At 62.8% G+C, this 111,935-nt stretch carries 108 protein-coding genes and 2 pseudogenes (1 of these 110 running past the window's edge); 55 read left to right on the top strand and 55 right to left on the bottom strand.

Annotated features, from left to right (window positions below; translation table 11 throughout):
• Positions 1-709 (top strand): annotated as a pseudogene (locus tag EOB36_RS00005) (monooxygenase); the annotation flags it as partial.
• A 314-nt stretch (positions 710-1,023) separates the two neighbouring features.
• Here the strand turns inward: EOB36_RS00005 and EOB36_RS00010 are convergent.
• A complete protein-coding gene (locus EOB36_RS00010; RefSeq protein ID WP_095489169.1) occupies positions 1,024-1,287 on the bottom strand; it encodes a hypothetical protein in 264 nt (87 codons plus the stop codon).
• Between the two features lie 281 nt (positions 1,288-1,568).
• Here EOB36_RS00010 and EOB36_RS00015 point away from each other — a divergent pair, with 281 nt between their 5' ends.
• Positions 1,569-1,892 (top strand): hypothetical protein, encoded by a 324-nt coding sequence (locus tag EOB36_RS00015; RefSeq protein WP_126105556.1) that lies wholly within the window; start codon positions 1,569-1,571, stop codon positions 1,890-1,892.
• Positions 1,893-2,290: 398 nt separating this feature from the next.
• Entirely contained in the window at positions 2,291-3,730 is a 1,440-nt protein-coding gene (locus EOB36_RS00020; RefSeq protein WP_128283986.1) for an FAD-binding oxidoreductase, read from the top strand.
• 148 nt (positions 3,731-3,878) lie between these two features.
• Here EOB36_RS00020 and EOB36_RS00025 read toward each other — a convergent pair whose 3' ends face one another.
• On the bottom strand, positions 3,879-4,304 hold the full coding sequence (locus EOB36_RS00025) for a hypothetical protein (protein ID WP_095489267.1): 426 nt from the start codon (positions 4,302-4,304) through the stop codon (positions 3,879-3,881).
• 500 nt (positions 4,305-4,804) lie between these two features.
• On the opposite strand from EOB36_RS00025, the gene EOB36_RS00030 reads away from it, so the two are divergent.
• The 4 genes from EOB36_RS00030 (at position 4,805) to EOB36_RS00045 (ending at position 8,877) form a co-directional block, all read left to right on the top strand.
• On the top strand, positions 4,805-6,298 hold the full coding sequence (locus tag EOB36_RS00030; RefSeq protein WP_128283987.1) for a DUF2778 domain-containing protein: 1,494 nt from the start codon (positions 4,805-4,807) through the stop codon (positions 6,296-6,298).
• Positions 6,299-6,529: 231 nt separating this feature from the next.
• Positions 6,530-7,315 carry a ThuA domain-containing protein gene (locus tag EOB36_RS00035; RefSeq protein WP_128283988.1) on the top strand — a complete coding sequence of 262 codons (786 nt, stop codon included), beginning with the start codon at positions 6,530-6,532 and terminating at the stop codon, positions 7,313-7,315.
• A 76-nt stretch (positions 7,316-7,391) separates the two neighbouring features.
• The gene (locus EOB36_RS00040) at positions 7,392-8,450 is read left to right on the top strand and encodes a Gfo/Idh/MocA family oxidoreductase (protein ID WP_128283989.1); all 1,059 of its coding nucleotides are present in this window, start codon (positions 7,392-7,394) and stop codon (positions 8,448-8,450) included.
• A 25-nt stretch (positions 8,451-8,475) separates the two neighbouring features.
• Positions 8,476-8,877, top strand: a complete 402-nt coding sequence (locus EOB36_RS00045; protein ID WP_128283990.1) for a GFA family protein — start codon at positions 8,476-8,478, stop codon at positions 8,875-8,877.
• A gap of 197 nt (positions 8,878-9,074) precedes the next feature.
• On the opposite strand, the gene EOB36_RS00050 is transcribed toward EOB36_RS00045, so the two are convergent.
• On the bottom strand, positions 9,075-9,941 hold the full coding sequence (locus EOB36_RS00050; protein ID WP_095489175.1) for an alpha/beta hydrolase: 867 nt from the start codon (positions 9,939-9,941) through the stop codon (positions 9,075-9,077).
• A complete protein-coding gene (locus EOB36_RS00055) occupies positions 9,938-10,540 on the bottom strand; it encodes a TetR/AcrR family transcriptional regulator (protein WP_128283991.1) in 603 nt (200 codons plus the stop codon). The genes EOB36_RS00050 and EOB36_RS00055 overlap by 4 nt, the downstream gene beginning before the upstream one ends.
• Positions 10,541-10,648: 108 nt before the next feature.
• Between EOB36_RS00055 and EOB36_RS00060 the strand changes: the two genes are divergently transcribed.
• The gene (locus EOB36_RS00060) at positions 10,649-11,650 is read left to right on the top strand and encodes an NADP-dependent oxidoreductase (RefSeq protein WP_128283992.1); all 1,002 of its coding nucleotides are present in this window, start codon (positions 10,649-10,651) and stop codon (positions 11,648-11,650) included.
• 42 nt (positions 11,651-11,692) lie between these two features.
• On the opposite strand, the gene EOB36_RS00065 is transcribed toward EOB36_RS00060, so the two are convergent.
• From EOB36_RS00065 to EOB36_RS00090, 6 genes are all read right to left on the bottom strand, one after another.
• Positions 11,693-12,421, bottom strand: a complete 729-nt coding sequence (locus EOB36_RS00065) for an amino acid ABC transporter ATP-binding protein (RefSeq protein ID WP_127293006.1) — start codon at positions 12,419-12,421, stop codon at positions 11,693-11,695.
• Positions 12,422-12,450: 29 nt separating this feature from the next.
• Complete coding sequence (locus EOB36_RS00070) at positions 12,451-13,125, bottom strand: amino acid ABC transporter permease (protein ID WP_095489178.1); 675 nt, start codon at positions 13,123-13,125, stop codon at positions 12,451-12,453.
• A complete protein-coding gene (locus tag EOB36_RS00075; RefSeq protein WP_126105565.1) occupies positions 13,122-13,793 on the bottom strand; it encodes an amino acid ABC transporter permease in 672 nt (223 codons plus the stop codon). Before EOB36_RS00075 ends, EOB36_RS00070 begins: the two co-directional genes overlap by 4 nt.
• 85 nt (positions 13,794-13,878) lie before the next feature.
• Positions 13,879-14,676, bottom strand: a complete 798-nt coding sequence (locus tag EOB36_RS00080) for an ABC transporter substrate-binding protein (RefSeq protein ID WP_128283993.1) — start codon at positions 14,674-14,676, stop codon at positions 13,879-13,881.
• Between the two features lie 110 nt (positions 14,677-14,786).
• Positions 14,787-15,950, bottom strand: coding sequence for a saccharopine dehydrogenase C-terminal domain-containing protein (locus EOB36_RS00085; protein ID WP_127293000.1), 1,164 nt, complete (start codon positions 15,948-15,950; stop codon positions 14,787-14,789).
• The gene (locus tag EOB36_RS00090; protein ID WP_127292998.1) at positions 15,947-16,483 is read right to left on the bottom strand and encodes an Lrp/AsnC family transcriptional regulator; all 537 of its coding nucleotides are present in this window, start codon (positions 16,481-16,483) and stop codon (positions 15,947-15,949) included. The genes EOB36_RS00085 and EOB36_RS00090 overlap by 4 nt, the downstream gene beginning before the upstream one ends.
• A gap of 253 nt (positions 16,484-16,736) precedes the next feature.
• Here EOB36_RS00090 and EOB36_RS00095 point away from each other — a divergent pair, with 253 nt between their 5' ends.
• Positions 16,737-17,465, top strand: a complete 729-nt coding sequence (locus EOB36_RS00095) for a class I SAM-dependent methyltransferase (protein WP_128283994.1) — start codon at positions 16,737-16,739, stop codon at positions 17,463-17,465.
• An 81-nt stretch (positions 17,466-17,546) separates the two neighbouring features.
• Here the strand turns inward: EOB36_RS00095 and EOB36_RS00100 are convergent, their stop codons facing one another.
• Positions 17,547-18,470: a LysR family transcriptional regulator gene (locus EOB36_RS00100; RefSeq protein WP_128283995.1), complete on the bottom strand. Its 924-nt coding sequence runs from the start codon at positions 18,468-18,470 to the stop codon at positions 17,547-17,549.
• A gap of 93 nt (positions 18,471-18,563) precedes the next feature.
• On the opposite strand from EOB36_RS00100, the gene EOB36_RS00105 reads away from it, so the two are divergent.
• A complete protein-coding gene (locus tag EOB36_RS00105) occupies positions 18,564-19,400 on the top strand; it encodes an NAD(P)H-dependent oxidoreductase (protein ID WP_128283996.1) in 837 nt (278 codons plus the stop codon).
• A gap of 50 nt (positions 19,401-19,450) precedes the next feature.
• Here EOB36_RS00105 and EOB36_RS00110 read toward each other — a convergent pair whose 3' ends face one another.
• Complete coding sequence (locus EOB36_RS00110) at positions 19,451-20,176, bottom strand: 3-keto-5-aminohexanoate cleavage protein (RefSeq protein WP_128283997.1); 726 nt, start codon at positions 20,174-20,176, stop codon at positions 19,451-19,453.
• Positions 20,177-20,485: 309 nt separating this feature from the next.
• On the opposite strand from EOB36_RS00110, the gene EOB36_RS00115 reads away from it, so the two are divergent.
• On the top strand, positions 20,486-20,911 hold the full coding sequence (locus EOB36_RS00115) for an OsmC family protein (RefSeq protein ID WP_128242204.1): 426 nt from the start codon (positions 20,486-20,488) through the stop codon (positions 20,909-20,911).
• 44 nt (positions 20,912-20,955) lie between these two features.
• Positions 20,956-21,483: a hypothetical protein gene (locus EOB36_RS00120; RefSeq protein ID WP_128283998.1), complete on the top strand. Its 528-nt coding sequence runs from the start codon at positions 20,956-20,958 to the stop codon at positions 21,481-21,483.
• Positions 21,484-21,513: 30 nt separating this feature from the next.
• On the opposite strand, the gene EOB36_RS00125 is transcribed toward EOB36_RS00120, so the two are convergent.
• Positions 21,514-22,869 carry a sigma-54 dependent transcriptional regulator gene (locus EOB36_RS00125; protein ID WP_095489188.1) on the bottom strand — a complete coding sequence of 452 codons (1,356 nt, stop codon included), beginning with the start codon at positions 22,867-22,869 and terminating at the stop codon, positions 21,514-21,516.
• Entirely contained in the window at positions 22,869-24,728 is a 1,860-nt protein-coding gene (locus tag EOB36_RS00130) for an ATP-binding protein (RefSeq protein WP_206637129.1), read from the bottom strand. The genes EOB36_RS00125 and EOB36_RS00130 overlap by 1 nt, the downstream gene beginning before the upstream one ends.
• Before the next feature lie 229 nt (positions 24,729-24,957).
• Here EOB36_RS00130 and EOB36_RS00135 point away from each other — a divergent pair, with 229 nt between their 5' ends.
• Both EOB36_RS00135 and EOB36_RS00145 read left to right on the top strand, forming a co-directional pair.
• Positions 24,958-26,301 (top strand): dicarboxylate/amino acid:cation symporter, encoded by a 1,344-nt coding sequence (locus EOB36_RS00135; RefSeq protein WP_095489190.1) that lies wholly within the window; start codon positions 24,958-24,960, stop codon positions 26,299-26,301.
• 487 nt (positions 26,302-26,788) lie between these two features.
• Positions 26,789-27,853 carry a glycosyltransferase family 2 protein gene (locus tag EOB36_RS00145; protein ID WP_128284000.1) on the top strand — a complete coding sequence of 355 codons (1,065 nt, stop codon included), beginning with the start codon at positions 26,789-26,791 and terminating at the stop codon, positions 27,851-27,853.
• A 47-nt stretch (positions 27,854-27,900) separates the two neighbouring features.
• Here EOB36_RS00145 and EOB36_RS00150 read toward each other — a convergent pair whose 3' ends face one another.
• Positions 27,901-28,146, bottom strand: a complete 246-nt coding sequence (locus tag EOB36_RS00150) for a DUF982 domain-containing protein (protein ID WP_128284064.1) — start codon at positions 28,144-28,146, stop codon at positions 27,901-27,903.
• Between the two features lie 317 nt (positions 28,147-28,463).
• Here EOB36_RS00150 and EOB36_RS00155 point away from each other — a divergent pair, with 317 nt between their 5' ends.
• A complete protein-coding gene (locus tag EOB36_RS00155; protein ID WP_127203953.1) occupies positions 28,464-29,252 on the top strand; it encodes a fumarylacetoacetate hydrolase family protein in 789 nt (262 codons plus the stop codon).
• Here EOB36_RS00155 and EOB36_RS00160 read toward each other — a convergent pair.
• From EOB36_RS00160 to EOB36_RS00180, 5 genes are all read right to left on the bottom strand, one after another.
• On the bottom strand, positions 29,249-30,055 hold the full coding sequence (locus EOB36_RS00160; RefSeq protein WP_128284001.1) for an ABC transporter permease: 807 nt from the start codon (positions 30,053-30,055) through the stop codon (positions 29,249-29,251). The two genes, EOB36_RS00155 and EOB36_RS00160, sit on opposite strands and share 4 nt — an antisense overlap.
• On the bottom strand, positions 30,055-30,888 hold the full coding sequence (locus EOB36_RS00165) for an ABC transporter permease (RefSeq protein ID WP_127292976.1): 834 nt from the start codon (positions 30,886-30,888) through the stop codon (positions 30,055-30,057). The genes EOB36_RS00160 and EOB36_RS00165 overlap by 1 nt, the downstream gene beginning before the upstream one ends.
• A 24-nt stretch (positions 30,889-30,912) precedes the next feature.
• Positions 30,913-32,028, bottom strand: a complete 1,116-nt coding sequence (locus EOB36_RS00170; protein ID WP_127292974.1) for an ABC transporter substrate-binding protein — start codon at positions 32,026-32,028, stop codon at positions 30,913-30,915.
• A gap of 75 nt (positions 32,029-32,103) precedes the next feature.
• Positions 32,104-33,198, bottom strand: coding sequence for an ABC transporter ATP-binding protein (locus EOB36_RS00175; RefSeq protein ID WP_126105583.1), 1,095 nt, complete (start codon positions 33,196-33,198; stop codon positions 32,104-32,106).
• Positions 33,199-33,462: 264 nt separating this feature from the next.
• Positions 33,463-34,350 carry a LysR substrate-binding domain-containing protein gene (locus EOB36_RS00180; protein WP_128284002.1) on the bottom strand — a complete coding sequence of 296 codons (888 nt, stop codon included), beginning with the start codon at positions 34,348-34,350 and terminating at the stop codon, positions 33,463-33,465.
• Between the two features lie 75 nt (positions 34,351-34,425).
• Here EOB36_RS00180 and EOB36_RS00185 point away from each other — a divergent pair, with 75 nt between their 5' ends.
• A complete protein-coding gene (locus EOB36_RS00185) occupies positions 34,426-36,021 on the top strand; it encodes an amidohydrolase (protein ID WP_164897414.1) in 1,596 nt (531 codons plus the stop codon).
• A 22-nt stretch (positions 36,022-36,043) separates the two neighbouring features.
• The gene (locus EOB36_RS00190; RefSeq protein WP_128242212.1) at positions 36,044-36,976 is read left to right on the top strand and encodes a dimethylarginine dimethylaminohydrolase family protein; all 933 of its coding nucleotides are present in this window, start codon (positions 36,044-36,046) and stop codon (positions 36,974-36,976) included.
• Positions 36,977-37,022: 46 nt separating this feature from the next.
• On the opposite strand, the gene EOB36_RS00195 is transcribed toward EOB36_RS00190, so the two are convergent.
• Positions 37,023-38,030, bottom strand: a complete 1,008-nt coding sequence (locus EOB36_RS00195) for an ornithine cyclodeaminase family protein (RefSeq protein WP_128284004.1) — start codon at positions 38,028-38,030, stop codon at positions 37,023-37,025.
• A 158-nt stretch (positions 38,031-38,188) separates the two neighbouring features.
• Between EOB36_RS00195 and EOB36_RS00200 the strand changes: the two genes are divergently transcribed.
• Positions 38,189-38,650: an Lrp/AsnC ligand binding domain-containing protein gene (locus EOB36_RS00200; RefSeq protein ID WP_095489198.1), complete on the top strand. Its 462-nt coding sequence runs from the start codon at positions 38,189-38,191 to the stop codon at positions 38,648-38,650.
• Positions 38,651-38,755: 105 nt separating this feature from the next.
• Here the strand turns inward: EOB36_RS00200 and EOB36_RS00205 are convergent, their stop codons facing one another.
• Together EOB36_RS00205 and EOB36_RS00210 are read right to left on the bottom strand one after the other, a co-directional pair.
• On the bottom strand, positions 38,756-39,139 hold the full coding sequence (locus EOB36_RS00205) for an SgcJ/EcaC family oxidoreductase (RefSeq protein WP_128284005.1): 384 nt from the start codon (positions 39,137-39,139) through the stop codon (positions 38,756-38,758).
• A gap of 142 nt (positions 39,140-39,281) precedes the next feature.
• Positions 39,282-40,031: a glucose 1-dehydrogenase gene (locus EOB36_RS00210; RefSeq protein WP_128284006.1), complete on the bottom strand. Its 750-nt coding sequence runs from the start codon at positions 40,029-40,031 to the stop codon at positions 39,282-39,284.
• A gap of 97 nt (positions 40,032-40,128) precedes the next feature.
• Here EOB36_RS00210 and EOB36_RS00215 point away from each other — a divergent pair, with 97 nt between their 5' ends.
• Positions 40,129-41,022: a LysR family transcriptional regulator gene (locus tag EOB36_RS00215; RefSeq protein WP_128284007.1), complete on the top strand. Its 894-nt coding sequence runs from the start codon at positions 40,129-40,131 to the stop codon at positions 41,020-41,022.
• A gap of 131 nt (positions 41,023-41,153) precedes the next feature.
• Here EOB36_RS00215 and EOB36_RS00220 read toward each other — a convergent pair whose 3' ends face one another.
• On the bottom strand, positions 41,154-41,576 hold the full coding sequence (locus EOB36_RS00220; RefSeq protein ID WP_128284008.1) for a VOC family protein: 423 nt from the start codon (positions 41,574-41,576) through the stop codon (positions 41,154-41,156).
• 212 nt (positions 41,577-41,788) lie between these two features.
• Between EOB36_RS00220 and EOB36_RS00225 the strand changes: the two genes are divergently transcribed.
• From EOB36_RS00225 to EOB36_RS00245, 5 genes are all read left to right on the top strand, one after another.
• Complete coding sequence (locus EOB36_RS00225; protein ID WP_128284009.1) at positions 41,789-42,991, top strand: MFS transporter; 1,203 nt, start codon at positions 41,789-41,791, stop codon at positions 42,989-42,991.
• Positions 42,992-43,617: 626 nt separating this feature from the next.
• Complete coding sequence (locus tag EOB36_RS00230) at positions 43,618-44,814, top strand: acyltransferase (RefSeq protein WP_128284010.1); 1,197 nt, start codon at positions 43,618-43,620, stop codon at positions 44,812-44,814.
• Between the two features lie 2 nt (positions 44,815-44,816).
• Complete coding sequence (locus EOB36_RS00235; protein ID WP_128284011.1) at positions 44,817-45,920, top strand: glycosyltransferase; 1,104 nt, start codon at positions 44,817-44,819, stop codon at positions 45,918-45,920.
• Positions 45,921-45,966: 46 nt separating this feature from the next.
• Positions 45,967-46,977, top strand: a complete 1,011-nt coding sequence (locus EOB36_RS00240; protein WP_245467537.1) for a glycosyltransferase — start codon at positions 45,967-45,969, stop codon at positions 46,975-46,977.
• The gene (locus EOB36_RS00245) at positions 46,974-48,761 is read left to right on the top strand and encodes an ABC transporter ATP-binding protein (RefSeq protein WP_164897415.1); all 1,788 of its coding nucleotides are present in this window, start codon (positions 46,974-46,976) and stop codon (positions 48,759-48,761) included. Before EOB36_RS00240 ends, EOB36_RS00245 begins: the two co-directional genes overlap by 4 nt.
• A gap of 84 nt (positions 48,762-48,845) precedes the next feature.
• On the opposite strand, the gene EOB36_RS00250 is transcribed toward EOB36_RS00245, so the two are convergent.
• The 3 genes from EOB36_RS00250 to EOB36_RS00260 form a co-directional block, all read right to left on the bottom strand.
• Positions 48,846-49,499 carry a hypothetical protein gene (locus EOB36_RS00250; RefSeq protein WP_095489208.1) on the bottom strand — a complete coding sequence of 218 codons (654 nt, stop codon included), beginning with the start codon at positions 49,497-49,499 and terminating at the stop codon, positions 48,846-48,848.
• 206 nt (positions 49,500-49,705) lie between these two features.
• Positions 49,706-50,119: a GFA family protein gene (locus EOB36_RS00255; protein ID WP_128284014.1), complete on the bottom strand. Its 414-nt coding sequence runs from the start codon at positions 50,117-50,119 to the stop codon at positions 49,706-49,708.
• On the bottom strand, positions 50,112-51,077 hold the full coding sequence (locus tag EOB36_RS00260) for an NAD(P)-dependent oxidoreductase (protein ID WP_281035464.1): 966 nt from the start codon (positions 51,075-51,077) through the stop codon (positions 50,112-50,114). The genes EOB36_RS00255 and EOB36_RS00260 overlap by 8 nt, the downstream gene beginning before the upstream one ends.
• Before the next feature lie 94 nt (positions 51,078-51,171).
• On the opposite strand from EOB36_RS00260, the gene EOB36_RS00265 reads away from it, so the two are divergent.
• On the top strand, positions 51,172-51,510 hold the full coding sequence (locus tag EOB36_RS00265) for a helix-turn-helix domain-containing protein (RefSeq protein WP_065008584.1): 339 nt from the start codon (positions 51,172-51,174) through the stop codon (positions 51,508-51,510).
• A gap of 58 nt (positions 51,511-51,568) precedes the next feature.
• Here the strand turns inward: EOB36_RS00265 and EOB36_RS00270 are convergent, their stop codons facing one another.
• From EOB36_RS00270 to EOB36_RS00290, 5 genes are all read right to left on the bottom strand, one after another.
• Positions 51,569-52,462 carry a LysR family transcriptional regulator gene (locus EOB36_RS00270; RefSeq protein WP_127203966.1) on the bottom strand — a complete coding sequence of 298 codons (894 nt, stop codon included), beginning with the start codon at positions 52,460-52,462 and terminating at the stop codon, positions 51,569-51,571.
• A 112-nt stretch (positions 52,463-52,574) separates the two neighbouring features.
• Entirely contained in the window at positions 52,575-53,924 is a 1,350-nt protein-coding gene (locus EOB36_RS00275) for an HlyD family type I secretion periplasmic adaptor subunit (RefSeq protein ID WP_128284016.1), read from the bottom strand.
• A complete protein-coding gene (locus EOB36_RS00280) occupies positions 53,921-55,702 on the bottom strand; it encodes a type I secretion system permease/ATPase (protein WP_128284065.1) in 1,782 nt (593 codons plus the stop codon). The genes EOB36_RS00275 and EOB36_RS00280 overlap by 4 nt, the downstream gene beginning before the upstream one ends.
• 78 nt (positions 55,703-55,780) lie before the next feature.
• A complete protein-coding gene (locus EOB36_RS00285; RefSeq protein ID WP_128284017.1) occupies positions 55,781-58,894 on the bottom strand; it encodes a DUF5801 repeats-in-toxin domain-containing protein in 3,114 nt (1,037 codons plus the stop codon).
• Positions 58,895-59,229: 335 nt separating this feature from the next.
• Positions 59,230-59,877 (bottom strand): response regulator transcription factor, encoded by a 648-nt coding sequence (locus tag EOB36_RS00290; protein WP_128284018.1) that lies wholly within the window; start codon positions 59,875-59,877, stop codon positions 59,230-59,232.
• 567 nt (positions 59,878-60,444) lie between these two features.
• Between EOB36_RS00290 and EOB36_RS00295 the strand changes: the two genes are divergently transcribed.
• The 3 genes from EOB36_RS00295 to EOB36_RS00305 all read left to right on the top strand — a co-directional run bounded on the left by EOB36_RS00295 (position 60,445) and on the right by EOB36_RS00305 (position 62,105).
• Entirely contained in the window at positions 60,445-60,633 is a 189-nt protein-coding gene (locus EOB36_RS00295) for a hypothetical protein (protein WP_127293151.1), read from the top strand.
• Between the two features lie 214 nt (positions 60,634-60,847).
• Complete coding sequence (locus tag EOB36_RS00300; protein WP_128284019.1) at positions 60,848-61,654, top strand: class I SAM-dependent methyltransferase; 807 nt, start codon at positions 60,848-60,850, stop codon at positions 61,652-61,654.
• Between the two features lie 145 nt (positions 61,655-61,799).
• Entirely contained in the window at positions 61,800-62,105 is a 306-nt protein-coding gene (locus EOB36_RS00305) for a hypothetical protein (RefSeq protein ID WP_023799134.1), read from the top strand.
• A 131-nt stretch (positions 62,106-62,236) separates the two neighbouring features.
• Here the strand turns inward: EOB36_RS00305 and EOB36_RS00310 are convergent, their stop codons facing one another.
• Positions 62,237-62,512 (bottom strand): hypothetical protein, encoded by a 276-nt coding sequence (locus EOB36_RS00310; RefSeq protein WP_128284020.1) that lies wholly within the window; start codon positions 62,510-62,512, stop codon positions 62,237-62,239.
• 175 nt (positions 62,513-62,687) lie between these two features.
• Here EOB36_RS00310 and EOB36_RS00315 point away from each other — a divergent pair, with 175 nt between their 5' ends.
• Positions 62,688-64,835 carry an alpha/beta fold hydrolase gene (locus EOB36_RS00315; RefSeq protein ID WP_128284021.1) on the top strand — a complete coding sequence of 716 codons (2,148 nt, stop codon included), beginning with the start codon at positions 62,688-62,690 and terminating at the stop codon, positions 64,833-64,835.
• Between the two features lie 116 nt (positions 64,836-64,951).
• Here EOB36_RS00315 and EOB36_RS00320 read toward each other — a convergent pair whose 3' ends face one another.
• The 4 genes from EOB36_RS00320 to EOB36_RS00335 form a co-directional block, all read right to left on the bottom strand.
• Positions 64,952-65,806 (bottom strand): aldo/keto reductase, encoded by an 855-nt coding sequence (locus EOB36_RS00320; protein ID WP_128284022.1) that lies wholly within the window; start codon positions 65,804-65,806, stop codon positions 64,952-64,954.
• 160 nt (positions 65,807-65,966) lie between these two features.
• Positions 65,967-66,977: a DUF4105 domain-containing protein gene (locus EOB36_RS00325; protein WP_128284023.1), complete on the bottom strand. Its 1,011-nt coding sequence runs from the start codon at positions 66,975-66,977 to the stop codon at positions 65,967-65,969.
• Positions 66,978-67,212: 235 nt separating this feature from the next.
• Positions 67,213-67,605 carry a VOC family protein gene (locus EOB36_RS00330; protein ID WP_128284024.1) on the bottom strand — a complete coding sequence of 131 codons (393 nt, stop codon included), beginning with the start codon at positions 67,603-67,605 and terminating at the stop codon, positions 67,213-67,215.
• Positions 67,606-67,692: 87 nt separating this feature from the next.
• A complete protein-coding gene (locus EOB36_RS00335) occupies positions 67,693-68,262 on the bottom strand; it encodes a histidine phosphatase family protein (RefSeq protein ID WP_128284025.1) in 570 nt (189 codons plus the stop codon).
• A gap of 128 nt (positions 68,263-68,390) precedes the next feature.
• Between EOB36_RS00335 and EOB36_RS00340 the strand changes: the two genes are divergently transcribed.
• The 5 genes from EOB36_RS00340 to EOB36_RS00360 all read left to right on the top strand — a co-directional run bounded on the left by EOB36_RS00340 (position 68,391) and on the right by EOB36_RS00360 (position 72,594).
• Complete coding sequence (locus EOB36_RS00340; protein ID WP_128284026.1) at positions 68,391-69,026, top strand: ankyrin repeat domain-containing protein; 636 nt, start codon at positions 68,391-68,393, stop codon at positions 69,024-69,026.
• Between the two features lie 150 nt (positions 69,027-69,176).
• Positions 69,177-69,566: a metalloregulator ArsR/SmtB family transcription factor gene (locus tag EOB36_RS00345; protein WP_128284027.1), complete on the top strand. Its 390-nt coding sequence runs from the start codon at positions 69,177-69,179 to the stop codon at positions 69,564-69,566.
• 5 nt (positions 69,567-69,571) lie between these two features.
• Entirely contained in the window at positions 69,572-70,096 is a 525-nt protein-coding gene (locus EOB36_RS00350) for an SRPBCC family protein (protein WP_128284066.1), read from the top strand.
• Between the two features lie 127 nt (positions 70,097-70,223).
• Positions 70,224-70,799 (top strand): dihydrofolate reductase family protein, encoded by a 576-nt coding sequence (locus EOB36_RS00355; protein ID WP_126105606.1) that lies wholly within the window; start codon positions 70,224-70,226, stop codon positions 70,797-70,799.
• 238 nt (positions 70,800-71,037) lie between these two features.
• Positions 71,038-72,594, top strand: coding sequence for a serine hydrolase (locus EOB36_RS00360; RefSeq protein WP_128284028.1), 1,557 nt, complete (start codon positions 71,038-71,040; stop codon positions 72,592-72,594).
• 202 nt (positions 72,595-72,796) lie between these two features.
• Here EOB36_RS00360 and EOB36_RS00365 read toward each other — a convergent pair whose 3' ends face one another.
• The 4 genes from EOB36_RS00365 to EOB36_RS34815 form a co-directional block, all read right to left on the bottom strand.
• Positions 72,797-73,294, bottom strand: coding sequence for a DinB family protein (locus tag EOB36_RS00365; RefSeq protein WP_128284029.1), 498 nt, complete (start codon positions 73,292-73,294; stop codon positions 72,797-72,799).
• Between the two features lie 89 nt (positions 73,295-73,383).
• The gene (locus EOB36_RS00370; protein ID WP_128284030.1) at positions 73,384-74,319 is read right to left on the bottom strand and encodes a hypothetical protein; all 936 of its coding nucleotides are present in this window, start codon (positions 74,317-74,319) and stop codon (positions 73,384-73,386) included.
• A gap of 234 nt (positions 74,320-74,553) precedes the next feature.
• Complete coding sequence (locus EOB36_RS00375; RefSeq protein ID WP_127292923.1) at positions 74,554-75,336, bottom strand: SDR family oxidoreductase; 783 nt, start codon at positions 75,334-75,336, stop codon at positions 74,554-74,556.
• A 475-nt stretch (positions 75,337-75,811) separates the two neighbouring features.
• Positions 75,812-76,111, bottom strand: coding sequence for a hypothetical protein (locus EOB36_RS34815; protein ID WP_095489341.1), 300 nt, complete (start codon positions 76,109-76,111; stop codon positions 75,812-75,814).
• Positions 76,112-76,648: 537 nt separating this feature from the next.
• On the opposite strand from EOB36_RS34815, the gene EOB36_RS00385 reads away from it, so the two are divergent.
• Positions 76,649-77,554, top strand: coding sequence for an alpha/beta hydrolase (locus EOB36_RS00385; RefSeq protein ID WP_128284032.1), 906 nt, complete (start codon positions 76,649-76,651; stop codon positions 77,552-77,554).
• Positions 77,555-77,637: 83 nt separating this feature from the next.
• On the opposite strand, the gene EOB36_RS00390 is transcribed toward EOB36_RS00385, so the two are convergent.
• Positions 77,638-78,270 carry a TetR/AcrR family transcriptional regulator gene (locus EOB36_RS00390; protein ID WP_128284033.1) on the bottom strand — a complete coding sequence of 211 codons (633 nt, stop codon included), beginning with the start codon at positions 78,268-78,270 and terminating at the stop codon, positions 77,638-77,640.
• 452 nt (positions 78,271-78,722) lie between these two features.
• Between EOB36_RS00390 and EOB36_RS00395 the strand changes: the two genes are divergently transcribed.
• From EOB36_RS00395 to EOB36_RS00405, 3 genes are read left to right on the top strand one after another with little or no spacing between them, the layout of a single operon-like run.
• Positions 78,723-79,226, top strand: a complete 504-nt coding sequence (locus EOB36_RS00395) for a (2Fe-2S)-binding protein (protein WP_128284034.1) — start codon at positions 78,723-78,725, stop codon at positions 79,224-79,226.
• The gene (locus tag EOB36_RS00400; protein WP_128284035.1) at positions 79,223-80,206 is read left to right on the top strand and encodes a xanthine dehydrogenase family protein subunit M; all 984 of its coding nucleotides are present in this window, start codon (positions 79,223-79,225) and stop codon (positions 80,204-80,206) included. Before EOB36_RS00395 ends, EOB36_RS00400 begins: the two co-directional genes overlap by 4 nt.
• Complete coding sequence (locus EOB36_RS00405; protein ID WP_128284036.1) at positions 80,203-82,524, top strand: xanthine dehydrogenase family protein molybdopterin-binding subunit; 2,322 nt, start codon at positions 80,203-80,205, stop codon at positions 82,522-82,524. The genes EOB36_RS00400 and EOB36_RS00405 overlap by 4 nt, the downstream gene beginning before the upstream one ends.
• 73 nt (positions 82,525-82,597) lie before the next feature.
• Here the strand turns inward: EOB36_RS00405 and EOB36_RS00410 are convergent, their stop codons facing one another.
• The gene (locus tag EOB36_RS00410) at positions 82,598-83,608 is read right to left on the bottom strand and encodes an NAD(P)-dependent alcohol dehydrogenase (RefSeq protein WP_128284037.1); all 1,011 of its coding nucleotides are present in this window, start codon (positions 83,606-83,608) and stop codon (positions 82,598-82,600) included.
• A 103-nt stretch (positions 83,609-83,711) separates the two neighbouring features.
• Between EOB36_RS00410 and EOB36_RS00415 the strand changes: the two genes are divergently transcribed.
• A complete protein-coding gene (locus EOB36_RS00415; RefSeq protein ID WP_128284067.1) occupies positions 83,712-84,647 on the top strand; it encodes a LysR family transcriptional regulator in 936 nt (311 codons plus the stop codon).
• A 165-nt stretch (positions 84,648-84,812) separates the two neighbouring features.
• Here the strand turns inward: EOB36_RS00415 and EOB36_RS00420 are convergent, their stop codons facing one another.
• Positions 84,813-85,583, bottom strand: a complete 771-nt coding sequence (locus EOB36_RS00420) for a slipin family protein (RefSeq protein WP_126105619.1) — start codon at positions 85,581-85,583, stop codon at positions 84,813-84,815.
• A complete protein-coding gene (locus EOB36_RS00425) occupies positions 85,580-86,977 on the bottom strand; it encodes a nodulation protein NfeD (RefSeq protein ID WP_126105620.1) in 1,398 nt (465 codons plus the stop codon). The genes EOB36_RS00420 and EOB36_RS00425 overlap by 4 nt, the downstream gene beginning before the upstream one ends.
• A gap of 220 nt (positions 86,978-87,197) precedes the next feature.
• Here EOB36_RS00425 and EOB36_RS00430 point away from each other — a divergent pair, with 220 nt between their 5' ends.
• The 3 genes from EOB36_RS00430 to EOB36_RS00440 all read left to right on the top strand — a co-directional run bounded on the left by EOB36_RS00430 (position 87,198) and on the right by EOB36_RS00440 (position 91,282).
• Positions 87,198-87,941, top strand: a complete 744-nt coding sequence (locus EOB36_RS00430) for a 2OG-Fe(II) oxygenase (RefSeq protein WP_128284038.1) — start codon at positions 87,198-87,200, stop codon at positions 87,939-87,941.
• Between the two features lie 431 nt (positions 87,942-88,372).
• Positions 88,373-89,467 (top strand): phosphate ABC transporter substrate-binding protein PstS, encoded by a 1,095-nt coding sequence (gene pstS / locus EOB36_RS00435; protein WP_245465603.1) that lies wholly within the window; start codon positions 88,373-88,375, stop codon positions 89,465-89,467.
• Between the two features lie 84 nt (positions 89,468-89,551).
• On the top strand, positions 89,552-91,282 hold the full coding sequence (locus EOB36_RS00440; protein WP_127292894.1) for a Na/Pi symporter: 1,731 nt from the start codon (positions 89,552-89,554) through the stop codon (positions 91,280-91,282).
• Between the two features lie 201 nt (positions 91,283-91,483).
• Here EOB36_RS00440 and EOB36_RS00445 read toward each other — a convergent pair whose 3' ends face one another.
• Positions 91,484-92,263, bottom strand: a complete 780-nt coding sequence (locus EOB36_RS00445) for a pseudouridine synthase (protein ID WP_127293752.1) — start codon at positions 92,261-92,263, stop codon at positions 91,484-91,486.
• A 27-nt stretch (positions 92,264-92,290) separates the two neighbouring features.
• Positions 92,291-92,941, bottom strand: a complete 651-nt coding sequence (locus EOB36_RS00450) for a GntR family transcriptional regulator (protein ID WP_127293770.1) — start codon at positions 92,939-92,941, stop codon at positions 92,291-92,293.
• Positions 92,942-93,076: 135 nt separating this feature from the next.
• Here EOB36_RS00450 and EOB36_RS00455 point away from each other — a divergent pair, with 135 nt between their 5' ends.
• Positions 93,077-94,321 (top strand): FAD-dependent oxidoreductase, encoded by a 1,245-nt coding sequence (locus EOB36_RS00455; protein ID WP_128284039.1) that lies wholly within the window; start codon positions 93,077-93,079, stop codon positions 94,319-94,321.
• A 201-nt stretch (positions 94,322-94,522) separates the two neighbouring features.
• Here the strand turns inward: EOB36_RS00455 and EOB36_RS00460 are convergent, their stop codons facing one another.
• Positions 94,523-94,744: a hypothetical protein gene (locus EOB36_RS00460; RefSeq protein ID WP_095482866.1), complete on the bottom strand. Its 222-nt coding sequence runs from the start codon at positions 94,742-94,744 to the stop codon at positions 94,523-94,525.
• Positions 94,745-95,031: 287 nt separating this feature from the next.
• Between EOB36_RS00460 and EOB36_RS00465 the strand changes: the two genes are divergently transcribed.
• The 3 genes and pseudogenes from EOB36_RS00465 (at position 95,032) to EOB36_RS00475 (ending at position 97,094) form a co-directional block, all read left to right on the top strand.
• Entirely contained in the window at positions 95,032-95,310 is a 279-nt protein-coding gene (locus EOB36_RS00465; protein ID WP_095482843.1) for a metal-sensing transcriptional repressor, read from the top strand.
• A gap of 35 nt (positions 95,311-95,345) precedes the next feature.
• Positions 95,346-96,284: pseudogene (locus tag EOB36_RS00470) on the top strand (cation diffusion facilitator family transporter); the annotation flags it as partial.
• Positions 96,285-96,383: 99 nt separating this feature from the next.
• Entirely contained in the window at positions 96,384-97,094 is a 711-nt protein-coding gene (locus EOB36_RS00475; protein ID WP_095482841.1) for a sulfite exporter TauE/SafE family protein, read from the top strand.
• Between the two features lie 222 nt (positions 97,095-97,316).
• Here EOB36_RS00475 and EOB36_RS00480 read toward each other — a convergent pair whose 3' ends face one another.
• Positions 97,317-98,222: a LysR substrate-binding domain-containing protein gene (locus EOB36_RS00480; protein ID WP_128284040.1), complete on the bottom strand. Its 906-nt coding sequence runs from the start codon at positions 98,220-98,222 to the stop codon at positions 97,317-97,319.
• 128 nt (positions 98,223-98,350) lie between these two features.
• On the opposite strand from EOB36_RS00480, the gene EOB36_RS00485 reads away from it, so the two are divergent.
• Positions 98,351-99,055 (top strand): SDR family oxidoreductase, encoded by a 705-nt coding sequence (locus EOB36_RS00485; RefSeq protein WP_095482839.1) that lies wholly within the window; start codon positions 98,351-98,353, stop codon positions 99,053-99,055.
• 104 nt (positions 99,056-99,159) lie between these two features.
• Here EOB36_RS00485 and EOB36_RS00490 read toward each other — a convergent pair whose 3' ends face one another.
• Positions 99,160-99,585: a helix-turn-helix domain-containing protein gene (locus EOB36_RS00490; protein ID WP_095482838.1), complete on the bottom strand. Its 426-nt coding sequence runs from the start codon at positions 99,583-99,585 to the stop codon at positions 99,160-99,162.
• Between the two features lie 65 nt (positions 99,586-99,650).
• On the opposite strand from EOB36_RS00490, the gene EOB36_RS00495 reads away from it, so the two are divergent.
• Positions 99,651-100,388 carry a cation transporter gene (locus tag EOB36_RS00495; protein ID WP_128284041.1) on the top strand — a complete coding sequence of 246 codons (738 nt, stop codon included), beginning with the start codon at positions 99,651-99,653 and terminating at the stop codon, positions 100,386-100,388.
• Between the two features lie 82 nt (positions 100,389-100,470).
• On the opposite strand, the gene EOB36_RS00500 is transcribed toward EOB36_RS00495, so the two are convergent.
• A complete protein-coding gene (locus tag EOB36_RS00500) occupies positions 100,471-100,836 on the bottom strand; it encodes a VOC family protein (protein WP_127293740.1) in 366 nt (121 codons plus the stop codon).
• Positions 100,837-100,984: 148 nt separating this feature from the next.
• Between EOB36_RS00500 and EOB36_RS00505 the strand changes: the two genes are divergently transcribed.
• From EOB36_RS00505 to EOB36_RS00520, 4 genes are all read left to right on the top strand, one after another.
• Positions 100,985-101,296: a hypothetical protein gene (locus EOB36_RS00505; protein WP_245329733.1), complete on the top strand. Its 312-nt coding sequence runs from the start codon at positions 100,985-100,987 to the stop codon at positions 101,294-101,296.
• 1 nt (position 101,297) lies between these two features.
• Entirely contained in the window at positions 101,298-102,197 is a 900-nt protein-coding gene (locus EOB36_RS00510) for a sigma-70 family RNA polymerase sigma factor (RefSeq protein ID WP_095482836.1), read from the top strand.
• A 235-nt stretch (positions 102,198-102,432) separates the two neighbouring features.
• Positions 102,433-103,023 carry an ankyrin repeat domain-containing protein gene (locus EOB36_RS00515; protein ID WP_095482864.1) on the top strand — a complete coding sequence of 197 codons (591 nt, stop codon included), beginning with the start codon at positions 102,433-102,435 and terminating at the stop codon, positions 103,021-103,023.
• A 13-nt stretch (positions 103,024-103,036) separates the two neighbouring features.
• Entirely contained in the window at positions 103,037-103,555 is a 519-nt protein-coding gene (locus EOB36_RS00520) for a YHS domain-containing (seleno)protein (protein ID WP_127204159.1), read from the top strand.
• Between the two features lie 11 nt (positions 103,556-103,566).
• Here the strand turns inward: EOB36_RS00520 and EOB36_RS00525 are convergent, their stop codons facing one another.
• The 4 genes from EOB36_RS00525 to EOB36_RS00540 form a co-directional block, all read right to left on the bottom strand.
• Positions 103,567-105,762, bottom strand: a complete 2,196-nt coding sequence (locus tag EOB36_RS00525) for a tetratricopeptide repeat protein (protein ID WP_128284068.1) — start codon at positions 105,760-105,762, stop codon at positions 103,567-103,569.
• A 722-nt stretch (positions 105,763-106,484) separates the two neighbouring features.
• On the bottom strand, positions 106,485-107,642 hold the full coding sequence (locus EOB36_RS00530) for a mandelate racemase/muconate lactonizing enzyme family protein (protein WP_095482833.1): 1,158 nt from the start codon (positions 107,640-107,642) through the stop codon (positions 106,485-106,487).
• A 129-nt stretch (positions 107,643-107,771) separates the two neighbouring features.
• A complete protein-coding gene (locus EOB36_RS00535) occupies positions 107,772-108,707 on the bottom strand; it encodes a LysR family transcriptional regulator (RefSeq protein WP_095482832.1) in 936 nt (311 codons plus the stop codon).
• A 69-nt stretch (positions 108,708-108,776) separates the two neighbouring features.
• Positions 108,777-109,670 (bottom strand): LysR family transcriptional regulator, encoded by an 894-nt coding sequence (locus EOB36_RS00540; RefSeq protein ID WP_095482831.1) that lies wholly within the window; start codon positions 109,668-109,670, stop codon positions 108,777-108,779.
• A 91-nt stretch (positions 109,671-109,761) separates the two neighbouring features.
• On the opposite strand from EOB36_RS00540, the gene EOB36_RS00545 reads away from it, so the two are divergent.
• The 3 genes in view from EOB36_RS00545 to EOB36_RS00555 are tightly spaced (at most 10 nt apart) and all read left to right on the top strand, a layout consistent with a single transcriptional unit that may run on beyond the window.
• Positions 109,762-110,547, top strand: a complete 786-nt coding sequence (locus tag EOB36_RS00545; protein WP_128284042.1) for an SDR family oxidoreductase — start codon at positions 109,762-109,764, stop codon at positions 110,545-110,547.
• A 10-nt stretch (positions 110,548-110,557) separates the two neighbouring features.
• Complete coding sequence (locus EOB36_RS00550) at positions 110,558-111,262, top strand: ribonuclease activity regulator RraA (protein ID WP_095482829.1); 705 nt, start codon at positions 110,558-110,560, stop codon at positions 111,260-111,262.
• Positions 111,259-111,935, top strand: partial view of a dihydrodipicolinate synthase family protein gene (locus EOB36_RS00555; RefSeq protein WP_128284043.1) — the 5' portion only. The gene runs 250 nt beyond the window's last position; the window shows 677 of its 927 coding nt (coding positions 1-677); it begins with the start codon at positions 111,259-111,261; the stop codon falls past the right edge of the window. Before EOB36_RS00550 ends, EOB36_RS00555 begins: the two co-directional genes overlap by 4 nt.

Here is a 111,935-nt window from a genome sequence, read left to right on the forward strand (position 1 = left end):
ACCAGGACCGCTGCCCAGCCAGCCCGGAAAGAGCAACCGCCCCTCGGACCTGCTCGGCTTCAAGGCGCATTTCGCCGGGTCGTCCCTGGCGCCTGATTTGATGCCTCTGCTGGCGTTTCCGGGCGGTTATGGCGGCATGGTCTCGGCGGATCATGGCCGGTTGTCGATCTCGTGCTGCATTCGGCGCGATATGCTGGCGCGGTTGCGTAAACACCGTGGCCCAAACCACAGCCATGTATCGGCCGCCGATGCGGTCTCCCGCCATCTGATGGAATCGTGCCGGGGTGTCAGGGATGCCCTTGGGGCAGCTCACCGCGACGGTCCGTGGCTTGCCGCAGGCCCGATCCGGCCGGGCATTCGCTCCTGCTACGAACGGGACATCTTCCGCGTCGGCAATGCAGCCGGAGAGTCTCATCCTGTTATCGCCGAGGGCATCTCGATGGCGCTTCAGTCCGGCTGGCTGCTGGCTTGCGAACTCGCATGCGCGCCAAGCGGCCGGGTGGGGCGCGAGGCTGCCGGCAGACGCTATGAGGCGGCCTGGAAAAGACTGTTTTCGACACGGGTCCACGCCGCTGCAGCACTTGCCGGAATTGCCCTTCGCCCCGGCAGCGCCACCTTGATGGCGGCAATTGTCCGGAATTTCCCGCAGACACTGACATTGGGCGCGCAACTAAGCGGCAAGACAAAGCCGGTTCCCGGCTTTGTCTGACAAGTGGTGCGACGCGTCAGGCGCAAACCAAGTGCCACAGCGTCCTCGACAAGCGTTAGCTCTGCGGCAGCAATGCTGGCGCAAACAACAAACGGGCACCGTCTTTTTTTCGGTTTCGATGGAACAACATCCGCCCGCCACGGTTGGAAGCGCAGTCGTTCTACTCCAGCGACTATGAAGGCCGTTCGGACGGCATTCGGACAAAGGCCCCGCGCTTCCTCCCCGCGGGGCCTTTTCTGTCGCTGCAGGAATTTTCACGGAATTTGGAGCGCACCCGAACCGGGCGGGCTAGCCGGGCCTATTAAATGCTGCCGTCATGGCTCGTCGATGTCTTGTTTCGAAGGATTACGCGCGAGAGCGCGTTCCTCCTCATCGTCCGGCAGCGCCTCGTCGCTGTCCTGGTACGGATTGTCGTCGTCTTCCTCGGGCAGTTCACCCTCTTTCTCGAGGTCATAACGGATGTCGCCGTTTCCCGGCACGCTGTCTGGTAGAATTTTGCCGCCTTTGATCGCGTCCCAATCCTGCTGTTCGATTGTCGGGCCTTCGGACGGATCGTCGGATTTTCTGCGCGGTGCCATCAGAGCTCTCCTGTGCTTATGTGGATCACATGCCTAACTCCGCGGACCGCTGCGTAGTTCCTCGGCCGAACCGGCGGGATCGTTTTACGTCGATCCAGCAGCCATGTCGGTTTGGCCTGCCGACGGGCTTTTTGCCGGGCCTTTAGTCTCCGGCCTTTGGTCTCAATGAGAGCTGACCGTTAGGCCGGAGTTACAAAAGTTGAACATGGTCGAGGAACAGTCCTTCGGTCTCACTGTTGGTTTTCCAGCGCATCCCGCGCATTCAGAACAGGAGAACGACGATGAAACGCATCCTTCTGGCGTCGGTCATGCTGGCAGTATCGTCCGGGCTTTCACTTGCCCAGACGACAAGCGGAAGCTCGACGAGCGGAACCTCGACGACCACAACCATGCCCAGCACCACCGATCAGGGAACCAACTCCACCACCACAACCGATCAGGAAACTGACTCGACCACCACCAGCGGCACGAATCCGAATTCGGCCAAAGATTGCGCACCTGGCCAGCAGACCGGCAGCGCGCGAGAGGCCGCTCCTGGTCAGCAGGACACCGACACCAAGACCGCCGCCCCCGGTCAAATGAAGAAGACTACCGAAGAGTGTTGATCGGCAAATCGCCATAGGCCGGAATTGCCGGCCTATGGCTCGCCCAGCATCGTCTATGCAGAAGGGGACGGCGTGAGCCCGTCAGCGCGGCACCGGATCGAGGAAGACGTGCAGTCCGCCCTCGCCTGGGCGGCGGGCCGTTAGGCCCCATCGCCTTCACGGACGGGCTGAAGGTGAAATCCGGCGGCATGCCGACTAGCAAGCTGCCAACAATGTCATTCTGCATCCTCGCAAACCGGCGGCCTGCGTCAGATCTCGTCCGATTGGGCGCGGCCACCGCCGCGTGCCGCAAGACCGGCCAGCAAGCGGCTTTGAACTTGCGTGATATCTAATATAAGAGCACACTTCAAAACCGGGTGGGGGGAAACAGCTCAGAAAAAGCAATCGGGAGGAAAGCCATGAACAGCATGAGCCTCACCACGCTTGAACGCGGCAAGACGACGGTCGAAGCCGCGGCCCTTGAAGCGCTTTCGGCACAGTTGCGCGGCACCGTGCTGAGGGAAGGCGACGCCGCCTATGACGACGCACGCAGCATCTGGAATGCCATGATCGACCGGCGGCCCGGGCTGATCGTGCGCTGCGCCGGTGCCGCCGACGTTATCGCTTCAGTGAATTTTGCCAGGGAAAATGGGCTCCTCCTCGCGGTTCGCGGCGGTGGCCACAATATCGCCGGCAGCGCCGTCTGCGATGGCGGCCTGATGATCGATCTGTCGCCGATGAAGTCCGTGCGGGTCGATCCGGCGACGCGGCGGGCATGGGTGGAACCTGGAGCGACGCTCGCCGATGTGGACGCGGAAACACAGGCCTTCGAGCTGGCAGTGCCGATCGGGATCAACTCGACCACCGGCATTTCAGGCCTGACGCTGGGCGGCGGCTTCGGCTGGATCACCCGGAAATTCGGCCTGACCATCGACAATCTTCTCTGCGCCGATGTGGTTACGGCCGACGGCAAGCTGCTGCGCGCCAGCCAGACCGAAAACCCGGATCTGTTCTGGGCGCTGCGCGGTGGCGGCGGCAATTTCGGCGTCGTCACGGCCTTCGAGTTCAAGCTCCACCACGTTGGTCCGCAGGTGCTGGCGGGGCTTGTCGTTCATCCTTTCGCCGATGCCGAAAATGTGTTGCGGGAATACCGAGCGGCGCTCGAAGCAGCGCCCAATGAGCTGACCTGCTGGGTGGTTATGCGGCAGGCGCCGCCGCTGCCGTTCCTGCCGGCCGAATGGCATGGCAAGGAGGTGCTGGTCCTGGCCATGTGCTATTGCGGCGATCTTCAGGAGGGCGAGAAAGCGACGCAAAGGCTTCGCGCCATCGGCACACCGATTGCCGATGTGGTCGGCCCCAACCCGTTCACCGGCTGGGAGCAGGCATTCGATCCGTTGCTGACGCCCGGCGCCCGAAACTACTGGAAGAGCCATGACTTCACCGAGCTTTCCGACAGCGCGATCGAGGTCGTCACGGCCGCGATACCCAGGCTTCCGGGGCCTGAATGCGAGATATTCTTCGCCCATATCGGCGGTGCCGCAGGCCGCGTGACAGCGGATGCAACGGCGTTTCCGCAACGCAGCGCGCATTTCGTCATGAATGTCCACGCCCGCTGGCGCGAACCGCAAATGGACCGCGCCTGCATCGACTGGGCGCGCGGTGTTTACGAGGCGATCAGGCCGTATGCCGCCGGCACGGCCTATGTGAACTTCATGCCCGAGGACGAGGTCGACCGGGTCGAAGCAGCCTATGGCGGCAACTATCGGCGGCTTCTGGAAATCAAGCAGCGCTACGACCCGCTGAACCTGTTCCGCATGAACCAGAATTTGCGGCCGGCGGAAAACCTGCGCGCCGCATAGGACAAGCACGCAATGACAAGGCCCGCCCCTCCGGCGGAGGTCGCGGGCCTCATTTCGGTCATGCGCCAGAGCGGTTCGCTGAACCGCTCTGGCTATTTCTTTGTGCAATTCCGGGCAGAAACCGTTGCACACTTTTCCTGGAATTGGTCTAGGCAGGCATCAAGATCGCAATGCGATGCACGCCGACCACGCTACTTGTATTCGTGGCACCGTCGGTCTTGCCCTTGGCGCAAGTGTACATCTCGCCTTCCTTAAGTTTGAATTCCTTGTCCGCCTTCTTGATCGTGAATTCGCCGGCAGCAATCGTGCATACCATGTCGTTGTCCATCACGGTTTCAGGAAAGACTGCTCCGGGCTGGAAGACTATATCGACGATTGAGATGCTCTTGTAAGCGGGAATGTCGGAGTTGCCAGTGCCGACCTCCACCACTCTGATGCCGGGCGCAACCTCCTTGCCCTCCGTCGGGCCGTATTGCTTGGCTGCCCTTGCAGGCGTCGCCAAGGCGAATAGCGGCGTTACCGCGGCGGCGGTGACGCCGAGAGCAATTGCAGACCTGCGATTCATGGTTCCCATCGCATCCTCCCGTTTGTTGGTCGCGCACAAATATGCATGACCAAGGTATATTAGCACAATCGAATTTACCTGTATGCAAAGCCGCGCCGGCAACGCTGCCTGCGCGCAGACGATTATGCGTGACGCGACGCTTTTGATCCGAGAAAGCTTCAGCTGTCGCCCGCCCAGGCAAGGTCTAGTCCTTTCGGTTTCTTGACTCGGTCGGCAAAAACGGGCAGCAAAGCCTGATACGGAGGGCATTCCCGCCATTTTCTTAGTCGTGGAGGGGGCTTTTTTGTTATCGACCTTCGCCCAATCGGCGATCGGTAGAGGGATTGGTTAACCAAGTTTGTCCATCTTTTGAATCAATCGGCAACAGACGCGAAGCGTGCAGGGGGCACCAGGCGACTGTGATTGTGACGGCTGCGAGCCCCGCATGCCGCAAGGCCGATTGAGGTTGGTGTATGGCGTTTGTGCGTTTGAAAAACCGGGGTGACAATCCTGACTCTGGATTGACTTCGATGAGGCCCGGGCTGCGCTGGGTCGCGGTTCCCGTTGTTGGCGTTGCGGTCGCTCTGTGGTCGGTGGCGACCATGGCCGGCCTCTATTCGGTGGGAACCTCGCTCACCGCTGCCTCCAACAGTCTTCCGCAAAGCCTGCGCGCGCCGCGCACCATCGCGCTCGCCGATCGCACGCTTGCCAATTCATGGGCCAATTCGTGGGCGCCGTTACCGGCAAGCCGGCAGCGTCAGGCGTCGCTGCTCAGCCGATGCGATGCCGGTTGCGCACAGGCCGCCGCGAACTTCGTGCATGAAGGCAAGGCGGCGCGTCTCAAGCCGTTAGCGCAGCCGGATACTGTGCCGCTTGTCGCAGAAATCTCGCCGCAAGCGCGCTTCGACAGCGTGGTGGCGAAAGCCGCGCTGTCGCCGCAAAAGCTTGCTGCTGCCTTTGCCCACGCAGCACCTCCTATGCTTGCCAGCCTGCCGGCGGCCGCGGGCGTTGCGGAGCCGGCGCGCCTGCCCGACCAGAACGGCCCGGCCGCGGTGCGCTTCGGGCCGGAGATCGCTGAGATCGAACGATCCTCCCGTCTGGCGCTCGCGCTGGCGAATGCGTTGCCGGAACAGATGATCGATGTGCTGCCGGAGGTGGCGACGGCGCCGCCGGAGGGCGAGGTTCAGATGGCCTCGCTGCCGCCGCAGGACGAGATGCCCGACAGCGTTCCCTTGCCGACCTTCCGCCCGCGGGCGGAAGTCGACCAGTCAGACGAGGCGCCCCATGTCGAGGCGCCCAAGGTCGAGGCACCCAAGGCCAAAGCGCCCAAGGTCCAGTCATCAAAGGCCGCCAAGGCCCAGTCTCGGCCATCCAATGCCAACAAAGCGCAGACCGCCGACGCTCCGCAGGACGAGATGCCCCGGGCGCCAGCCTTGTCGCCGAGGAGTTCGTCACCGGCGGCGATGCCAAGTATGCAAGCCAAGCAGGGCATGCAAGCCAAGCAGGGCATGCAAGGCAGCCCGGGCATGCAGGGCAGCCCGGTCAAGCCGGCCAAGCGGTCGAAGGCCGCAGACATGCTGGCCTATGCCAAACCCGACAGCCCGGCGGGCGGCGGGGCCTTCCGCAACCTGTTCACCAAGCCCGGCATCGGCAGCGGCGTCGCCGTCTACGACATCTCGGCGAAAACCGTCTATATGCCGGACGGTTCGCGGCTCGAGGCGCATTCGGGACTGGGCTCGATGGCCGACCAGCCGCGCTACGCCAACCGGAAGAATGCCGGCCCAACGCCGCCCCACACCTACGATCTGAGGCTGCGTGAATCGCGCTTCCATGGCGTCGAGGCGCTGCGTCTCACTCCTATCGACGGCAAGAACAAATTTGGTCGGGACGGCTTTCTTGCGCACACCTACCTGCTGCGCGGCCGCCGCGGAGAATCGAGCGGCTGCGTCGTTTTCAAGGACTATGCCCGCTTCCTCGCCGCCTTCAAGAAGGGCAAGGTCAAGCGTCTCGTCGTGCGCGGCTAGCAAGCCGCTGATGCAGGTCGCGTCGGAAGGGCGCGGCGCGTAGGTCGCCGCGGCGGCCGTCTTCATGGCTTCTTCATCCCAGGGTCTTCTCGACGTCGCTTCGCTCCTGCCCGCCGTGGGATGACGAAGCTGTGGGGAGATTTCGGCCAATCTCGAAGGTTTTCATTCCCGGCCGAGGATACTATGACTGACCGGACCGGGGCGGCGGCTTCAATCAATCGAGAGGATGTCATGACTATACGCGCTGTCGTTTGGGGCGAGAATATCCATGAACGGACCAATGAGGTGGTCGCGGGGATCTATCCCGAGGGCATGCACGCAACGATCGCCAACGCGCTGAAGCTCGACACCGAAATATCAGTGTCCTGGGCGACGCTGGAGCAGCCGGAACATGGTCTGCCGGCCGACCGGTTGGCGCAAACCGATGTGCTCGTGTGGTGGGGACACAAGGACCATGGCGCCGTCGCCGACGAGGTCGTCGAGCGTGTGGCGCGCCGCGTTTGGGAAGGCATGGGGCTGATCGTCCTTCACTCCGGCCATTTCTCGAAGATATTCAAGACGCTCATGGGCACGCCCTGCACGCTGAAATGGCGCGAGGCCGGCGAGCGCGAGCGGCTCTGGGTGACGAGCCCCAACCATCCGATCGCTGAAGGGATCGGCGAGTATTTCGAGCTCGAGAACGAAGAGATGTATGGCGAGCAGTTCGCCGTGCCGGAGCCGCTGGAAACGGTTTTCATCTCCTGGTTCCAGGGCGGCGAAGTGTTCCGGTCGGGGCTGACCTATCGCCGCGGCGCCGGCAACATCTTCTATTTCAGGCCCGGCCACGAGACCTATCCGACCTATCACGACGCCACCGTCCAGAAAGTGCTGCGCAACGCCGTGAAATGGGCGCACAACCCGCAGGGGTCAAATCCAGCCATCCTCGACGCGCCGAACGTGCCGGTGGAAAAGGCGCTTGAGCCGATCGTCGAGCGCGGCGGAAAACTCCATGCCGCTGATGAAGCCGGCTATCGCTAGACCATAATCCCGAACATTCGGTTCGGAAAATCAGTGATAAACAAGAAGATAGAGCTTAATCCTAAGGATGAGAATCATGCGTCTCCTGATACTCGGCACCGGCTGGATGGCGGAGGAGCACGCCAGGCAGTTCAGCAAGATCGAGGGCGTCGAACTGATCGGCGCCGTCGATCTCGATCGCGCGCGTGTCGACAAGTTTTCGGACATCAACGGCATCCCCAACCGGTTCGCGTCGCTGGAAGACGCGCTCGCATGGGGCAAGTTCGACGCGGTGGCGAACGTGACGCCGGATCGCATCCACCATCCGACCACCATGATGCTGGTCGCGGCGGGCAAGCCGGTGCTGTGCGAAAAACCGCTGGCCGAAAATTACCAGAGGGCCAACGAAATGGCCGATGCCGCAGAGCAAGCCGGCATCATCAACATGGTCAACCTGACCTATCGCAACGTCGCCCCGCTGCAGAAGGCGCGCACCATGGTGCTTGCCGGCGAGATCGGCCAGGTAAGGCATGTCGAGGCATCCTATCTGCAGAGCTGGCTGGTCTCCAAGTTCTGGGGCGATTGGCGCACCGATCCGAAATGGCTGTGGCGGCTGTCACGCGGCCACGGCTCCAATGGCGTGCTGGGCGATGTCGGCATCCACATCCTCGATTTCGCCAGCTATGGCGCGGCGGTCGACATCGACAATGTGTTCTGCCGCCTGAGGTCCTTCGACAAGGCGCCCGGCAACCGGATCGGCGAGTACGAGCTGGACGCCAATGACAGCTTCACCATGGCGCTGGATTTCAGCAACGGCGCCTTCGGCGTCGTCCATGCCAGCCGCTGGGCAACCGGTCATCTCAACGAATTGCGACTGCGCATCTATGGCGACAAGGGCGGCATCGAAGTCGTGCATAATCTGACCGGCTCGGAGCTGAAAGCGTGCATGGGCGAGAACATCGAGAACGCCAAATGGCAGGTCCTCGATGCCGGAACGGTGCCGACCAACTACCAGCGCTTTGTCGATGCGGTGCGCAGCGGCGTTCAGGCCGAGCCGTCGTTCCGCCATGCCGCCGAATTGCAGAAGGTGCTCGACCTTGCCGTCGTCTCCGACGAGAAGAGGGCTGAGCTCAGGGCCCATGCCGAAACCCATTGATGTCATTCGCTGAAAGGGGCCAGCCATGGTCACGCGCCGAGCCGAATGTTCCTGCGGTCAGCTGTCAGCCAGCTGTTCGGGCGAGCCGGTACGCGTCTCCGTATGCCATTGCCTGGCCTGCAAGCGGCGCACCGGCAGTGCGTTCAGCTTCAATGCGCGGTTTCCCGAGGACAAAGTATCGATCGAGGGGCGATCGGCGGAGTTCACGCGTATTGGCGAGGAGGGCGGCTGCGTCACCTACAGCTTCTGCCCGGATTGCGGCACCACCGTCCACTACCGGATCGATGTCCAGTCCGGTCTGATTGCCATCCCGGTGGGTGCTTTCGCCGACCCATCGTTCCCGCCGCCCTTCCTGTCCTTCTATCACGACAGCCGGCGCTGCCAGTGGGTCGAGGTTCGCACTGAGCCTCTGGCGACGTTCGGCTGAAGACGCCGGCCACGGCAGGCTAAGCGTCGTTCAACCTTGCATTTGCATTTGCAGCTGGTCGTCCCCCGATTGATCGGACCAAGCGGGCCGCCGCTAGAGCTTTGTGCGTCCATTTGGACGCACAAAGCCCGCTCTAGCACTTTTGAATCTGCGCATCGTGCTTTCCGAAAATCGATTCCGATTTTCGGGCCGATGCGCTAGGCCTCGAGGAAGTCCAGGGCCTTTTCCACGAAGGCGCCGTGATACTGGAAAATGGCCGTATGCCCGCCGTCCTCGTACAGGACCAACTCGGCATTGGGAAAGCGCCGTGCCAGGTCGACGGAATTGCTGGTGGGCACCATTCTGTCGTGATCGCCATTCACCACGAGGACCGGGTGCCGGATACGCGATAGGTCGGCAGGGCGCTCCTGGCCAAAGGCACGGACTGCCTTGAGCTGCTGGTTGAAGGCGCCGAGCGCGATGGGTTTGTCGCGGTCATTGGTCCGTTCCTTCAATCGCTGCAGAAACGCGCGCGCCGCCCTCTTGCCGTTGGGGCTTTGGGTGAAGAAGAGGTAGTTCTTTGGATCCTTGATGGTCAGCGCGGCGCGGATCATGTCGAAGATGGTGACGAACGTCACCCTGTCGATGCCGGCACCCCCGGCTGGGCCGGTTCCGGCGAGGATGATCTTGCGAACCAGACCAGGTTCCAGCTGAACAATCGCCTGGGCGATGAAGCCGCCAAGAGATAGGCCGAGAAGATCGACCTGCTCGAAACCGAGGGCCCGGATGAAGGCGATCGCGTCGCGGGCCATCGCCTCCACCGTGTTGGGAGTGGAGCCGCCTGATGCGCCAACACCACGGTTATCGAAGGTAATAACTCGCCGTTTTGCGGCAATGCCATCGACCACCCGGGGATCCCAATTGTCGAGAACCGCACTCAGATGGGTAAGAAAGATCACCGGTACCCCGGTTGTGGGCCCGAGTTCCCGGTAGGCGAATTTCGTACCGCCGACGTCGACCGTTTTCGTCGGCACGTCCCTGTGTTTGATGATCGCGGCAGGTCGCGATAGCTGATGCACGTTCATGATGGTTTCCTTTCTTGTGGCTTGTCGTTCTCGCGGGGCTGGAGCAGCGCCTTCGCCGCCACCGAGCCAGCCTCAAGAATGCGATCGGACAGTTCGGTCCCGTTCACCGCGCGCGACAGCTCAAGCGTGCCGATCAGGGTCGCAAAGACGCCGAACGCGACATCTTCGGGATCGCGGGCGTCGGGCGTGAGTTCGGCCGCCACCTGGCGTACGAGCTTCAGCAGGTGTTCGGCGTAGACTTGGCGCGTATCGGCCGGCTCACGCGCAATTTCGGGTAACAGCGCGGCTGAAGCGCAACCTTTGCCGGGATTGTCCCGGTGTTCCGCCGACAGATACGTGTCTATGGCCATTGACAAGCCGCCGGCGGCCAACAGCTCTTGAATCTGGGTCGCCTGAATCTCCAGGGCCGCCGCCACACTCTCGCGCACAAGCGCCGCCTTGGACGGAAAATGGGGATAGAAAGCTCCATTGGTCAGCCCCGCTTCGCCCATGATGCCGGCGATACCTGATGCAGCGATGCCGTCGGAACGAAACCGTTCGGTCGCAACATCCATAATCCGCTGCCGCGATGCGTCTTTCCTGCCCTTCGCGTAACGCATGTTTTTTCTCCTTCGATCAGCTATTGCATTACAGTCATATTATCACTAAATGATCGTAATGCAATAGGCGACGCACCGCTCCGGTCTCCTCAATTTGGGAAAGCTACAATGAAAGCCGTCATCGTCGATCGATACGCAAAGAACGCTCCCCTCCGGCTTGGAGAGGTTCCAGAGCCGGAAGTAGGGGAGAATGACGTGCTGGTGCAGATCCATGCCGCCAGCGTCAATCTGCTGGACTCCAAGATCAGGGATGGAGAATTCAAACTCATCCTGCCCTATCGCCGGCCCTTCGTTGCAGGCCATGACGTGGCCGGAACGGTCATTCGCGTCGGCTCGAAAGTCCGACAGTTCAAACCGGGCGACGAGGTCTATGCGCGACCACGCGACGGTCGGGTCGGGACTTTCGCCGAGCACATCGCCATTAATGATGCGGACGTGGCCCTGAAGCCGAAGAACCTCAGCATGGAAGAGGCTGCGTCCATTCCCCTGGTGGGGCTAACCGCTTGGCAGGCGCTGGTTGAAAGGGCGAAGCTGAAGAAAGGACAGAAGGTCTTCATTCAGGCTGGTTCCGGCGGAGTGGGAACATTCGCCATTCAATTGGCAAAGCACCTCGGCGCGACGGTCGCCACGACAACCAGCGCGTCCAACACGGATATGGTCAGGAATCTGGGCGCCGATGTCATCATCGACTACAAGAAGGATGACTTCGAGAAAGTCCTTTCGGGCTACGACGTCGTCCTGAACAGCCAGGACAACAAGACCCTCGAAAAGTCGCTGCGTGTGTTGAAGCCGGGTGGTCTCGCCGTTTCGATCTCCGGTCCGCCCGACGCTGCGTTTGCCAGGGAGAAGGGTCTGAACGTGGTGCTGAACTTGGTCATGCGCGTTTTGAGCGCCGGCATCAGGCGGCGGGCCAAACGCGCAGATGTCCGATATTCGTTCCTGTTCATGGCGGCCAATGGCGAGCAGTTGACCAAAATCACGTCTCTCGTCGAGTCGGGCATCATCCGCCCGGTCATAGATCGGGTCTTCCCGTTTGAGCAGACCAATCAGGCCTTGGCCTACATCGAGCAGGGCCGCGCCAAGGGCAAGGTTGTCATCAAGGTGAAATAGCTTTGCAAGGCTTCAGGCGGCGCACCTTCGCTTCCGGCAATCCTAATGCCGCAGGATCTTGCTGAGAAAGGCGCGGCTGCGGTCGGTCTTGGGATGCGAGAAGAACTCGTCGGGCGTGCCGCTCTCAACGATGGCGCCGGCATCCATGAACACCACGCGCTGGGCGACCTTGCGGGCAAAGCCCATTTCGTGCGTCACCACCATCATGGTCATGCCTTCCTCGGCCACCGCGACCATGACGTCGAGCACTTCCGAGATCATCTCGGGGTCGAGCGCCGAGGTCGGCTCGTCGAACAGCATGATCTTGGGGCGCATGCCGAGGCAGCGGGCGATCGCCACGCGCTGCTGCTGGCCGCCGGAGAGTTGCGCCGGATAGGCGTTGACCTTGTCGGCAAGGCCGACCTTGGCAAGCAGCTCGCGCCCGGCCTTCTCGGCTTCAGCGCGCGGAATCTTGCGCACATGGATAGGCGCCAGCGTCACGTTTTCGAGCGCCGTCTTGTGCGGGTATAGGTTGAACGACTGGAAGACGAAGCCGATCTCGGTGCGCAGCCGCGTCATGTTGGTGGTGGGGTCGCCGAGGCGCTGGCCGTCGACCACCAGGTCGCCATCGCGGATCGTCTCCAGCCCGTTGATGCAACGGATCAGCGTGCTCTTGCCCGAGCCGCTCGGGCCGCAGACGACGACCACTTCGCGCGGCTCGACGCTGAGCGTGATATCCCTCAGCACATTGAGCGTGCCGAACCATTTGTTGACGCCGCGAAACTCGATCATGCCGGTACCATTTTTGCTGCGGTTCGACGTCATAACTGCACCTCGCCATGGGCCGCACCCATGCGCTGCTCCAGCCGGCGGGCCAGCATGATCAGCGGATAGCAAACGATGAAATAGCCGAGGCCGACGAGGAAGAAGACCAGGAGGCCATTCGGCACACGCTGCACCACCAGCCAGCCGACGCGGGTGAGGTCGGTGAGCCCGATGGCTGAAACGACCGAAGAATCCTTGATCAGCAGCACATACTGCCCGACCAGCGGCGGCAGCACGATGCGCATCGCCTGCGGCAGCACCACCTGGCGCATGCGCTGCCAGCGCGACAGGCCGGACGCCAGCGCCGCCTCGACCTGGCCGGTCGGCACCGAGCGGATGCCGGCGACGACGATCTCGCAGATGAAGCAGGCGGCCAGATTGGTCAGCGCGATGATGCCGGCGGTGAAGGCGTCGAGCTCAATGCCGAGTTCCGGCAGGATGAAGAAGATCAGGAAGATCTGCACCAGGAACGGCGTGCCGCGGATCAGGTCGACCCAGGCGCCGATCGCCCCGCTGATCAGCCGGTTGCCGCCGGTCCGCAGGATGCCGAGGCCAAAGCCGATCAGCGTGCCCAGCACCAGACTGATCAGCGACAGCATCACGGTCATGCCGAGGCCGCGCAGGGCGAGGGGATAGCTGCCGGCGATGCTTTGCAGCTGCTGCCAGATCATGTCCGTGCCCCCGCTAGGCCGAGCCAGCGCCCGGACAGCGCCGCCAGTCCCTTCAGCCCGTAATAGAGCAGGAGGTAGAAGGCGGCGATGGTGATAAAACCTTCCGCCGGCATGAAGCGGTCGGAGGCGAGCAATTGTCCGGCGCGCGTCAGTTCGGCGACCGCGATCAGCGACAGCAGAGCCGAATCCTTGACCAGCACGATCGCCTGTCCGAGCAGGGGCGGGATCGTCACCTTGAACGCCTGCGGCAGGATGACCAGGCGCATGCGCTGGACATAGGTCATCCCCGAGGCGACGCCGGCCTCGACCTGGCCGCGCGGGATCGACAGGATGCCGGCGCGTATGATCTCGGCGACGTAAGCGCCGCTGTTCAGCGACAGAGCGAGGATGCCGACGACGAGCTCAGGCAGGATGATGCCGAGCCGGGGCAGGCCGAAATAGAGGAAATAGAGCTGCGCCAGCAAGGGCGTGGCGCGCACCGCGTCGATATAGGCTTTGGCCGGGATGCGGAACAGCCGCCCGCGCTGCAGGTTCATCGCGGCGAGCACGATGCCGACGGCGAGCGCGCCGGCAAAGGAGAGGACAGACAGCCACACGGTCGTGACGAGGCCCTGCCCGAACAAGGGCAGATATTCGACGATGGTGCGGAAGCTGAAGTTTTCGAGCATCACTGGATTAGTTCCTTAAGCGGCGAAGAAAGCCGGACGGTTCGCGCCGATACGATCGGTTGCGAACCGCCCGGTCCACCGCTGCTTAGTGGTCTTTCTTCCAATCTTCGGAATTGACCCAGTAGTCGAGGTTCTTCTGCAGGCGGCCGTCGACGCTGACCTGGTCGAGGAACAGGTTCATCCAGACCAGCAGGTCCGGCTCGTCATAGCGGGTAGCGAAGGCAAGCGGTTCCTTCGACAGCAGGTCCGGCATGATGGTGAAGCTGCCGGCCGGATAGGCGGTCGACTGGCCTTTCACCGCCGAGACGTCATTGACGCCGCAATCGGCTTGGCCGTTGTTGACGGCGTCGAGCAGCAGCGGACCGCCGCCCTTGTAGCTCTTGATGTCGGCATCAGGGAAGGCGTTCTTGGCTTCCTTCTCGCCGGTGGCGCCGAGCAGCACGGCGATCTTGGTGCCCTTGGCCTTGCAGTCCTCGGTGGTCTTGAACTTGCTGTCAGCCTTGGTGAAGACGGTGCTGCCCGTATACATGTAAGGTTTGGTGAAGGCGACCTTCATGCCACGCGCCAGCGTCGGCGTCATGTCGGCGACCAGAAGATCGGCCTTGCCCGACAGCAGCGCCGGGATCAACCCGTCCCAGTCGAAATCGAGGAAGGTGATCTTCACGCCCATTTCCTTGGCCATCAGCTCGGCAAGCTCGACCGAACTGCCGGTGCGTTCGCCGGCAGCACCCACCAGCGAGAAGGGCGGTCCCTGCGTCTGCACGGCGACGCGCAGTTCCCCGCGCTTGGTGATCTCGTCGAGCGTTCCGGCACTGGCCGCGGCTGTGAGGCCGGCGAGCGCAAGGCCTGCGATGAAAAGCTTGGCAATCTTCGCAATCTTCATTGGGCATTCCTCCTTGTTGTCGTTGTTGTTCCACTTTGTTGTTCCACCCCTTGGGGGTGCTTTTTGAGCGGCAGCGCCGTTGCCGGCGGCGGCCACCGTTCGAAAATCCTTCAGTCCCAGTCGATCGTTTCGGATACCCGTATACCGCGCCGAGCCAATTCGTCGAGGAAGCGGCCGTCAGGCACATGCAGCAGCGGGTTGAGCAGGCCGGGTTCGGTGATTTCGCCCCGCGCCAGCATCTGCGCCACGATGCTTGCGGGATAGCCGACGCCGAGGCTCATGCCGAACAGGCCGGAGGCGAGATCGCGTTCGATGATCAGGTCCGATGTCACCGTCTTGCGGCGGCCGCCTTCACTGCCGGTAAAGACGTTGCGCATCACGCAAAGGTCCTTTTCGTCGGCGCCATATTGCAGTTGCGGCCCGAGCAGCCGGCCAAGAAATTCGCGTGGGCTGGCGCCGACGCCGGGCACCTTGTCTTCAGAGAGGAAGCCAAGCTCCTTCAGAGGCGCCCAGAACGCCGACCAGCCCGGCCAGCGCAGCGAATAGCGGCCGGAGCGCTGCAACCCCTTGGCGGCGGCAAGCATGCCGGCATAATGCGGTGCGTCGCCATTGGGGAAGGCTTCTAGGCTGCCCAGTCCTTCGACCTCGATCTGATGGATGAAAGGATTGTCGTGCTGGCGGCCGGCCGGCACCTCGACCCGTTGGCCGTCCTCGACCACCACGCTGTCGCGGTTCTGGCTCATCAGAACCATGTCGAAGTTCCAGCTCACCTTGTAGCATAGCGGCTTGGCCATCGCCTTCGGCTCGGGGATGCCACCGCAATAGGAATCGATCGCGGTGATGGCGTCGAACTGCTTTGCGGCGCGCGCGTAGAGCACGAGGTCGATGCCGGGGTCGAGCCCGCATTCGGTCATGATCGAGACGCCGGCCTTTTGTGCCGCCGGGGCAAGGTCGGCGATCGTCTTGCCGTAATTGGTGGTGACCAGCGGCGTGCGCGTCGCGATCGCCGCCTGCACCGCCTCGCGCATCAGCGGCTGCGGCAACAAATCGATGGCGGCTTCGACACCCACCAGCACCTCCGCCAATACTGGACCGATCGCGCCTTCGGGCACGACGAAGCGCACGCGGTCAAGGTTGGTCAGGCCGCCAAGTCGGGCTGCCCCATCCGGCGCGGTATCGATGCAGACGACTTCTTCGACACCAGCGCTGGCGACGAGATCGGCGATCGCCGCCCGGCCTTGCAGGCCGAGGCCGCCGAGAACCGCGATCTTCATGGCATTTCCTTTCGGCCGGTTTCGTGCCGCCCAGTTTCGTCGCGCTTGCTCTCGTCCGACCAGCAGCCTTCCGGCAGGCTGACCCATTTGTTGCAGGAGGCCATGACGACGAAGGTCTCGCTGCGCACGACTTCCCCCGGCTCGCCCGCGCCGGGGATCAGCTCGCTGGTGACGCGGTAGAGGTCGGCGACATCGCCGGCCACCGTCACGTCGACGATGATGTCGAAGCGCCCGGTGACCACCGAGGCCGAGTTCACGAAAGGCAGCTCGCAGATACGCTGCGCCAGTTCCCGCGCGCGGCCGCGCCCCTGCGCATTGATGCCGACGATGGCCGAGATCAGCTCGGGGCGCTCGGTCAGGTTGAGCAGCCCGACGATCTTGAGCAGGTTGCGGTCCAAGAGGTTGCGCAGCCGCATGCGCACGGTCGGGACGGAGACGGCCATCTTCTCGGCGAGGCGATTGACGCCAAGCTGCGCATCCTGCGACAGCAGCTTGACCAGTCGCCGGTCGGTCTGATCGAGATGTTCCCGCAAACGCCTAGGCTTTCATAAAATGGAATTATCGAAGAAGTTTTCTTTCTGATATGAAAATAGCCTAGGGACTATTTTTCGAAACTGCAAGTGCGTTCAACCGCTTGTCAACAAGGCAGGATGGCAGGAAACTTGCAAAGCCGGGCAGCCCAGGTGGACATTACCGAGGCACGGGCTTCCCCTTGCTGTGTCTCGCCCATCGGCACTAAGCCTCAACCTGAACCAAAGGTCCTCCAAGCCCCGAAACGGAAGCTCAATGGCACAGAATATCTATGACAGGCCTGAATTCTTCGCCGGCTACAGCCAGATGGCACGCTCGGTTCACGGCTTGGACGGCGCACCCGAATGGCCGGCAATACGCGCACTGCTTCCCGATCTCGACGGTAAGCGCATTGTCGATCTCGGTTGTGGGTTTGGCTGGTTTGCCCGCTGGGCAAAGGCGCATGGCGCAAGGCATGTCCTTGGGCTGGACCTTTCCCGCAACATGATAGAACGGGCCAGAGCCGACACCAGCGACCCGGATGTCGACTATGTCATCGCCGACCTCGACCGCCTCGAACTGCCCCAGGCATCGTTCGACTTCGCCTACAGCTCGCTTGCCTTCCACTACATCGAGGATTTCGACCGGCTGGTGAAGACAGTGCATGATGCGCTCCTTCCAGGCGCGCACTTCGTCTTCACCATCGAGCACCCGATCTACATGGCACCGTCTCACCCAGGCTGGTCGGTCGATGTCGACGGCCGCAAGACGTGGCCGGTCAATCGCTATAGCGTGGAAGGTCCGCGTACCACCGACTGGCTCGCCAAGGGCGTGCTCAAGCAGCATCGCATGCTCGCAACGACGCTGAACGCGCTGATCGAAGCGGGTTTCACCATACGCCGGGTCGAGGAATGGCGCCCAACGGCCGATCAGGTCGCGCAGGCTCCTGATCTTGCCGACGAACTGGAGCGGCCGATGATGCTGATTGTCGCGGCGCAACGTTGAGCGCCGTTTTGGTGGCGGCCTTGACGAGGCCGGTATCCCGGAAGTCGGGGGTTCTGCCAGTGCCGCAGCCGACCGAGGGCATTAACGCGGCTTCTGGATACCGGGAATGCCGCCGATCCGCTCGGCGAGAAAGTCGACCAGCAGCCGGACCCGGGCAATGCCCGCGCGCTCCGGGACGATCAGCATGCTCAGCGGTACGGGAGGCGGGGCGTAGTCCGGCAAGACCACTTCCAGCCGGCCGCCCCCCAGAAGATCGTCGACAAGCCAGTGATGGGCGGGCGCGATACCGCGTCCGGCGATGAGGGCCTCGCGCGCGGCAAGTCCATGGTCGACACGAAATCGGCCGCCAAAAGGCACCGCCTGGCGTTCGCCCTCCGGCCCCTGCAGGGCGAGCGTGTCGCTTCCCGCGATGTTCGACATCCGGATGCCTTCATGACCAGGCAGATCCTGCGGGCCAGCCGGTCTGCCCCGCGCCGCCAGATAGGCTGGCGCGGCCACCAGCAGACGCCGGGACTGCCCGAGCGCCCGTAGTTTCATCGAGCTGTCGGTGAGCGGACCGAGGCGAAGCGCGATGTCGACGCCCTCCCGCACAAGGTCGATGCGTTCGTCGGTGAGGCTGAGATCGATGCCGATGTCGGGATAGCGGTCCTGAAAGGCGAAGATCAGCCGGCTGATGTGCAAGACCCCGAGTGCCGCCGTGCAGGATATCCGGATCGTGCCGGCCGACGCGCCACGCGTGCCCCGCGCTTCATCGCCGGCTTGCTCAACGAGGCGCAGGATCTGGATGCTGTCGGCATAGTAACGGCTGCCTTCATCGGTCATCGTGACACGCCGGGTGGTCCTGCTGAGCAAGGGCACGCCGATGGCCTCCTCGAGCTCGCGCAGATGCCGTGTGACCGTCGACTGCCCAACTCCGAGCTCGCGCGCCACCGCCGAGAGGCTGCCGCGCTCGGCGACGCGAACGAAGGTGCGCATGCGCTCGAGGGTCACATCGGATCTATCCATTATTCGGCATAATCTTATGCATTACCTAGACATAGCGGATTAGCCCGGGGCTGGCTACCTTTCGCGTTCATTGTCCTTCTTCGGAGTTGACCCATGAAAGTCCTGCTTGTTTTTGCTCATCCTGAACCGCGTTCGCTCAACGGCGCACTGCGTGACGTCGCCATCAGGGAACTCGAGGCCAAGGGCCACGAGGTGCGCATATCGGACCTATATGCCGATGGCTGGAAATCCGAGGTGGACCGTGCCGATTTTCCGTCGTGGCCGCCCGAAGCACGCTTCCTGCCGGCTGGGGCCTCCAAAAAAGCTTTTGCGACCAACACTCTGACCGATGACGTTAAGGCGGAGATCGACAAGCTGCTTTGGGCCGACACGCTGATCCTCCAGTTCCCGCTGTGGTGGTACGCCATGCCGGCGATCCTCAAGGGCTGGGTCGATCGGGTGTACGCCTACGGCTTCGCCTATGGCGTCGGCGAGCATAGCGACAAGCGGTGGGGTGACCGCTTTGGTGAGGGAACGCTCGCCGGCAAGCGCGCGATGCTGATCGTGACCACTGGCGGCTGGGAAGAGCATTACTCCGCCCGCGGCGTCAACGGCCCGATCGACGACCTGCTGTTCCCGATCAATCACGGGATTCTCTATTATCCGGGCTACGACGTGCTTCCGCCGTTCGTGGTCTACAGAGTGGATCGTTTCGGGGAGGCCGATTTCGAGCCTGTCGCGGAGCGCCTGCGCGAAAGGATGCGGACGCTCGAGACAACCCGGCCGATTCCCTATCGGCAGCAGAATGGCGGGGACTATCACATCCCGAGCATGCAGCTCCGCCCCGAACTGGGCGATCCGCGCGCCGCGGGTTTCGCGCTTCATGAGGACCGTGCCGGCGCCACCGCCAAGTCGGCGACGCCGCGTTCGACTTTGCGGGACGTGGCCTGACGCAAGGTCCCGAAAAAATCGGGCAAGGCGCCCGAAACCTATGGGATGAATCAGCGACCGGCCCGGAAGATCGCCACCGCCGCGGCCGTCAGTGCGGCGTTGCCTGATGCCGTAGTGCCGTCCGGAAGCGCCTTGCCGTCTTCCAGCCCGACACGCGTCGACCAGTTCCGCTCCGCCGCCCTGCGCACGAACGGCCACACCGTGGCGTCGGCGCCGTGCAGCAAGATGGCGCGACGCAGCCCGGCGCGGTCGAGCACCGCCGCGATACCGTCGCTGACCTCCAGTGCCACGTCCAGTTCCTGCTCCGATATCTCGATCAGGATGCGCAGCACCTGGCTGCCATGGTCGAGGCGGACCAGGCGCTCGGCGTCAGCGACGGAGGCGAGCCCGGCCTCGATGCCGATGCCGCGCTGGCGCAGTCTCTGCATGACCTCGGGCGCGGCCTTCTCGCTCAGATTGACGGAGGCATAGTCGGGCAACTCGGTCCAGCCGGCGATCGCCGCCAGCGTGCGCTCATCGTCGTTCTCGATCCAGGCGCCGGTCGATACGCCGATCAGCGTTCCTGGGCAGGCGCGGCGCAGCGCCAGCATGGTCGGGTCCATAGCCTCAGGCGCGAGGCTTTCGCGGCCATCGAGCCCGCGCGCATGGACATGCAGCTCGGCCGCACCGGCGGCCACGCAGGTCGCGCCGTCTCGCGCCATGGCGTCCGCGTCAAGCGGCAGTTGAGGGTGGAAGTCGGCGTTGCGTGCGCCATTGATGCAGGTCTGGACAATCATGGAGGCGGCGGCCTGGTTGCGGATGCAACCAGTCTAGCGCACGCCCCCGAAATCTGGAATCGGGTTCGGCGCGCCTCCTGACAGACGGATGCGGCCTGACCCAAAGCAATCCGGCAGGATGTGCCTCTATCATCCTTGTCCAGTCACGATCTTGTTGGCAGGCGAGATATGGGTATTTGACGCAGAGTGGGGAACTCAAGCAGCACTGCTGAACCGGGTACCTTGACGATCGTCGGCGGATGCTGCGGTATCCGGCCTCGAGCACGCATGGGCAACGCCATGCCCGGCCGGCCGAAAGGATATTTGCGAATGAGTGAGCTCAAGGTCAGGACCCGACCGACCGGCGCGGTTGCCGTGCTGTCGCCGGGCAGCTTGCCCGTCGTCACCACGCCGACCGGCGGCATGGTCGACGTCGTGACCGGTGCCAGCGCGCCGGGCTTCAATCCGCTCGACCTTCTCTATGCCTCCGTGGCCGCCTGCATGGTGCTGAGCGCGCGGATCGCTGCCACGCGCATGGGTGTCGCCGCCAGCCTCGGCGAGGTCCGTGCCGATGTGAGCGGCGAAAAGGCGGCGGGCGACGTTTCCCGCATCGGCCAGCTCACGATCACACTCGACATATCGGGCGATCTCGACGAGGCCACGAAAAAGCGGATCGTCGAGGACGCCGAAACGATCTGCACGGTCAGCAACACGCTGCGTGAGACGCCTGAGCTTGTCACCACGCTCGCCGGCTGATCGCATCCTGATTGCCCAGTTTCACGCATCCTCCGAGGCCGCCCATGGCACGCATTTCCCCGATCGACTATGACACCGCCTCGCCTGAAATCCGTGCGGCGCACGACGAGGAACTGCGCTTGCGCGGCCGGATGACGAACATGAAGCGCATCCTGCTGCATTCGCCGGCCGCCCATCGCATCTATGCCGAGTGGTTCACCTTGCGCGACCTGCTGCGACCGGATCTCGACGATCGCGCCATCTGGCTGTTTTCGCTGACGATTTCCGCGGCGTGCCGGGCCGAGGTGCCGGTGACCTTCTTTCGCCGCGCGCTGATCGATATGGGGCTCGATCCCGACAGCATCGAGCCGACAGCCGATGAAGCGCTGCTGATTGCCTTCGGCAAGGCCATCGCGACTGACGCCAATGCCATTCCCGATGAGATATGGGCCGAACTGAAGGCCCGCTACGATGAGCCGCGGCTCGTCAACCTGGTCGCCTTCGCCGGCATCATGGTGGCGACGACAGTATTCACCAAAGCGGTGAGCGTCGACCTCGATCCGGAGCTCGAGGCTTACCGCAAGAAGGCCTGAGGCAATCGAAGCCGCCGCGCTGGGCGACCTTTATCGGGAAAACTCGCTGCGCACGATGCCGTGGCGCTGGAGCTTGTCGTAGAAGGTCTTGCGCGGAATCCCCAGCGCTTCGATCGTGCGCCTGACGTCGCCCTCGTTGCGGCCAAGCGTCTCGCGAATGATGTCGGCCTCGTAGCGCTCCAACCGCTCCGGCAGCTTCATGGCGGCATCCGGCTCAGCTGGGGCAGGGGATGGCGTCGCAGCGTCTTCCTCCAATCCAAGCACAAGCCGCTCGGCGAAATGCGCGAGCTCGCGCACATTGCCCGGCCAGTCATGTTCCCGGAGATGGCGGTGCACCGCGGCCGGGACAGTCGGCACCGGGCGCCGGAAGCGGGCGGCGGCGCGCTCGGCGAAATAGAAGAACAGCAGGGCGACATCGTCGCGGCGCTCGCGCAGCGGCGGAATGGAGATCGTCACAACGTTGAGCCGGTAGTAGAGGTCCTCGCGGAACGTGCCGCGCTGGCGCGGATCGCCGAGATCGACCTTGGCGGCCGCAACCACGCGCAGGTCGACCGGCCGCATTTCGTTGGTGCCGAGCGGGGTGACCTCGCGCATCTCCAGCACGCGCAGCATCTGCACCTGCGTCGAGACCGGCATGCTTTCGATCTCGTCGAGGAACAGCGTGCCGCCGCTGGCGTGCTCGATGCGGCCGATCCGCTTCTTCTGCGCGCCGGTGAAGGCGCCGGCCTCGTGGCCGAACAATTCGCTCTCGATGACCGTCTCCGGCAGCGTGCCGCAATTCAGCGCAACAAAATTGCCCCTGGCGCGGCGGCTCCAGCGATGCAGAAGGCTCGCCACCACCTCCTTGCCGGAGCCGGTTTCGCCGGTCACCAGCACGTCGACATCGGTGTCGGCGATCTGGCGCAGCGTGCGGCGCAGCCTTTCCATTGCCGGCGTCTGGCCGATCAGCGGCAAGCCGTCCTGCGCTTCTCCGGCCGCCTCGCGCAAGGCGCGGTTTTCCATCACCAGGCGGCGCTTCTCCGCCGCGCGGCGCACGCTCTGCACCAGCCGGTCGGCGGCGAAGGGTTTTGTGATGAAGTCGTAGGCGCCGTCCTTGATCGCCTTGACCGCCATGGCGATGTCGCCATGCCCGGTGACCAGGATGACCGGAATGTCCGCGTCCAGCCGCAGGACGCGGTCGAAAAGAAGCAAGCCGTCGATTTCCGGCATCCTAATATCCGACACCACCACGCCGGCAAAACCGGCGTCGAGCCTGGCCAGCGCCTCGGCCGCCACCGAAAAAGCCGATACCGAAAAGCCGGCAAGCTCCAGCGTCTGCGCGGTGGCCCTCAAGAGATCGCTGTCGTCATCGATCAGAATGACCGGCGCTGCGTTGTCGTTGGCCATTACGCTGCTTTCAAGAGATGGATGGTGAAGCGGGTGCCGCTGTCGTCGCTCGAAACCTCGATGCGTCCGCCATAATCGGCGACGATATCCTTCGAGATGACGAGGCCGAGGCCGAGGCCTTTTTCCTTGGAGGTGTTGAACGGCGTGAACAGCGATCTGAGAATTCCTGGCGGAATGCCCGGTCCGTTGTCGGACACGCCGACCGTCACGCCGTCCGCCGTCTCCTCGACCGAAACCCGCACCTTTGCGTCGTCGCGGCCCTCCAGCGCCTCCAGGGCGTTCTGGAAGAGGTTGATCAGCACCTGTTCGAGCCTGACCCGGTTGCCCATGACCTTGAGCGCAGGCGGCGGCAGGTCGATGACCAGTGCGTCGAGCCGACCGGCAAAGCGGCTTTTCAAGAGCACGACGGCGCCTTCGATGACGTCGCGCAATTCCACCGGCTCGGCGGCGGTGCGGCCCTTGCGGGCAAAGGCCTTCAATTCTTCGGTGATGGTGCCGATGCGTTCGGTCAGCGCGGCTATGGCGCCGAGGTTTTCCTCGGCCGGCGCTGTCTGCTTGCGGTCGAGGAAGGTGCGGGCGTTGTCGGCATAGGCGCGTATGGTGGCAACCGGCTGGTTGATCTCATGCGCGACGCCCGCGGCAACCTGGCCGAGGATGGCGAGGCGGTTCGCCTGGACGAGATCCTGCTGCACCACCTGCAGCTTGGCTTCGGTGCTGCGGTGACCTGATATCTCGGCCTGCAGCCGGTCGCGGGCGCGGCTCAGATCCTCGGTCCGTTCGACGACGCGGCGTTCGAGCTCGGTGCGCGCCGCCTGTTCGGCGGCGATCCGCATTTGTCCCGACTGCCGACGCCACAACAGATACGCAGCAAGGCCGAGCAACGGGACAACGACGCCGAGTGCAAGGAGCCGCATTTCACGGACCGCGGCGGCGATCGGCGCTTCAGCCGGAACGAGATAATCGAGCCGCCAGGGGGTCGAAGGGACCGGTGTGGAAAGCCTGAGATATTCCGCGTCGCTGCCGCCGGGCGTCACCGCGTGGACGATCGAGACGTCCGGGCTGAGTGCCTGGGGGCGCGTGATCGGCAGCGGCATCAGCGGTGCGTCGCCGAACTGCTGGCTGTTCTGAATGGCGGCAAGATCAGGCCCGGCCAGCGGCGTCGCCGTCATGAAGCGCCAGGACGGCACGCTGGTGATCAGGACGACGCCCTTCTCGTCGCTGACATAGGCCGGGCGGTTTGCCTCGTGCCAGTCGGTTTCGAGCTGATCGAATTCCGCCTTGACGACGACGACGCCGAGCGGGGCGGCAGCGTCGCCGACGCGGCGCGAGATGTAGAGGCCGGGACGCTTGCTGACATTGCCGAGCGCGAAATATTCGGCAGTGCCGGCCTGCATCGCGCCGGAGAAATAATCGCGGAACCGGTAGTCGTTGCCGACGAAGCTGATCGGCTCGCGCCAGTTGCTGGAGGCGATCGCCAGCCCGTCGGTGCCGATGACATAGAGCACCGAAGCCTTGGTGCCGGAGACCAGCCCGTCGAGCTTGCGGTTCAGCACATCGACCGCCGCAATGCTTTTCTGCGCCAGCGCATCGCGCACCTGCTGGTCTTCCGACAAAAGCAGGGGCAGGGCGCGCGGGCTTTCCAGCACGGCGCGCAGCAGCGCGACCTTCAGATTGGCATCGGTGCGGCCCTGCGCCGCCAGTGCCCCGAGCTCAGTGGCGCGGCCATAAAGGCCGGCGCCGTGAAGTGCGGCCGTGGCGATCGCAAGGGCGATGGCCGCAAACAGCAGCCAAGCACGGCGCGCCCGCCTGCCGAGTTGCTCGGGCGTCGACGGCAAGGCGGCGGCGGGGCGTTGCAGCATCACACATTTGTGCATGATTTCGCACAAAGAACAATTCGGTTACGCGAATATCCGCACTTTCTGTGCGCGAGACGAAACCTTGGGTCCGAGAGTATTCAATAAAATCAAACGGTAGGCTCTTTTCCGCGCACTTGGCACGGCAGTTGCAAACACGAATTCAGCGGTCGTGAGGCTGCTGGGGGTGGTCAATGCAATTGCTCCGGGAGGTCGAGCTTTCGATCGGAGCACAATGGAGGACGTCATGCAGACAGCATTCGCTGCCGCCGAGCCGCGCGGCAAACTTCCCTTCTACCGGCATCTCTATGTGCAGGTGCTGGCGGCGATCGCCGCCGGCGTGCTTCTCGGCCATTTCTATCCCGAAACCGGTGAGGCGATGAAGCCGTTCGGTGACGCCTTCATCAAGCTGGTGAAGATGGTGATCGCGCCGGTGATCTTCCTGACGGTGGCGACCGGCATTGCCGGCGTTTCCGACCTGCAGAAGGTCGGCCGCGTCGCCGGCAAGGCGATGATCTATTTCCTGGTGTTCTCGACGCTGGCGCTTGTCGTCGGTCTCGTCGTCTCCAATGTCGTCCAGCCCGGCGCCGGCATGCACATCAATCCGGCCACGCTCGACGCCACGAAGGTGACGGGCTACGCCGAGAAGGCGCATGACACCACCATCGTCGGCTTCCTGATGAACATCATCCCCGACACCATCACCGGCGCTTTCGCAAAGGGCGACATCCTGCAGGTGCTGTTCTTCTCGGTGCTGTTCGGCGTTGCCTTGGCCATGGTCGGCGATCGCGGCCGTCCGGTCGTCGATTTCCTGCAGGCGCTGACCACGCCGATCTTTCGCCTCGTCGCCATCCTGATGAAGGCCGCGCCGATCGGCGCCTTCGGCGCCATGGCCTTCACCATCGGCAAATACGGCATCGGCTCGATCGCCAACCTCGCCATGCTGATCGGCACATTCTACCTCACCGCGCTGCTGTTCGTGCTGGTGGTGCTTGGCGCAGTTGCCCGCTACAACGGCTTCTCGGTCCTGGCGCTGATCCGCTACATCAAGGAGGAGCTGCTGCTGGTTCTCGGCACCTCGTCCTCGGAAGCGGCATTGCCGGGCCTGATGGCCAAGATGGAGCGTGCCGGCTGCAACCGATCGGTGGTCGGGTTGGTCATCCCGACCGGCTATTCCTTCAACCTCGACGGCACCAACATCTACATGACGCTGGCCGCGCTGTTCATCGCGCAGGCGACCGACACGCCGCTCACCTTCGGCGACCAGATCCTGCTGCTCGCCGTCGCCATGCTGAGCTCCAAGGGTGCCGCCGGCATCACCGGCGCCGGCTTCATCACGCTGGCCGCGACGCTTTCGGTGGTCCCCACCGTGCCGGTCGCCGGCATGGCGCTGATCCTCGGCGTCGACCGCTTCATGTCGGAATGCCGGGCGCTGACCAACTTCATCGGCAACGCGGTGGCGACGGTGGTCGTGGCGCGCTGGGAAGGGGAACTCGACCAGACCAAGTTCGCTGCCGCAATGGCCGGCGACTTGCCCGAGGAAGCCGACCTGTCGCTGCCCGGGCTGCAGCCCGCCTGACCGTTCAGGTCTGCATGGTCATAGCCCGAAGCCGGCTTGCCGCCGGCTTCGGGCTACCTGCCGCCAATCTCCAACATCCGCGATTATCCACAGGCCACGCCGCTGCGCGCCTGCCTCGATGTAACAGGCTTGTGAGCCTTGTTCCTGGCACGGGGCTTGTTCCAGCCGTATTTGAAGGCCAGTATCCGCCATGCCTTCAAGGCGCCCGTCCACTTCGATCCCGATCTGATCGCGACCGAAGGCGAGACATTTCCGTCGGGCTCGGTTGCGACCGGCCGAAACCGTCGGAGCTTTTGCTGCCGCCGACCTGACCAAAGCGGCAGCCCTCGAAGGCAATCGCGGCCTCAGTACGAAGTCGCAAGAGACGTGACTCGTCTCCTGATGGAAGGCGCAGGCTTTCCTCTCAGGAACTCGTCGCGCTTGAAGAGGGGGCAGGCCCGTGAGCGGGCTTTTGCCGAAACCAAAGCAAGATGCGAGGTCAAACGCGATGCAGTCTGTACCGAGGATTCCGGTATCCATCATCATTCCGAACTACAATTACGCGCGTTTCCTCAAACGCAGCATCGACAGCGCCCTGGAGCAGGACTACGCGGACGTCGAAGTCATCGTCGTCGACGATGCATCGCAGGACAATTCCACGACAATCATAGAATCATATCGCGGCGAGATCGTCGCGTGTCCGCGAGCGCAAAATGGCGGGCATGCGGCGGCATTCAACACCGGCTTTGCGGCAAGCTCCGGCAAGATCGTCCTCTTCCTCGACGCCGACGACTACCTCTATCCGACCGCCGTTTCCACGATCGTCGACACCTGGGATGCGGCAACGGCCCAAGTGCAGTCCAGGCTGCATATCGTCGACGAGCGGCAACGCATCAAGGATGTCTTTCCGCCGCCCGAATTGCCCTTCGACAGCGGCGACGTCATGCCGAAACTGCTGCACAAGGGCCGCTATCAGACAACCGTGACCAGCGGGCTGGCCTTTGACCGCGCAACGCTGGAATCGATCATGCCGATTCCGGAGCCGGAGTTCCGCCAGGGCGCTGACGGCTATCTTGCAACGCTGGCGCCTATGTACGGGCACGTCCAGTCCGTTGAGGAATGCGTCGGCGCCTATCGGATCCACGGCGCCAACCATTCGGTCTTCGGTGAAAAGCTCGCCGAGCGGGCGCGCTGGAGGGTAATCCACGATTTCCGCCGCATGCAGGCGTTGTCGGACCAGGCCTCCGAGATCGGCCTGACTGTCGTGCCGTCCGAGGCTGTCCGCCACGATCCGGTCCACCTGGAAGAGCGACTGGCATCGCTGTGCGCAGACAGGCGACTGCACCCCGTGGCCGACGATTCCCGGCTGGCGCTCGGGGCGGCCGGCGCCGTCGCCAGTCTCGAAATGACAGCGTCCCTGCGACGGCGCGCCGTGCTTGCCGCGTGGTTCCTATCGGTCGGGGTGTTGCCGCGGAAAATGGCGACGGCGGTCCTATCGTGGAAGCTTGACGCATCGTCGAGACCGGCATTCCTCAGCCGTTTGTCCAAGACTATCCGCCACGCCATGGGATAGGGCGACGCCGTAATATAGCCGCCAACTATCCGGCTCTGTTCGGCGGCTCACTCGACCAGAACATGCGCCTCCCGCGCGGCTCCGACAAACGCATCCCTGGCGATTTCGGCTGAAACATCGCCGCTCATGGCCCGGCGGCATGCGCGCAGCGCTGAGCTGTGTTGCAGACTGCCCGCATCCCGCCACTGGCCCGCCAGTAGTTCTACTGCCTGCTGTGCGCTCAAGATGTGTCGGGTCGCGCCGGCAATGCCGACCGAAACTGACACCGGCCTGGAAAACCATCCTTGATTCATGGTGAAGCCCCTGCTGTCGAACACTCTAAAACGCATCCGATGGCACAAGGTTTCCTTGTCACCAATCACCACGGCGTGAACCCGGTGATGGAGACGCCGCCCGCTGTTCCATCTCGGAAAGACAATCGGCGACGGCACTGCGATCTGCAGTCCGGCTATGATGCCTGGTATGCGGAGCGTGAATGTGGACTCGCGATTCCTGGTCATCTATCCTTGCCCCATGTGTGGACGGGTCCACTAGCAGAATGTTCCTTGCCGGCTCCTGATCCACGAAGCGACGGGTAGTGAGGCGTCTTCTTTGATTTCCGGAGCTGACGATGCTCGATCCAGAAAAGGCCAGGGCCGCGTCCCAGTTGTTGGTGAGCCATTGGGAGAAGGGCACCCGTCTCGACGCCATACCCCAGGAGTTACGGCCACAAACGCGCATCGAAGGTTACGCTATCCAGTCGCATGTGATGGATCGTTCGGCGGCTCCGCTTTTCGGTTGGAAGATTGCCGCAACCAGTCTGGCCGGACAAAGGCACATCAACGTCGACGGCCCGATGGCCGGGCGTCTCCTGGCTGAAAAAGAGATTGAGGTCGGTGGGGCCATTTCCCTGGCGACGAGCAAGATGCGCGTGGCCGAGATCGAATTCGCTTTCCGTTTCGGCCGCCAACTGCCGCCTCGTCCAGCACCCTATGAAATCGCTGAGGTGATGGATGCCGTAGCGGCCTTGCACCCCGCGATCGAAATACCGGACTCACGATACGACGATTTCTGCGCAGTCGGGGCGCCGCAGCTCATAGCGGACAACGCCTGTGCCAACCTGTTCGTCATCGGCCAAGCTGCAGAAGACGATTGGCGCGACGTGGATCTCGCGAAGCACCCGGTGGTCGCTTTCGTTTCTGGAAAGTCGCAGCATAACGGAACGGGGGCAGCTGTATTGGGCGATCCTCGGATTGCGCTCACATGGATCGTCAATGAACTGTCGGGCCTGGGCATAGCACTCCAGCCGGGACAGATGGTGATAACCGGCACCTGTGTGACGCCGATAAGCGTCGAGGCCGGTGACAAAGTCACCGGCGATTTAGGCAGGTTTGGCCGCGTCTCGGTGAGTTTTGTCTAAGGCGCCCCGCGCAGCCTGACCACAACACTGCGCACCACAAGCACCAGCACCGTGATGATGATCAGGATCACCGAGAGTGCTGCGATCGCCGGGTCGATGTTGTCGCGCAGGCCCATCCACATCAGCCTTGGCAGCGTGATGGCGTTGACCGAGGTGATGAACAGGGTGACGCCGATCTCTTCCCATGAGAGCACGAAGGACAGCAGGGCTGCGGTGATGATGCCGAACTTGATATTGGGCATGATGATGCGGGTGGCGCGCTCCCACACCGTGGCGCCGAGGCCGCGTGCGGCAAGGTCGATACGCCGGTCGAGCTGGCTTAGCGACACCAGGATCAGCACCGTGGCGAAGGGCACCGTCATCACCGCATGCGCCATGGCGACACCGAGCCAGGTGTCATAGCCGAAGAACGAGCTGACGCCGGAAATCGAGGTCAAAAGAAAGTAGAGCGTTATTGCCGAGACCACCGGCGGCACCACCATCGGCAGCAGCACGAAGCCGACGAGTGCGGCGGTGAAGCGCGGCTGGAACATCCACACACCAAGGCTGAAGCAGAGCGCCAGCACGGTGGAAAAGGCGCTGCTGACGACGCCGATCCTGATCGAGAGCAGGATCGAGTTGATCCAGCGCGGATCCTCGATCAGCGCCCGGTAGTGGCGCAACGACAATTCGCCGGACGGCATCGCCAGCATGCGGGTCGGCGTCAGCGACACCGGTATGACGGCAAGCAGCGGCAACAGCAGGAACAGCGCCACCAGCGCGGCGAGGATCAGCGAGACGGGGCCGGGGCGGTAAGTCGGCATCAGATCAGCTGCTTCGGTCTGACATAGCGGAACAGTAGCGCCATCAGCGCGCCGACGAACAGCACAAGCACGACACTGATCGCCGCACCCAGCCCCCAGTCCGGGCTCTGGAAGATGCGGAGATAGATCAGCTCGGCGATCATCACGCTGCGGCCGCCGCCGAGGATCGCCGGCGTCACGAAGAAGCCGAGTGAAAAGACGAAGACGATCAGCGCCGAGCCGATGATGCCGGAGCGGGTCATCGGCACGAAGACAGACCAGAAGGTGCGCATGCGGCTGGAGCCGAGCCCGCGCGCCGCCAGCAGCACCCGGTCGTCGAGGCTTCGCATGGAAGACGCCAGCGGAAACACGGCGAAGGGAATGAGGAAGTGCGTCATGCCGACGATAACGCCGAATTCGTTGCGCACCAGCGTCAGCGGTTCTGAGATGAAGCCGATCGCCTGCAGCCAGGTGTTGAACAGGCCGCGATTGGAAAGCAGCGCCACCCAGCCGAAGGCGCGCGTCAGCACCGAGATCCAGAACGGCACCAGGATGCAGAACTCAGCGACGACACGCTGCGCAGGCGTGCCGCGCACCCACACCACGGTGATGGCGTAGGCGGCGGCAACCGAAACGATCGTGACGATTGCCGCGATGCGCAGCGTGCGGACAAATACCGACTGCACCAGCGGGTCGCTAAGCAGCGTGCCATACTGGCCGAGCCCCGGCTCGGGCAGCGTGAAGCTCCAGTTCACGACGCCGAAGAATGGCCAGGCATAGGCGGCGCCAAGGAATAGGAGCAGCGGCGCCATCAATAGCGCCGCGCCCATCCTGTCGGAGAAGTATGCTTTCATCTCGGCCCGGTTTCCCCAGGCCTATCAGGCGGAGATGATCTTCGTGTACTCGTCGAGCGCGGCCCCGTAGTTCTTGGCGTACCACTCCATGTCGAGCGCGATCTGCTTTTTCATGTTTTCGGGGTCGACCGGGTTGATACGCTTCTTGTCGGCGGGGATCAGCGCGTCGGTCGCCGGATTGGCCGGACCCTGGCCGAGCTTGTCGAACATAATGAGCTGCTTTTCCGGATCCTGGGCGCTGGCGATGAACTTCATCGCCGCGTCCTTGCCGCCGGGATTGCCCTTGAGCACTGCGAGCGCGCCGGGCGAGATCAGGCCCTGGTCCCAGATGAACTTGATCTTGCCGCCGGAATCCTGCTCGATCAGCGAGGCCCGGGTCGACCAGACGATCGCCATCGAGGCCTCGCCGTCGAGCAGCACGCTCTGGCTTTCGGCGCCGCCGCCCCAATAGGCGACGACATTCTCCTTGAAGGCGGCGATCTTGTCATGCGCGCGCTTGAGATCGAGCGGGTAGAGCGAGGCCGGTGCGATGCCGTCGGCCAAAAGAGCGGCTTCCCAGCTCGACACGCCCCATTTGTAGAGCGAGCGCTTGCCGGGGAATTTCGCCACGTCGAAGAAATCGGCCATGCCGGTCGGCGCCTGGCTGCCGAATTTCTCGGAATCGTAGGCGATGACATAGGAGAAGAAATAGGTCGAGGCGGCGTGCTCCCAGCCGAAGCCCTCGCGCATCTTCTTCTTGTCGACGATCGAATAGTCGATCGGCTCGAGCATGCCCTGCGCACCGAGCGTGATGGCCGAGAACGGATCGACGTCGACCAGGTCCCAGGTCGGAGCGCCGCTCTTGAACTGCGCGGCGATAGCGCCTTCGGTCGGGCCGGAGCCGTCCATCTTGACGGTGATGCCGGTCTCCTTGGTGAAAGCCTGGCCATAGGCCGCATCATAGGCGGTGATGGCGTCGCCGCCCCAGTTGACCAGCACCAGTTGCTTGGCTTGCGCGAAGGCACCGGTCGAGCGCAGCAGCATCGGCGTGCCGGCCAGCACGAGTGCAGCCAGCTGCGTGAACTGCCGACGCGAGATTTCGCCGCGCGCCGCCCTGGCGGACAGCGTCTCGATGGAATGTTTCTTGGTTTCATTTGTCATGTCAGTTCCCCTTTTTTTGTCGTTGATATTTCCCGAAAGTAGGCTTGGCGAATTTCAGCTTCGTCACGCCGATCGTCATTGTCCTCCGTCCGGAAGGAGGAAACCCTTTTCCGCCGGCCATGTCAGCCACACGGAATTGCCCTTGCTGAGCGCCGAGGCGGCAACCTCGTTCGGCACGGAGACCGTCACCTTGGCGCCCTGGCGTGTCGTCAGATCGAGCCGCGTCGCAGCGCCAAGATAGGTCGAGGCGACCGCGGTGGCGGCGATGCCGTTCTCGCCCGCTGCCGCTTCGGGCGCGATTGACATGTATTCTGGCCGGATCGCCAGGATGGCGTTGCTGCCGACCGCGTTGGCATTGCCGCGCAGGTTGATGGTGCGGTCTTCGCACAGGCCGGTGGCGCCATTGTCGGCGTTGCGCACGCCCTTCAGCGGCAGCATGTTGATCTCGCCGAGGAACTCGGCGACGAAACGGTTGGCCGGCCGGTCGTAGACCTCGTCCGGCGCGCCGACCTGCAGCAATTTGCCGTGGTTGAAGATGGCGACGCGCGACGACAGCGCCAGCGCCTCGCTCTGGTCGTGGGTGACGAAGACGAAGGTGGTGCCCGTCTCCTGGTGCAGCCGCTTCATCTCGGCCTGCATCTGGCCGCGCAGGCCCTTGTCGAGCGCTGAGAACGGCTCGTCGAGCAAAAGCACGCCCGGCTCGAATACCAGGGCGCGTGCCAGCGCCACGCGCTGCTGCTGACCGCCGGACAATTGCGACGGCAGTTTCTTCTCGTGGCCCTTCAGCCCGACGCGCTCGATCATCTCACTGACGCGTCGCTTGATCTCGGCCGACGATTTCTTGCGCACCTTGAGCGGGAAGGCGATGTTGGCCTCGACACTCATATGTGGGAACAGCGCGTAGCCCTGGAACACCATGCCGGCGGCGCGCTGCTCGGCCGGTCGCTCGGTGATGTCGACGCCGTCGCTGTAAAGGCGGCCGTCGGTGGGCTGAATGAAGCCGGCAAGGATCATCAGGAAGGTGGTCTTGCCCGAGCCTGACGGACCGAGCAGGGTCAGGAACTCACCGCGGCCGATATCGAGCGTCAGATCGTCCAGCGCACGGAATGAGCCGAAGCTCTTGCCGATCCCGATTGCCTTGATCTCTGCGGCCCGGCCGGGTTGCTGCATCCTGCCTTTGTCCTCAATGCTGATTGAAATCGTAGGCAGGGCGGCGGCTTACCGCAACCGAATAGTTTTCGCCTGACCGGCAAATTTGATTCATCTATGCAGCTAATCTCCCCCCTCGAGGGGGAGATGTCGCCGAAGGCGACAGAGGGGGTCGCTGCGCGTGGAGTGGCGACTTCCTCTTTCTTTGAAAGCAGATCGGGCCGAGCCCAGTCGGACCAACCCCCTCTGGCCGCTTCGCGGCCATCTCCCCCTCAAGGGGGGAGATTAACGCTGGTTCTCCGACAGCTTCGACCGCAACCATCCACTAAAAACATTCAGCACCGGATGCCCGGCCTTCGCATGCTCTGACACGAGAAAATACGACCGCGGTGATTTGATCGCGATGTCGAATGGGCGCACCAGCCGGCCTTCGCTCAGCGCCCGGCGGCTGGTCAGCTCGTCGCCCATGGCGATGCCCTGGCCGGCGATCGCCGCCGAGAAAACCAGGTTCATGTCGGAAAAGAAGATGCCGCCCTCGATGTCGGGATTCTCGACCTTCGACAGCGCCAGCCAACGCGCCCAGTCCTCGGTGTCGCCGAGATGCAGGAGATTGGCGCGCAGCACGTCGGCGGGCTTGGAAAAGCCGCCGATCTTGTTGAGCAGCGTCGGACTGCACAGCGGCGTGAATGAGATCTCGCACAACAGCTCGACCGCGCGGTTCGGCCAGTTGCCGACGCCGAAGGCGATGAAGGCATCGGCCTCGGCATTGCTGACATCGTCCAGCCGCCGCGGCGTCAGGATGCGCAGGGCGACATCGGGGTACATCTGCCGGAATTCGCCAATGTGAGTACACAGGAATAGCGAGGCGAAGCCCGGGGTGCAGCTGACGCTGAACGAGCCGCCGACGCCGGTGCCGGCATGGCGGCTCACGGCGTCGCCCAGCACCGTCAGCGCCTTGCGCACGTCGCTGGCATAGCGCTGGCCGCGCGGGGTGAGCGCCACGCCCTTGCCGATGCGCTCGAGCAGATCGAAGCCGAGATCGCGTTCGAGTAGGCGCAGCTGATGGCTGACGGCGCTGCGGGTCAGATGCAGTTCGTCAGCGGCGCGCCAGACGCTGCCGTGGCGGGCAAAACTGTCGAGGGCGCGCAGCGCCTGCGTCGAGGGAATTCTCAAGAGGTGAACCGAATTTGCATGAGCCGGAAAAACATATCACTTTTTGGCGAGGCGCTTCACTGCTTTCTTTCAGTCATGGAGGAACCGGTGACCACCTCAGCCCAAGCGACCGCGCTTGCCTGTCTGGACGACATCCAGCCGTCGCTTTCGGCGTGGACGCGGACCATCTTCGACCTCGGCGAGACCGCCTGGCGCGAATACCAGTCGGCCGCCTGGTATGTCGAGCAGTTGAAGTACGAAGGCTTTTCCGTCGAGGAAGGCTCCGGCGGCATGCCCACCGCCTTCTGCGCCCACTGGACCAATGGCGCCGGGCCGACCATCGGCATGTACGCCGAATACGACGCTGTGCCGGGCAATTGCCAGGACGCGGCGACCGTCAAGCGACCGCGCGCGGGCCTCGGCGCTGAGGCCGGCGGCCACACCGATCCGCATTCCGGGCTCGGTATCGCCAGCCTCGGCGGGCTTTTGGCGACCAAGGCGGCGATGCAGCGGCACGGCATATCAGGCACGCTGCGCTTCACCGGCGAGCCGGCGGAGAAAGTGCGGGGGTCGAAGCCGATCCATGCGGCAAAGGGCTACTACGATGGCCTCGCCGGCATGATCTCCTTCCATCCCTTCTACATGCTGCCGCTCTGCAACACGGCGCGCTGGGACACGCATTGCGGCGCGGCCTATGCGATGATCTACCGCTTTGTGTGCGACGAACCCGAAAATTGGGTTCGCGTAAGCGATGGCGCGCCGATCCCGCAGGCGCATTCGGCGGTGCGGGCGCCCGGCGCCAACGACGCGCTCATGATGATGTACATGGCCTCCAAGGCGCTGCGCGATTCCATGCTGCCGCATCAGGGCGGCTGGTCGATCAGCGAGGCGATCCTGACGGCAGGACAGGCGACCGCTGACAATCTGCCGGCAGGGCTGGCCGAGATCCAGTACATGATCCGCGTGCCGACCTTGGCGATGGCTGAGCAGGTGACCGCCGTGCTCGACCGCAATGCGGAAGCCGCCGCTAAGATGAGCGGCTGCCGCCATGAGCGGCACTGGGTGTCGAAATCGCGGCCGGGCCTCGCCAATCACGCGATGTCAGGCATCGCCTATGAGGCGCTGTCGACGGTCGGGCCGCCGCGCTGGGACGAGACGGCCAAGGCCGTCGCCCGCGAAATCCAAGTCAATGCCGGCGGCGCGGCGACCGACGAGCCGTTCATCGCCGAGCTGGAGCAGCTGATTGCGCCGCAGGATGCAGAAGCGATCCTGCGCCGCGACCTGCCGCCGTCGCAACTCAACTCGACCTCCGATGATTACACCGACATGTCATGGCACACGCCGACGGCGCGGTTCTACGTCGCCCGCCCGGCGCTGCGTGCGCAGAATGGCCACGCCTATCCGTCCTGGGCGATGAACGCGCTGGGCGGCATTTCTGCGACGATCGATCCGATGGTCACTTGTGCCGCGAAGACGATCGCGCTGGCAGCACTTCGCCTGCTCGAAGACAAGGCCGCCCGCGATGCGGCGATGGACGAATTCGTCGCCCGCACCGGTGGCGGCATCGGCGGCAGCAAATGGCTGGCGCCGCTCTGCGACTATGAGCCGCCGATCCATTTCCGCTGGCCGGAATATGTCACCACCCCGCGCGGACGGGACTGGTGGATACCAAGCAACCCGCAAGCCGCGTGATCACCCAAGCCAGGAGAACTCCATGACCGTTCATGACCGCATCGTAGCAGAACCGTTTTCGTTGCAGCGCCGCAACCCGGCCGGCGGCACCAAGCCGCTGACCGGTTGGGGCTTCGCCAACGAGACCGATGTGCTGACCGACGTGCTGCTCGGCTCGCCGAATTTCCTGCGCCACCTCTCGACCAGCTCGCTGTCGCGCAAGCATCTGCGCGAGGCGCCGTGCAACGTCCAGATCGCGCAGGCGCAGCACAAGGACCTGGTCGCCGCCTACGAGCATTTCGGCGTCAACATCCACTGGCACGAGCCGACGCCGGAATTGCCGATGCAGGTCTATTCGCGCGATTCCAGTGTCATGACGCCGTATGGCGTCATCATCACCGCGATGGCCAACTGGTGGCGGCGCGGCGAGAATTACGCGGCGATCCGCACGTATGAGAAGCTCGGCATTCCGATCTACGACATGGTCACGGCGGGCACGTTCGAGGGCGGCGACTTCAACGTCATCGAGGACGGCGTGGTGCTGATCGGCTGCGGCGGCGCCCGCACGCAGGAGGAGGGCGCGCGCCAGGTCCAGGCCTGGTTCGACAAGGAGGGCTGGGAGACCCGCATCGCCTTCATCGACGAATATTATGTCCATATCGATCTGATGGTGGTGCCGATCGCCGAAAAGCTGACCGCCGTCTGCCTCGCCTGCACGGAGCCGGGCATCGTCGACTGGCTGAAGGGCAAGGGCCACGAGATCATCGACGTGCCGTTCCAGGATACGATGGCGCTCGGCTGCAACTTCATGTCGCTGGGCAAGGACAGGGTGATCGCGCCGACGTCCAGCCAGACGCTGATCGGCCAGCTCAAGGCGCGCGGCTTCGAGGTGGCGGCGGTCGACATGAGCGAGATCTCGAAGACCGGCGGCGGCATCCACTGCATGGCGCAGGCGCTGAAGCGCGGGCCGGCCTGAGCGCCATTGTCAGCAACGTCGATCCCGCCTGGCTCGCGGCACGCGCCTACAGCACGATGAGCTTTCCCTTGCGCAGACGCCTGGCGCAACGATAGGCGAGGTCGGCGGCGACCATGTCTTCCATGGCAATGCCCATCGCCTTGTAGGTGGTGATCTGTTGATCCGAAACGCGGCCCGGCGCGCGGTCGAGCAGCATGGCTCCAAGCTCGGTGCCGAAATCCGGGTCGAAGTCGGCAAGCTCGCAAGAGCCGACCGGGGTCGGTTTGAATGCATCCTTGGTCTCGACAAAAAGACTGGATTTGCCGATGAGCTCGATCGGCATTTCACCGCCGGGCGGCGCCACCCCGACCGACGAGACATGCGTGCCCGGCTGGACCCAGCCTGCGTCGATCACCGGCTCGTAGGAGTGGGTCGCGAGGCACACCACGTCGGAACTGCGCACTGCCGCCTCGATGTCGGCGACCGCCACCACCGACGGATGCAGCCGGGCAAGCGCTGCCGCATCGTCGAAGCTCTTTGAAGCGACACGGATTTCGGCAAAGTCGCGCACCAGCGGCAACAGATGCAGGTGCTGGTTGGCCTGCACGCCGGCGCCGACCACGGTCGCAATCCTGGCGTCCCGGCGGGCAAGCGCGCGCACCGACAGCACGGCGGAGCCGGAGGTTCGCACCGCTGTTATGAAGGTGCCGTCCATGATGCAGACCGGCAGGCCGGACAGCGGATCGAACAGGCTGATGGTGGCGAGGTGGCTGGGCAAGTTCTTCGCCAAATTGCCTTCGAAGACATTGACGATCTTGACGGTCAGGTTCATGCCCTCCATCCAGGCCGGCATGGCGAGGCTGTAGCCGGCCCCGGGGATGTCGAGTTGTGGTCGGGGTGGATTGACGACCTTGCCTTGTGACAGCGCCTTGAAGCCGTCTTCCAGAACATCGAGAAGCTGGCTGAGGTCGATGCACGCCATCACGTCGGCTTCGCTCAGCACCAGGATCTCGGTCGCTCCCTTGCTGATTTCCGCCGCACTCTTGCCGGTTGGGCTGAACGCTTCCTTGGTCATCCTGCACTCCTGTGTTCGTCGAATTGGCTCACCACGTTCGCTTTGAGTGGGTGAGGGAAGCGCAGGCTATTGCGGGGTTTTAGGTGATGAAATACGTTGATTTTGACATCTCTGCGTGAAATTAGCATATAAATCCCTGAGATAGCGTGGATTGTGAGATGGGCGATCTCGACCAGATAGACCGCAGCCTGCTCCGGCTGCTGCAGGAGGACGGGCGCCGGACGACGCTTGATCTTGCCGGGCGTGTCGGGCTTTCGCCGACCGGAACCAGCCAGCGGGTGAAGCGGCTGTTCCGCGACGGGTTCATCACCGCGGTCAGGGCCGTGCTCGATCCGCGCAAGGTCGGCCGGGGAACGCTGGTGTTCATCGAGGTCCGGCTTGACCACACGGCGCCGCATGTCTTTGACCGTTTCGCCGAAGCCGTGGCGAAAGCTCCGGAGGTTCTGGAGTGCCATATGGTGGTTGGCGGTTTCGATTATCTGGTGAAGGCGCGGATCGCCGATATGGCGGTGTTCCAGGATTTCCTGCAGCGGGTCATCCTGCCACTGCCCGGCGTGCGCGAAACGCACACTTTCGCCTCCATCGCCGATGTCAAGCCGAACGCCCTGTTGCCGGTGTGATCAGGTGGAGGAGGGGAACGCTGTTCAGGGCGAGCTGCATCGCTTCTTTGCCATCTTATCGCTCCCCTGGCGCACCTTCCGGTGCAGAGATGCCGGAGACCGGCTCTAGTCTTGCGCGGTCAGCAGGTTCGCATCGCGGGCCAGCCGCCATGCACCATCCGCCTCCTTGCGCAGGAGCGTCAGCGCATATCCCGATCGATGGACCGGCTCGCCATTCGGCGGGGTCGCGGTCATGTCGATGCGGCTGCGGATGAAGGCCCAGTCGCCGAGAAGCTGTAGTTCCACGATATCGCTCGTGCCGTCGATGTGAACGCCGGCCATCTCCTGCGCGGCCGCTGCGAAGATCTCCTTGTCGAAAGGCTCCCGGCCGGGAACCATGAAGATCGCGTCGTCCGTCATCAGGCTGAGGACGGTTGCGGTGTCTCCACGCTTGCTCGCATCCATCCACGTCTCGACCAGCTTTCGGATTGCTCTTTCGTCGTCCGTCATCTTCCTGGTTCCTCGCCGTCATCGGTACCGAACGGCGCTCCTCCCTCGTCGCAACATAGGGCACAGATCGCCCCCGTCATCGATTGCCGGTGATCAATGTCGCTGCTTGGGTCCGTGAAACGGCGCAGTCCGCGCTCGATGCCTACCGCCAGCCCCCCGAGGCGGTGATGCGCTCGCCGGTCAGCCAGGACGCGTCGTCTGAGGCGAGGAACACCGCGATTCGGGCGATGTCGTCGGGCTGGCCGAAGCGGCCGAGCGGGGTCATGGCGATGACCTGCTTCTCGAACTCGCTGCCGACGATGCCGATCCGCTGCAGGCCTTCGGTGTCGACGCCGCCGGGCGCGATGGCGTTGACGCGGATGTTGCGGGCGCCCAGTTCTCGCGACATCGACAGCGTGATCGAATCCACCGCGCCCTTGGTGGCGGCGTAGACCAGCGAGTTCGGCTGCGGGTTGAGGCTGGCGACCGAGCTTATGTTGATGACGCTGCCGCCTCCGGCGCCGAAATGGTTCACCGCTTCCCGGATGGTCAGGATGGTGCCCAGCACATTGGTGTCGAACTCACGGTGGAATTCGGCCTCGGTCACCGCTTCCAGCGGCTCGAATGCGAAGACGCCGGCGTTGTTGACCAGGATGTCCACCGCGCCGAACGACGATTTGGCGGCCTCGAACAGGCGGCGCACGTCGGCCGCTTGCGACACGTCACCGTGGACGGCAATGGCTCGGCCGCCTGCGGCCTTGATCGCGGCAACGACGCGGTCCGCACCTTCCGGCGACGAAGCATAGTTGACGACCACGGCGGCACCGGCCGCCGCAAGACCCTTGGCGATGCCGGCGCCGATACCCTTGGAGGCGCCGGTGACGATGGCCACCTTGCCGTTCAGCTTGCTCATCAAATCTCTCCTTCGTTGACGATGAGCGGTATTTAATAGTGATGGGATAGCGTATTAGGATCGCCTCGATCGGTTCTTTCGTGCCTGGAATTCTTGAATGACCACCATCCTCGAAAAGACCGCCGGTCTCGTCGCCTTCGTGCGCACGGTCGACGCCGGCTCGTTCCATGCGGCCAGCCGGTTGGTCGGCTCCAGCCCGTCGGCGGTGTCGAAGAGCGTAGCGCGGCTCGAGCGGCGGCTGGGCGTCAGGCTGATCCAGCGCTCGACGCGCCGGCTTGGGCTGACCAGCGAAAGCCTCGCCTATTACGAGCGGGTCGCGCCTTTGCTGAGAGCGCTCGATGATGCCGAGGACATAGTCCAGATGGCCGATACGGCGCGCGGCCTGCTGCGCGTCACGGCATCCGTCGAACTCGGGCGCGGCCTGATCGCCGCATGGGCGCAAGCGTTCCTGGCTCAGCACAGCGAGGTGAAGCTCGAGCTCAGCGTCACCGACCGCCACGCCGACCTGATCCGCGAAGGCTATGACGTCGCGGTGCGCATGGGGGCGCTGTCGGACACCGGGCTCGTCTCGCGCAAGATCGCCAATCTGCCGATCATGCTGGTGGCGTCGCCGGCCTATGTCGAACGGCACGGCCGGCCGGCCTCGATCGAGGATTTGCAGAGCCACGACTTCGTCCGCTACCAGATGGCCGGCCGTCCCTATCCCGTTATCCTGGCCGACGGCATGGTGATCGTGCCGAACGGGCGGCTCGATACCGATGACGGCGGTGCCATCCGGCAAGCGGCGCTTGCTGGAGCCGGTATCGCGCATCTGATGCAGTTTGCCGTGCAGGACGATCTCGACACCGGCCGTCTGGTCCGCATCCTGCCCGAGGTGGCGATGCCGACCATGCCGGTGCACATCGTCCATGCGTACGGGCGACAGCTACCGGTCCGCGCCCGGCTGTTCGTCGACTTCCTGGCGAGCCAGATGGCGGCGCTGACGCGATAGGGCAGGCGCTCCGTGGCAAAGACAGCGGCGCTTCCTCGATGGCCATGCGGTAGCCTTTGAGCGTCGCTGCGTTGAAGTTTAATATCAAGCCCTGGCGCGGCGCGACGTAACGAGAATCCCTGTCCATCGAGCTAAAACGTAATCTTCACCGAAGCGGCGCTGCGGTTCGCCGGCCCGTGAAAGACGGCCTCGATATTGTTGCCGTCGGGATCGAGCAGGAAGGCGGCATAATAGCCGGGATGGTAGTGCTGCCGCTCGCCCGGTGCGCCATTGTCCGTGCCGCCGCCATCGAGGCCGGCCTTGTAGAAGGCGTCGACCATCGCGCGGTCCTTTGCCTGGAAGGCAAGGTGGTGGCGCCCGGTCAGTTGCCCGTTGGCCGCCCGGCTGTCGATGCTGGAGACGAACAGCTCGTCGGCCCAGAAATAATCCTCGGCGCTGCCGCCGATTGGAATATCGAGCACCTTGAAAACCGCCTCGTAGAAGCGGCGGCTGGCCTTGAGATCCCTGACCACCAGCTGGACGTGGTCGATGAGACGGCCGCGATGAAGTTCCATGCCTGTTAGCTCCTGATCGCCAGGTTGGAAATCTAGCTCAGGACGGTGCACGGTCAATGCAATGGAGCAATTGAGTGGGGCGATTTCCCGACTGGATAAAAAACGCAACCGGATTGTAGGATTCGAAATGTCGCCATCGTCCTTCGGACGCAAGCGGTGTGACGAAGCTCGAAAGAAGTCGTGCCGTGTCCAAACGATCTCGGGAGAAAAACATGAGCCTTTCCTATCGGTGGGTCATTGTCGCGGCAGGTGCTGTGATGACCTGTGTCGCCCTCGGGGCGATGTTCTCGCTGGCGATCTTCCTCGAGCCGATGGCGCTCGACACAGATTGGTCGCGCGCCGGCATATCGAGCGCTATGACGCTGAACTTCCTGGTAATGGGCCTCGGCGGCTTCGCCTGGGGCGCCATTTACGATCGCTACGGCGCCCGCATCGTGGTGATGACAGGTGCGTTGCTGCTCGGGCTGGCGCTGGTGCTGGCCAGCCGCACCGGCTCGCTGCTTGTCTTCCAGATCACCTATGGCGTGCTCGTCGGCCTCGCGGCAAGCGCCTTCTTCGCGCCGATGATCGCGCTGACCGCCGCTTGGTTCGACACCAATCGCAGCTTGGCCGTTTCCCTGGTCTCGGCGGGCATGGGCGTGGCGCCGATGACGATCTCGCCCTTCGCGCAATGGCTGATCACGGCCTATGACTGGCGCACCGCCATGTTCGTCATCGGCGTCGCGGCATGGGCGCTGCTGGTGCCGGCCGCATTGCTGGTGCGCCAGCCGCCCAAGCCTGCCGCCGACGGCGCCGCCGCCGATATTGCCGCCAACGATACCGGCATGTCGGTTCGCCAAGCGTTCCGCTCGCCGCAATTCATCGTTCTGGCACTGACCTTCTTTGCCTGCTGCGCGGCGCATTCCGGGCCAATCTTCCACATGGTGAGCTATGCCATGCAGTGCGGCATAGCGCCGATGGCGGCGGTCAGCATCTACAGCATCGAGGGCCTGGCCGGCTTAGGCGGCAGGCTTCTATACGGCGTGCTTGCCGACCGGCTGGGGGTCAAGCCGGTGCTGATTACCGGTCTGGCGATACAGTCCGTGGTCATCGCAGCCTATCTCGCCGTTAGCGAGCTTGGTCAATTCTACACGCTCGCCATCATCTTCGGCGCCACCTATGGCGGCGTGATGCCGCTCTATGCGGTGCTGGCGCGCGAATATTTCGGCCAGCGCATCCTCGGCACGGTGTTTGGTGCCGTCACCATGCTGTCCAGCATCGGCATGGCCTTCGGCCCGCTCGCCGGCGGCATGGTGTTCGATGCCTATGCCAGCTATTCCTGGCTGTTCATCGGCTCGGCCCTTGTCGGGCTCGGCGCGGTGGCGGTGGCGATCGCCTTCCCGCGGCTGCCGCGCAGGGAGTTGCAACCGGCGTAAGGATTGGCCGAGAGTGGGCGCAGGGGGGTCAAAAGTGGACATAAACTAGGCCGGCTTTTGTCCCCCAACTACGAGACCCGATCGGCAACGATGGGAGCTTTGTGCTCTGTTTAGGTCAGGTCTGTGGGCCCGTTTCCTCTTGATTAGCGATCGATCATGCTGCATTGCAGCGCGCTCGCGCCAATACGAAGTGTGGATAAGTCGGGGATTCGGACGCAAAACTGCCAAAATAGGCAATTTCGGGCGGTTTTCGCGCATTTCGCAGGCGTACCTCACGCGACTATTTCAGTCACGTTAACATTTTGTGTTGCGGCGCAGCATTTTTTTCCTATCGTCGGGCTTGGGGCATTCGATGGCGTGAAGAGACTCTCCTTGGCAATTCTCCCTGGAGGCCCGGTGAAGCGTGGTGTTGAGGCAATCTGCAATCTGGTGGACCCACTGGCGGGGATTGGCGCAGAGCCATTCGATCGCCCCGCCCGAACCTCCGCAAGCCGTGCGAGACGCAGCGCTTCGAGCGAAAACGATCAGCGCCATTGCGCAGGCGCCGCTGTCCGCAGAGTGAGCAGCGGCGAACACGATCGGCGGCAACAATTTCAGCGGAGACATCCAACTGGCGGACGCGGCCGATGAGACGCGACACGCAATTGGACGCGCTAAGGGCCATCGCGGTGACGATGGTGATGTATTCGCATTTCTTTGCGGCGGGAGGGTCTTCCTTCTGGGGCCACATCGGCGTGCGATTGTTCTTCGTGCTGAGCGGGTTTCTGATCACGCGCCTTCTTCTGGACGCGCGCTCGGCCGCTGAATTCGAAACCGCGCCAGCACTCAAATCCTTCTACATCAGGCGAGCGCTGCGCATATTCCCTCCCTACTTTGCCGTGCTGGGTTTCGTTTGGCTGGTCGATCTGGAGCATTCGAGGGGATCGCTGGTCTGGCATGCGCTGTATCTGTCGAATTTCTGGTTCGCGCTGCGCAACGAATGGACGCCTTGGGTCCTCGCCCATCTTTGGAGCCTGAGCATCGAGGAGCAGTTCTATATCGTCTGGCCATTGATCGTCTTGCTGGCGCCGCTCCGGCGTCTTCAATCGATCTGTATCGGCGTTATCCTGCTGTCGTTGTCGTATCGCTTTTACTGGCCGATCGCTGGAAGTCCCGACCTCGCCCGCGACCTGCTTCCGCCGGCATCGATGGACGCGCTGGCGTCAGGTGCGCTGCTTGCAGTCTACCGAACCAGAACCGCCGGCTTGCCGCAGTGGCTGCGACTCGGCTGGCCGGCACTCGCGGCCGCGTTTTTCGTCTTGCAGTGGCTTGCGCCGACGCCGGCAAATCCCGTGCAGGAATGGGGCCGCTGGGTGCTGCTGGAAGTCCTGCCTCTCGCGCCGCTTGTAGTGGTCGTGGCGAGCTGCTCGTCCGGCCTTGGCGGTTATCGGGGGAGGCTTCTCGAACTGCCGCCACTACTGGCGCTTGGCCGCGTCAGCTATGGCGTTTACCTGTACCATCCCATCGTCCTGTCGCTCGCCGTCATGTCCCAGCCTTGGATCCCGCTCAACGTCTCGGAGCAAGGACCGGGGCGATTCCTGGTTGCGGGAACGGCGACCCTCATCGTGGCTTCAGTGTCATGGCTGTTTTTCGAAAAGCCGCTCAACAGCCTCAAGCGCCATTTTCCCTATGTTGCGCCAAGAGCCGGCGCCGTCATCCCGACAGGCGTCAAAACGAACGGTGGCGGGTGGCTCGGGAGGACAGCAGGAGCCCGTTTCAGTGGCCCGCTTGATGGCCGCACATCATCCCTGGCACGCGACCTCCCGCGAACGGATCGGAGCTGACCATGGCCGCTCCCTTGGTGTCCGTTCTGCTGCCGATCTATAATGCCGGACCTTATTTGGCTGCCGCGCTCGGCAGCATCCTGCGGCAGGATTACGATCGCCTGGAGATCATCGCGATCGATGATGGATCGACGGACAACTCCCTGCAGATCCTGCAGAAGTGCCGCCAGACCGACGATCGCATCTCCATCATCTCACGAGAAAACCGCGGCCTCGTCGCAACCTTGAACGAAGGGCTAGGTGTGGCTCGGGGCGATCTGGTCGCCAGGATGGACGCGGACGATATCGCCTATCCCTGGCGCTTGTCACGTCAGGTAGCGCTCTTCAACCAGCGACCCGACCTTGCTCTGTGTGGCGCGGGCGTGGATTTCCTGCTTGGCAACCGCATCGTCAAAGGCCTGCCCGATCCGGCGCTCCAGGAAAATCTCCTTCGGATATTGTCGAGGTTCTTCACGATATTCATGCATCCTACAGTGGTTTATAATAGGAACGTCATAAGGGGCGGCGATCTATATTACGACGGGAGCTACAGGCACGCCGAAGATTTCGATCTCTTCAGACGGCTTACCGACCGTTACCCGGCCGCAATGATCCCCGAAAACCTGATTGCCTATCGTGTCCACGGCGAAAGCGTGACGAACAGGCACAAGGGGGAAATGCGGAGGACACATTTGAAGATCGTGGCCGAGACCCTTGAGCGGGAGGAACTCGCGCAAAACACGCGGGACCTGCGCGACATCGGCGATGCTGTCTCGACGGATACGGTAGGCCGTGCCGCCGAATGGCTTCTGGCACTGGAAGCGAGAATTTCCGGACTGCCGGCGGAAACGAGGCCTAGCTATGAGGCCGGCACGCTGAACCTGTTCTATTTCCTCTACCAACTCATATCAGATGAGATGCAACCGCTGCTGACGCACGAGTTCCTGACGCGGACCGCGAAATGGGACCTCATTCGGCGTCGCGAGCGGTACGCATTGCGTGCCGGCGCTTACGCGCCGCGGTTCAGCCTCGTCTCGATGTCGGCGACCAGGCAGGTCGACGCCTTGTCGCGGTACTTGCAGTCCGTGCCGGCCGCAGCGGTTCTGCCTTCCCTCGGGTCGAGCTAGAATGACAGTCAAATCCCACCAGCTTCTGCAGCACAACCGCGCGACGATGCCTGCGCCCATTTCGGTCGGATCGCAGCATGGACCAGCGCCCGAGGTCAGCTTCATCGTCTGCACACGCAACCGCGTTGCGGTGCTTGAGCCTTGCATCAAGTCGATCCAGGCCGCGTGCCGTGCCCGTCCTGCCTTCGCGGCCGAGCTCGTGGTTGTCGACAACGGCTCGACCGACCGCACGGCAGAGCGCCTGGGCAGCATCGCCAAACTGTCGGACATTCCATTGAAGGCTATTTGCGAGCCACGACCCGGATTGGCTGCGGCCCGCAACGCCGGCCTGGCGCGCGCACGAGGCCGTGTGCTGGTCTTCGTCGATGATGATTGCCAGGTCCATGGTGACTACCTCAGCGATTTGCAGCGACACTATGCGACCGGGGAACGGGTCGTCCGGGGAGGCCGCGTCGAGATCGGCGATGCCAGGGATCTGCCGTTCACGATCAAGCGGTCGCCGGTCCGCGAGCGGCTTACATCGGATGTTCATCCCGGCGGCTTTGTGCTGGGATGCAACATGACGATGCACCGCGATGTTGCGGCCCGTATCGGGCTTTTCGACGAGCGGTTCGGCGCGGGCGGCCCACTGCGTTCCGCGGAGGATACGGATTACCTTGTGCGAGCGGTGCTGCTCGGCATCCCGGTCGAGTATGTGCCTGATATGACGATCTTCCACCATCACGGCCGGCGAGATCGCAAAGCCATCGAAAAACTCCACCGCGACTACAGCATGGGCAATGGCGGGCTGTGCCTGAAACATGTTCGCCGTGCGCCCTGGCTGCTTCGCCATTTCTACTGGGCAGTCAGATCGGCATTCCGGGAACTGGTGAAGGGTCCTGCGTTCGATCGCGAACTCAAGCTGTCGCACTGGCCGATCGTCGCCATGAATATGCTCGGCGCGGCCAAGTTCGCCGTGCTTTTGCTGGCGAGATGGCCGCAGGCGCCGCAAGTGCGGCAGGATCAACAAGCACAGGATCAACAGGCAAATGCCGAGGCGAGGGTGAATACGCCATAATGCGACTGGTTCCGCCGAGCCTGCCGATGCTGCGCCGCGCGCTTGGAAGGAAGCAGTTGCGCCTGCTTCCCGCCGTGGTGCTTCTCGGCCTTGTCGGCGCCGCCCTCGAAGGCTTCGGCATAGGCTTGATCATCCCCCTGCTGGGCATCATCATGGGGCAGGGGGATCAAGCTGGGATGGCCGGCTTTTCCGCCGTGTTCCAGCACGTCGGATCGAGCTTGAGCGAGCGCGACCGGCTGATCGTCATCTCGGCCGCCATCCTCGGCTCGATCGTCCTGAAGAACATCTTCGCCTTCGCAAACACGCTGCTGACGACTTTCATCTATGGCAAAGCCAGCCATTCGATCCGCAGTGCGCTGTCGGAGCAGTTGCTGAGGGTGGGTTACCCATTCTTCCTCCAGCAAAGTCCCGGACGGCTGCTCAACATCATATCCAACGAATCCTGGCGGGCATCGGATGCGATCCAGATCATGCTGGCGGCCATCGTCAGCGCCTCGGCTGCAATCATCCTGCTGGTCTTTCTGCTCCTGCTTTCGTGGCAGATGACACTTTTGGTCACACTGGGATTGGTCCTCGTTCAGATCGCGCACGCCGTGCTGTCAGCCAATTTGAAGGCGCCCAGCCGCAGCGTCGCCTCGCGCAACAGCGATCTCGCATCGCAGATGCTCCACCTCGTGCATGCCGGGCGTCTGATCCGCATTTTCGGGCAGGAGAGCCGCGAGAAGGCGGTATTCGATCGGGCATCGGATGGGGTTCGCCGGGCTGCTTTCGTCCTGCTTACGCGTCAGGGCGCGTTGCCGCCGCTGACCGAGGTTCTCCACGCGATGCTCTTTCTGGCGGTGGTGATCGGCGCCTGGTTCGTGGGCGTGAGTTTCCCGCTGATCGTCGCGTTCGTCATCCTGCTCTACAGGCTGCAGCCGTATATGCGGGCTTTGCAAATGGCCTGGAGCCAGTTGCAGGGCTTGAGCGGATCGCTTGAAGAGGTGGTCTGGATGCTGGATCCATCCGACAAGCCCGAACCTCCGCAAGGCAGCGGACCCTTTCGCGGCTTGGGCCAGGGAATCAAGTTCGATGACGTGACCTTTACCTATTCCGGCAAGGACCGGCGCGCCGTGGTGCTGCATTCGGCGGCTTTCGAAATCCGCAGCGGCCGCTCGACGGCGCTGATCGGCCGGTCAGGCGCGGGCAAGACGACAATCGTCAATCTCCTGTGCCGCTTTGTCGAACCTGATACCGGTAGAATTCTGGTCGATGGATCACCCCTCGACCAGATCGATCCCAGCCAATGGCGAAGGCATATCGCGCTTGCCAGCCAGGACCTGGAACTGGTGGATGGCACCATCTTTGAAAACATAATCTACGGGCAGGACGAGGCGTCGGCCGGCGACGCCGAGCGCGCTGCGAGGCTGGCCGAAGCACATGAATTCATTGAACATTTGCCGCAAGGCTACGAGACGATCGTCGGCTACAGGGGCGTCAATCTTTCAGCGGGACAGCGGCAGCGGATCGCACTGGCGAGAGCTCTGGTGCGCGATCCCGACATCCTCATCCTGGACGAAGCCACCAATGCGGTGGACGGGCTGTCGGAAGCGGCAATCGTCGAAACCTTGAAATCGAGGGCAGGCCGCCGCACGACCATAGTCATCAGCCATCATCACAGCACCATCTCGTTCTGCGACGACGTGGTGATCCTGAGCGGCGGGCGTGTGAAAAAGCAGGCGCCTTTCGCCGCTCTGGCATCGCTCAGCATGGATGAGCTCTATCAGCATGAACCGCTCGACTGACGAGGGCTGCGATTCTGCCTGGCGCGGTCGCGCCTTGCCGCGGGCAGCTGCAACCGGCGTAGGGGCGAGCAGGGCTGAGTGACGTCATTTGCCGGGCACGCCCGGGAAAAGTGTCATCAATTTCTGCTCGGCCGCCGCCCAGGCTCGGGCGTGGTAATGCCGCAGCAGCAGGATGCTTGTAACGAAAGCCAAAATTCCGGAAATAACCCCGAGCGACATTCCCGAGCCGATTACCGATGTTGCCACTATGCCCGTAAAGACGCCTGCGATCGCGCCGCTGATCGTACTCACCATGCCTGCGGTCGTCATGAAATACTGCAGGGGCGACGGGTTGAAGCCCTTGTCGACGAGCACCGCCGAGCGGTCATCATGCGTGGAATGGATGAGGTACTTTTGCATGATTGGCGCGATTTCGACGTAATAGTGCCGGATCCGCGCCATGCCACGAGCGTGCACCATATCCTCGATCGCAACCTGCACGGCGCGCACGAAGGTGACCAGACCGATGAAGAACAGGCAAGGCAGCAGGATCAGGCTGAACAGCACGAAAGGCATACCCATTTCCGTGACTTGCGCGACGAATGACAGAGCGATCGTTACGCTTGAGACCGACGTGAGGAACAGATTGGCGCGCTGGTTCGCTTCTTGAATCGTGGCTGCGCGGGCGGTCTGCAGCACGAAGTGCTCGGTTGTCATGCACTGCAGAACTTGCTGCGTGTTGTTGCTCTCTTTCGTCATTGCGTCCTCCTTGGCCGGCCCAACCACAACGCGACCAAAGGCGACTATGATCGGCCTGCCGGTTTTCCGCAGCCCACCGGGCGAAGCCGAGGGAGAACGTCGAGGAGTGCAAAGTGTTGCAAGGGAGCCTTCGGGTCGCAGTCGTCCGCGGCAGCTATCCGCCCTGCCGCAAGCCAAGTGTCGCGCTGCTCTGGGTGATCCGCTCCTCAAGAGGCGGCTGCTTCGGGCACGCCTTCCAAACAAAGCCATTTATGCTTTCGGGCAGGCCAATGGAGCATGATCGGGGGCGGGAATTCCGGGTCCTCCAGACAGCCGACCGATACCGACAGCGCATCCTTCAGCCCTTCTGCCCGCATGAAAACGACCGACCCGCACGTGGTGCAGAATGTCTGCTCCAACCATTGCCCCGACGAGCCGGTTCTGCGCCAGGATCTGGTCTCGCCTTTCAGGCCGACAAGGGCGGAGTCGGCGTAGATCGCCCGATACGAGAACGCCGTTCCGGTACATCGCTGGCACTCCAGGCAACTGCACGCATAGACGCGTCGCGGCTCTCCGGCGAGGACGAGCTCCACGCCCCGGCACGAGCAGGTCGCGGTTCTTCTCGTCTTGCCGCTATGCATTCGCTGGCTCCCGGCTCCGGCGCGGCGCGCCGTTTCGAAACAAGGGCGCGAGAGATGCGAAATCATCTTCCGTGCGCCCGCGCGAAAGCGCCTGTCGAAAGATCATATCCATGGCGCGCGGCATAGCCGCGTCGAGACCTCGCTCCTCGCATGCCTCAAGCAGGTGCTGGAAGGCGCTGTAGTGGGCACCCAATGAGGCGAGGGTTGCGTCGTCGCCGGCAAAACGGCGCGCATTTGTTCTATCCACCACGTCGAACAGAGCGGCATCGACGACCGGCTTGAATGCGGAAAGATGGCTCCTGAACGTCTCCAGGTCGAGCCCTTCAGCCTCGGCGACAGCCATGCCCTGGAGTGCCCCGAAGAGCCCGCCCCACATCTGGGTGAGCAGAGCGGTATCGAGCGCAGAGGCCTGGCCAGGCAGCTCGCCGACATAGCTCGTGCCGCCGCCGAGCGCGAACAGCAGGGGCTTGTGCTTCTCGTAAACGTCGCGGGAACCCGAATAAAGCAGCGCGGTCTCTGGTTTGCCTATAAAATCCGGAGTGGCCATGATCGCGCCGTCCAGATAGCCGGCATCATGCGCCTCCACCCAGCTCGCTTCTTCCCGTGCCAGACGCGGCGAGCCGGAGGTGAGTTGCACGACGGCTTTGCCGGCCAATGCCGAAGCGATGCCGTCCCGCTTCAGCAAAGCATCGCTGGCGGCATAGTCGAGAACATTGATGATCACGATTTCGGCCGCCTGGATGCCAGCCTCCACCGAGGGGGCGACCTTCGCGCCAAGGGCGCCCAATGGATCGCATTTTGCCGCGGTCCGATTCCAGACCCACGTTGTGTAGCCGCGATCGAGCAGCGTTCGAGCAATGGACGAGCCCATTCGGCCCGCGCCGAGCACGCAGACATTTGATGTCATAATAACTTCTCCGATAGACTGATGGCCCTCTCGACGAGGGTCCGTTTTCATGTTTGGCGCGCTCGATCCGAAGATATAAATTCTTGCTGCGTTGAGAAGTACGCACCTTGAGGTAAGCTATCGCCATCATGACAGGAGCTGCCAAATGAGGCGCAAGGAACCAGACAGTTGCGGTTTTGCTGCCGCGTTGCAGGCCATCGGCGGAAAGTGGAAAACCTCGCTGCTATGGGAACTGCACCTGCGGCCATACCGCTTTGCCGAACTGCGCCGGTTGCTACCTGGCGTCAGCGAGAAGGTGCTCACGCAGCAATTGCGGCAGATGGAAGCCGACGGACTCATCAGCCGGCGCGCCTATGACGAGGTGCCGCCGCGCGTGGAATACTCGATCACGCCGCTCGGCTTTAGCCTGAACGATGCGGTGACTGTCATGTCGGCGTGGGGCAAGCACCACGAGACATGGAAATCCCAGCGTAAAGCGGCCTGACGCGGGCATCGGTGTCGCGTCGGTTTAGTATCAACCGCGCGAGCGGCGGCCTCTCCTTTCAGTCGCGAAAGCGCAGCGCGTCGACGAGCACGGCGAAGGCCGGCGAGTTCTGCCTTCGGCTCGGATAGTAGAGGTGACAGCCCGAGAAGGGCGGGCACCAGTCGGCGAGCACACGGACAAGGCGCCCTTCCGCAATGTGAGCCCGCGCCTGATCCTCGGGCAGGTACGCCAGCCCAAACCCGGCCAGCACCGCGTTCAGCCTGAGCGCAGAGGTGTTGAAGACAAACTGCCCTTCCACCCGCACTTTGAGCTCGCGCCCGTTTTTCTCGAACTCCCAGGCGTAGAGCCCGCCATAGGTCGGCAGCCGCAGATTGATGCAGTCGTGCGCCATCAGATCCTGCGGTGTCTTTGGTGGCTTGCGCCTGGCGAAATAGGACGGCGCGCCGACGACCGCCATGCGCATATCGGGCCCGATGCGCACGGCGATCATGTCCTTTGCCACCTGCTCGCCGAGACGAACGCCGGCGTCGTAGCGCTCCGCGACGATGTCGGTGAGGCCGTAGTCGACGACGATCTCGACCTTGATGTCGGGATAGTCCGGCAGCAGCCTGGCCAGAGCGGGCCAGAGGACCGTGTCGGCCGCATATTCGCCAGCCGTGATGCGGATGGTGCCGGCGGGCTTGTCGCGCAGCTCGCTCAGCGAGGCGAGTTCCGTCTCGATCTCTTCAAACCGCGGACCAACATTTTGCAGCAGGCGTTCGCCCGCTTCCGTCGGAGAGACGCTGCGTGTGGTGCGGGTCAGTAGCCGGAGCCCGAGCCGTTCTTCAAGCCCTCGGATCGTATGGCTGAGCGCAGACTGCGAAACGCCGAGTTGCGCGGCCGCCCTGGTGAAGCTTCGCTCCTTCGCCACAGCCAGGAAGGCAAGAAGGTCGTTGACGTTGCTGCGCGCCATTCATGAATCCACCTCATAACTTAATGCCCAATTCAGGCACCTGATTGCAAGGCCACGCACGAGCGCGGGGCCGGTTTTTTTATCTGGTCAGATGAAGAAGACGTTGGGCGGCCTATTTTTCCCGCATGGCTCGGCGGAAGTTCTGCGTGATCGGCTCGGCGAGGTAAGAAAGCACGGTGCGAGCACCTGTCCGGATCAGCGCCTCGCTCGACATGCCCGGCAGCAGTTTACGGCCCTCCAGCTTGGCGAGTTCGCTCTTGTCGATCAACACGGTTGCGGCGAAATACGGTGCGCCGCTGCGCTCCTCCACCATGCGGTCAGCCGACACGATCTCCACGACGCCGTCGAGTGGTGGCAGGTTGTAGCGGGCGAAGGCCGGGAAGCTGACGCGCGCGGGCTGTCCGGGCGCGATCGTCTCGACATCCTCTGGTTTGACCATAGCTTCGACCACGAGTTGTTGTCCGAGCGGCACGACTGTCATCAATGTCTCACCGGATTTCACGACACCGCCCGCCGTGTGGACCTTCAGGTCCATGATGATGCCGTCAACTGGGGCGACGACATTGGTACGGGTAAGCACGTCCTTGGCGGAACGCTCCTCCTGTCTGAGGTCAAACAACTCCGCCTCGACCTTGCTCAACTCCTCGACGGCCTCGTTCAGCCGCACTGTGTTGAGGTTCAAAATTTGCATCTCAATCTCGGCCATGGCGCTTCTGGCACGAGCGATTGCCGCGACGTTGGTAGCGCGCTCACCCTCTACCACCCGCTGTTGTCGTCTGAGCAACAGGTTCCTCTCGCGGGTGGTCAGCCCCTTCTTGAGCAGACTTTCAAGGTCTTTGGTTTCACCCTCGATCGCCTCGATCTGCTTGTCCTCGGTGACGATAAGTTCCTCTAGTCCCGTTATCTCTTCCTCGGTCTGGTGACGGCGCTGGCTGAGAATTTCCCGCTCGTCCTTCAAGTTGTGGTGCTTCGCCGCGAACACGTCACGCTGTGCGGCCACCGCGTCCTTTACGGCGGTGGCGGGGTCTGCGAGCAACGCCGGATCAAACTCGATCTCGGCCTTGCCGTCACGCTCAGTCCTGAGACGCGCGGCCAGCGCCTCACGCGTTGCTATCCGGTTCTGGATCAGGTCAAGCTGCGCCGTCGCCTGTGTGTTGTCGAGTCGGATGAGGACCTTGCCCGCCTTGACGATATCACCGTTGGCGGCGTTCAACTCCGCGATGATGCCGCCCTCGAGGTGCTGGATGAGCTTGCGGTCGCCGGCGACCTTGATAACGCCCGGAGCCACTGCGGCGCTGTCCAACGGTGCCAGCGCCGCCCAACCCCCCGCCACGCCGAAGAACAGGAACATGATCGCGAACCCGGTGCACGTCACGCCCGTGAGACGCAGGGGTACCGGTTCCAGCACGGAGGGTGGCGGGACGGGTAACGGCACGACGTTCAATTCTGGGGAACGGCTCATGCTTCTTTGACCTCTTTAATTTTTTTGACTTCCTTGACCACTTCGAGGGTTGGCAGCTGGGCTGCCTTTGGCATCTGGGCCACCTTGCCGGCGCGGTTGGCGAGTTCGTTGAAGACATAGTCGCGCGGGCCGAAGAGGTCTTGCTGGCCGCGGTTGAGGACCAACACCTTGTCGACCTTCTCCATGATGTTCGGGCGGTGTGCGATCAAGATGATGGTCGTTTTCGTGGCCTTGGCGATACCGATGGCGGCGGCCAGTGCGTCTTCGCCTTCTTTGTCGAGGTTGGAGTTGGGTTCGTCGAGGATAAGGAGCGCCGGGTCGCCGTAGAGTGCCCGCGCCAGCCCGATGCGCTGGCGCTGTCCGCCCGACAACACCGCGCCCGCCTCGCCGATCTCGGTGGCGTAACCCTTCGGCAGCCCCTTGATCAGTTCGTGGACGCCCGCCAGCTGCGCGGCGTTGACCACGTGCTTGAAGACCGCGGGGTTGAGCGTCGCGAAGCGGCAGACGTTTTCGGAGACGGTACCGGCGAAGAGCTCGATGTCTTGCGGCAGGTAGCCGACGTGACGGCCCCGGTCCTCCGCCGCCCATTGGGCGACGTCCATGCCGTCGAGCAACGCGCGGCCTGCGGATGGGCGCCAAGCGCCGGCCAACACTCGCGCCAGACTCGTCTTGCCGGCCGCGCTCGGGCCGATCAACGCCATCACTTCGCCCGGGTTGAGTTGGAAGCTGATTCCTTTCAGAATCGGCTCGCCGCCGCCCTGCCGGGCGAGTGCGATGTTCTCGGCCTCAAACTTACCTTTCGGGCGCGGCAACGGCAAGGCCGGCGTGGCCTCCGGGTGCTGTCCGGCGACTGCGACGAGACGTTTGTAGGCGTCGCGGGCCCCCACCGTCGCCTTCCACGTGCCGATCGCTTGTTCGACCGGGGCCAACGCGCGGCCCATCAGGATGGAGGCGGCGATCATGATGCCGCCGGAAGCCTCGTTCCGCAATACAAGATAAGCGCCGAGGCCGAGGATGGCGATCTGGAGGGCCTGACGGAAGGAGCGCGCGATGGCCGAGATGGTGCCGCCCCGGCTGCTGGCGCGGGAATGTCCCTCGTTCGCCTCGTCCTGGTGGACCTTCCAAATTTCGAGCAGGGGCTTCAACATGCCCATAGACTGCACGACCTCGGCGTTGCGGATCACGGCCTCAGCCTGCGTGTAAGCCCGCGACTGCGCGCTACCGGCCTCCGTCAGCGGCTTGCGTGTGGTGTACTCGTTCAGCAACGCCAGTGCGAACAATACAATCCCGCCACACAACGCCAGCCAGCCCAACCAAGGGTGCATGAGGAAGATAGCGGCGAAGAAGATCGGTGCCCAAGGCGCGTCAAGGATCGGGTAGATACTCGGGCTGGTGAAGAAATTCCGCACCTGGTCGAGGTCACGCAGCGGGCGGGAGGTAACCTGACCGGGCGCGGCGGCCGCGTACTCTACCGATGCGGTCAGGAGAACAGGCGCCAACCGCGCGTTCATCCACGTTCCGACTTTGGCCAGCAGGCGCTGGCGCACGACTTCCAGTGCCGCCATTGTCGCCAGCGCCGTCGCCGCCATCAACGTCAACACCACCAGTGTCTCCGTGCTGTGGCTGCCCAACACGCGGTGGTAGACCTGGAGCATGTACAGCGCCCCGGTCAGCATCAGCATGTTAATACCGGCGCTGAACCAGATAAGCGGCTTGACGGCGCGTCGGGCCTCTTTCATCACCACCTGCAGGGCAGGGGGCTGTTGGTTGGTTTTCATCATTTGGATGACATCTCGTGCAACAGATCGCGGGTGGCAGTACGGGGGCAGCATTGGCTGCCCCCGTTTGGTCAAGTGTCAGGCAACGTCAACAAGTATCTGCTGCGTCAAAGTCTGGTCCGCGTCCGCGTCCGCCACGTTGAAGGCGAAGACGAGGTCGGCGCTGATCGTCCCGCTGGTCTGCTGCACAAACCCGATGTCCACGATCTTCAGGACGTCGTTATCGGTCGTGTCCCATGCCGTCAGACCAGAGGTGGCATTGCTGTTACCGCCCGATCCGATGGCCCCGTTCAGGTTGATGGCGGTACCCTCCAGCCCATTGGCGCTCTGCATGATCTGCACGCCCTGGATCTGGAACGTCTCGGTGCCATCATTGTAGTCGTTGCTCTCCAAGATCAGGAGGGCATCGTTGTTATCGAGCGTGAACTCGGTGTTGTACGGGGAGGGCACATTGGCGTTGCCCTTGATCAGGTCCGAGTTCTGCACGTTGACGGCCCTGGTGATCTCATTGCCGTTGGCGTCCCTGAGATCGAGGATCAGGACCAGGTCCTCACTGCTGCCGATGCCGTCGAACTTGATCACGACCCCACTGGCAGATGTGGTCGGGTCAAGCCTCTCGGTGCCGCCCTCGGGAGCATTCGGGTTAACGTCGCCCAGGATGTTCTCCTGGAAGAACCGCAACGTCAGCACTTCACCCTTCTGGATCGTGTCACCGGCGACCCCGTTTGTCGCCCGGGTTGCAGACACCCAGTCTTCGTGGGCGTTGGTGATCATGTCGTGGGTGGCACCTCCGTTGTTGAACGTGGTGTCACCAACGGTCGCTCCGTCGCCGGTCGAGTTGAACCCGAAGCCGATCTGCTGGGTGGTCGAGTTTGCGGTGAACTGCACGAAGAACGGATCCGGATCGCCGTTCGGCGTCAGCTGCTCCGCGACGATCAGCGGGTGTCCCGTGTTGCCGGTGGGCGCTTTCGCCACCAACTCGCTGGTGTGAAGCACGTCGAAACTGAACCCGTCGATCACGTCGGTCAGGGTGACGGTGTAGGTGTCGGCAGCCTTGTCGAAGACAAGCGTGCCGCCCGCCGTAGCGTCCTGCACACCAGCCGTGATTGGGTCCTTGTCGTAGTGGAACGAGAAGGCAAACGACGCAGATGTATCGGTCTCAGCCGTGCGGGTTGCGACCGCTTGGGTGATATTCGGGTTCTGCGCGTTGTCGACCGTGCCGGTCAGCGCGATCTGGGTGCCCGCCAAAGCACCGTTGGTATCGACAAAGTCGCTAACACCCGCCGCATACTCTGCGGCCGTGTGCTTGTCCGTCATGTCGTACCCGAAGGCTCCGGTAGCCGACGCGTTGAGCGTGTTAGCCAGCGTCTCGGGGGTTCCGGGGGCACCGGTCTGGTCACCGTCGAACGGTGCCGTGATCGTCGGATCGGTGTCGTTGAAGGTCAGCGACAGCCCCGAGCTCGCGCTTTGCGACGACACGACGTCGTCGTCGCCGTCCGTCACCGTCACCGTCGACACCACGTTGATCAGAGTGCCGAGGTCGAGCGAGTTGTCCTCGCCCGCGCCTTGCGGCGCGTTCGAGTGCTCAAGGGCAACCAACGACGTCAGCGTCACCGTCGTGCCAGACAGCGTCACCGTGAACGCCGTCGCATCGAGCGTGTTGTCGCCGTCGCTGTCATACTGGCCCGAGATCTGGCTGGCCGAGTCGGCCACTAGCGTGATCGCATGGTTGCCCGCCGTCGTCAGCAGCCCGGTCGCCGTCCCGCCCGCCAGGGCCAGGGCGTAGGTCACATTGGTTGTGAAGCCGTCGACCGCGCTTGCCGTGAAGGTCGGCGGCGTGATCGTCGCCTGGCTCTGCCCGCCAACCCCGCTCGCCTCGACCACCTCGGCGGCGCCAACCGTCGGCGCGGCCGTGATCGAGAGTGTCGGCCCGTCATCGTCGAAGTTGATGAAGGAGCCGACCTGTTCGTTGTGGGCGTTGGCTACAGCACCAGAAAAGTGCACCTCCTTGACATCGAAATAGTCTTTCTCGGTGTCGATATTCTTGATGGTGAAGCGGTCAAAGGTTCCGCCAGCCCCGCCTGCGGTCGTGAAGTCGACCGTCACGCCCTCGCCGACATCCTGAAGGATCAGTCCAGTGCCGCTGAGATCAACCGTGATGCCCAGGGCCGCGGCTGTTGTTGCGACGCCGTTCAGTTTGAAAGTCACTCCGGTGATATTGATCTCCGTATCGTTGTCATCACCGGGGAGATTAGCGCCTTCCGCGTTGTCGTCATTATTATAGGCGTGGATCTCGATGTCAGCCACGGTGTTGGTCGGCGTCGACTGCGAGACCGAGAAACCCGCGCCGGAGACGTTCTCGATGTGGGCGTCGTAGTCAGGCGCGGTTGGCGTGTTGGTAAAGTCCTTACCCGCGCTCTGGGTGCCGCCGCTGATCAGGTCGATCTGGAGCTCACGGCCAAAGCGCACGTCTTGAGATGCGACACCCAAGCCTTGCGTGCTGATGTTGACTTCAGCTTGCGCGCCATTGTCGTGAGCCGTGACAAGAATCTTCTGCGGGCTCGCTACGTCGGCGTCGAGGATATACCAATTGTTGTGTCCAGGAGGGGCGTCACCAAGCTGGCCGAAATTGACCACGGTGGTCCCCGTGACAGAGGCGAACACCTTGTCAGTCAGATCGATGCGGTCGTCCGGGTTGGTCTCGTCCGGATGGAACAACGGCACATACTGGACCGTGTACAGGTTCGCATTGGTGTTGCTGGTGCTGTTCAGCCCAAGCGAGAAGGCGAGCGGACCGGTTGGGTCGGGCGCGACGGTCCCGTCAGAGGTACCGATGACGCCGATCACGACGTTTGCATGAGTTGGGTCTTGGAACAGCCAGACATAATTGCCATCGACCGTCTGAATGTCGCTGTACACGCCGACGGTGGTGGAAAACGGGGTTCCATTGAGGTTCTGGGAGAGAACGACCGAGGTGATGGTTTCCCCTGCACTCGCCGAGGCGACCACGAAGTCGGTCTGGAAGGCGACCTCCGGTGAGGTCAGCCCGCCCGCATCGTCGAGACCTAGGAGATATTGCAGCGTGGGATCGGTGCTGTGCGGCGAATCCAACGGGTTAACATCATCGTCCTCGACCTGAAGACCGGTGGTCTCGTCGATGATGATGTCTTGAGCTACGATGTCGATTGCCATGGAGATTCTCCTTGGTTAAAACGCTTCAAGAAAAAGGGATCCACCCCCAGACGCCGGAATTGCACCTACCCGAGTGCATCGGTCGCGTCCTGAATTGCAGCCCTCGAACCTATTGTGTCGCCGATGGAGAGGACGCGTCCATTCTCGGTTCGATAGTATTGTGGTGAATAACCGCACCCTGATCGAACGATATACATCCTTCGATTTATCGAGCGCCGACAGGCGCTTGCGGATGACCGCGTTGGTGTAACGGGCGATCGATATGCTGTGGGTTTCCGGCCTGTGGCCGATATCATGTTGACGCAGCGGCCTCGACGCTTGGCCGAAGGTGATGGTCAAAGCCCGCTCTTGTGACCTGTCCCCGGATGATCGGCAGCTTTGTCAAACGTCGCCCAGGCCAATTCAGCCCTGCTGCTGAGGTGGAGCTTTTCGTAGACGTGGTGCAAGTGCATTTTCACCGTGCCCTCGGATACGTGCAGCTGCTCGGCGATGTTCTTGTTGCGGAACCCGCGCACGACGAGGCTGGCGACTTCGGCCTCACGTCCTGTAAGCCTCGGCTCGGGATGATGCTGAGATATCGGCATCAACAGATGCTGGAGGATGTTGTTGTCGACCCATTTTCGACCGGCCGCCACGACATTTACGCATTCGACAAGATAGCTATGGCTGATGCCGTCCAGCAGCAAGCCGTCGGCGTCGAGCTCCTGTATGTCCTTGACGCCGAACCCGCCGTTTGGTTGCAGGATGAAAATTATGCCCAGCGCGCTGTTCATAGTTCTCAGTCGAGAGGAGAGACTGGCCGTCTGCTGACTGGCGATGTCCACGCCTATGACGACAATATCAGGCCGATGGCGCTCCACATGCGGGACAACGTCAATTATGCGATGGCAGTTTCCCACAACGCTGTGGCCAGCCTTCCGCAGAACCCACTCCAGACCGGCGAGATAGACTCCCCGCGGGTCCGCAACAACCAAGGTTGACATGCGAACACCGTCCCCAAAAAAACGCACGACTTACTTAATTATCAATGAATCAAGGAAAGCAGAGCTCCAAGCGATTGTCAAGAAATCACTAATATACCTGTAGCTATAACAGTAACCCAGGCTAGGGCCATGCCGGGCCCGGCTGCCCTAGCCTGGCACGCATGTGTAGCATCGATACCACGGCTGATGCGGCGCGCTTTAGGCCGACCGGGTGCGCGCCCTCGTCGATCTGCTGGTGTCGGGCGAAAGAGAGCGCGCGCGTGGCGGCTGGTTTCCACGTCAGGCATGCTTGCTCCGGTTGGCCCAACCTGGACGAATGGCGGACTTCCAGCCGTCGCGCCATGTCAAGTTCTGCCCAGGCGACATTCAAGCAAAAACCCGCCCCGGTCTCCGGAGCGGGTCTGTTGCCTGAGGCGGAGCTCAACACGTGTCCGCACAGCAAGGTCGCCTTGAGTTGCTGAAGATCTGGTTAACCGGCCAAATTTGATTCAAATCCACCTGTGGATATTTGCCTTCGGGTAAGTCGAGATGGCCATCCTTGTCGAACGGCGGGCAAAAGGAGAATCCATGACTAGCGACTTTGCCGCCGCCCATCTCCATCTTGAACGAGCCTGCCACTATTTGCGCGGCGATGACGAGACGAGCAGCACGGTTCGTGCGGCTCTGGATATTCTGATCGATGCAATTGTTGCAGCCCAGTACAAGCGTCCGCCCGCAGACGTGGTGGAATTTCCCAGAACGGCAACGCGGCGATAGTCGGCGAGCGGCGCAAAGAGTCGCACGGAACCAGCCGACCGATCGCCTGCGTCAGCAGGCGATTTCCCCGGGACCGGAGAGGTCCAGCGTCTGATCCCTCTGATTATGCAATTCGAGCTCAGGTCACACTCCTGCGCCTCTGTTCCTTGGATTGCGGCGGGCGTATTCTTGCAGCCGACCAATGCTCTGAAATCATCTCGGGGAGGAGATTGCGATGACCGAGGCAACGCGTCACGACGCCTGGCAGGCCGGGGATAGCTACGACGTCTATATGGGGCGATGGAGTCGTCAGATCGCTCCATTGTTCCTGGATTGGCTCGATCCGGCAGAAGGGCTGGACTGGCTGGAGGTGGGGTGCGGAACCGGGGCGCTGTCGGCAGCCATCCTGGCGCGCTGTAACCCCAGGAGCCTGGTGTCCATAGACCCATCGGAGGGTTTTCTCGCCAAGGCGCGGGCAAACGTGCCTGACGAACGCGTCGAGTTTCTCGCAGGCGATGCGCAGGCCCTGGCCATGGAATCCGGCAGCAAGGACATGGTCGTGTCGGCGCTTGTTCTCAACTTCATCCCCGACAAGGAAAAGGCGCTCGCGGAGATGGGGCGGGTGGCCCGCCGCGACGCGACGATTGGGTTCTATGTCTGGGATTATCCTGGTGGCGGGGTGGAATTCATGCGGGCCTTCTGGACCGCTGCGGCGGCGCTCGACCCCGGCGCTGTCGACCTTACCGAGGACAGGCGCTTTCCGTTCTGCACACAAGACGGATTGACCGATCTCGCCAGGAAGGCCGGTCTGGTTTCCGTCGACTCCACCCGGCTTGAAATGCCGGCCGTATTCAAGGATTTTGACGACTACTGGCACCCCTTCACCCTGGGTGCGGGACCCGCACCCGGCTATTGCATGAGCCTCGCCCCCTCAGCTCGCCAGAAATTGATGGAGAGGCTCCGCGATAGTTTGCCGCGCGGCGAGGACGGGTCCATTCCCCTGAAAACCAGAGCCTGGGCGGTCAAGGCCAAGGTTCGCTGATGATCGCGAGTCCATGTCGCGACGGACCGGCAGGCTGCCAACTATAGACTGTCCTGCGCAAAGTTCGGGTTGACCGGCCTTGCACGCGAAGCGACTATTCGCCTGGACAGAAGAGGTCGTCATGCCGGCGTCAGGAGGAGATACGATGGACGAGCCCGATCGGTGGCGTCACATGTCGAGCGCGCCAAGGGATGGCAGCCGAATCCTTGTCACGGTTCGGCCGTCCGAGCAGGGACCGGCCGAAGTCGACCTGGCTTACTGGTCTCGAGCCGACCAGTTCGGCAGCGAAGGGTGGCGTGCTTCCGACTCGTCCCCGGGCCGCGTGGTTGAATACGCCGAACCCGAGCTGAAATGCTGGATGCCGCTGCCGACAGCCAATCTGAGCAAGGGTTCATTGCCGAGCCCCTGGGACGAAGAAGATGTCCCGCTGCTGGATGGGTCGGGAATATGAGGCTGCCGGGAACGGGGAAGTTCACACCGTAAGAAAGGGCATTGAGGGTCGAGCAGAAACCGCCGTCATGCTCACCGACGCCAGAACGATTTGCTTATCGATCTGCGCCAACCTCAAGCCAATATCGTCGATCAACTCAAGTGCTTTTTCATACCGATGCGCGGGTTGAGGGGACGCAGTCGCCGGAAAAAATCACGCCCGAGACGCGGGATCAGCGCGCACGCGCGGATCGCGATGGTCCAGAAATCGAACGGGCGGACCGTTGATACCCGGTAGGCCCGCTGCTTCTCGAGATAATGCGTAAGCGCAATATCATAGCGTTGCGGCACAAGCCCGCCGCGTGGCTGCGGATTTTGCCAGGGGTCATCATGCCAGATGGGCCATTCGGTCGAACTCGGGCGTGGCATCAGAGTCCTCTGAGATAAGGGGTTGCTCGTCCGGAGAACTCTCCTCCACGCCCGTGAGAACCGCGTTGGAACTAACGTGAAGGATTCGTGAAAAGCACGCGTCGGGAAAGATCACGGTTGAATTAGGGGCAACTACAGGAAAGGATCGCAAACATATTGTGGCTGTGGGGATCCGATGGCTCACCCTCATCTCCGTCTGCTAGGCGGTTTCGACTTCGCCGGAGGCGCAGGGGCGGCGCCGGTTTTCAGCCGCAAGGCGCGCGCCATGGTGGCTTATCTCGCCCTGCAGTCCGGACACTCGCAGTCGCGCGAGAAGCTCGCCGCGCTTTTGTGGGGCGGCAATAGCGAGGCCCAGGCGCGGATGAACCTTCGGCAGGCCCTATCCGCCATAAAGAAAGCGATGGACGCATCCGACGGCGGCAGGTTCCTGACGGATGGCCATAGCATCACCTTCAATCTCGATAATCTCGATTTCGATGTCGCGCGGTTCCAGGCGCTGGCCGCCAACTCGGCGCCTGAAGATCTCGAACAGGCGCTTCTCGTCTATCGCGGCGACCTGCTCGACGGCTTCGGCCTGAAGGAGGAGCCGTTCGAGGATTGGCTGCGGGTCGAGCGCGAGCGCCTGAGGGCGATGGCCGTCGCGGCACTGGACAAGCTCGTCGCGCATTACTGCACCACGAACGATCCTGCCTCATGCGTGCGCTCGGCAACGCGCCTGCTCGCCATGGAACCGCTGAGGGAGGACGCCCACCGCGCCCTGATGCGAGCCTATGCGGCTCAGGGCCGGCTCAATCTCGCGCTGAAGCAATATGAGAATTGCCGCGGTGCGCTGCAGCGGGAACTGAACCTGCAGCCCGAGCCGGAAACCCGACATCTCTATGAAGACCTGCGGACGCGCCGCATGACACCGCAAGCCGCCTCCCTGATAGCTGCCTCGGCGTCGTCTTCCCAGACACCGCCACCCTCGCCAGCCCGAACCGCCGAGCGGCCGGCGTTCCGGGCCGAGCCGATGCGCCCCGCGACCCATTACGTCAAATCGGCCGGGATCAACATCGCCTATCAGGTGACCGGCGACGGACCGGTCGACCTGATCCATGTGCCTGGGTGGGTCTCCAACCTCGACCTTGCCTGGTCGTCGCCACGATTGGCGCGTGTGTTCCAGCGCCTCGGTAGCTTCTGCCGCCTGATCCGCATGGACAAGCGCGGCACGGGGCTGTCGGATCGCAATGTCGGTTTGCCGACGCTGGAAGAGCGGATGGAAGACGTGCGGTCGGTGCTGGATGCGGTCGGTTCGAAGCGCACGGTTCTGTTCGGCAGCTCCGAGGGCGGCCCGATGTGCATGCTGTTCGCGGCGACCTATCCCGAGCGAACAGCAGCCCTTGTGCTCAACGGAGCCTATGCCAGCGGCAGATGGTCGAAGGATTACCCCTGGGCGAAAACAAGCGAGCAGGTGGAAGAAGATCTGGCCGTCGTCGAGAGAGAGTGGGGAGAGCCGGCGGACATGAGCAATGCGGCGCCCAGCCTGATGAACGACAGTTTCGAGAGAGAATGGTTCGCCGCGTACCTGAGGAATTCAGCTTCTCCCGCCGACGCGATCGCGCTCTGGCGCTGGGGCACCGAAATCGATGTGCGCGACATTCTGCCTGCCATTCATGTTCCGACGCTGATCGCGCAGGCGGCCGGCGACCGCTGGGTAAAGGCGCAAGAAGGACGCTACCTCGCAGAGCGTATCGAAGGCGCCAGATACATCGAGTTTGCCGGCCGGGATCACGTGATCTGGGGCGAGAATTCCGATCGTATCGTCGACGAGATCCAGGCTTTCGTCACTGGCGCCTTGCCGGCAGCGCCGGGCGAAGGGGTTCTGGTGTCGATGCTGTCCCTGGAGATAGCCGGCCCGCGTTCTGGTGTCGGCGCAGATCTGATCGAGCGATACGCCGAAGAGATCCGCGGCGAACTGCTCGCTGCCGAAGGCAGGCAGATCAGGCGCTCCGCAAGCGGATTTTTCGCCATGTTCCAACGGCCGACGCGGTCGATCCAGTGCGCGATCGCGATCCGTCATCGCCTGAGGCATTCCGGTCTCGATGTCCGCGCGGCAGTCCATACCGGCGAATGCCAAGTGCGCGGCGATGCCTTCACTGGCGTTGCGATCGAGCTGTCATCGCGGCTGATCGATCACGCGCGGACGGGCGAGATCATCGCGTCGCGGACGGTGCGCGATCTCGTAGTCGGGTCCGGCCTGATATTCGAAGAGCATGGCGAGCTGGAAGGGAGCGGGCTGCCCGGCAGCCTGCAGCTTTTTTCCGTCAGTAAACCCGGTGTCTGACGTTGGTCGACAAAAATCGCGGCGTGCAAGGTCTCGGCAATCGGGCAGCCGGCCGTTGCGAGGCTGGCTGCCCTTACGTGATCCGCCTTCGCTGATCTGGCCGAGTCCAGCGCTCCTCAGAACAGGAACGCTGCCGTTGTAGGGTTCGGCCCGGTGCGACCGTCTGATGAGTCCATGCCTCGAATGAGCGCAAGGTCTGCCGCGTCCAGCTCGAAATCGAAGACATCGAAGTTGGCGGCGATCCGGTTCTGGTGGATCGACTTTGGAATGACGATCAGCCCTTCCTGAAGGTGCCATCTGATGATCACCTGCGCCACGGACTTGCGATGTTTTCCGGCGAGCTTTTCAAGGGTCTGGTCGCTCAACAGCCGGCCGCTGCCCAGCGGACTCCAGCTTTCGATGCGGATGTTGTGCGTGCTGTGAAAATCTCTGATGCCGCGCTGTTGAAACCGGGGATGAAGCTCGATCTGGTTGACCGAGGGCGTGACCCCAGTCTCGCCGATGATCCGCTCCAGATGGTCCTGGTTAAAATTCGAAACGCCGATCGACTTGATTCGGCCGGATTGCCTGAGTTCGATCAGGGTCTTCCACGCCTCGACATATTTATCCTGGCTGGGCACTGGCCAGTGGATCAGAAACAGGTCGATCTTTTCGATCCCGAGCTTGCTCATCGTCTCGTCGAAAGCCCGAAGGGCGGCGTCACGCTGATGCGCGCCGTTGCGCAGCTTGGAGGTGATGAACAACTCGCCTCTCGGCACGCCAGCCTTGCGGATCGCCTGCCCGACGCCTTCCTCGTTCCGGTAGCCTTCGGCGGTGTCGATCAACCTGTAGCCGGCCTCGATTCCCCAACTCACCACCTGGCTCGTGATGGCTGGATCGACCTGCCACACGCCAAGGCCGATCTGGGGAATGGCTGAGCCATCGTTCAACGTGATCTGTTCAGGTTTACTCAGGGTAATCTGTTCAGGCATGCTCAGGTCCTTCTGCATCCTTTCGCCCCAGCGCAGTGCTTATCTAGGCTCGGTGCCCGCCAAGGCCAGTCGACAGGCGGAGAAAGTAGAAGTGCGCCGTGAAGCCGGGATGAGATCCGATTCGAACCGGCCAGCAACAGTTCGAAACATGCCCTGGAGATCAATAAATTGGACCGGGAGATGGCACGCCAATCCGGATCAATCTCGAAAAGTCCGGCGAAAGGCCTGACTCCCGCGCACGGCCGTCAATGTGGGCCAACTCCCTCAAAACCGACATCGGCAAGCGGCTATCGAGCGCGCCCCGTGCGTACGCATATTCTGGAAGATAGCCATTAACGATCAGGCGCCAGTCAAGAGGGACCACGTCACCGACGGCTCGCATCATCTTGACGATCGTGGTCGTGCAGTTCGTCGTGATAGAATTATAGAACTCCGGCGTCGTGGAAAGTGCATTTGCGTCCAGGACGTATTCCAGCAAGAGCGCCCGGGCCGCGTCCGGTGACACTTTTAGCCGATAGATTTGGACGTCCTCTCCACGAACGTTTGACCTGACGCCGACGACGTCTCGCTCGTCAGCCGCAATAATGACCAGGGGATTGCTCTTGAACAGGTCTGCCATGGGTGAAAACTTGCCGCCTGCACGGCGCCGCACCTCAATCGACCAGGCAAGGTAGTCACCTCCTGCAAAGCCGAAGCTTATGATGACATGGGCGATTTTGGTCCCGGACCAATAAGACATGAAGAGGTCGACCGTCTGAATGTTGGAGAGGTCGTAGGTCCGCGTTGTCCAGCGTTCGGTGAAATCAGTGTCGCTACGCCATTCGAAGTCGCGCACGTCCGTCAGCGTCAACAGATTCCCGTCGCGGGTGCCGGTCACCTGACGGGCGACGTCGGGCGCCCAGTCCGCGTGATCGAAAGGTCTGATGGTGCTCCACCAGACCAGAACCACAGCAAGCGCAGCCACAAACAGGACAAGCGCCCTGATGCGAAATCGGCTGAAGAGCGCAATGACGGTGGCGAGGCCGAACAAGATGAAAAGGACGCCGGCCACAGCCCGTCCAAGCTCGGCCACGGGCAGGCGATACCACATGGCAAGTCCGGCCCAGGCAGTCAGGATTGCGACGGCTAGCGAAAGGATGATGGCAAGCGAGGTCCGAGCGATGCGACGCATTTATTCCCCCCTCTGGCGGGCTGCCCTCCGGCGGCCTGTCACGGAACGTTCGAGGCAACTCCACATGTCAATATTGGCGCACCATTCACTCCGATACCACCTGTCGCCGCGGATTTCGCAGGCATGGAGCGAGCGACAAGGTACCCACGCGAAACGGGCGCGCCTCGGCATCGGCCGTTCGATCAAATGATGACCTAGTTGAGTGCGTCCGCCGCCTGGCTACGTCACCGGGCGATCACGGGTTCCATCCGCCGCTGCCGTATTGACGGGTAATGATCTCGAGAAGGTGACCGTTCGGGTCCTCGAAATAAACACCGCGGCCGCCGTCGTGGTGATTGATCTGGCCCAGCTGCGCCCGGCCAGGGTCAGCCCAGTAGGGGAGCGCCCGTTCACGAATCCTACCGAATATCGCGTCGAATTCGGCTTCGCTGACCAGGAACGCATAATGCTGCGGCGTGATTTCGCCTGAGGTATCCATGTAGTCGAGGTTGGCACCGTTCTCGGTCGTGACCATCTGGAAAGGTCCCCAGCGCCTCGGGGCTGGAAGGCCGAGCATTTCCGCCAGGAATTTTGCCGACGCCACGCTGTCGCGGGCCGACAGTATCGTGTGGTTGAAATCGATAGCCATGCCATCACTCCCTTTGATCTCTCCTCGCGCGTCGTTGTTCCACGACTGAAGCGACGCTGCAGGAGATGGGGTCGAAGGCCATGATGCTCAAGCTGGCGTGGCAACATGCCCGATGACCTGCACGGGGTCAGCTTCATGAATACGGGCGATGATCATTTCGCCGCTATCCGGCACCTCGCCGGTCAAGCCGGTGATGTTGACCTGATGCGTGACAAGAACGGCTGGTCCACCGAAACGCTGCCCGCGGAGCCAGGCCGAAAGGGCAGCGGTGTGCTCCTTTGCGGCCGCACTGTTGCCGAAGAACGAATTGAGCAACTCAAGAGGCACAACTTTGCCCAAACCGAGCAGGCGAGCAGTGTCGAGGCAACGACACCACTGGCTCGAATAGATGGCTGCCGACGAGATACCATTTGCACGGAACAGGTCGCCGATCGCGCGGGACTGCGCACGACCTTCTGCCGACAGATTCCGCTGTGTGCTGCAATCACCGAGCCTGAAGCCAGGGGGATCGCCGGAGCCCGGGGCGGCAGCATGGCGCAACAAGGCGATAGCTTTTCCGGATCGCAGGGCTGCCCAAAGTGGCTCGGAGGCTTGTGCCTTGCCGAAGGCAGCCGCTCCGAGCGACAGGACCAGAAATCGCCGACGTCCAATTCGCATCTTGCTTCTCACCTTATCCGATAGGGCTGTCGAATGAGAAGGCGTTTCGCTGGAAGCCTGTCATTCGATGGATGTCGGCCGAACCGGAACAATGATATTCTGCGGGAGCATTCGGAGAGGCGACTGCATTGACCGAGAACTTGGAAGCCGAAGGGGCGAGAGGTTGGTCGAATCTGCTGCTCGCGGCAGAACGGGGCGATGCGGAGGCCGTTCGAGCGGAGTTGGCGGCCGGCGCCAATATCAACGAGGCGGACGGCGGCGGCTGGTCAGCACTTCATCTCGCAGCCCTCAACGCCCGCACCGCGGCGGTCGAGGCGTTGATCGAACACCCAGCAATCGATGTGAATTCCAGAAACAACTGGAAGAGCACGCCTTTGAGCCTTGCTTCGGCCAAGGGCCACTACGCATCCATTCTAGCTCTCGTGAAACATCCCGAAATAGAGATCAATGCAACAGCCGACTATTACGGCAGGACGGCCCTTATCGAAGCAGCAAAGAACGGGCATCTGGATGTCGTTAAGCTGCTTGTCGAGAATGGCGCCGACGTGAATCTGAGTGATAAGACCGGAAGAAACAACGCGCTTATCGAGGCTATCAAGGGACGGCACTACGACGTCGCGGGATACCTGCTTGATTCTCGGAAAATGAACTTTCTCAACAAGGATATGAGACTGAACGCCCTGATCTGGGCTGGAAGCTGCCATAACCCTCAACTTATCGAAAAGCTGGAAACCTCGATTCATACTTTCTTCGAAGGCAAGTGAAGGTTTCGCTCCGCTTCCGCCGCAGTGACCCTGTCCGTGGTCTTGCGCTAGCCGAGTCCTCGATCGCCGCAGGTCGCCTGTGGAGTCCTCTTCCAAAATCATTCAACCAAATGGTTGACTGTCTGAAAGCGCGCGTCTATATTCAACTACATGGTTGAATTAGAGACACCCCAGATGGACTCGGTCTTTCACGCGCTTGGTGACGCCACCCGCCGGCACATGCTTCGCGATCTCGCCGGCGGCGAGCGAACGGTGAGCCAGTTGGCGCAACCCTTCGCCATGTCGCTTGCCGCCGCCTCTAAGCACATCAAGGCGCTGGAGAATGCAGGGCTTATCCGCCGAGAGGTGAGGGGCCGGACGCATGTCTGCCGTCTCGAACCCGGACCGCTGGCCAGCGCCCATCAGTGGCTGGGCTTCTACGAGCGCTTCTGGACCAGCCGTCTCGACGTTCTCGAACGCCTCCTTCGCGAGGAGGACGCACGCAAAGCCCAGGATGATTCCAAGAAATCGCCCAACTCAAAAGAAGGAGACGACCAGTGAACCAGATGAAAAGCATCGAAGCCTATGGCGAGCTGACCGAGCCCGCCACGTTCACCATTCAACGCCTTTTGCCCGGTCCTATCGCGCGCGTCTGGGCTTATCTCACCGAGAGTGACTTGCGCCGGCAGTGGATGGCTGCGGGCCAGATGGAAATGAAGGCCGGCACGTCGTTCGAACTCGTCTGGCGTAACGACGAGCTGACCGATCCGCCTGGCCAGCGCCCCGCAGGTTTTCCCGAAGAGCATCGGATGGAGGGCCGCATTACGGAACTCGATGCGCCGCGCAAGCTCGCGATCACCTGGGGAAACACCGGCGGAGTTTCCTTCCTGCTGGAGCCGGAGGGCAATGATGTGCTGCTCACCGTCGTTCATCGCCGGTTGGCGGAACGCGCAATCCAGCTCAACGTCACCGCCGGCTGGCACATGCACCTCGACATGCTGGCCGCCCGCCTCGCGGGCAAGACGCCGACCTCGTTTTGGGATGGCTGGAGCCGCCTGCGCGAAGAATACGACCGCCGCCTGCCGACCTGACACGATCGCGTCGGCACCCTGAAGTCACCGCCGAGTCTCCACCGGCATCCGCCCCTGGAAGCTCGCACACCAGCAACGAACCGACGATGAAACGTGCTTGCTTTTTGCAAGCCCGATGGAGGAAGTCATGCGCAAATTGATCACCGGAATGAAGATTTCCCTCGACGGCAAGATGGAGGGACCCGAGGGATACGCGGATTGGGTCGACGCATGGTCGGAGGAATACGGCCTGATGCCGCAAATCGACGCCTGTCTACTCGGGAGCGCCATGTATGCCGGCTATGAGCGCTATTGGACCGCGATACAGAATGAACCGGACAAGCCGCTGCCGATGACCGGCAAATTGCCGATGCCGGCCGAGCTCGAATGGGCCCGCTTTGCCGAACAGACCCCGCATTATGTGCTGTCGAACACGATGACTTCGGCGCTTTGGCCAAAGACGCGCTTCGTGCGGACCTTCGAGGACATCGCTGCCCTCAAGCAGCAGCCCGGCAAGGACATCTATCTCATGGGCGGCGCCCGAATTACCGCGAGCCTCATCGATGCCGGGCTGGTGGATGAACTCCGGCTGATCGTCTATCCGCTGCTCGCCGGCGAAGGAAAGGCGCTGTTTGCGACGACGCAAAATCGTCGTGGGCTCGAATTGCGGAAGGTCGGGCAGCTTTCGGATGGGCGCGTGAGCCTGGTCTATGGAATTGGCTAACTCAGCCGGTCTTCGCAGACTTTCGCAGCGCTGAGGCGCAGGCCGTCTATCAGGAGCGAAACCTGCCGTTGAAACTGAACGACCGCAAAGGCTCGGGGCGAGCTTCGCGCCGGCAAAGGTCCGGTCGTGACACAATCCGGACCATCGCGGAGCTTTGCCACATTGCATCATCCTGAGTGTTGGCCTTTCCTGCGCGGGCCTGTACTATGAACGGTGAATGCAGGGGAGGAGCTGGAGCGTGCGACTGGATCGGACTCTCCGCCGTTGGGGGATGTGGGCCTTCATCGCCGTCATGGTGCTTTCGCCGCATGCGGCGTCGGCCGACACCATTACGCCAGACCGGATCGCGGCAGCCCTGTCGAAGCTCGAGGCGCTTGCCGAAGGCGTCGTCGCGGATGGTGGGGTGCCTGGTCTCGCCATCGGGGTCGTCCACGGCGACAAGGTGGTCTTCCTCAAGGGGTTCGGGCATCGCGAGGCCGGCAAGCCGGAGGCCGTCGACGCCGACACGGTGTTCCAGATCGCCTCCCTCTCCAAGCCGGTCTCCGCAACGATAGTGGCGGCGCTGGTCAGCGGGGAAATCGTTTCCTGGGATGCGAAGATCGCCGATCTCGATCCGGCCTTCCGGCTGTCCGAGCCCTATCCGACCAGTGAGCTCACGGTCCGCGACCTGTTCGCCCACCGCAGCGGACTTCCCGGCACCGCCGGAGACGACCTTGAGGACATTGGCTACGACCGCGCGGAGATCCTGCGCCGTCTGCGGTTCGTCTCGCCATCGTCGAGCTTTCGTGCCGGCTACTCCTACAGCAATTTCGGCCTGACCGAGGGTGCCGTCGCTGCCGCGAAGCCGACGGGCAAGCCTTGGGAGGAGATCGCCGAGGAGAAGCTCTACCGTCCGCTTGGAATGGCCTCGACCAGCTCCCGTCATGCGGACTTCATCAAGCACGCCAATCGCGCCGCGCTCCACGTCAAGATCGACGGCGTCTGGGCCGCGAAGGTAAAGCGCGACCCAGATGCGCAGGCGCCCGCAGGCGGCGTCAGCTCCACGGCACGCGATCTCTCCCAATGGGTGCGCCTCGTGCTCGGCAATGGGGTCTATGCCGGTGAGACCCTCATTAAAGCCGACGCGCTGGACCAGACGCATGTTCCCCTGATGGCGCGCGGCAAGAACCCCGTCTCAGGCGGCATGTCCTTCTACGGCCTCGGCTGGAATGTCGAATTCGGCCGGCATGGCCTGAGCTGGGGTCATGCCGGCGCCTTCAGCGTTGGCGCACGCACCCTGGTGACGCTCTTCCCGGAGGAGAAGCTTGGCATCGTCATCGTCGCCAACGCCTTTTCGACAGGCGTGCCGGAAGGGCTGTCCGACAGCTTCGCCGATCTCGCCTTTGACGGAACGGTCGAGAAGGATTGGGTCAAGGCATGGGATGACACCTATGCGAGCCTGTTCGGCCCGGCGGTCGCGAGGGCCAAGGCCACCTATGCCGCGCCACCGTCTCCGGAAAGGCCAGCCGGACCGGCCAGCGCCTATGCAGGCCGTTACTCCAACGACTTCATCGGCGATGCGGTCGTATCCAGTGCGGGAGACGCTCTTGTGCTCAAGGTCGGGCCAGCCGGCGCGCGGTCCTATTCATTGAAGCATTTCGACGGCGACCTCTTCCTGAGCTTCCCGGACGCCGAGACGCCGGACAGGCCCGCCGGCGTAGGCTTTGTCGTCGGCCCCGACGGCAAGGCGTCGGCCATGACCATAGAGTTCCTCGACGACAATCATCTCGGCACACTGCGGCGCGTGGGAGATTAGGGTCAAAACCCGATCAATCTGAACGACCGAGTTCGATCCCATCTCGACCGTTCATGTCAGGAAGTGACGGCTCTGAAAGCTGACCTTGCAGGTGGCCGTCGTCATGGATCATATCTGTCGCAGAAGTCGGGTGCAGAACTGTCGTTTTAATCGGGAGTTTCGCGACAAAGCACTCGCCCGCAATCAGCCCATAGCGGACAAGCTATGCCAGCATCGAAAGGTCAGTTGGCTCTGGTTCTGCACCCGCTGCTGTTAACATCGCGTGGACCTGACCCCGGTGGTGAGTCTGATGGTTGAAGAGTTCAACAACACAGAGAGCCTTTGGCTTCTCGATCCGCGTTGAACCTCCCCCAGGATACCAAACAACCATCCCGTTGAGGTCCGCGTCGAGCAATCGTGCTGCCCACTCTTCGATTTCCTCGTTCCGTTGCAAACGGAGCGTCTTGAAGTCATCCCAATCCGATGGGCTTGTGAGGGAGTGCTTGATGGTTTCCTCTGGGCGCTCGTTCCCCTTTATTCGCTGTAGAATCAGGGCATCAGCCCAATAAAGATGGTTCAACGTAGCTGCGATTGATTGGAAGAACGCACCTCGAGCCTTCCAGCGATCCACATTCGTGAGCCCATCAGCGGCAGTTACCAAAGAGGTATTCTGCCAAGTGTTGTAACGGGCCATAAGTCGGCAGTATTCGGCTGAGATCATTTTCTCGGGCTCCAATAGTTATCGATGTTCGTTGGATTGGCGGCAGCCAGCTGATCGAGTTTTGACCAACTCAAGACGCTGGTCTCAACTCAGGGTGCCGGGCTGAACTGGAGCAATTTGAAGCAATCGCCGCTTCCCGATTTCAACTGCGTCAGGAAGGGTTTCGACCGGTCGATCCACTCCTGGTGCGACTTGGCATCGGCTTCGATCTCGTTGACCGGTCCAAGGTTGACGAAGTTCCGCCCCTCGCTGAAAAGCCAGCACGCACGGCCGAGAAGTCTCCTGCTGCGCTGGCGCAAGAGGTCGGCATCATAAAAGATGTCGAGCACCTCCTGCTTGATCCTTCGCTGCTTTTCAGGATTTGCAATCGCAACCTCGATCGGTTCTCCGCCGATCGCATCCTGCAGGTCCTTGTAGTCGAGGGCGAGCTGCGTGGTCGCATATTTGATCTCGCTCTCATCTCGGACGATGTTGAACCACAGCGCGGGATCGAGTTCGTTGACGACGAACGATGCTTCGAAATCGCGCGACAAATTCAGGATCTCGAACGCTTGAACCTCAACGTCGCGTTCAACCAAAAGGATACTGGCGACCTGCTTGCCGAGTTCCGCCCCGTGTGCGCTGATCGCGGTGTTCATTCCACCGAGTTCCGGGCTGACGTAGGGCCCGCCATCGTCCAGCAGCGCATCGAATTCGCCGAGGTATTCGACCACGGCGGCGCCGCGAGCAATGCGCGCGGCCAGTTTGGCGAGAACCAGCTGGAGTTCCGTTTCGCGTTTGCGCTGGTCCTGATAATTCTGCTGAAAAAAGAAGATGAACAAGGAAACGCCAATGCCGATCAGGATCACGCCGAGCTGGGAAAAGATGTTGCGATAATATTCCAGCAGCTTTTCACGATGGCGCATGTCGTGGCGCACGCTTTGTGCCACACGAATATTGACGATCAGCGAAAGGATCAGGAGCCCGGCACCGACCAGGATGAGGCCGCCGATGAGGAAATAGCCTTGGCCTGAGTTGAAATCCATCCCTTTGCCGCGTCCCTGAAGCCCCAGACCGCGCAGACTAATACCATTCGGCCTCAACACCTACATGTTCATAGGGGCGTCAACATCCGGAAAATGACCCCAAAACGACCTTCAGCTCCGTTGCGCTCAACGTCAGCAATCGGTGAAAGGGGAGCGTTGCACGACAAATAAACGGCAGATCAGGCAACCACGGACAAGATGGAAGGTCAGCCCGCAATCGCGCTGAGGGCGTCCTCAATATGCCCGAGTGAAGCCGCCATCGTGTAGAATGTTCAAACCTGTCATGTGATCAGTGAGGGGCGACAATAGGCCCTCGACGACGACGGCAACTTCAGACGGCGTCCCATACTTTTTGAGTGGGATATTGTCGGTCTCGACCGCAATCCTTTGTTCAAAGGTCACGCCGGCATCTAGCGCACGCCTGCCAATCGCATCCCGATACCAGGGCGACAGCGTGCCGCCGAGTGAAAGAGTGTTCACATGAATACCTCTTTCGCCCAGCGCAAAGGCAAGCGTCTTCGCTTCTCCAAGCCAAGCGGTGCGGATGACGTTGGCGGTTGCATAGTGGCTAAGAACCTGAGCCGAAGAAATGCCGGAAATGATCACGACCTTGCAGCGACGGCCTGCTTCGGGGGCCGGTTCCATCCGAGCGATAGCCGACTTCAACAGGGACAACGGCCCAATGAAGCTTGTCTGAAACAGTGTTCGCCAGACCTCTGGCTCGGGCATAGGGTCAGCGGACGAATGCGGTTGGGGCGGCATAAGAACCACCCCATCAAGCTTCAGGGCGGAGGTGGCGAGGTGTCGATCGAACTCGACCAATGCGGCATCGGATGCCATATCAACCGGTATGGCCTCATGCGAACCGTCGGCTGGTGCAGGCAGGCTCGAAACCAGCGACTCAAGTCGCACCTGATTACGGGCCGCTAGCATCAGCCGAGTGCCACTGGCCGCAAGGCGCTCGCAGATTGCTTGCCCGATCCCACCTGTTGCCCCAGTCACAAGTATGGTCGACATCACACCACCCCGCCAGTTTCGAGCACTATACCTTTGCAGTCTGGGAAAGCCATTGGCACTGCCGCAGGAAGGTCTTGCGAGTGACGCGGCGGATCGCGACACCCGCGACGCTGACTGCCAACGTCGGGCAATGGCGCTCGGCGCTCTTTCCGATTGACCTATTAATCGGCGCGGGAAGTCAGCTGGAAGGCGGATCTCAGTCTCTTAGACCGAAACGCCAAGAGGCATCGAATAAGGGCAGCAGCCGCATTCAGGCGAGCTTGAGGATGTCATCTCGGCGCGGCAAGCGCGCGGCTCTCATGCACGACTGTCAGCCGGTCATCGATCATCTTCGCACGATCAACGATCAGCACCGTTTAGGCCTCATGGACCTGCGGTCCATGCCGCAGTCATTTTCTTCCTGCTCTCCCGCTATCGGGATCATGCCCGGTGCATGCACCGGGCGTTGCTGCGATTTACCCGTCAGGACCTGTGTTTACCTGCCCTCGGCCGTTGCGTCGGCGCTGCCACGCTGGGCGTTAGCGCCGTCGCTCTGTTGCTCGGCCCACCCACCCGGACCGGTCGGAAAGCTCGGCTCTCCTTCCGCCTCTAGGCTCTCGTGAAACTCAGTGGCAGGTCTTCCTGGGTATTCGCGGCCGCTCGACAGGTGCCCTTGATGACCGGGATGGAGCGATGCGTCATCGTTGCGGGCATGGTCCGGCGGTTCGGCATAGGCTGCCGTGGCAAACAGCGATCCGGCGCCGACGAAGAGTGCAAATGCGAGAACGTGCTTCATTGTGCTGTCCTCCAGTATTTGGACTCCAGATGCAGATAGAGCCTATCCAGGCTGTGTGAAGGGCAGCTTGGAATGAGATTGACTAAGGGGGCAGCACCTGCACATCCCCGGGCGTGCAAGTATGGCTTGCCCGATTTCGGCAATATCGACGATCCAAGCCTTGAGCCGATGATGTCTTCGGCGAACCGCACCGGCCGTCCGCGCAAGGCGACAGGCTGGCGTTTCGATTAGACGCCCTTAGGCGTCGCTTTCGAACACCAGCCTGTCGCGCGCCGCCCGAGTACTATCTTTCATCTTGAAGGACAGCTTTGTGCCCGAAGCGGCCAAATATCAGATGGAGATATTCGACCATGTGCGGGGGGCAGTGCTAAAAGGTGGGTCAGTGCTAAAAGACGACGAGCGGGTTTACGGGCGACCTGTCGTCCCGTGTATTCAATTGTAACGAAAAATTCCCAGCGCTGGCTTTGGCGCTTTATGGATGACCTGTGGCTGCTGCCGTCCGCCGGTTTCTACGCTTGATGAGGCTAGGGAAGCAAAATGAGCGATGTGGACGAACACCTCGATCTGACGGAGATCAACGCCGTCCGCAGTTTGTTGACGTCAAAGCCACGACCGGTGAGCTGGGACGAACGCCGGGCACGGCTCGACGAGGTTGGTTCGGTGTGGCCGATTGCGGACGACATCCGGTGCGAGGATGCGGTTTTCGATGGCCTCGAGGGAGAGTGGTCCCTCGCGCCTGAGAGCGACAGGGATAAGGTTCTGCTCTTTTTCCACGGTGGTGGCTACTGCTCCGGTTCTCTCAAAAGTCATCGTCGAATGGTGACCGAGGCAGGTCGAGCAATGGGAATGCGCACCCTCGCGATCGATTATCGACGCGCACCGGAACATCCTTTCCCTGCGCAACATGAAGACGCGCTCACCGCATGGCGCTTTCTGAGCCGGCAAGGCATCGCGCCGGATCGCATCGTGGTTGGCGGAGACAGCGCGGGCGGCAACCTCACCCTGTGCTTGGTTAGTATATTGTGCGCGGCAGGGGAGCGGTTGCCGCGATGTCTTTGGTTGGTTTCGCCGTGGACGGACCTTTCGATGTCCGGCGCGACACTATCAACCAAGGACGCGATCGACCCTATCATCCACCGGGCGTATCTGGAGGAACTGGCAACCGCCTATGTTCCCCATGGCGTTGGTCGGCGCGATCCCCTGATCTCGCCGTTGTTCGCCGATCTGAGCGGATTTCCCCCAATGCTGATACAAGTCGGTTCGGCCGAGACGCTGTTGTCGGACGCAACTCGGCTCGCGGAAGCCGCTGGCGCGGCTGACGTCAAAGCACGTCTCGAAATTTGGCCGCATATGATTCACGCTTGGCCGGTTTGGAATGCGGGGTTGAGTGCCGGTAGGCGCGCTCTTCACAGCGCGGGCATGTTTGTCCGCGACTATCTATAACCCTTGGCTATAACCCTTGGGTGAGGCAGCTGCCGGCGCAAAGCGGACTTCGTCCCAGCGCCGCGCTTTCGGCGGCCCAGCCTTCACCGGCTGTCCTTCGCCGGCCTGCCAGCCCTAAACCTCAATCCGTCCATCAAGAGCGACACCAGCCGGCGCGAGCGGTCGCGCCAGTCCTCGGTGTCGGGGGCCGAATAGATGCCGCCCAGCGCGTGCAGCACGTCGGAGGCGTCGACGTCGCCGCGGATCGAGCCGTCGGCCACCGCCGCTTCGATCAGCCGCCGCAAAGCAAGTGACACCCGGCTGGACATGTCCGAGAACAGGGTTGAATTGGTGTTGAGCAGGATGCGCAGGCTTGTCGCCAATCCGCGCTTGGTGGCGATGTAGTCGACGAAGCGCTGCATCCATTGTTCCAGCGCGACGTCGGGCGGATGGTGAAGAGCAAGCTCGTCGGCGGCGTGGCACAGGCTTTCCACCTCGCGCCGGTAGACCACCTCGACCAGATGCTCGCGCGTCGGAAAATGCCGGTAGAGCGTGCCGATGCCGACGCCGGCCTGGCGCGCGATCTCCTCCAGCGAGGCATCGACGCCGTGCGCGGCAAAGGCCACTGCTGCAACCTCGACCAGCGCGTCGCGGTTGCGCTGCGCATCGGCGCGCAACGGTTTTGCCGCTGTCACGTCGGGCTTGTCTTTGGCGGTTGCGGGCGGCTGCGAAGCCAATTTTTTCTCCACTCTCGAATACGGGGCTTGAACCCGACCGGTTCAACCCCCACGTAATAAACGGAGGCGCCTCCGTTTTAGTGGAGCACCCTTATCATATAATCAGGGGAACCGGTATGTCACGTGTTGAAAGCTTGCAAGCCGGCAAAAGCGTGATCTCCCCCCTCGAGGGGGAGATGTCGCCGAAGGCGACAGAGGGGGTCGGTTCGACCGGGCGCGGCCTCCTGCGGCAGATGGAGGTTGGCGCTCTATGCGAGGCGACCCCCTCTGGCCGCTTCGCAGCCATCTCCCCCTCAAGGGGGGAGATTATGCGCTCCGCCGCTTTCGCCAATCGCCAAGGAGCCGCCAATCTTCCCGTGAACAGAGACCTAGCCACCTGGTGACCTTGCCGCTCGCCGGCCGGGCATCAGATCATTCCCTTCCGCGTCAAGCAAACTGGAGCCAGACGCCCTATGACAAGCAAAACCCGAATTCCCATCCAACTTCAGATCAACGGACATCGCCATGAACTGGAGGTCGAGCCGCGCGTCACGCTGCTCGACGCCTTGCGCGATCATCTCGGCCTGACCGGCACCAAGAAAGGCTGCGACCAGGGCCAGTGCGGCGCCTGCACCGTGCATATCGACGGCCGGCGCGTGCTGGCCTGCCTGACGCTTGCCGCCCAGGCCCAGGGCAGGGCGGTCACATCAATCGAAGGGCTTACTGACGGCGACGGCACGCTGCACGCGGTCCAGGCCGCCTTCCTCGAACAGGACGCCTTCCAGTGCGGTTACTGCACGCCGGGCCAGATCATGTCGGCTGTCGCCTGCATCCGCGAAGGCCATGCCGGTTCGGATGACGAGATCCGCGAATACATGGCCGGCAATCTCTGCCGCTGCGGCGCCTATCCGCACATTGTCGCCGCCGTGCGCCAGGCGGCACTGGAGGTTGCGTCATCCATGGAGACCGCGTCATGAGGGATTTTTCGTATCTGCGCGCCAATTCCGTCGATGCGGCACGCCAGGCGGCGGCGCTGCCCGGCGCCATGCTGCTCGCCGGTGGCACCACCCTCATCGATCTCGCCAAATGCGGCGTCACCGAACCCGAAACCGTGGTCGACATCAGCCATCTCAAGGGACTGGATACGATCACGCTCGATGACCGGGGCATCACCATCGGCGCGCTGGCCAGGATGAGCAGCGTCGCCGACCATGCCGAGATAAAAAGCCGGTTCCCCGCTGTCTCGGAAGCGCTGTGGCAGGCGGCCTCGGCGCAGCTCCGCAATATGGCGACCATCGGCGGCAATCTGATGCAGCGCACGCGTTGCCCGTATTTCCGCGATCCGGCGAATTTTCCCGCCTGCAACAAGCGCACGCCCGGCAGCGGCTGCTCGGCGATCGGCGGCGTCACCCGCGGCCATGCCGTGCTCGGCACCAGCGAGGCCTGCATCGCCACCTATCCGGGCGATCTGGCGACGGCGCTGGTCGCCTTCGACGCAACAGTCCATGTCGGCGACCGCCAGGTCGCGGCCGACGACTTTTTTCTCCTGCCGGGCGCTACGCCCGACAGAGAGAATGCGATCGAGCCAGGCGAGGTGATCACCGCGATCAGCATTCCTGCTTCCGCCGCTGCGGGACGTTCGACCTATCTGAAAGTCCGTGACCGCCAGTCATACGAATTTGCCGCGGCGAGCGCTGCTGTCGGCGTCGAATTCGAGGCCGACGGCCGCACGATCAGAGATTTGCGTGTGGCGCTTGGCGGTGTCGCCACCAAGCCGTGGCGGGCACGCGCCGTGGAAGAGGCGCTGAAAGGCAAGTTGCTGGAGGCTGATATCGTCAAGCAAGCCAGCCTGCTCGCCATCGAGGGCGCCGTCGACCACGGCGCCAACCATTACAAGATCGAACTGGCGCCGCGCGTCGTCGCCCGCGCCATCCTTAAAGTTGGAGAAACGGCATGACCGTTCACGAGATCAGAACCCGACAAAGTGAATCGAAGAGGGGCGACGCATCGGACGGCGCCATCTTTGCAGAGGCAGTGGGCGGGCGGCTGTCGCGCGTCGATGGCCCGGCCAAGATCACCGGTGCCGCAAAATACGCGGTCGAGCAGCAGCTCGAAGGGCTCAGCCACGCCGTTCTCGTCGAGAGCACGATTGCGGCCGGCAAGGTGCGGTCGATCGACACCGCCGCCGCTGAAAGCGCACCCGGCGTGCTTCTGGTGCTGACGCCGGACAATGTGTTGCGCCTCAACACCGCGACGGACTGGCTGGGCACGCCGCCGCCGGATGTTCCCTATTGCCCGCTGGCGCGCGACATCACCTTCAGCGGCCAGCATGTCGCGGCGGTGGTTGCCGAGAGTTTCGAGCAGGCGGTCGCGGCCGCGGCGCTGGTCAAGGTCAGCTATGACGAGACGCCGGCCATCGTTGATCTCGACGATCCAAAGGCCGGCGACGGCATTCCGGTCGACACGATGACCAAGGAATGGGGCGATGCGCAAGCGGCTTTCACCGCCGCCCCGGTGCGCATCTGCGCCGCCTACAACACGCCGCGCGAATACCAGGCGCCGATGGAGCCGCATGGCCTGATCGCGCATTGGCAAGGCGACCGGCTGACGGTGTGGGAGCCCAGCCAGTGGCTCGACGGCATGGCGCGGACCTATGCCGAATGGTTCGGCGTGCCGTTCGAGAATGTGCGTCTGGTCGCGCCCTATATCGGCGGCGGCTTCGGCTCCAAGGCATTCGCCTACGGCCACGGCGCGGTGGCGGCGATGGCCGCGAAGATGCTGGGACGGCCGGTGAAACTGGCGGTCACCAGGCCGCAGACCTTCACCGCCTATGGCGGACGGGCGGCAACGCGCCAGACGGTGGCGCTCGGTGCCGACGCAGAGGGACGGATCCAGTCGATCGTGCATCGCGGCGTCAACGAGACCTCGGTCGACGGCATGTGGGTCGAGCCGCTCGGTTCGGTCACCTCGATCATGTATGCGACGCCGAATTTCTCGTCGCGGCAGAATGTCGTTCGGGTCAACACCGTGATGCCGGGCGCTTTGCGCGCGCCGGGCGAGAACCCGAGCGCCTTCGGCATCGAAAGCGCGATCGACGAGCTCGCCTATGAGGTCGGCATCGATCCGCTGGAAATCCGGCTCAGGAACTATGCCGAGCAGGATCCGGAGGCGAAAAAGCAATGGTCGACACGACAACTGCGCGAGGCCTTCGCCGCCGGAGCCGAGGCCTTCGGCTGGTCGAGGCGCAGCCCCGAGCCGCGCTCGATGCGCGACGGCAACCAGCTGATCGGCTGGGGTGTTGCCGCCGGCACCTATCCGGTGCGGCGCGCCTATGGCGAGGCGATGGTGCGCATCCTCACCGACGGCTCCGTCGAGGTCGAAAGCTCGAGCATCGACATGGGGCAGGGCACCTATACGATCCTGGCGCAGACTGCCGCCGAAGTGGTGGGCGTGCCGGCTGAGAACGTCGTGGTGAAGCTGGGTGACTCGCGCTACGCCCGCGCCGGCGTCACCGGCGGGTCGCGGCTGGCCGGCGTGATGACGGGCGCGGTGCACAAGGCGGCGACTGCCGCGCTCGATGAGCTGGTCGGGCTGGCGATCAGCGATCCAAATTCGCCGTTCCATGCCCTGCAGGCCAACACGCTGGTGGTCGCCAATGGCCGCATAAAGTCGCCGCGCGGCGATGGCCCTGATGTCTCGATCGCCGAGCTGCTCGGCAGCGTCAGACGCGAGCAGATCGAGGCGATGGGCGATACCACGCCGGCCACTTGGACGGCGGAGGATCGCTACAAGAACAATACGACCATAACGATGGCGCTGCCGCATACCGAGGGCGACTATTCCCGCCACAGCTGGTGCGCGCATTTCATCGAGGTGCGCGTCGACGAGGACTTTGGCACGGTCCGCGTGTCGCGCGTGGTGTCGGCTTTGGATTCGGGCCGGCTCTACAATCCCAAGCTCGCCGAAAGCCAATGGAAGGGCGGCATCATCATGGGCATCGGCCAGGCGTTGCTGGAAGAAGGCATCGTCGACCGCCGCCATGGCCGCATCGTCAACAACAATCTGGCCGACTATCTCATCGCGACCAATGCCGACATCCCCGACATCGAGGTGATCTCGGTCGGCATCCCCGACCTGCATTCCTCGCTGCTCGGTGGCAAGGGCGTTGGCGAACTGGGCATCGTCGGCGTGGCGCCGGCGATCGCCAACGCGGTGTTCCACGCCACCGGCAAACGGGTGCGGGATCTGCCGATCACGCTGGAGAAGCTGATTTAGGGGAGGCCGTGAAGTTGTCGATCTCCCCGTCGTGGGGAGATTGGCAGCTTCAACTACGGCGCCCTGTCCAGACTCACCACGACAGTGTGAAGGCAAGCTTGCCGAAATGCCGGCCGCCGGCCGCCATGTGTGCGTAGGCTTCGGCTGCCTGGTCCTGGCTGTACAGCGTGTCGATGACCGGCTCGATACGGGCAGCGGCGATGGCGCGGGCGGCGTCGCGCAGGTCGGATACCGAACCGGTATTGTTGCCCACCACCTTGAGCGCCTTGACGATGATCGGCAGCAGGTTTGCGGTGGCCTCGGTGCCGGTGACGAAGCCGATGGTGAACACCGTGCCGCCCGAAGCGGCGGCGTTGATCGAGCGGGCGAACGTGGCCGATCCGCCGGTCTCGACGATCAGGTCGGCGCCGATGCCGTCGGTCAATTCGAGCACTTTGGCGTCCCAGTCCGGCGTCGTGCGGTAGTTGATCAGATGATCGGCGCCGAGTGCCTTGGCGCGCTCCAGCTTGTCGTCCGACGACGAGGTGATGACGACGGTGGCGCCGGCCGCCTTGGCAAGCTGCAGGGTCAGGATCGAGACACCGCCAGTGCCGAGCAGGACGACGACCGACCCCGGCCCGACATCGGCGGCGCGGATCGCGTTCCACGCGGTGGTGCCGGCGATCGGCAGCGTCGCCGCCGCTTCGAAGGACAGATGCGCCGGCACCGGCACCACGGCATTGGCCGGCAGCGCGACATATTCGGCGAGCGATCCGGGCAGCGTCACGCCGCGCATCTCGGTCGTCTCGTAGGGGCGCGGACGGCCGCCGATCCAGCGCGGTTTTGCATGAGCGATGACGCGGTCGTTAACGGCGAGCCTCGACACGCCCTCGCCGATGCCAACGATCTCGCCGGCGCCGTCGACGACCGGAATGAGCGGAAAGCTGGGACCTGGATAATTGCCGCTCGCCACCGCGACATCGACGAAATTGAGGCTCGCGGCGCGCAGGCGGATCAGCACTTCGCCGCGTTGCGGTTCAGGTGTGGCAACGGTTGCCGCGCGAAAGGCGTCCAGTCGGGGTGCAGTCAGTTCGATGGCTTTCATGGTCTCACTCCGTTCGATGGCCCGGTTGATGGGGATTGAGTGAAACTAGCTGCTGCGCTATTCCTGCATAATCCTTGGCTTTTGCATTTGAGTTCTGCGTATGATGCAGCAATCTAATGAGCCGGCAGCACTCGCCGAAATGGCCGCCTTTGCGGCGATCGCCGAGGCGCGCTCCTTCACCAAAGCGGCGGCGCGCGTCGGACGCGACGCGACGATCCTGTCGCGGCGCCTCGCTTCGCTGGAAGAGCGGCTCGGCGTGCGGTTGCTGCACCGGACGACGCGCAGCGTATCGCTGACCGAGGCCGGAGCCGAGTTCCTCGTCCGCGTCCGCGCCATCCTGGCCGCGGTCGACGAAGCCGAGGCTGCTGCGTCGGCGCATGCCGGCGGCGGGCCGCGCGGCGTGTTGCGGCTGGCGCTGCCCGGATCGTTCGGGCGCATGTGGATCGGACCGTTGCTGCCAGAATTTCTCGCCGAATTTCCCGACGTCCGCATCGAGGCCGAGTTTTCCAACCGTTTCGTCGATCTCGTCGCCGAGAATTTCGATGTCGCCGTCCGTCTCGGCGCGCTGGAGGATTCGCGCCTGGTGGCGCGCAAGGTGGCGACGCGGCGCCGGCTGCTGTGCGCCGCACCGTCCTACCTTGCTCGCGCGGGCACGCCGGCCACGCCGCAGGCGCTTGTCGAGCATGCTTGCTTGGGTTTCACCGGGTTCCAGACCTTTCCCGCCTGGGAGATGACCGACAGCACGGGCCGTCGCGTCCGTATCGAGGTTTCCGGGCCGCTGGTCACCGATGATGCCGAGGTGCTGGTCGAAGCCGCCGTGCAGGGCGTCGGGCTGATGATGAGCACGGATTGGCTGGTCGGACGCGAACTCGCCGACGGACGGCTGGTGCCTGTTCTGGAGGACTGGACGCTCGCCGACGAGGGCGCGGTCTATATCGTGATGCCTTCAGCCAAGGGGCAAGCGGCCAAGACGCGCGCCTTCGCCGACTGGATCGGCAAACGATTCGCCCCGGAGCCGCCGTGGCGGAGAGGGTGCTAATCTCCCCCCTTGAGGGGGAGATGTCGCCGAAGGCGACAGAGGGGGTCGCCGCGCGTGGAGCGTCAGCGCCGTCTCTCGTAGAGGAAGGGGTTGGCGATCTATGTGAGACGACCCCCCTCTGGCCGCTTCGCGGCCATCTCCCCCTCGAGGGGGGAGATTACGCGCTCAGCCGCCTCCGCCTCCACCTTGCTGCTTGATGAAATGAGCGAGCAGATCCATCGGCACCGGAAACACGACCGTCGACGAGCGCTCGCCGGCGATGTCGTGGAGCGCCTCGAAATAGCGCAGCTGCATGGCCTGCGGTGCCTCGGACAGCATCTTGCCGGCCTCGACGAGTTTTGCCGCCGCCTGTTGTTCGCCGTCGGCATTGATCACTTTGGCACGCCGCAGCCGTTCGGCCTCGGCCTGCTTGGCGATGGCGCGGACCATGTTCTCGTTGAGGTCAACATGCTTGATCTCGACATCAGAGACCTTGATGCCCCAGGCATCGGTCCGCTGATCGAGGATCTCCTGGATATCGCTGTTGAGCTTGTCACGCTCGGCCAGCATTTCATCGAGCTCATGCTTGCCGAGCACCGAGCGCAATGTGGTCTGTGCCAACTGGTTGGTCGCGGCCATGAAGTCCTCGACCTGGATCACCGCCCGCTCGGCGTCGACGATACGAAAATACAGCACAGCGTTGACCTTCACCGAGACGTTGTCGCGCGAGATCACGTCCTGCGGCGGAACATCCTGAACCACCACCCGCAAATCGACCCGCACCATCTGCTGCACGAAGGGGATGAGGATAATCAGGCCGGGACCTTTGACTCCGGTGAAGCGGCCGAGCGTGAAGACCACGCCGCGCTGATACTCCCTCAGGATGCGAACGGCCGCGGACAGGAACATGAGCACGACGAGCGCTGCTACCAGGTAGGCCACATAACCGATGATCATTGCCTTGCTCCATCGCTTCGCACATTGCGGCGCCGTATCGTCAGCACGAGACCCCTGACATCAGCCACCTCGACGCTGTCGCCGACTGCAAAGGGTTCGTCGGCCATCGCCCGCCAGCGCTCGCCCCGGGCGAGCACGTGACCCTCGCTGCCCTCCCAGTCGAGGACCTTGGCCGGCAGCCCTTGCATGGCCTGTGCGCCAACACGCGGAGCGTTCTTGCGGGCCGCCCACAGATAGCTGCCGGTCAACAGCGCCAGGCCGAGCGTCAGGGCGGCGGCGGTGCCGATGACGGCCCACGACATCTCGAAGCCGGGCCCCTCGATCCTGAGCAGCATGGCAGCGCCCAGCAGAAAGGCAGCCACGCCTCCCAGCCCAAGCACCACTGTGGGGTTGAAGGCCTCGACGACGAGGAAGATGATGCCAAGCAGCATCAAGGCAAGGCCGGCATAGCTGATCGGCAGGAGATTGAGCGCATAGAGTCCGAGCAGAAGGCAGATCGTGCCAATCACGCCGGGCGCGACCGCGCCCGGGCTCGTGAACTCGAAGACGAGGCCATAAACGCCGATCAGCATCAGGATCACGGCGATGTTCGGGTCGGTGATGACAGCGAGAAGCCGGATGAGCCAGCCGGGCTCCAGCGTTTCAACCGGCAGCCCTTTCGTCGCCAGCACCTCTTTCCTGCCGGCCATTTCCACCGTGCGGCCGTCAGCCAGCTGAAGCAGCTCGGTCGTGTCGCGGGCGACGAAGTCGACGACATGCTCCTGCAGCGCCGCGGTGGCCGACAGGCTGGCAGCCTCGCGCACGGCCTTTTCACCCCATTCGGCATTGCGCCCGCGCAGTTCAGCCAGGCTGCGGATCAACGCAACCGCGTCGTTCGTCGCCTTGGCGATCATCGCATCGCCCGCTGGCGGGTTCTTCTGGTCTTTGCCGGCTCCTGGGCCATTGTTCTTGTCGTCGCCACCGGGAAAGGATGGCAGCGGTCCGCCCATCTCGATCGGCGTTGCCGCACCCAGATTGGTGCCGGGCGCCATCGCCGCCACATGGGTTGCGTAGAGGATGTAGGTTCCGGCGCTCGCCGCATGACCGCCGGCGGGCGCGACATAGCCGATGACGGGAACCGGCGAGGCGAGCATATCGGCGATGATCTCGCGCATGCTGGTGACCAACCCGCCGGGCGTGTTCATCTGCAGGATGAGAACCTCGGCGTTCCGCTGCGCGGCTACCGCCAGCGCTTCCTCGAGCTGCATGGCGCTCGCCGGACCGATGGCGCCGTCTATCTCGACGCGCAGCGCAATCCTCTCCTGGCCGTTCGCCTCTCCGGTTGCGGAAGAAATACAAACGAACACAGCGGCTACAAAAGCCGCGGCAATCAGGGCTACACGCGCGAGTTTCACGCTCAAAGCTCCATATCAAGGATATGGGCTGGATTTTGCCGAAATCCATGACACTTCGCGGCGGGTGAAGCTGCGGCGCAATGGGGATTGGCGATCTCCCCCCTTGCGGGGGAGATCGGCAGCTTCAACTCTGTGCGTAACCTGTGGGCAGGAAACGGGTGGTTTGCTCGCGCTGTTTCACCCATCTGATGGGCAGGACGAAGCCAGAGGAGGCAAAGCCATGACCATTCATTCGATAGGTTCGAGGGCAGCGGTCCGATCGGCGGAGACGCGCGTCGCCGCATATGATTGGCAGGCGTTGGCCGGGGAGATGAGCGGCTATGGCTGCGCGGTGATGGAAAAGCTGCTGACGCCGCAAGAATGCCGGGAGGTCGCCGGGCTTTACCCGGACGAGAGCCATTTCCGCAGCCATGTCCACATGGCGCGGCACGGCTTCGGCAAGGGCGAGTACCGCTATTTCCGCTATCCCTTGCCCGAGCTGATCGGCGGCTTGCGCACCGCGCTCTATCCGCGCCTCGCCGCGGTCGCCAATGACTGGAACCAGCGCATGAGCATCGCCCAGCGCTACCCGGACGAGCACGCCGCGTTCCTCGAGCAATGCCACGAGCAGGGCCAGACACGGCCGACGCCGCTTCTGCTGCAATATGGTACCGGCGACTTCAACTGCCTGCATCAGGATCTCTACGGCGATCTTGCCTTCCCGCTGCAGGTGGCAATCCTGCTGTCCGAACCCGGCAAGGATTTCACCGGTGGCGAGTTCGTGCTGACCGAACAGCGCCCGCGCATGCAGAGCCGGGCCGAGGTGGTGCCGTTGCGCCAGGGCGATGCGGTCGCCTTCGCGGTGCACAATCGTCCGGTCCAGGGCAGCAAAGGCAGCTACCGCGTCAATCTCAGGCACGGCGTCAGTAGGCTTCGCTCCGGCATGCGCCATACCGTCGGCATCATCTTCCACGACGCGAAGTAGGGCTGCGTAGACTTCCTTCTCCCCTTCTCCCCTTGTGGGAGAAGGTGGATTGGCGCGCAGCGCCAAGACGGTTGAGGGGTGTTGGACGGAGCGCCGTCGTTGCCAAGCTGGAACACCCCTCATCCGTCGCCTTCGGCGACACCTTCTCCCACAAGGGGAGAAGGGTGAGCGCGAGGCGCAACGTTGGAGCCCAGTCCTTCGGACCCCAATTCTTCATAGGAGTCCGAGGAACGGGCGGGACAAGTGATCGCGGAAAATCCGAATAAAAAAGATTCGCCCCACAAGATCTCTGTCATCCAATTGTTAACCAAGGTTCATACGATGAGCAATGTTGTCTCTCGGCCGGTGTGTGTTCGCCGGGCGGACGACTGTTGATATCTGCCAAGACTGAAAAGTAGATTTTTATTTGCGCAGTATAGTCGGGGATCGCCATGATGTTTCCAGCAAGCTTTGCGTCACTTCGGCGCAAATGGCCGAAGATAACGGGATCAAGTGGCGCCATCGCGCTGGCTGTTGCCTTGATGATCGGGGCCGCTGCGCAGGCTGAGCCTATTCGCGGCGCTGGATCGACACTGGCTGCCCCGATCATCGGCAAATGGGCAACGGCCTACGAGAGCGCCCGCGCAGATGGCGGCGACTATATCTCGCCCGATTGGAAGGTCGACTATGAGATCGTCGGCTCGCTCGCCGGCGTCCTGCGTCTCGACCAGCCGGACATGGACTTTGCCGCGACGGATGCGCCGATCAACGCCGCCGACCTCAGGAAAGCCGGCCGCCAACAGTTTCCGATCGTGATGGGCGCCATCGCCGTCGTCATCAATCTCGACGGCATTGGCCCGGGAAGCCTTCGCCTGACGGGGCCGCTTCTGGCCGACATCTATCTGGGCAAGATCCAGTCATGGTCCGATCCCGCGATCAAGGCGGCGAATCCGGATCTGACGCTGCCCGATCTTAGGATCAGCGTTCTTCACCGTAAGGATGGGTCCGGCTCGACTTTTGTGTTCACGGAGTATCTGTCGGCGGTCAGCGACGAGTGGAAGAGCAAGTACGGCGCCAACACACTGATCTCGTGGCCGCTCGGCGCCGATGCCGAAGGCACGCAGAACCTCATTCGAGCCGTGCATGACACGAAGGGGGCGATCGCCTATGCCGAATCCGGCCAGGCGCAGCGCGCCAGCCTTTCCTACGCACTGATCGAGAACAAATCCGGCAAGTTCGTCAAGCCGGAGCCCGACGGCGTGCAGGCTGCTGCGACGTCCATCGACTGGGCGCAAACGACCGATTTCTTCGCTTCGCTGACCGATCGAGACGGAGATGCCGCCTATCCGATCAGCACGGCTGTGTTCGCGGTCGTTCAGGTCTCGGGCCGTTCGGAACATCGCTATCGCCGCGTGCACGACCTTTTCCGGCTCGCCTTCGCGCAGGGCGCCGGCGACGCCACCGCGCTCGGCTATGTGCCGCTGCCGAAGGCGCTCGTCGACCAGGTCGAACAATACTGGGCGAGCCAAGCGCCCGTCGGAAACTGAGCTGAAGAGCCAGGCTGCCTCGCGCAGCACCTGAACTGAACGTCATATCGCGCCGTGGTAACGGCTTGTTGGGGACTGCGTGACATGGACATAGATATCTTCAAGGACATCCTCGTGCCGGTGATCGGGGGGTTGGGCATCTTCATGCTCGGCCTCGACTTCATGGCAAACGGCATCCAGGCGCTTTCGGTCAACCGGATGCGCGCCTTTCTCGCCAAGGCCGCCGGAACGCCGATCAAGGGCGTGCTGGCAGGAACGCTGATCACCGGCGTCATCCAGTCGTCGACGGCGATGAGCGTCATGGTCGTCGGCCTGGTCAATGCCGGCGTCATCGCCTTGAGGCCGGCGATCAGCGTGATCATGGGCGCCAATATCGGCACCACGCTCGGCAACGGGCTCATCGCCCTGCCGCTCGGCCCGCTTGGATTGATCCTGGCCGGCGTGTTCTCGCTGGTCTACTGCTTCGCCAAAAGCGAAAAGGTCAAGAACATTGCGCTCGCCTGCATGGGCTTCGCGCTGATCTTCTATGGCCTCAACCTGATGACCGGCGGCCTGCGCCCGCTTCGCAACCTGCCCGAAGTCATGGCGCTGCTGCAAACGCTGACGGCCGACTCCTATGTCAACCTTCTCAAATGCGTGTTCATCGCCGCCGGCGTGACCGCCATGATCCATTCGTCCTCGGCGACGATCGGCATTGTGATGGGCCTTGGCGCCGCCGGCATTCTCGACTGGACGACGGCCGTCGCCTTCTCGCTCGGCGCCGATCTCGGCACCACGATCACCTCGTGGATGGCTTCGCTCAATCTTTCGAAGAACGCCAAGCGGACCGCTTACGCGCACATCTCGTTCAACATCATCGGCGTGTGCATCACCATCCCGCTGTTCTTCGTCTCCATGCAGGTCCTGGAATGGGCCATGCAGTTCTTCGGCGGCGATCCCGCCATCCCGGTGATCGTCGACGGCAAGGAGACCTTCCCCCTGGTGCCGGTCGCGGTCGGCCTCTACTCGACCTTCTTCAACATCTTCAATACATTGTTGCTGTTCCCGTTCATCGGTGTGTTCGAGCGGATTTTGTCGCGTGTCGGCCACACGGATGCCGATGACGCGGAGGATTTCTCGACGCCGAGATTCCTCGACCGCAAGCTGGCCGGCGATTTTGCCAAGGCCGTTCCCGCCGTTCAGCAGGAAACGGCCCGTCACCTCGAGGCCGGCGCAATGTTCCTCGACATCGCACGCTCGTCCAAGAAGGCGCCGTCGGATCCGGGCGAGCACTATCTCGCAACCGACATTCTCAGCCGCGATATCCGTGCCTACACCGCCGAACTGATGAAGGAGGATTTGCCTTATGACCAGCTCGACCTGATCGCCAGCCTGATCGAGGAAGCCGACTTCACGGCTGCCTTGACGGAATCGATGCATCAGGTGGCACGCCGCGTCAGGCGCGAGAAGTTCAGCGGCCCGGCGCAGGCCATCGTCGACGTGGCGTTGAGCAAGCTCGATGTTTCGCTGCGGGAGATCTTGCCGACTTACGGCATCTCCAACCCGCAGATGCCGGCCGGCCACGTCAATCTGCCGGAGGTCGAGGAGCTGCGCGCCCGCACGCTGGCGCTCGGACCGAATGCTGGCGCTGCTGAGCGTGGCACGATCCTGGCCCTGCTCGGGTCGATCGAACGCGCGGAAATCCTGATCCAACGCATCGATGCCGAGCGCAAATCGATCAACCGGCAAAGCGTTCTCGCCCGTGCCTCGGCACGCAAGGAAGCCAGGCCGCACTCGATGGGCGATACCGGCCTCAGCCCGGTTCCGGCCGAGTAGCGGGAAAGCTGGGGGGGGCGGCGGGGCTGCCCTTTCCCTTCTCCCCTTGTGGGAGAAGGTGGATTGGCGCGTAGCGCCAAGACGGAAGAGGGGTGTTGGAAGGATCGCTGTTGGTGCCAAGCTGGAACACCCCTCATCCGACCGAGCTTCGCTCGGCCACCTTCTCCCACAAGGGGAGAAGGGAGAGCGAGGCGTCTTCGCTCAGCCCTGAAGCAGCGCCAGCTCTTCGGCGGTGAGGTGGCGTGCCTTGCCCTTGGCAAGGTCGCCGAGCTGCAATGGACCGATCGCCACCCGCACGAGGCGAAGCACTTCCACGTCATAGGCGCCGAGCAGCCGGCGGATGTGGCGGTTGCGGCCCTCGTCGAGGGTGATTTCGAGCCAGGCGGTGCTGCTGCCGCTGCGCAGGATTTCGATCGACCGCGCCGTCAAATCCTCGCCATCGACCGTGGCGCCGGCGCGCAGCCGCGCCAGCATGGCCTCGTCGGGCAGGGCGCCGATCTGCACGTGATAGATCTTGGCGACGTGCGAGGCGGGGTCGAGCAGGCGCTGGGCAAAGCGCGTGTCGTTGGTCATCAAAAGCAGGCCCTCGCTGGCCTTGTCGAGACGGCCGACCGGCGACACGAAGGGCAGGTCGAGTTCTGCCAGGCAATCATAGACGGTGCCGCGGTCCTGCGGGTCGTCGCGGGTGGTGACCAGGCCGCGCGGCTTGTTGATCATCAGATAGACCTTGCGCTCGGCGACGACGCGGCTGCCGTCGACCTCGATGCGGTCGCGGCCGGGATCGACGCGCATCGAGCCGTTGCGCACGATCTTGCCGGCGACCCGGACGCGCCCTTCGGCGACCAGGATCTCGGCCTGCTTGCGCGAGCACAGGCCGAGTTTCGACAGCGCACGGCAAAGGCTGACGCCGGGTGGACTCGCTCGGGGACGACTGGCGCCAGGCGAGGGGCGTGGCCGGCCGATGTTCGATCGTGGCGTCATGGTCTTGCGTGGTCGTTGCGGCAAAGGTCAGGACTTTCCCGCCAGCCCATCTCCAGCCTTGGCAAGCGTTTCCATGCCTTCGCTGAGGTGCTTTCGCAAGACGCGGACGGCTGCCTCGGCATCGCGGTGGCGGCAGGTCGTCAACAGATCGCGGTGCTCAGTCTGCGAGCGGCTGCGATAGTTGAGGTTGGACAGGAGAACGCGAACGTAGCGATCGGCCGCATTGTGGTGGGCTTCGATGAGGCCAAGAAGACGGGCGTTGCCGCAGGCGCTGTAAAGGGCCAGGTGAAAGGCACGGTTCAGCGTTCCCCAGCGGCCGACATTCGGCTCGGCGTCGATCTGGTTGAGCACATAGCCGGCCTCGTCGAGCTTCTCCTTGCCGAGGTTCGGCACCGAGAGCCGCAGCGCTTCGCTTTCGAGCAATGCGCGGACCGCAAAGATCTCCCGGATCTCGGCAGCGTCCATCCTGGCGACATGCGCGCCCTTGGTCGGATGGATCGAAACGATGCCTTCGGCTTCGAGCTGGCGAAGCGCATCGCGAACCGGCATGCGGCTGAAGCCGAAGCGCTCGGCAAGATCGTCCTGACGCAGTGGCGTGCCGGCCGCCAGACTGCCGTCGGCGATCGATTCGCGCAGCACATTCGCCACCTGCTCGGCCACCGTCAGCGGTTTCTGCATCAAGCCCTCGCCAAGTCCGCTCACTCGATTCTCCTTGTCACTTGGACCCTGCCTAACAGAAAGCAGCTTGTCTGGATATCTGGATACTCGTATACGAGTATCCAGATATCCCATATATCCGCAGGGGGAAACTCCATGTCGCTCGCATCGGGCCGCTCAGCCAAGCAACCGGGCTCCTATAACAGACCGGTCGACGCCGTCGTCATCGGCGGTGGCATCGCCGGTTGCACGCTGGCCTGGGAGTTGGCGTCCAGAGGCGTCAAAACGGTCGTTCTCGAACAGGCCGTGATTGCCGCCGAATCGTCGGGACGCAACACCGGCACCTTGCTCAGCGGCCCGCAGACGCAAGTGGTCGAGATGCTCGACGCCTGCACGGCGATCTATGAGGAGCTTTCTCAAGGAGCGGTGCCCTTCGAGTTCTCGGCGATAGGTCACCTGCTCATCTCGGAAGACGAGGCCAGCTTCGAGGCGGCCGGCACTGTCGCCGATCGCTACCGGGCCGCCGGTGTCGCCATGGAGAAGGTCACCGGCGCGGAGCTCGCGCGGGACCATCCGCGCATCGGCTTCAAGGTGGCGGGCGGCTATAGCGTCGGCCGCGCCTGGACGCTGGAGCCGATGGGGGCGACGCATGCCTTCGCCCACGCTGCCCGCGAGGCCGGTGCCGCGATCCGGACAGGGCTTCGCGTCGCCCAGATTTTCTCGAAGGGCGGCAAGGTCCAGGGCGTGCTGACGGATCAGGGGATCATATCAGCCGATCTCGTCTTCATCGCCAACGGGCTGTGGATGTCGGACCTGCTGCGGCGAACCGTCGGCGACGGGCCGCTGCCTAGCCTGCCGTTCACAGCCGGCCGCGGCTGGCTGATCCAGTTGGGCAAGCTCGACTTCGAGCTGCCGTGGATCGTCGAGGAACTGACATGGCCGGACCAGGAGGAACTGGGAAAGCGGATGAGCCTCGCCGGCCTTGCCGACGTCGCCGAACAGCGGGACGACCAGCCGGCCGTCGAGGCCATCTGCCTCAATCCGATGCGTGGCGGCGATGCGCGGCTCGGCGCATCGGTCCAGCCGGCTTTTCACGACTTGGTTCGCAACACCGATATGGCGAGCCGGATCGCCAGCCGCACGCTGCGCATGCTGCCCGGTCTTGGCTCGCCGCGGGTGAGCAACGTCTATCCCGGCAACCGGCCGATGCTCTCCGACGGTCTGCCGGTTGCCGGCAAGACTGCCATCGAAGGCCTGTTCGTGCATGGCGGCATGGGTTCGATCGGCATGCATGCCGCGCCGGCGACGGCGCGCTGGCTGGTGGACGCGGTGCTTTCCGGCGATGGCAACCCGACGCAGCAATGGCTGCGCCCAGACCGCTTTCCCGGCTGGGGGCGATGAGTGCCTGCCGTGCCTTCGTTGCGAAAGAGCGCCTCCGGACATCATGGCAAGGTTGGCGGGACAGCGCCCCCTCTGTCCTGCCCTCTTTGCCAAAACTTGGCATCTCCCCAATCGAGGGGGAGATGCTTCGCCGACGGCGCTTCTTTTTCGAGGTTGGCGATTGACGTGGTGCCTGGCTGATCGCCAGGGGTGCCACGATCGTCAATTCGCCCTGGGGTCGTCCAGCATCTCGACAACGAAAGACGCGGCAATCAGGTCGTCGGCATCGAGGCGTAGGGAGCCTTCACTTCCTCCCATGACGGCGGCGACCTTCTGAAAGGTTTTCATCTCGTGCTCGGTAATCCGGGCGCTCTGCATCCTGGCTTTGAGATCAGCGACGCGCAGCCCCAATGTGTGGGACGTTCCAATTTCTCGGTTCGACATGACAACATGCTCCTCCCCAACCCATGCTCTTGCCTCCCCACCGATATTCGCCCGTCGCCAAGTTTGCCTAAATATGAGGCACGGCGAATACAGCGCCCCGAACGCGTGGTGCGAGGGAAGGTTCCAGCGCGACATGGTCACGAAATAATACGGGCCGGCCGGTCCGACAGGCTAACCGCAAGAGGGTGGCAGGTCGCTGGACGGGCCGGTGGTTTTCTTCGATCAGTGGGAAGCCTCACCGGCAAAAAGATTGACCGTATCCCCCTGGGGAGGATAGGAACGCAGGCATGTCCGAAGGCATCCACCGTTCGCATCCCGATATCGTGAAGCGTCTGAAGCGCGCGCAAGGCCACCTTGCGGCGGTGCTGGCCATGTTCGAGGCGCATCGTCCTTGCGTTGATCTGGCGCAGCAGCTTCATGCCGTGGAAAGCGCCATCAGCAGCGCAAAGCGCGAACTGATCCACGATCATATCGAGCATTGCCTGAGCGATACTGCGGAAACGGGCACCGCGGAAGCGGGCGGCAACTCGCTGGCGGAACTCAAGCAACTGGCGAAATACCTGTGAGCAGTCAAATACCTGTGAACAGCCTCGGCGCGCGCATTCTCGACTGGTTTGGGTTCGGGGCGCGCGATCACGCGGCGCATGGTCATGGCGGCCACGGCTCGCACGGTCACACCCACGGGGTCATCGATGCGACCATCACGACGACGGACCGGGGCATCTGGGCGATAAAATGGTCGTTCGTCATCCTGGCAATCACGGCGGCGATGCAGATGGTCGTGGTGGTGCTGTCGGGCAGCGTAGCGCTGCTGGCCGACACGATCCACAACATCGGCGACGCCACCACCGCCATTCCGCTGTGGATCGCGTTCATACTGGCCCGGCGCAAGCCGTCGCCGACCTTCCCCTACGGCCTTGGCCGGGTCGAGGACCTGGCCGGGATCATCATCGTCGGGATCATCCTGTTCAGCGCCATCGTCGCTGGTTATCAGGCCATCGATCGTTTGATAAATCCACGCGTGGTGACGCATCTTGGGTGGCTGACGGCGGCAGGCATTGTCGGCTTTCTCGGCAATGAGGCCGTTGCGGTGTTCCGCATCCGCGTCGGCCGGGAAATCAACAGCGCCGCGCTGATCGCCGACGGCTATCATGCCCGCACCGACGGCCTGACCAGCCTTGCCGTGGTGTTCGGGGCGCTCGGCGTCTGGCTCGGTTTTCCGCTGGCCGACCCGATCGTCGGCCTGCTGATCACACTTGCGATCTTCGGTATCGTCTGGCAGTCGGCCCGCTCGGTGCTGACCCGCATGCTCGACGGCATAGAGCCTGATGTCATCAGCGAAATCCACCATGCTGCCGCGCACGTGCCGGGAGTGCGCATCGTCGACGCCAGGGCGCGATGGATCGGTCATAAGCTGCACGCCGACATTGCCATCGCCGTCGACGAAAGCCTGCCGGTCTCCGAAGCGAGAAAGATCACGACGGCGCTGGAAGACGAGCTGTTCGAGCACATGCCGGCGCTTGCGGCGGCCAACATAAGATTGGCGAGAGCGGATGCGGATCATCCCCATGAGCATGGTCACAGCGAACACAGGCACTAACGGTCGCTCCGACCGGCTCGTTTCTGTTACCCTCGGCTGATGTTCCAAATCCTTATCGAGTTCCAACGAACGATCTATCTGGCGGTCGGCGCGCAGATCAAACTGCTCTCGGTGGGAGGCGACTGGCTGGCGTTCATGTCTTTCCTACCGATGGGCATCGTCTTCGGCGCCGCCCATGCGCTGACGCCGGGTCATAGCAAGGCCGTGCTGGCGACATATCTTGCCGGTTCGGATGTAAAGGTTCCGCGCGGCCTTCTCGTATCGATCACGCTGTCGTTCACGCATGTGATGATTGCCGTTCTGATTGCGGTCCTCTCGCTGCCACTGGTTTCCATCGCCTTGGGCAGTGTCGGCCGCGCTCCGCTTTTGGAGGATATCAGTCGTGGGCTGCTCGGCCTGATCGGTGTCTGGATGCTCTGGCGCGCTTTGAGCCACGGCCGTCACCATAAGCATGAGGGCGAGGCAGTCGGCGTTATGGCAGGTCTGATCCCGTGCCCGCTGACGCTTTTCGTGATGACCTTCGCGATGTCCAGGGGCATTCCCGGTGCCGGCATTCTCTTCGCGATCACCATGATGGTCGGTGTGGCGCTGACGCTGTCCTGCGTCGCGGTGTTGTCGATCCTGTTTCGGAAACGTCTGGTGGATTTCTTCGCCGGCAAGCCACTCGAAACCATTTCCCGAATCCTCGAAGGCGTTGCCGGGCTAGCGCTTGCGGGCGTTGCCGTCTGGCAGATCATGTCCGGTTCCTGATCGTGCTCAGGTGTCAAGGCGCTTGATCCGCACAATAGGATCAAGATAGGTCTCTATCTCCTTGTTTGATGGAACTTTTCCGGATCATGTGATGTCTCCGCGCCACGATGTCGGGCGCGCAGCCGGTTCGACGCAGGATTGTCGGCGCCATGACGTTTAGACCTGAGGTTCGGCATGGGCGAGCCGTGTCAGGCGCGTCTCTCGAACATCGGGGCTTGGTGTTCACGACGACAGCCGTGTCTCATCGCCCTCGTTCAGCAGCCATTGCCGAACGGCTTGCGTCGGCTCGGGGTGTCGCTGCTTGCGTGGAACCACGACGTAGAAATCCTGCGTGCCGCGCATCTCCACCCCGAGAGGCTGGACCAGCCGGCCGGCGGCGAGATCGGCCGCGACGAGAAAGCGGCTGGCAAGCGCGATGCCCTGGCCCGCGACGGCAGCTTCTATCGCGAGGGCGGTCTGATTGAAGCGTATGCGTCTTAGCTGCGTCGTCATCTTCAGGCCGACGGCCTTTTCCATGAATTCCGGCCACAGATTGTGCGCATCGTGGAGCAGCACATGATCCTTGATTTCTGCCGGCGCGATTTCGCTCGCGCCAGCAGGCAGCAAGGAGGGGCAGCACACGGCGATGATCTGTTGCGGAAACAAGAGATCGACGAGAAGGCCGGCGCCGAAGGGCGGGCGACCTTGCCTGACCGCGATGTCGACGCCGTCGGCCTGGAAGCTCGACAGGCTTTCGCTGGCCAGAATTCGCAGGTCGACAAGCGGGTTGTGCGCCACGAACTCCGGCAGTTTCGGGATCAGCCACTTGGTGGCAAAGCTCGGGGTCACACTGATCGTCAGCCGGGCCGGCTCGGGGCGCAGCAGCAGGGTTGCATCCGAAATCAGGTCGAAGGCACGGCGAATGTTCGGCACATAGGCGCGACCCTCACTCGTGAGCGCGAGGCCGCGCGGCAGCCGCTCAAACAGCTTTACCCCCAGATCGGTCTCCAGCCCGCGGATATGCTGCGCCACAGCACCCTGCGTCACGTTCAGCTCTTCGGCTGCGATGCGGAAGTTGAGATGGCGCGCGGACGCTTCGAAGGCGCGAAGCGCATTGAGCGCCGGCAAGCTATGGAAGGCTTCGGGCATCCAGGAGTTTTTCTACAGGTTGATTTCAGACTTTCTGGTTCGAACCAGCCGGGAGAACCGGTTATATCACTACTTCAGCCTCGAAGACATCGCTTTCAGATTCCTGTCACCCGAGAAGGAAGATTACGATGAGTGTAGAAAAAGTAGCTGTTGTCGTTGCCGGTGGCAGCGGCATGGGCGCTGCGGCTGCAAAGCGTCTGGCGGGGGATGGCTTCAAGGTCGCCATCCTGTCCTCATCCGGCAAGGGCGAGGCGTTGGCCACGGAGCTTGGCGGGCTTGGCGTGACCGGCTCCAACCAGTCGAACGACGATCTGCAGCGTCTCGTGGATCTCACGCTCGATCGCTGGGGTCACATAGATGTCCTGGTCAATAGCGGAGGTCATGGGCCACGTGCGCCGATCCTCGAAATCACCGACGACCAATGGCATACCGGCCTCGACATCTACCTGATGAACGTCGTCCGGCCGACGCGCATCGTCGCGCCGCACATGGTCAAGCAGAAAGCCGGCGCCATCATCAACATCTCGACGGCATGGGTTGTCGAACCGAGCCCGATGTTCCCGACCTCGGCCGTGTTCCGGGCGGGGCTTGCCGCTTACACCAAGATCTTCGCCAACACATACGCCGCCGACAACGTTCGCATGAACAACGTCCTTCCCGGCTGGATCGACAGCCTTCCCGCCACCGAGGAGCGCCGCGACAGCGTGCCGATGCAGCGTTATGGCACCAGCGATGAAATCGCCGCGACGATTGCCTTCCTCGCCTCCGAAGGGGCCGGATACATTACCGGTCAGAACATTCGCGTCGATGGTGGCATCATCCGTGCGATCTGACGCCGCCTCGACGCCGTGGCTGGGGCATTACGGCAGGGGGCAAAATGACGCTACAAGCGGCCCGTATCCACCGGCCGGAATCGACCTTTGCAGACTGCACTCAATCAGGTCTCAACTAAGCGGCCATGCCCGTGACTACTGTCGGCCAAAGTATCAATGACGCGGCATTCAGCCACCCGGCCAGAGGCGCATTCCTTGACCATCCGCTGCAATTCCGTTCGTAGAGCGTTGAGGCTGGCAATGCGTTCCTCGACTTCAGCAAGGCGTGCTTTTGCGATCCTGTCGGCAACACTGCAAGATTGATCTGGGTTGTCCTGCAGCGACAGAAGCGCACGGATTGCCTCGATATCGAAGCCAAGTTCACGCGCATGCTTGATGAACGCAAGTCGCGCCGTGGCGTTTTTGCCATAGCGCCTTTGCTGCCCTTCGGTGCGAGGCGGCGGCGGCAACAGGCCGATCTGTTCATAGTAGCGGATGGTCGGCACCTTCACTTCGGTGCGCCGCGCGAGTTCGCCAATCGAAAAATCCATGAAAAAGCCTCTTGAACCTCTAGTCACTATAGGGACTACGGTGCCTGCACAAAAGGAGGCGCCGCATGGCTGACCATTGCTGCAATCACGAAACGAACGCTTGCTGCGTCCCGACGCCGTTGGTCTTTCCAGTGAGCACGACGGCCGCTCGCAACGAGGTCGAAAAGGCTTGCTGCTCTGGGCGCGTGCCAATCTTTGACGGTATGGACCCGCGCTACAAGCGCATGCTCTGGACAGTCATCGGCATCAATGGGGCGATGTTCCTGACGGAGATGGTGGCCGGTCAGCTTGCGGGCTCGCAGGCGTTGACGGCGGATGCACTAGATTTTTTCGCCGATACCATCACCTACGGGTTGAGCCTCGCCGTGATCGGGGCAAGCCTGCGCACACGAGCGACGGCCGCCCTGTTCAAGGGCCTCTCGCTTTCCGTTATGGCTGTCTGGGTCTTTGGCTCCACCGTCTATCAGACCCTTGTCCTTGGACTTCCGAGCGCTGAGGTAATGGGTGCGATCGGCTTTCTTGCGCTAGCGGCAAACCTTGGTTCCGTGCTCCTGCTCCGACGCTACAAGGACGGCGACGCGAATGTGCGATCGGTCTGGCTTTGCTCCCGCAATGATGCGATCGGAAACGTTGTGGTTATGGCAGCGGCATTGGGTGTGTGGGGCACATCGACGGCATGGCCCGATCTGGCGGTGGCGGCACTGATGGCAGGCATCTTCCTCACGTCTTCAGTGCAAATCCTGCGACAGGCGTGGCGCGAGTATCACGAAGGACAGCGCCCTGGTCGGGTTGCTGCAGAATGACAGGCCATCGTCCACTCACCACCCTCTCCAGCCGTCCAAATGGCCGCGTCAGAATTCAGAGGCTCGCTCTCCGGCCGGTCGCTTATTGGCTGGCGACCACCATGCGGTTGCCCTCGCTGTCGCGAAATTCCGCCACCGTGCGGCCTGGCTGCCAGGGCGCCTCCTGCGGTTCGGTGATGATCTCGACGCCGCCAGCCTTCAAAGCGGCGATCGTGGCCTCGACATTCTCGTCGACCAGCACCAGCACGGGCTCCGCGCCTGCCGTGTCGTCGGCGCGCCTCACGAAATGCAGGTTGGTGACAGCGCCGGGAAATGTCAGCTCGATCCAGCGCCAGCCGCTATCGCCCATCTTCTCGTCGGCTGCGACCTGGCAGGCGAGATGCCTGATGTAGAACGCCTTGGCGCGGTCCTGGTCGAACACCGGCAGTTCAGCAAACTGGATGTGCATGGTCGTCTCTCCTGCTCCTTGATGGTGCTGCGTAGCGGTTCACAGGTGGAAGACGATCCGGGCGGCCGAAAAGATTCATGCCGAGCCGAGAATCTTTTCGGGAACGCGAAACGTCTTCTGCTCAGGTCAACCAATCAGGAGACGAACAATGGGCTACAAACTCATTCGCTACGGCGTGAAAGACACCGGGCTTGAAGAGAACCGAGCGCTGGTGGCAAAAGTGTTCGAGGCGCTGAATGAGACGGCGCCGCAGAGCGTGCGCTATCTTGTGCTCGAACTCGACGACGGCGAATTCATCCACGTCGTCGGCGAGGGAAATGACACATCCGCGCTGACCGGGCTTGCGGCCTTCGAGGCGTTCACGCAAAACCATGCGGAGCGGCGTTCTACGCCGGTCAAGCGATCGCCTGCCAGAATCATCGGCAACTACCATGTCCTCGAGGGCGGCAAAGCCGGATAGAATGGACGCCACGATTCCACGGAAACTCGACCGGCCGGCGCTGGAGGCGATGCTCTCCGAGCTTCGCCCGAGGCTGCACCGCTACTGCGCCCGCATGGCCGGCTCGGTCATCGACGGCGAGGACATCGTGCAGGACACGCTGGTGAAGGCACTGCAGGCGGTCGACGGCAGCATGACGGTCGAACGGCCCGAGCAATGGCTGTTTCGCATCGCCCACAATGCCGCGCAGGACCATCTGCGCCGGCGCCACCGGGAAAGGTCGCGCATCACCGAGGCCGACATGACCACGATCGAGGATCCCTCCGGCAGCGCCGACAGTAGGATCGCCGCGGCGGCCGGCCTGCGCAGCTTCATGCAGCTTTCGGTGGCGCGGCGCGGCGCCGTGATCCTGGTCGACGTGCTTGGCCTTTCGCTGCACGAGACCTGCGAGGTGACCGGCGCAACGCTCGCCGCGACCAAGGCGACGCTGCATCGCGGGCGGGCGCAGCTGCGCTTGCTTGCAGCCGAGCCGGAGCAGGTCGCCGCGCCCCGGCTCGACGCCGACGACGAGCGGCGGCTGCGCCGTTATGTCGATCTGTTCAACGCACGTGACTTCGACGCGGTCAGGGCGCTGATCGCCGAAGATATCCAGCTCGAAGTCGTCAACCGCCTCCGCCTGCGCGGCAAGGCCGAAGTGTCGACCTATTTCGGCAATTACGACCGCGTGACCGACTGGGCGCTGTCGCTGGGCTTCGTCGACGGCAGGCCGGCGATCCTGATCCGCAACCCTGGGGAGCCGGACGGCGCCGTGCGCGGCTTCATGCTGGTCGAATGGCGGGACGAGCAGGTCGTCCAGATCCGCGACTTCCGCTACGCGTCCTGGTGCCTGGTCGATGCGGAGATCAGCGCGGTGGAGGGGTGAGGGGAGGGCTGGAATAGCGAAGGCGACATGGCCAAGGTTGCGCCACCGGCTGCCCTATTTATCGAGGTGGCATTTGACACAGCCTGCGGTCGCGGGTGGAACCTTCCGCCGTGACCCGGAGGCGACTTCCCCGGTGGAGCTTAAAGCGGACATCCGGCCGCGCTGTCCGCCGGCATCTGCCCCGATGAGCCCAATGCAGCTTGTATGACTCGAAGCTAATATGCTATTTTACACGATGCGCGGACTGCTGGCACTTACTATGCTGGTATTGGCGGCTACAAGAGTAGTCGCAGGTGAGCCGTTGTTCGACTCCATCGCTGCCGGCGACAAGAGTGCCGTGGAGCAAGCCTTGGCAGGCGGTGCCGACGTCGACAGCCGCGCACGCGACCAGGCAACGCTCCTCATCGCTGCTGCTCTCGACGATCAGCTTCCCATTGCGGAATTCCTGCTGAGCAAGGGCGCCGACGTCATGGCGCGCAATTCCGGTGGGTTTACCCCCCTCCACGCGGCTGCCTTTTCTGGAAGCCTCCCAATCGCCAAGCTGTTGCTCGAACAGGGGGCGGTTCTCGAAGACTCGGCTAACAAGTCTGGGGTCACACCGTTGATAGTAGCGGGTGAGGAAAACCACGTTGAACTGGCAGAGTTCCTCATCGGCAAAGGCGCGGATGTGAACCATCCTGAAGCTCACGGCTACTGGCCGACCACCCGCGCGTTCTGGAAGGGCAATACCGACATCATAAAACTATTCAAACGGCATGGCGCGACGTGCCAGGCGAAAGTCCTTGGCGAAGCGAACGCTGCGAAGTGCGAAGCTATCCACGATTGAACGGAGAACGCAGATGAACATATCGATCAGACTGGTTCCCAATTCGGCGTCGGCAGTCGTATGTGCGCTCACCTTGATGGCCGGTGCAGGCTCTGCCTTCGCCGACTCGGTGAATACCGGCTACTTCGGCGGAGTGGCGATCATGGGCTACGACACGGTCGCTTATTTCACCGATGGCAAGGCCGTGAAGGGTTCCGAAGATTTTTCCTATGAGTGGCTTGGCACGCCGTGGCATTTCGCCAGCAAGGAACACAAGGAAATGTTCATGAGCGAACCTGCCAAATACGCTCCTCAATACGGTGGTTACTGCGCGGGCGAGGTCGCGCTCCATGAATCCGTCACCGTCAATGTCGATCCGGAAGCGTTCAAGATCATCGATGGCAAGCTCTACCTGATCTACGACGAAGGGAACGCGGCCGCCTTTGCGGACAATGCCGATGATCTTGTTCCGAAGGGCGATGCAAAATGGCCGGTCGTCGAAGCAAAGTTGGCAGTCGATGAGCCGGATTGGAACTTGATCAATAACCCCTGAGTCTTGCGAGCTCAATTCACTGTCACGAAGTGAAACACCATACCTGCATTGACATAAGAATACCCGTTGCCGGCAGCGTCCCTGCGTCTGTAGACGGGACCACAGATGGGGCGCCCAAACATATTTTCGCTATGCTCACATAAGAGGTCGCGATCGACGTAGACCCTCTCGGTGAGCATTCGTGTCATCGTGCGGAAGACTGCCGTGCCGTCCTGTTCTATCTGCATAATGGCTGGAAGCCCGTCGGGTTCGATGTTGCCTTTCAAGGTCTTGCCAACAACAAGAGATGCGATTTCCGCGCCGTTCAACCGGTCCTGTTCATCGGCGGTGAAGCCGAACGGCCATTCGGGAAGTCCTGCCAGGCGTAGGGCGTCGATGATCGGCGCCAAATCTTCAGCGTTGCGAAGATGGGCATAGTGATTCCGAAACGCGTCCAACGATCGCAGTCGAGCCAAGGATTCGGTCTTCGTCACCAGCCGGAGGCCGTCCGCAATCGCCGCTTTGGCGTCCTCTGTGCGGCCGGCGCGGGAATAGGCCGCTGCGAGCAGAATCCTAAGGCTGCCCGCCTCTGGAGCATCGTCGCGAGCGCGCTCGAGAGTCTCAATGGCTTTCCTGGTGTCCCCGAGCAAAAGCAAGACAACCCCGACAACCTCCCGGTCTATCGGAGCCAGATTGGGATCAAGCTTCAATGCCGTCTCGACCGCCAAAGCCGCTTTGTTATGGTTGCCGGCGAACAGCTGGATATAACCAACGGCAATTTGCGTCGCAGCGTCTCCGGAGCCTAATGCGACAGCACGCTCCGCCGAGGTGATCGCATCTTCATAGCGGCGATCCATGACCTGCATAATCCCGAGAACGGCGTAGGGCGATGAAAACTCCGAATCGAGCTCCAAAGCACGGCTTGCCTTCTCATATGCTCTCTTTCGCGCAAGCGCGCTCTGAATGATATCATCGGAGGCAGTGCGCCAAAGATAGACACTCAGCCGTGCGTCGGCGGCGAAGGCCTCGGCGAAGGTGGGGTCGAGCTTCTGCGCCTTCTCATACAGCGCAAGCGCCTCGCGCAATCCGTCGCCTCGACCGGTGCGCGCCTCCCGCTCCGCACGGAGGTAGGTATCATAGGCTTCGAGATTTGCAGTCGGCGGGCGTGCCATTCGCTCGCTCTCGGCTGCCGAAGCTTGGACGCCGAGCGCCTTGGCGATTTCCCGGCTCATCTCGTCCTGGACTGCAAACACGTCCGCGATGCCGCGATTGAACCGATTAGCCCATAGATTGTCGCCAGTGGCGATATCGATGAGTTGCGCGTTGAGGCGGATTTGATCGCCGGTCCGCCTCACGCTGCCGTCAACGACAAATTGCACGCCAAGGTCACGCCCAACATCTGCCAAAACGAGGGGTTTTCCTTTGTAGGCAAAGACGGAGTTACGGGCGATCACATCGAGCCCGGAAAGCTTCGCAAGGTCGGTGATCAAATCTTCGGTGATGCCGTCGGCAAAATAGTCCTGGCCAGGATCGCCGCTCAGGTTCGTAAACGGCAGTACTGCAATGGATGGCTTTTCGAGCGCGGAGAGCTTTTGCCATTGCCATGCAAAAATGCCTGCAAGCAAGACGATGAGCAGCGCTGCTACTCCTGCCAAAATCATGATGGGCGAACCTGGCCGGCGTGGCGCCGCTAAGATCTTCCCCGCGTCTCCGGGATCGAGCAGAACCCGATAGGCGCGAACCGGATCGGCGATATTCTTGAGGCGCTGCCCTCCGAGATCCGCAAAGCCGACATCCACTTTGTGCGCTGCGTGATCGAACGCCGTGCCGGAGATGCAAATTCCGCCGGGCTCTGCGATCGCCTGCAGACGGGCGGCAATGTTTACCCCGTCGCCGTAGATATCGTCACCCTCAACGATGATATCACCGAGATTGACACCAATGCGAAACCGGATTTGCCGGGCTTCGGCGATGCCCTTGTTGCGGTCGGCCATCCGGCGCTGGATTACAGCAGCACACTGGACGGCATCGACGACGCTGGCGAACTCGACGAGCGCGCCGTCGCCCATGAGCTTGATCATGCGGCCGTGGTGCTTCTTGATCTCGGGGTTGATCAGTTCGCGACGGCAGCTCTTCAGTCCCTCGAGCGTGCCTACCTCGTCCTCGCCCATGAGGCGGCTGTAGCCAACCACGTCGGCAGCAAGTATTGCGGTAAGCCGTCGGTCCATACGTGCCGTGCGCCTTCCCTGGTCGGTCGTAGCGGCTTTACCTTTCACCCTATTCTAGTCCTGCTTCGGACGCGAGCGTGCTTTAGCTATAGCTAGCGGATGGCGGGGTTACTCGGCATACGCAACGCGCCGGTCCTTCCATCCACGAGAGTTCTGAACGGAAAGCTCTCTCGACAAGATGTCCGCTTAGGTCATCAGCGCCGGCTTGGCTGAGTGTCCGCTTTGGAGACGCCGAAATGCTCTGGGAATGACCGGAATGGGTCAGATCGCGTGGATGCTCCCCAAGGTCCTGAATGTCCGCTTCCACCCCTTTAACGGCTGAAAGCCGACCGTCCGCTTCCGGCCCAATCGAGACGTTCCTCGCCCCGCCGTGTCCCGAACCTTGTGTGGACCCGGCACGGCTTCGGCGATGTCGATGTCTGGGCCGTTGAGATGGATGCGGGCAAAAACCCATCGAGGCTCACGGCGCTGAACATCCAGCCGCATCAAGAAGCCGGATATACGTCAGCAGTTGTGACCATCAACCGGATTCGGCTAACCTGTTGCAATCGGGCGGGGTCCTATACGTTCCCACATATGAGTCACAGCCCGTTTTGCACGAAAGGCTGGGATTCCCATTCCATGGTCATTGACAGGGAAGGGCAGATGGCGGGACAGGCAGCAAACTTCGCTCGCCGGCCGCGTTGGGCCAATCTACCTTATTAAGCCGACGCCTGGCCGCGCTACATTTGCACCGCGAACTCCTTGATCAGGCCATCCTTCGGCTCAAGCCCCAGCCCCGGCTCCTGCGACACACGCAGATAGCCATCCTCGGGTTGTGGGACGCTCTTGAAGATTGCGTTGTAGGCCATCCACTTGTGGAAGTGGTATTCGACCACTCCGCCGTTCGACAGGCCGGCATGCAGCGCGATGTTGTGCGGGCCATTGCCGTTGCCGTGCGAGAGCGGGATATGGAAGAGCTTGGCAAGGGCGGCGGTGCGAATTGCCGCGGAGTAGCCGCCGTCATTGTTGACGTTGGGCTGTATGTAGTCGACCGCATCGGCCAGGATCAGGTCGCGTGCGGAGAACTTCTCGTTTTCCGCCGCAGCAACCGGGATGATCGTTTTCGAGCGCAGCTCGCGCAGCAGCCTCGGATCGTTGTAGTAAAGCGGCTCCTCGACGAAGCTGATGTCGAGCTCCTCGCATCGCTTGCACAGTTCCACCGCCTGGGCCAGGGTCATCCGCAGATTGCCGTCCATGGCGAGCTTGACGTTCGGGCCGACGGCCTCGCGCATCGCCCTCATGCGGATGTAGTCATCCTTCGGATCGGGGATCGGCTGACGGCCGACGGTATTCTTGAGATGGTTGTTGCCGAGCTTGACTAGGTGGGCCGCCTCCGCGGCCAGTTCCTCCGGCGAATAGACCGGAGCGTTGTCGTAGGCCGCGCCGTGCGTGACATAGACCGGCACCTTGTCGCGCGCGCCGCCCAGCAGGTGATGCACCGGCTGGCCGAGCATCTTGCCCTTGATGTCCCATAGCGCGATGTCGATCATCGCCAGCGCCGAGATCAGCGTCCTGCCGAGCGGCCGCTCGAAGCTGGCGCGATCGAACAGCAGGGGAATGCGTTCGGTGCGCATCGGGCTCTCTCCGATGATCGTCGGCGCGATGTATTTGTTGATCAGGTCGATGGCGACGTGGTGGGTGTAGCCGCTGGTCGCCCAACCGACGAGGCCGTCGTTGGTCTCGACCTGGAGAAGCAGTGCGCCTTCCTTGTTCGGCTTGTCGCGATAGGGCGGCGGCGTGATCGGAATGTTGGCGAGCTTGTGCGCTTGGATACGAGCGATCTTGCTCCTGGTCTCGACGACATTGTTGTCCTGTTGGACATAAACATCCTGAAGCACGAATTCTCTCCTTTCCCGACGTTCCGTGTGCCGGGAAGGCACTGTCTAGCGGAAGCCGAACTTCAAAAGAAATTCAAAAATCCCATCGATTATTCTGAAAATCTGAAGTCGCCTTGATCGCGCCAGCCTTCAGGTCTGGCGCAGCGACACCCGGATCAATTGTGCGAGCCGTTCGGCGGCCGGCGACAGTTCCTTGCCACGCTTGCGCACGATGCCGTAGCGGTGAATGAGCTCGGGCTCGACGATCTGGTAGACGCGCGACTGGTTCGGCTCCGCGAAACGGACGATCGACTGGGTTAGAATTGCCGCGCCGATGCCGGCCTCGGCCATCGCGACGAGTGTTTCCGCCTGGATGCAGCGGTACCGCACGTTCAGCGCGATGCCGCGAGCGGCAGCCTCGCGCTCGAACATCGCACCCATCAGGGTGGTGGTGTGGTAGTGGAGCAAGGGCAGGCTGGACAGTTCCGCCAGCGTGATGGTGCGACGATTGTGCGGACACATCCGCGTGGGGATCAGCGCGTGCAGCGGATCGTCGAGCAGCGGCTCGAAATCGAGGTCCGGATCGCCTGAGATCGGGCCTATTCCGAAATCGACAGCATCGGCCTGTATCACCCGGTAAAGGTCGGCGGACTTAAGTTCCGACAAAAGCATCTTGATTCCCGGATAGTCGCGTTCGAACTCGGCGAGGATACGCGGCAGATGGGTCGAGGCGATGGTGGGCGCGCAGGCCAGCGCGACCTGGCCGCGCCGGATGGCCAGTGCCTCCTGGACGTTGCGCAAGCCGATGCCGACCTCTTGCAGGCCGCGCTGCGTGCTGGCGAACAATTTGCTTCCTTCAGGCGTGAGCTTGACGTCGCGCGTGGTGCGGTTGAACAGCTTGGCGCCGAGTTGGTCCTCGAGTTGCTTTATCTGCATGCTGATGGCGGACTGCGAACGATGTGCCCGGTCGGCGGCCTCCTTGAAGCTGCGGTTTTCGGCGACCAGCATAAAAGTTTGCAACAGCTTGAGGTTGACCCGCGCCAAAGCGGCCGCATTCGCGTCCAGCGGTGGTTTCAGTTCGCTCATTGGTGTCGCACCCCAGGATCCTCCTTGGCCACGCTAGCGCGGCCGGAGTCATGGTCGCAGCCAGGCGGATCAAGCATCGTCGGCCATCTTCCCGCCTGACGAGACTGCCGCAAAAGCGTCCAGAAGGACACCCACCAGCCGTCCTGAAGGCGCGCTGCGCGGCCACAACATGCCGATCTCGCGCACCAGCGGCGGGCCGGGCAGCGGCAGGCGCGCGACCGACAGCCCCTCCGGCCATGGCGGCGCCCAGTCGGGCAGAACGGAAACACCGAGACCGTTGCTGACCATCACGGCTATGGCTTCCAACGAATCCAACTCGAGCCACTCCCGGGGCCGAAGCTTCTGGCGGCGCAGCCACTCGTCGGCCAGCCGGCCACCCCAGTTGTTGCGGTCATACCGGATGAAAGGCAGCGTTGCGAGCAACTGTTCCGGATCGCCAGTGGCGAGGGCACTCGGCGCAAGCAGGATCATAGGCTCGGTCCGAAGCACGCTCCAATGCAGCGATTTTGGGATCGGAAACGGCGGTCGCACCAATATGGCCGCGTCGATGCTTCCGTCGCCGAGCGCCTGATAGAGATCAGTGGAAGTGCCGGGGAGAACGAAGACCTCGACCGAAGGAACCGTGTCGACAAGGTGCCGCAGGGCGGGCGCAAGGATGCCGGTCAGCGCGGTCGACACGGCGCCGAGTCTCATCTCACCTGATGGCGAATCGGTCTGTGCAAGCGTTTTCAGGTGGCGGATGTCGCCGAGGATTCTGCGACTTTGTTCAAGAATCGCATGGCCGGCATCGGTGGGCTGCACCACGCGGCCCGCGCGTACCAGCAGCCGTTTGCCGAATTCGTCCTCCAGCGCCTGCATGCGCTGGGCCACGGCGGCCGGCGTGATTGCCAGACGGCGGGCCGCCTCGGCCAGCGAACCGAGTTCGGCCACGAGCAGGAAGGTTTCGAGAAAGCGTGATTCCATCGATAGAAAAACTATCATCAAATTATACGGCAAGCCATGTTTTCTTCTGTGCACCGTTGATGATAATCCGCCTTGAATTGGAGGGTTTTCTGTGGATCTCGAACTGAAGGGTAAGGTCGCGCTCGTCTTTGGAGCCGGCGGCGGATTGGGCGGGGCGATCGCGCGGTCGCTGGCCGGCGAAGGCGTGCGTGTGGTCGTCGCCGACATCGACGAAGCGGCTGCGGAGAACACCACCTCGGCCATCAAGGGCGCCGGCAACGAGGCGCTGACAATGGGCTGGGATATCGGCGACCTGTCGTCGATCGAGGGACGCTTGGCCTCTATCGAGAAGGCCTTCGGCTCGGTCGACATTCTGGTGAACAATACGGGCGGCCCGCCGCCGACGCCGGCAGCCGGCCAGTCTTCGCAGGACTGGTCGAAATTCTTCGACAGCATGGTGCGCTCGGTGATCGCCGTTTCCGACGCGGTGCTGCCCGGCATGCGCCAGCGCAAATGGGGCCGCATCATCACCTCGACGTCCTCCGGCGTGGTCGCGCCGATCCCTAATCTCGGCATGTCGAACGCGCTCAGAATGGCATTGGTCGGGTGGTCCAAGACGCTGGCGGCCGAAGTCGGCCGCGACGGCATCACCGCCAACATCGTGCTGCCCGGGCGCATCGCCACGGGACGCATCACCTTTCTCGACGAACAGAAAGCCAAGCGCGAGGGGCGCTCGGTCGAGGAAGTAGCCGCTCAAAGCACTGCGTCCATTCCGGTCGGGCGCTATGGCCGGCCGCAGGAATATGGCGACATGGTCACCTTCCTGGCGAGCCCGCGCGCATCCTATATCACCGGCTCCGTCATTCGCATCGACGGCGGCTTGATCCCCAGCATCTAAGGAGACTCCGATGACCCTCGACCCGAAAGTCGTAGAGACCCTGCAGGGCGTCTCCACCGCGACCCTCACCACGGTCCTTCTGAAGAAGGGCCTGCGCAATGTCTGGATGCGCGGCACCAAGCCTATCCGTCCAGGCCAGCCGCGCGTGGTAGGGCCGGCCTTCACTTTGCGCTTCGTGCCGGCGCGTGAGGACCTCGCCACCCCGGCTAGCTGGGCCTCGCCTATTTCGACCCGTGCGGCGATCGAAGCGATGCCCGAAGGTTGCGTGGCGGTGGCTGACGCAATGGGCGCGCTCGACGCCGGTATTTTCGGTGATATCCTCTGCGCGCGCATGGCCAAACGCAATGTCGCCGCATTGGTCACCGACGGCGCGATGCGCGACGCCGCGGGCGTGCTCGGTACCGGCCTCAACGTATGGTGCAACGGCATTTCCGCGCCGCCTTCAGTGGCCGGTCTCACCTTCGTCGGCTGGCAGGAGCCGATCGCATGCGGCGGCGTGGCGATCTTTCCTGACGATATCGTGGTGGTGGACGATGACGGCGCGGTGTTGATCCCGGCGGCATTTCTCGACCAGGTGCTGGCCGAAGCGCCGGAGCAGGAGGCGATGGAAGCCTGGATCATGACCGAGGTCGATCGCGGCGTGCCGCTGCCCGGTCTCTATCCGATGAACGAAGAGACGAAGGCGCGCTATGCCGCTTTCGCGAAGAAGACGTGACCTTCGGCGTCGATGCCAAGGGCATCTATCCGATCGCGGCGACGCCGTTCAATGCTGACATGTCGGTCGACTACGACTCCGTCGACCGGCTGACGGAATTCTACCAGGATGCCGGCGCCACCGGCATGACGATCCTCGGCATTCTGGGTGAAGCCCAGAAACTGGAGCCAGAGGAGTCGCTGACTATCGCAAGACGCGTGATCGCGCGCTCGCGTGTGCCTGTCGTGGTTGGAATATCCAATCCGAGCTTTGCCGCCATGCGCAGGCTGGCGCACGAGGTGACGGATGCCGGCGCAGCCGGCGTGATGCTGGCTCCAGCCTCGCACCTGCGCAGCGACGAGCAGATCGCCGCCTATTTCCATCACTGCGTGGAAGCAATTGGTCCGGACGTGCCCTGGGCCCTGCAGGATTTTCCGCTAACGCTGTCGGTGATCCTGTCGGTGCCGATGATCTCGCGCATTATGAAGGAACATCCGTCCTGCGTCATGCTGAAGGCAGAGGACTGGCCGGGACTTGAGAAAATCTCGGCGATCCGCAAGCTCCAAGCCGCGGGCGACCTGCGGAAATTCTCGATCCTGACCGCCAATGGTGGGCTTTTCCTCGACTTCGAGCCGGAACGCGGTTCGGATGGCGCGATGACGGGCTATGCCTTTCCGGACATGCTGGTCGAACT

The sequence above is a fragment of the Mesorhizobium sp. M6A.T.Cr.TU.017.01.1.1 genome (genome assembly GCF_004023115.1).
Lineage (GTDB): Bacteria > Pseudomonadota > Alphaproteobacteria > Rhizobiales > Rhizobiaceae > Mesorhizobium > Mesorhizobium mediterraneum.

Bases quoted from the DNA above. Each gene is read 5' to 3' on its own strand.
- EOB36_RS00500 (WP_127293740.1), bottom strand. From the start codon at position 100,836: ATGCACATCCAGTTTGCTGAACTGCCGGTGTTCGACCAGGACCGCGCC.
- EOB36_RS00525 (WP_128284068.1), bottom strand. From the start codon at position 105,762: ATGGACCGACGGCTTACCGCAATACTTGCTGCCGACGTGGTTGGCTAC.
- EOB36_RS00285 (WP_128284017.1), bottom strand. From the start codon at position 58,894: ATGGCAATCGACATCGTAGCTCAAGACATCATCATCGACGAGACCACC.
- EOB36_RS00475 (WP_095482841.1), top strand. From the start codon at position 96,384: ATGTTCCAAATCCTTATCGAGTTCCAACGAACGATCTATCTGGCGGTC.
- EOB36_RS00275 (WP_128284016.1), bottom strand. From the start codon at position 53,924: ATGAGCCGTTCCCCAGAATTGAACGTCGTGCCGTTACCCGTCCCGCCA.
- EOB36_RS00495 (WP_128284041.1), top strand. From the start codon at position 99,651: ATGGCTGACCATTGCTGCAATCACGAAACGAACGCTTGCTGCGTCCCG.
- EOB36_RS00135 (WP_095489190.1), top strand. From the start codon at position 24,958: ATGGAGGACGTCATGCAGACAGCATTCGCTGCCGCCGAGCCGCGCGGC.
- EOB36_RS00300 (WP_128284019.1), top strand. From the start codon at position 60,848: ATGACCGAGGCAACGCGTCACGACGCCTGGCAGGCCGGGGATAGCTAC.
- EOB36_RS00110 (WP_128283997.1), bottom strand. From the start codon at position 20,176: ATGATTGTCCAGACCTGCATCAATGGCGCACGCAACGCCGACTTCCAC.
- EOB36_RS00045 (WP_128283990.1), top strand. From the start codon at position 8,476: ATGGTCACGCGCCGAGCCGAATGTTCCTGCGGTCAGCTGTCAGCCAGC.
- EOB36_RS00150 (WP_128284064.1), bottom strand. From the start codon at position 28,146: ATGAATCAAGGATGGTTTTCCAGGCCGGTGTCAGTTTCGGTCGGCATT.
- EOB36_RS00035 (WP_128283988.1), top strand. From the start codon at position 6,530: ATGACTATACGCGCTGTCGTTTGGGGCGAGAATATCCATGAACGGACC.
- EOB36_RS00080 (WP_128283993.1), bottom strand. From the start codon at position 14,676: ATGAAGATTGCGAAGATTGCCAAGCTTTTCATCGCAGGCCTTGCGCTC.
- EOB36_RS00030 (WP_128283987.1), top strand. From the start codon at position 4,805: ATGAGGCCCGGGCTGCGCTGGGTCGCGGTTCCCGTTGTTGGCGTTGCG.
- EOB36_RS00115 (WP_128242204.1), top strand. From the start codon at position 20,486: ATGAGTGAGCTCAAGGTCAGGACCCGACCGACCGGCGCGGTTGCCGTG.
- EOB36_RS00280 (WP_128284065.1), bottom strand. From the start codon at position 55,702: ATGAAAACCAACCAACAGCCCCCTGCCCTGCAGGTGGTGATGAAAGAG.
- pstS (WP_245465603.1), top strand. From the start codon at position 88,373: ATGATGTTTCCAGCAAGCTTTGCGTCACTTCGGCGCAAATGGCCGAAG.
- EOB36_RS00260 (WP_281035464.1), bottom strand. From the start codon at position 51,077: ATGAAAACGGACCCTCGTCGAGAGGGCCATCAGTCTATCGGAGAAGTT.
- EOB36_RS00355 (WP_126105606.1), top strand. From the start codon at position 70,224: ATGCGCAAATTGATCACCGGAATGAAGATTTCCCTCGACGGCAAGATG.
- EOB36_RS00020 (WP_128283986.1), top strand. From the start codon at position 2,291: ATGAACAGCATGAGCCTCACCACGCTTGAACGCGGCAAGACGACGGTC.
- EOB36_RS00350 (WP_128284066.1), top strand. From the start codon at position 69,572: ATGAAAAGCATCGAAGCCTATGGCGAGCTGACCGAGCCCGCCACGTTC.
- EOB36_RS00345 (WP_128284027.1), top strand. From the start codon at position 69,177: ATGGTTGAATTAGAGACACCCCAGATGGACTCGGTCTTTCACGCGCTT.
- EOB36_RS00385 (WP_128284032.1), top strand. From the start codon at position 76,649: ATGAGCGATGTGGACGAACACCTCGATCTGACGGAGATCAACGCCGTC.
- EOB36_RS00105 (WP_128283996.1), top strand. From the start codon at position 18,564: ATGAAAGTCCTGCTTGTTTTTGCTCATCCTGAACCGCGTTCGCTCAAC.
- EOB36_RS00445 (WP_127293752.1), bottom strand. From the start codon at position 92,263: ATGACGCCACGATCGAACATCGGCCGGCCACGCCCCTCGCCTGGCGCC.
- EOB36_RS00535 (WP_095482832.1), bottom strand. From the start codon at position 108,707: ATGAGCGAACTGAAACCACCGCTGGACGCGAATGCGGCCGCTTTGGCG.
- EOB36_RS00195 (WP_128284004.1), bottom strand. From the start codon at position 38,030: ATGACCAAGGAAGCGTTCAGCCCAACCGGCAAGAGTGCGGCGGAAATC.
- EOB36_RS00310 (WP_128284020.1), bottom strand. From the start codon at position 62,512: ATGCCACGCCCGAGTTCGACCGAATGGCCCATCTGGCATGATGACCCC.
- EOB36_RS00520 (WP_127204159.1), top strand. From the start codon at position 103,037: ATGAACATATCGATCAGACTGGTTCCCAATTCGGCGTCGGCAGTCGTA.
- EOB36_RS00050 (WP_095489175.1), bottom strand. From the start codon at position 9,941: ATGAACGTGCATCAGCTATCGCGACCTGCCGCGATCATCAAACACAGG.
- EOB36_RS00060 (WP_128283992.1), top strand. From the start codon at position 10,649: ATGAAAGCCGTCATCGTCGATCGATACGCAAAGAACGCTCCCCTCCGG.
- EOB36_RS00450 (WP_127293770.1), bottom strand. From the start codon at position 92,941: ATGCAGAAACCGCTGACGGTGGCCGAGCAGGTGGCGAATGTGCTGCGC.
- EOB36_RS00015 (WP_126105556.1), top strand. From the start codon at position 1,569: ATGAAACGCATCCTTCTGGCGTCGGTCATGCTGGCAGTATCGTCCGGG.
- EOB36_RS00395 (WP_128284034.1), top strand. From the start codon at position 78,723: ATGACAAGCAAAACCCGAATTCCCATCCAACTTCAGATCAACGGACAT.
- EOB36_RS00155 (WP_127203953.1), top strand. From the start codon at position 28,464: ATGCTCGATCCAGAAAAGGCCAGGGCCGCGTCCCAGTTGTTGGTGAGC.
- EOB36_RS00290 (WP_128284018.1), bottom strand. From the start codon at position 59,877: ATGTCAACCTTGGTTGTTGCGGACCCGCGGGGAGTCTATCTCGCCGGT.
- EOB36_RS00235 (WP_128284011.1), top strand. From the start codon at position 44,817: ATGGCCGCTCCCTTGGTGTCCGTTCTGCTGCCGATCTATAATGCCGGA.
- EOB36_RS00205 (WP_128284005.1), bottom strand. From the start codon at position 39,139: ATGACGGACGACGAAAGAGCAATCCGAAAGCTGGTCGAGACGTGGATG.
- EOB36_RS00065 (WP_127293006.1), bottom strand. From the start codon at position 12,421: ATGATCGAGTTTCGCGGCGTCAACAAATGGTTCGGCACGCTCAATGTG.
- EOB36_RS00215 (WP_128284007.1), top strand. From the start codon at position 40,129: ATGACCACCATCCTCGAAAAGACCGCCGGTCTCGTCGCCTTCGTGCGC.
- EOB36_RS00230 (WP_128284010.1), top strand. From the start codon at position 43,618: ATGAGACGCGACACGCAATTGGACGCGCTAAGGGCCATCGCGGTGACG.
- EOB36_RS00515 (WP_095482864.1), top strand. From the start codon at position 102,433: ATGCGCGGACTGCTGGCACTTACTATGCTGGTATTGGCGGCTACAAGA.
- EOB36_RS00225 (WP_128284009.1), top strand. From the start codon at position 41,789: ATGAGCCTTTCCTATCGGTGGGTCATTGTCGCGGCAGGTGCTGTGATG.
- EOB36_RS00440 (WP_127292894.1), top strand. From the start codon at position 89,552: ATGGACATAGATATCTTCAAGGACATCCTCGTGCCGGTGATCGGGGGG.
- EOB36_RS00490 (WP_095482838.1), bottom strand. From the start codon at position 99,585: ATGGATTTTTCGATTGGCGAACTCGCGCGGCGCACCGAAGTGAAGGTG.
- EOB36_RS00430 (WP_128284038.1), top strand. From the start codon at position 87,198: ATGACCATTCATTCGATAGGTTCGAGGGCAGCGGTCCGATCGGCGGAG.
- EOB36_RS00330 (WP_128284024.1), bottom strand. From the start codon at position 67,605: ATGGCTATCGATTTCAACCACACGATACTGTCGGCCCGCGACAGCGTG.
- EOB36_RS00480 (WP_128284040.1), bottom strand. From the start codon at position 98,222: ATGCCCGAAGCCTTCCATAGCTTGCCGGCGCTCAATGCGCTTCGCGCC.
- EOB36_RS00220 (WP_128284008.1), bottom strand. From the start codon at position 41,576: ATGGAACTTCATCGCGGCCGTCTCATCGACCACGTCCAGCTGGTGGTC.
- EOB36_RS00325 (WP_128284023.1), bottom strand. From the start codon at position 66,977: ATGCGTCGCATCGCTCGGACCTCGCTTGCCATCATCCTTTCGCTAGCC.
- EOB36_RS00255 (WP_128284014.1), bottom strand. From the start codon at position 50,119: ATGCATAGCGGCAAGACGAGAAGAACCGCGACCTGCTCGTGCCGGGGC.
- EOB36_RS00420 (WP_126105619.1), bottom strand. From the start codon at position 85,583: ATGATCATCGGTTATGTGGCCTACCTGGTAGCAGCGCTCGTCGTGCTC.
- EOB36_RS00145 (WP_128284000.1), top strand. From the start codon at position 26,789: ATGCAGTCTGTACCGAGGATTCCGGTATCCATCATCATTCCGAACTAC.
- EOB36_RS00055 (WP_128283991.1), bottom strand. From the start codon at position 10,540: ATGCGTTACGCGAAGGGCAGGAAAGACGCATCGCGGCAGCGGATTATG.
- EOB36_RS00400 (WP_128284035.1), top strand. From the start codon at position 79,223: ATGAGGGATTTTTCGTATCTGCGCGCCAATTCCGTCGATGCGGCACGC.
- EOB36_RS00210 (WP_128284006.1), bottom strand. From the start codon at position 40,031: ATGAGCAAGCTGAACGGCAAGGTGGCCATCGTCACCGGCGCCTCCAAG.
- EOB36_RS00270 (WP_127203966.1), bottom strand. From the start codon at position 52,462: ATGGCGCGCAGCAACGTCAACGACCTTCTTGCCTTCCTGGCTGTGGCG.
- EOB36_RS00120 (WP_128283998.1), top strand. From the start codon at position 20,956: ATGGCACGCATTTCCCCGATCGACTATGACACCGCCTCGCCTGAAATC.
- EOB36_RS00130 (WP_206637129.1), bottom strand. From the start codon at position 24,728: ATGCTGCAACGCCCCGCCGCCGCCTTGCCGTCGACGCCCGAGCAACTC.
- EOB36_RS00100 (WP_128283995.1), bottom strand. From the start codon at position 18,470: ATGGATAGATCCGATGTGACCCTCGAGCGCATGCGCACCTTCGTTCGC.
- EOB36_RS00175 (WP_126105583.1), bottom strand. From the start codon at position 33,198: ATGCAGCAACCCGGCCGGGCCGCAGAGATCAAGGCAATCGGGATCGGC.
- EOB36_RS00190 (WP_128242212.1), top strand. From the start codon at position 36,044: ATGACCGTTCATGACCGCATCGTAGCAGAACCGTTTTCGTTGCAGCGC.
- EOB36_RS00165 (WP_127292976.1), bottom strand. From the start codon at position 30,888: ATGAAAGCATACTTCTCCGACAGGATGGGCGCGGCGCTATTGATGGCG.
- EOB36_RS00540 (WP_095482831.1), bottom strand. From the start codon at position 109,670: ATGGAATCACGCTTTCTCGAAACCTTCCTGCTCGTGGCCGAACTCGGT.
- EOB36_RS34815 (WP_095489341.1), bottom strand. From the start codon at position 76,111: ATGAAGCACGTTCTCGCATTTGCACTCTTCGTCGGCGCCGGATCGCTG.
- EOB36_RS00240 (WP_245467537.1), top strand. From the start codon at position 45,967: ATGCCTGCGCCCATTTCGGTCGGATCGCAGCATGGACCAGCGCCCGAG.
- EOB36_RS00365 (WP_128284029.1), bottom strand. From the start codon at position 73,294: ATGATCTCAGCCGAATACTGCCGACTTATGGCCCGTTACAACACTTGG.
- EOB36_RS00160 (WP_128284001.1), bottom strand. From the start codon at position 30,055: ATGCCGACTTACCGCCCCGGCCCCGTCTCGCTGATCCTCGCCGCGCTG.
- EOB36_RS00370 (WP_128284030.1), bottom strand. From the start codon at position 74,319: ATGGATTTCAACTCAGGCCAAGGCTATTTCCTCATCGGCGGCCTCATC.
- EOB36_RS00125 (WP_095489188.1), bottom strand. From the start codon at position 22,869: ATGGCCAACGACAACGCAGCGCCGGTCATTCTGATCGATGACGACAGC.
- EOB36_RS00455 (WP_128284039.1), top strand. From the start codon at position 93,077: ATGTCGCTCGCATCGGGCCGCTCAGCCAAGCAACCGGGCTCCTATAAC.
- EOB36_RS00335 (WP_128284025.1), bottom strand. From the start codon at position 68,262: ATGCGAATTGGACGTCGGCGATTTCTGGTCCTGTCGCTCGGAGCGGCT.
- EOB36_RS00185 (WP_164897414.1), top strand. From the start codon at position 34,426: ATGGAGGAACCGGTGACCACCTCAGCCCAAGCGACCGCGCTTGCCTGT.
- EOB36_RS00465 (WP_095482843.1), top strand. From the start codon at position 95,032: ATGTCCGAAGGCATCCACCGTTCGCATCCCGATATCGTGAAGCGTCTG.
- EOB36_RS00410 (WP_128284037.1), bottom strand. From the start codon at position 83,608: ATGAAAGCCATCGAACTGACTGCACCCCGACTGGACGCCTTTCGCGCG.
- EOB36_RS00460 (WP_095482866.1), bottom strand. From the start codon at position 94,744: ATGTCGAACCGAGAAATTGGAACGTCCCACACATTGGGGCTGCGCGTC.
- EOB36_RS00405 (WP_128284036.1), top strand. From the start codon at position 80,203: ATGACCGTTCACGAGATCAGAACCCGACAAAGTGAATCGAAGAGGGGC.
- EOB36_RS00505 (WP_245329733.1), top strand. From the start codon at position 100,985: ATGGGCTACAAACTCATTCGCTACGGCGTGAAAGACACCGGGCTTGAA.
- EOB36_RS00095 (WP_128283994.1), top strand. From the start codon at position 16,737: ATGGCACAGAATATCTATGACAGGCCTGAATTCTTCGCCGGCTACAGC.
- EOB36_RS00485 (WP_095482839.1), top strand. From the start codon at position 98,351: ATGAGTGTAGAAAAAGTAGCTGTTGTCGTTGCCGGTGGCAGCGGCATG.
- EOB36_RS00040 (WP_128283989.1), top strand. From the start codon at position 7,392: ATGCGTCTCCTGATACTCGGCACCGGCTGGATGGCGGAGGAGCACGCC.
- EOB36_RS00200 (WP_095489198.1), top strand. From the start codon at position 38,189: ATGGGCGATCTCGACCAGATAGACCGCAGCCTGCTCCGGCTGCTGCAG.
- EOB36_RS00170 (WP_127292974.1), bottom strand. From the start codon at position 32,028: ATGACAAATGAAACCAAGAAACATTCCATCGAGACGCTGTCCGCCAGG.
- EOB36_RS00025 (WP_095489267.1), bottom strand. From the start codon at position 4,304: ATGGGAACCATGAATCGCAGGTCTGCAATTGCTCTCGGCGTCACCGCC.
- EOB36_RS00295 (WP_127293151.1), top strand. From the start codon at position 60,445: ATGACTAGCGACTTTGCCGCCGCCCATCTCCATCTTGAACGAGCCTGC.
- EOB36_RS00375 (WP_127292923.1), bottom strand. From the start codon at position 75,336: ATGTCGACCATACTTGTGACTGGGGCAACAGGTGGGATCGGGCAAGCA.
- EOB36_RS00320 (WP_128284022.1), bottom strand. From the start codon at position 65,806: ATGCCTGAACAGATTACCCTGAGTAAACCTGAACAGATCACGTTGAAC.
- EOB36_RS00305 (WP_023799134.1), top strand. From the start codon at position 61,800: ATGGACGAGCCCGATCGGTGGCGTCACATGTCGAGCGCGCCAAGGGAT.
- EOB36_RS00085 (WP_127293000.1), bottom strand. From the start codon at position 15,950: ATGAAGATCGCGGTTCTCGGCGGCCTCGGCCTGCAAGGCCGGGCGGCG.
- EOB36_RS00550 (WP_095482829.1), top strand. From the start codon at position 110,558: ATGACCCTCGACCCGAAAGTCGTAGAGACCCTGCAGGGCGTCTCCACC.
- EOB36_RS00250 (WP_095489208.1), bottom strand. From the start codon at position 49,499: ATGACGAAAGAGAGCAACAACACGCAGCAAGTTCTGCAGTGCATGACA.
- EOB36_RS00070 (WP_095489178.1), bottom strand. From the start codon at position 13,125: ATGATCTGGCAGCAGCTGCAAAGCATCGCCGGCAGCTATCCCCTCGCC.
- EOB36_RS00510 (WP_095482836.1), top strand. From the start codon at position 101,298: ATGGACGCCACGATTCCACGGAAACTCGACCGGCCGGCGCTGGAGGCG.
- EOB36_RS00265 (WP_065008584.1), top strand. From the start codon at position 51,172: ATGAGGCGCAAGGAACCAGACAGTTGCGGTTTTGCTGCCGCGTTGCAG.
- EOB36_RS00315 (WP_128284021.1), top strand. From the start codon at position 62,688: ATGGCTCACCCTCATCTCCGTCTGCTAGGCGGTTTCGACTTCGCCGGA.
- EOB36_RS00075 (WP_126105565.1), bottom strand. From the start codon at position 13,793: ATGCTCGAAAACTTCAGCTTCCGCACCATCGTCGAATATCTGCCCTTG.
- EOB36_RS00010 (WP_095489169.1), bottom strand. From the start codon at position 1,287: ATGGCACCGCGCAGAAAATCCGACGATCCGTCCGAAGGCCCGACAATC.
- EOB36_RS00415 (WP_128284067.1), top strand. From the start codon at position 83,712: ATGCAGCAATCTAATGAGCCGGCAGCACTCGCCGAAATGGCCGCCTTT.